The following is a 115,343-nucleotide window of genomic DNA, read 5'->3' as shown; positions in this document are numbered from 1 at the left end:
TTTATTCAAAAGCAAGAGATTTTAGACACTTTAGAGGAGGGAATTATTGCAGTAGGTGAAAACTTAAAAATAACTTTTTATAATACAGCTGCTGTAAATATATTAAAAATAAAAGAGAAAGAAATATTAGGTGAAGATATTATTAAAATAATACCCAATTCAAATTTGCCAAAAGTATTTATAGATGGAAAAGCTCATTATAATAAAGAAATTGTTATAAGAGATACAGTTATATTAACTAACAGAATTCCAATAAAGCAAAGGGATAAAATTATAGGAGCAGTTATTATATTTAGAGATAAAACCGAATTAACTAGATTGGCAGAAGAGGTAACAGGAGTAAGGCAGGTAGTTGAGGCACTGAGGGCTAACAATCATGAATTTATGAATAAGCTTCATGTAATATTAGGACTTATACAGATAGGAGAATTGGATGAAGCAAAAAAATATATATTAAATCAAACTAAAGCACAGCAACAAAAGGTAAGTTTAGTAATGAACAAGATTGAAGATACAACTATTGCTGCATTAATTTTAGGGAAAATAAGTAGGGCAAAGGAAATGGGAGTAGAGCTTATTATTAATCCTAATAGTAATATAAAAAAAAGAAGAGGAAGAATAAATAGTCATGTTTTAGTAACTATAATGGGAAATTTATTAGAAAATGCTATGGAAGCGGTAAGTATTAGTGAAAAAAATGAAAAAAATGTAGAAGCTTTTGTAGGCGAAAATGAGAAAGAAATATTAGTAAAAGTAAAAGATACAGGAGATGGCATAAGTAAGGAAAATATTTTGCTTATATTTAATAAAGGATTTTCTACAAAAGGGGAGAATAGGGGGACAGGATTAGCTCTTTTAAAGGATGCAGTAGAAAACTTAGGAGGAAAAGTGGAGACCTTTTCAGAAGAGGGAAAGGGAACCGAATTTATAATTAGTATTCCAAAGGAGGAGTAAAAATGATCAATGTGCTGATAGTAGAAGATGATCCTATGGTGGCACAGATAAATAAAAAATATACGGAAAGTATTGAGGGATTTAGTGTAATAGGTATTTCTGATAATGGGAAACAAGCGTTAGAAATGATAGAAACTAATAATATAGATTTAATTATATTAGATATTTATATGCCTAAATTAGATGGAATAAGTTTTTTAAAACAAATAAGAAGTGTTGGTATTAGTACAGATATAATCATGGTTACTGCTGCAGATGAAGCAGATAAATTGAATGAAGTTTTAAAATTAGGAGCTATAGATTATCTTATTAAACCTTTTGAATATGAGAGGTTTAAAGAAGCTTTAAATAAGTTTAAAGTTAGGTACAAGCTGCTAACTACAAAATCTATAGTAAATCAAGAAGATATAGACAAAATAACTAGTCAGAAGAGTATCCCTAATTCAAGTGAAGAACTGCAAAAGGGAATTAATGATAGAACGCTGAAAAGATTAAAAAATTTCTTAAAAGAATGTCATGAGGAATGCTTTACTTGTGAAGAAATAGCAGAAGAAATGAAGCTCTCAAGGGTTACTATAAGAAGGTATTTAGAATATATGACTTTTACTGGAGAATTAAATAGAGATATAGAATATGGAGAAATAGGAAGGCCTAAAACTATATACAAATTAATACATATAATGAATTAAAAAGAATACTTTGAAGTAACATAGAGAAAAAATTAACAATGTATATAAATAATAAAATAGTATTGCAAGAAAAAATTCAAGATATAAAATTTATTCTTGCAAATAATTTGTGGACAACCTTAACAAGTGCCTATATTTGTTAAGGTTTTTATAATTAATGAAATGAATTCTACAGGTAGATTCAGATGTTCTTTATAGTTATCTAAATATTCTCAATATTGAGTGATGAACTTAACAATAATAAATTTATTTACAAAATGGTTACTATAATTACATAATATAGAAAATAATAATTATATAAGGTATGATAAATATAGAAGTAAAATAATCAATTGGCCAATTGATATATAAATAGTATAAAGTTTAACATACTCATTATTTATGATGGGAGAGATTCATATGGACTATAAGGAAATTAGTTTAAAGCTTCACGAAGAAAAACAGGGGAAAATAGAAGTAATATCTAAGATATCAGTGAAAGATAAAAAGGATTTAAGTGTAGTATATACACCAGGGGTAGCAGAACCATGCAAAAAAATTCATGAAAATGTAGATAATGTTTATAAGTATACAGCAAAAAAGAATCTAGTAGCAGTGGTAACAGATGGAACAGCAGTATTAGGTCTTGGAGATATTGGACCAGAAGCTGCTATGCCTGTTATGGAAGGAAAATCAATTTTATTTAAAGAATTTGCCAACATAGATGCATTTCCTATATGTCTTAATACTAAGGATGTAGATGAAATAGTTAAGACAATAAAGTATCTATCTCCAACCTTTGGAGGAATAAATTTAGAGGACATATCTGCTCCACGATGTTTTCAAATAGAGAAAAGACTTAAAGAAGAATTAAATATACCTGTATTCCATGATGACCAACATGGTACAGCTATAGTAGTTTTAGCAGGACTTATAAATGCTTTAAAATTAGTAGACAAAAAAATGGAAGAAGCAAAGATAGTTATAAATGGAGCAGGAGCTGCTGGAATATCTATTTGTAAGTTGCTTATGGGAGCAGGAGCAAAAAATATAGTTATGTGTGACTTAAAAGGAGCTTTGGCAGAGGGAGAAGAATGGATGAATGAAGCTCAAAGAGAAATTGCTAAAGTTACTAATAGAAAATTAGAAAAGGGAATGTTAAAAGATATTATTAAAGAAAAGGATGTATTTATTGGAGTATCAGGACCTAAAGTTTTAACATCTGAAATGGTATCAAATATGGACAAAGATTCCATAGTATTTGCTATGGCAAATCCTGTGCCAGAAATACTTCCAGAAGAAGCTAAGCTTGGTGGTGCAAGAGTAGTAGCAACAGGTAGATCTGATTATCCTAACCAAATAAATAATGTTTTAGTTTTCCCAGGCATATTTAGAGGGGCACTAGATGTTAGGGCGAAAGCTATAACAGAGGAAATGAAATTAGAGGCTGCTAAGGCTATAGCGAGCATAGTAGAGGATAATGAATTAAATGAAGAATACATTATTCCAGATGCTTTTAATAAAAAGGTAGCAGAGGTTGTAGCAAAGGCAGTAGGGGATATAGCTATAAAGTTAGGTATATCAAATTTAAAATAATAAAAGCTAGGGGGCTTTTCTATGAGTAAGAAAAAAATGAGTCTAGTTACAAAAATAATGATAGGGTTGATCTTGGGAGTTATTGTGGGACTACTCTTTGTACCTGCACCTAAGATTGCAACCACTTATATAAAACCTATAGGAACTTTATTCTTAAATCTTATTAAAATGACCATAGTACCATTGGTATTTGCTTCATTAGTTGTTGGTGCAGCTAGTATTGGAGATGTTAAAAAGTTAGGTAGAATTGGTGGAAAGACTATGATATATTTCTTTGCTACTACTGCAATTGCTATAGTAATAGGATTAATTCTTGCTAATATATTTAAGCCAGGAGTGGGAGCTCCATTAGTTCAAGGTGCACAACAAAAAGCTACTGAAGCTCCTTCATTAATACAAACTTTATTGGATATAGTTCCAACTAACCCAGTAGATGCACTAGCAAAAGGAAATATGCTTCAAATTATATTCTTTGCATTATTTACAGGGGTAGGAGCTACCTATATAGGAGAAAAGGGTCAACCTTATTTAAAGTTTTGCGAAAGCTTGGCAGAAATAATGTATAAAATTACTGAGGTTATAATGAATTTAGCACCTTATGGAGTATTTGCTCTTATAGTACCAGTTATAGCTACTAATGGACCTAAGGTATTACTTCCACTTATGAAGGTAATATTAGTCTGTTATTTAGGATTTATTCTGCATGCAATTATAGCTTATTCTTTCTCTGTTAAAGCTTTTTCAAAAATATCTCCATTGGAATTTTTTAAAGGAGCATCACCTGCTACAGCCATAGCATTTAGTACAAGTAGTAGTTCAGGAACATTACCTATAACTATAAAAACTGTAAGAGAAACTTTTGGAGTATCAGAAGGTATTGCAAGCTTTGTACTTCCACTTGGAACTACTATAAATATGGATGGAACTGCAATTTATCAAGGAGTTTGTGCAATATTTATAGCTCAAGCTTATGGAATACCGTTAACTATAGGACAGCAGCTTACAATTTTACTTACAGCTCTTCTTGCTTCAGTTGGAACAGCAGGAGTGCCAGGAGCAGGCTTTATGATGCTTATGATGGTTTTATCATCAGTTGGACTTCCTCTTGAAGGAGCAGCACTAATAGCGGGTATAGATAGAATATTGGATATGGGTAGAACTGCTGTTAATGTTACAGGAAACGTGGCAGCATCCATTGTGGTAGGCGCTACAGAAGGGGAATTAAATTATGACAATGCTTCTATAAAAAACAAAAATAATTCTGCAAAAGCTTAATGTTAAATATGCCTTATAACTAAAATGGGGGAATTGTTATGAGTAAAACTGTAGGTATTTTAGGAGGTATGGGACCTAAAGCAACGGCGGACTTATTTAATAAAATCGTGGATTTTACAGAGGCTGAAAGCGATCAAGAGAACATTCATATACTTATTGATAATAATGTAAGTATTCCTGATAGAACAAGTTTTATATTAGGTAAAGGGGAAAATCCCATAGCAGAACTTGTAGAAACAGCAGTAAGATTAAGAAATAACGGTGCAGAATTAATTATAATGCCATGTAATACAGCACATTATTTCTATGATAAGTTAGTGGAAGCTGTAGAAGTACCTTTTATAAATATGATAGAAGAAGTTGAAAAGTATATTTTTAACCAGTATGGCAAGTGTAAAGTTGGACTATTAGCTACTCTTGGAACCTATCAGGGAAAGGTGTATGAAAAGTATTGCGGGAAATATGGTATAGAGATAGTTACACCTAGTGAAGATGGAAAGGTAAAGCTTTTAGACTTAATTTATAGGGTAAAAGCTGGGGAGAGAAACTTTAGTTTAGATTATATAAATGATATATTAAAAGAATTTAGAAATCAGAATGTTAACGTTATTATACTGGGATGCACGGAATTGCCCTTGGTGTTTGATTCTTTAAAGAAAGAATTAAGGGATTTAGATTTTATATCATCTACAGATATTTTAGCTAAAAAGACTGTAGAAATAGCAAAATAATAAAATTTGTGGAGGGATTTATATGATATATAGAATAGAAAGTGATTCCATAGGTGAAAAGCAAGTACCAAAGGATGCTTATTATGGAGTACAGACTTTAAGAGCTTATGAGAATTTTAGAATAACAGGTAGAAGGATACATCCTGAATTAATAAAGGCTTTAGCTCAAATTAAGAAAGCAGCAGCTATAACTAATATGGAAATAGAGCTTTTAAACAGGAAAATAGGAAATGCCATAGTTAAAGCTTGTGATGAGGTTATAGAAGGAAAGCTACATGATGAATTTATAACAGATGCAATTCAGGGTGGAGCAGGTACTTCCATGAATATGAATGCTAATGAAGTTATAGCAAATAGAGCTATAGAAATATTAGGAGGAGAAAAGGGGAATTATAGCATAGTTCATCCTAACGATCATGTTAATATGGGGCAATCAACTAATGATGTAATTCCTACAGGAGGAAAGATTGCAACTATTAGACTTTTGGAAAAAGCTATTGGACAGTTAAATAATTTAGATGAAGCTCTTATGGAGAAATCAAAAGAATTTGATCATATTATAAAGATGGGAAGAACTCAACTTCAAGATGCAGTTCCAATTAGGCTTGGACAAGAATTTAAAGCTTATTCAGATGTAATAAAGAGAGATATAGTAAGAATTGAAAGAACTATGCATAGTTTAAGATATGTAAGTATAGGAGCTACTGCTATAGGAACTGGATTAAATGCTGATGAAGAGTATGTAAAAAACATTACTCCAAATCTATGCAAGGTTTCATCATTAGAATTAGCTCAATGTGAAGATTTAGTAGATGGAACTCAAAATTTAGATACTTTTGCATCAGTATCAGGAGCTTTAAAGGTATGCGCTATTAATCTATCAAAAATAGGAAATGATTTAAGATTACTATCTTCTGGACCAAGAACAGGTATTGGAGAAATAAATCTTCCTCCAAAACAAAATGGATCTTCTATAATGCCAGGAAAAATCAATCCTGTCATACCAGAAGTAATTAGCCAAGTTGCTTTTAATATAATAGGTAATGATATGGCTATTACTATGGCAGCTGAGGGTGGACAGTTGGAATTAAATGCTTTTGAGCCTGTACTTTATTATAATTTATTTGAATCTATTGAAACTTTAGCAAATGGTGTAGAGACCTTTATAGAAAATTGTATTAAGGGTATAACTGCTAATGAAAAGCGTTGCAAAGATTTAGTAGAGAATAGTGTTGGGATAATAACTGCAATATGTCCTCATGTAGGATATAAAACTTCTGCAAGAATTGCCAAGACTGCTATAAAAACAGGTGAGTCAGTAAGAGAGTTAATATTAAAGGAAGGATTACTAAAAGAAGCAGAGATGGATTTAATACTTGATGCTTATGGAATGACAAAGCCAGGAATATCAGGAAAAGAGCTTTTAAAGAAATAAAATTTTTATATAATTAATAAAGCCTTGCATTTTGCAAGGCTTTATTAATTATACTTATTTTATTTCATGTTAAACTTATAAAATTTGATATAATAAGGTAAAGCTATAATAAAAATAAGAATATAGAGGATTGATTATTGTGAAGGAAAATAATATAAAAGTATTGAAACCTAAGATTCCAAATGATTTATCTGTTTTCAAATTATCAGAAGAAAATATATCAGATTATGATTCAATTTCAGAAGCAATTATAGATAAGTGTCATCTTGAAAATTGTAATGCTGAGAAAGTATCATTTAAAGAAGCTATATTTAAGAATGTAGTATTTAGAGATGTGTCACTTGAATATAGTGAATTTACAGACATAAGATTTGAAAACTGTGATTTATCAAATGTTAATTTTATAGAATCTTCAATACATAGAGTTGAATTTGTAAACTGTAAGCTAATTGGTATTAATTTAAGCGAATCAACTATGAGAAATGTTGTTTTTAATCAGTGTAATGGACAATATTCATTTTTTAGATTTACAAATTTTAAGCAGGTAGTATTTAGTGAATGTGAACTTCCATTTGCTGATTTTCAGGAAAGTGAGTTTTCTAAAGTTGAATTTAAAAATACAAATATGACTCAGAGTCAGATGTATGGTGTTAAGTTAAAGGGAATAGATTTTAGCAGTTGTGATATTGATGGAATGGCAGCAAGAATTGAAGATGTTAAGGGGATTATAGTTACACCTGCTCAGGCTATTTCACTTGCTAGTTTGATGGGAATTATAATTAAAGGATAGAAAATTAGTAAAATTAATAATAAATAATGAGAGGATTTTTGATTACACAAAAATTCTCTCATTAATTTATTTAAAGGAAATTTTAGAAATGTTCATATTTTATTGGTTATCAATATTAATAAGGTATTTAATATAAAATTTCATATCTGAGGTTTTTACAAATTATATTTACATGTATGTTAGTTTTTCATTAATTCTTTCATATGAGTTACTAATGGATCTGCTATAGTGCCAACAACTATTTGGAAATTCTTATCATCAAGTTTCATAACTCCAGTAGCGCCTAATTTTTTCAATCTTGATTCGTCAATCATCTTTCCGTTGTTAACGGATAGTCTTATTCTAGTTACACAGGCATCTAATACATCTATATTGTTTTTTCCACCAATAGCATCTAAAATTTCAGCAGCTTTAGGTGTAAGATCTGAATCACTTAAGCTTGATAAAGTTGAAGTAGTTCCTTCTTCCATGTCTCTACCAGGTGTGGATAGGTTAAATTTAACAATGCAGAATCTGAATACGAAGTAGTAAAGTACGGCATAAATTAAACCTATTCCGAATAAAAGTACTGGCTTTGATGCTATGCCAAAGTTTAAAAGATAATCAAAGAAGCCTGCCGAGAAGCTAAACCCATTTTTTATTCCAAGCAAGCAGGTAATACCCATCGAACTTGCAGTAAGAATTGCATGAACAACGTATAATCCAGGAGCTAAGAACATAAATGAAAATTCTATTGGCTCAGTTATACCAGTTAAGAAAGAAGTAAATGCTAATCCAAGAAGCATACCGGAAAGTTCTTTTTTAGCTTTTAAGTCTTGTATTTTAGCAGTATGAATCATAGCTAAACATGCTGCTGGAAGACCAAACATCATTATAGGGAAGAAACCAGTCATATAAGTTCCAGCAGTTGGGTCTTGAGCAAGGAATCTGTTAAAGTCACCAATAATAGTTTGACCTGCTGGTGTGGTAAATGATCCAAATTGCTGCCAGAATAATGTGTTAAGAACATGGTGAAGTCCAAATGGAATCAATAGTCTGTTAAAGAAACCAAATATTACAGCACCTAATGCTCCAGCATGAGCTAATGTGTTACCAAATGCATTTACAGCACCCTGACAGTGTGGCCATACATAGTATAATGCTATACCTATGAACATGCTGTAAAAAGACATTACTATAGGAACAAATCGTTTACCACCAAAGAAACCTAAAAAGTCAGGAAGCTTAATAGCTCTATATTTATTATATAAATAAGCTGCTAAAATACCTACTAAAATACCTTGTAAAACACCCATATTTAAACTGGCATTAAATCCAGCTACATCATACATTACTTTATAACCTACTATAGCTGCTATGGCTGATACACCATTGTTTTCCTTAGCTAATCCTACGGCTACACCTATTGCAAATATAATTGGCAGATTACCAGTTATAGCATTTCCGGCTGCATTCATCCAACGTATGTTAAGCAAGTCAGCAGCACCAAGTCTTACTAATAAACCAGCTGCTGGTATTACAGCTACTGGAGTCATAAGAGCTTTGCCTAGTCTTTGTAACTTTGCTAATACTTTGTTATTACCTTTAGACATTAATAAACCCCCCCGTAAAATTTATAATAATTATGATTAGCCAATGCCGTACGCTCATCAGTTAACCATAAATAAAAACAAAAAAAAGCCGAAAAGGTTTAAACCTTTTCAGCTTTTGCCCAAAACTAAAATTTGGTTGCACGCTGATAACTTAATTCCATTATAATACATTTGGAACTTATGTCAATAGATAATTTGAAATTTTTAGCCAATTTCAAATATTGACAAATATATTTGAAGGATATATACTTATTAACAAAGAAGGCGTGTAACTGTTAAATCAGGCATAAGTTTGTAACTTATGCCTTTTTTGCATAAATAATTATTTTTAGGGGGGCAATATATGTTTGACGTATTTAAAAAAAATAATTCTGTAATAGCACCTATATGTGGAAAAGTATTAGATTTATCACAGGTACCTGATGATGTTTTTGCTGGTAAATTAGCAGGAGATGGAGTTGCAATTGAGTGTTCAGATGATACTATAGTATCCCCTGTAGAAGGTACATTATCTTTAATATTTAAAACAAATCATGCTTTTGGTATTACTGTTGATAATGGAATAGAATTACTAGTTCATATAGGGATAGATACAGTAAATTTAAAAGGAGAGGGTTTTGAAAGGTTAGCAAAGGAGGGAAGTAGAGTTAAAGTTGGAGATCCTATAATTAAAATAAATAGGGATTTTATAAAAGAAAAAGGGTATTCTTTAATTAGTCCTGTATTAATTACTAATATGGAAAAAATTAAAGAAATAAAGAATAATGTAGATATTAAAGTCACAGCAGGAAAAGATACTATTTTCACTTATAAGATTAAGTAAAAAGGAAAAGCCCTTGCATCTTTGCAAGAGGCTTTTCACATTATTTGTTAGATAAATTCATGAATTTTTCCATATGAATTGATATATAGGCAGTCTCATCTTCTACAACTTTTAGATATAATTCATCTTCAATTATTTTGCTTACTTTTTCCGCAAGTTTATATGATGCGGCATATTGTTTTTTTATTGTTGGTAAAAGATCGTTTTTTATAGGAGTATCATTTAAAATTCTTTCAATGGCAAAGCGAATATGAGTTAAAAAACGTGCATAGTCCAGGGATTGTCTATCAATTTCTATATCTAATTCATCTTCTACAAATTCTATTATAGTATTGCATAAAAAAGTATATTTTAGAGTATTAGACAACTTACCTTGGTTTCTTGCAGAATGTATATGTAAGGTTATAAAACCAATTTCTCCATCAGGTATGGTTATATTTAAACGATTTTCCAGCATACTTACAGCTTTTCTTGCAATTTCAAATTCTTTTTTGTATAAAGTTTCAGTTTCAACAAGAAAAGGATTTTCGATTTCATCATTGTTCATAAGTCTTATTATTGTATAGGAAATATGATCTGTAAGTGAAACATGTATTTTTTCATTGAGTTGTTCTCCTAAGCTATCAGAAATCATTGAAATTACTTCCTCACATAATCCTACAATATTACTATCAGTACGAGAAATAAGTTCTTTAAAATTTTTATAGTTATCTTTATTTTCTATAACAAATATTTTGTCCACCTTTGTTTCTGAAGGAATAATATCACCTGTATGCTTACCAAAGCCTATTCCTTTATAGAATAGTATTTTTTCAACATCATTTTGTTTTACCAAAAGAACATTATTATTAAAGACTTTTATAACTCTATAGTTGCTAATTGATAAATTTTTCATAAAACATACCTCCCATTCACAAAAAAGCAAAACGTGATATTAAGGTTTAATATTTATATTAGTAATTTTAGGTACTTATATTTATAAATAAATAATAAAGATAAAGTATTTGTATATACAACATATCAATATAATGCTATAATAACATATATGGTAATATTTTGTATATGCCTAATTTAAAATTTTATTAAATATATGCAATATTCATAGAATAGATTAAGAATTATTTTAAAATAAAACCTTGGATGAACTAACATATTGTGAGGAGGAACTATAGTGAGAAAGATATGTAAAAGTAGTCCCTTGCCATTGCATTATCAGATTAAAGAAATTTTACAAGAGATGATTGAAAATGAAGAACTTAAAACAGGTGAAGTAATACCAACAGAAAGAGAAATTTGTGAGATACAAGGTGTTAGTAGAATGACCGTAAACAAAGCAATTATGTCTTTAGTGAATGAAGGGTTATTATATAGAGAACAGGGAAAAGGAACTTTTGTAGCTAAACCTAAGGAAAATCAGCAAATATCAGAATTAAAGGGTTTTACAGAAGAAATGGCAGAAAAGGGACTAAAAACTGATACAGAGATTTTATCTTTTCAGATAAAAGAAGTTACTAAAAAAATAAAATCTATGTTATGTATGTCAAACAGCGAAAACAACATTATTGAAATAAATAGATTGAGAAGGAGTGAAGGGGAACCGGTTGCAATAGAAACAGTATGGATACCATATAATTTATGTCCTGACATGACTGAAGAGGTTATAACTGGCAAGTCTTTATATTCTACATTTAGAGAAAAATATGGGTACTGCTTGGTGAAAGCTAAACAGACAATAGAACCTATAATGCTTAATGAGTATGAAGCTGAGTTATTAAATCAAAATGAAGGTTCTTTAGCACTTATGTTTAGAAGAACAACTTATACGGAAAATGGAACTCCAGTAGAATATACAAAAGCTATTTATAGAAGTGACATATATAAATATGAGATAACATTAAAATAATTTTAAGTATAGAAAGAAGATGTGTCTTATGAGTAAAAGAAATGCTAATACCTTAAATTTAGATAGCCTTAGTACTTTTGACATATTAAAAAAAATAAATGATGAAGATAAAAAAGTAGCATACGCAGTTGAAGAAGAGCTAACTCACATATCAGAAGCAGTAGATATTATTGTAGAGAGCATGAAAAAAGGGGGTAGGCTATTCTATATAGGAAGTGGAACTAGTGGAAAGCTTGGTGTTATAGATGCATCAGAATGTCCACCGACTTTTGGAGTAGATGATTCTATGGTACAAGGTATTATATCAGGAGGAGAAAAAGCTATAAGCGGATGGTTAGAGCATACAGAAGACGATGAAAATCTAGCTGTAAAGGATGTTGACAAAAGAGAAGTAACAAAAAAAGATGTTTTAGTAGGAGTAAGTGCTAGTGGAAATACACCCTATGTTAGAAGAGCATTAGAGTATGGAAGAAAAATAGGATGTAAAACTATAGGAGTTATGTGTAATAAAGAAGGCAAAATAAAAGAAGTTAGCCATTTAACTATAGCTGTAGATGTAGGACCAGAAGTAATAATGGGGTCTACCAGAATGAAGGCTGGAACAGCTCAAAAAATGATTTTAAATATGTTAAGTACTACAGCTATGATTAAGTTAGGAAAGACTTATTCAAATTTAATGGTAAATGTAAAGCCTATAAATAAGAAGCTTAAAAATAGAGTAAAAGAGATAGTTCAATTAGCAGTAGGAAAAGAACTGCATAATGTGGATGAAATATTATCTAAATGTGATTATGACCCTAAAATAGCTATAGTAATGATTAAAACTGGAATGAGTTTAGAAGAATCTAAAGTTTGTTTAGATAGAAATAAAGGTATAGTTTATGATGCTTTAAAAAATGTTAAGTAGCTAAAAAGGGAGATGAAATTTGTGAGAGCTATAATTAATGGAAAAATAATAACTGAGGATGAATTGTTAGAGAATAAAGCAATAATATTTGATAAAAAGATATTAGAAATAGCAGACAAGTGTGAATTGAAAAAATTTGATTTAGAGGAAATTATAGACGCAGAAAATAATTATGTTTCTCCAGGTCTTATAGATTTGCACATACATGGCTCAGGTGGAAAGGATACTATGGATGGAGAGATAGAGTCTATAAAAGTAATAAGTAATACTATATGTAAAAATGGAGTTACAGCTTTTTTACCTACTACTATGACTATGAGTAAAGAGAATATATATAATGCTTTTAGTGTTGTAAGAGAATGTATGAATTTGGATTTAGGTGGGGCTAAGGTAATAGGTGCTCATATGGAAGGGCCTTTTTTAGATGAAAATTACAAAGGAGCCCAAAATGCAGATTATATAATAAATCCAGATTTTAATTTTATAAAAGGATTTGAAGATGTTATAAAAATTATAACACTTGCTCCAGAAAAAGATAAAGAGAATGAATTTATAAAAAAAGTAAAAAAAGAAACAGATATAGTTTTATCTATAGGACATACTAATGCTACTTATGAAGAAGCTATTTCTTCTATAGTTAATGGAGTAAGTCATGCTACACATACTTTCAATGCTATGACTCCTTTGAATCATAGAAAGCCAGGGGTTGTAGGTGCTATTTTTAATACTGATGTATCTTGTGAAATTATAGCGGATAAAATACATGTTCATAAAGCTATTTTTAATATTTTAGTTAAGGTGAAAGGAAAAGATAAAATTATTTTAATAACTGATTCTATGCAGGCAGGATGTATGCAAGATGGAGTATGGGAGTTGGGCGGACAAAAGGTAATAGTAAAAGAAGGTTCAGCAAGATTAGAAGATGGAACTTTAGCTGGAAGTATCTTAACGTTAAATAAAGCTATTAAAAATATTTTAGAAAACACAAATCTTCAAGTATGGGAAGTAGTAGCTATGGCTTCAATAAATCCAGCAAGGGATATAAAGATAGACCATAAAAAAGGAAGCATAGATATAGGAAAAGATGCAGATATAATTATACTTGATAGTGCATTCAATGTAAGGCATACTATAATAGAAGGTAAAACAGTATTTAAATGTTAATAATAAATTAGAAGGTGGTTTATAAATGAGACTTATAGTTGTGGATGATTATAACAAAATGAGTGAAAAGGCAGCGATCATGGTGGCTAGCCAGATTATACTAAAACCTAATAGTATCCTTGGACTAGCAACAGGGGATACTCCTTTAGGAATGTATAAGGAATTAATAAAAATGTATAATAATAAAGAAATAGATTTTTCAAATGTTAAGTCCTTTAATTTAGATGAATATTATGGATTAAGTAAGAATAACGCTCAAAGTTATAATTATTATATGAAAGAAAATTTGTTTAAACATATTAATATTAAAGAAGAAAATATAAATATACCAGATGGAACTGCTAAAGATATAGAAGCTGAGTGCAAAAATTACGAAAAGAGAATTCAAGATCAGGGAGGAATAGACCTTCAAATATTAGGTATAGGAGTAAATGGACATATCGGTTTTAACGAACCTGATATTACTTTTGAAGCAGAAACACATCTTGTAAATTTAGATGAAAAAACTATAGAATCAAATTCAAGATTTTTCGACTCTATAGAAGAAGTTCCTACAAAAGCTATTAGTATGGGAATAAAAACAATAATGCATTCTAAGAGAATAATTTTACTTGCTTGCGGTGAGTCAAAAGCAGAGGCTATATTTAAAACTATGAAAGGCAAGATAACTCCTAAAACTCCAGCATCTATATTACAACTTCATAATGATGTTACTGTAATTATAGATAAAGAAGCAGCTAGTAAACTTTAGTATGAAGTTATGCTTAGCTTTGGACAAGTCTAAGGATTAAAAAGATAATTAAAAAAACCTCATGTAAATTCATGGGGTTTTTAAATTATCTGTTAATGCACTTATAATTTTATCTTTTATATATTTATTTTTATAAACAACATTTAATGAAAATTTACATTTATTCATTATGGATATAAATGATAAATTTTTATTTGATTTTAATAATGATTTAACTGCCTTATCTATCTTATCACTTATAACTTTCATTTCTTTATAATATTTTATTTTTTCTAATATGTAAGTTCTAAGCTCTGGATACATCCTTATAACTAAAGGGTCTATATTTGTTTTTTCTGCAACAATGGCGAAGCTTAGTCTTTCGTTTTTGGATAGCATAGAATTAATGGTATTATTAATATCAACTTTATATTCCTCCATATCTTTATAACATGAAACTTCACCATTTGAATAAGTTTTCATATTCAATCTCCTCATTCGACAAAATGTATACTTCAATAATATAGCATTATAAGAATATTGTAAAATATAATTATGGTACACAGCACTATAAGGGTATAATCACACTATATGAATTATATGCTATAATTAGCTTAATTTTAAAGACAAGATGGTGATATTTGGTATGAATGATAATATAAACATATTGGTTGTGGAAGATGATGTAGATATAAACAATTTACTTTGTAAAATGTTGAGGAAACAGGGCTATAATGTAAGAAGTGCTTATTCAGGTTCTGAGGCTAAAATGTGTGTTGAATATGAGGATTTTCAGTTAGTTTTATTGGATTTAATGTTGCCTGGAATAACAGGAGAGGAACTTATTTGTGAAATAAGAAAACTTAAAATTATGCCCCTTATAGTTATTTCTGCAAAAACTGAACAGGATACAAAAATAGGAGTGTTAAAACTTGGTGCAGATGATTTTATCTCTAAGCCTTTTGATACCAATGAAGTTTTGGCAAGAATTGAGGCTCAGTTAAGAAGGTATATGATATTTTCAAATACATCTGGGAAAAGTAATACTTTAGTATTTAAGGATTTAGTTTTGAACCGTGAAACTTTAGAAGTTACAGTTAGAAATGAAAAAATTTATCTTACAGCAAGAGAATTTACCATATTAGAACTTTTAATGACTAATCCAAGTAAGGTTTTTACAAAGGCTAATTTGTTTGAACATGCTTGGAATGAGGAGTTTCTTGGTGATGATAATACAGTAAATGTACATATAAGTAACATTCGTTCAAAATTGGCTAAAATTAATCCTGACACGGAATATATACATACTGTTTGGGGAATAGGGTATAAACTTAGTCATAAAACTTAATACTTTCTTAATGTTTTCTTTAGGGTATCTTGTTAATTATATTTTAAAATATGGTTATACAAGAAGGGAGAGTGTATGTACATGGCTGATATAGTACTTAAAACTAAAAATATTACCAAAAAGTATGGTAATCATCTAGCTGCAAATAATATTAATATAGAGGTAAAAAAGGGAGAGATTTATGGACTAGTTGGCAAAAATGGAGCGGGAAAAACCACTTTGCTTAGAATGATATGCGGGCTTACAATGCCATCAAATGGAGAGATTGATTTATTTAACGAAACATCTCAAAGTGGATTAAATAAATCTAGAAGGAGAACAGGGTGTATAATTGAAACTCCAAGTTTTTATCCATATTTATCTGCAAGAAAAAATCTTGAATACTATAGAATGCAAAGAGGAATTCCAGAAAAAGAGTGCATAGATGAAGTGCTTAAAATTGTAGACCTTGAAAAGGACTCAAAGAAAAAGTTTAAGAACTTTTCATTAGGTATGAAGCAGCGTTTAGGTTTAGCACTTGCATTAATGGCAACACCAGATTTACTTATTTTGGACGAGCCTATTAATGGACTTGATCCTACGGGAATTGTAGAATTTAGAGAAATTTTATTAAAATTAAATAAAGAAAGAAATACTACAATAATTATATCTAGTCATATATTAGGAGAGCTTTCGCAGATAGCAACTATGTATGGGTTTATTAATAATGGGGAGCTTATAGAGCAGATATCATCTAAAGAATTAAATGAAAAATGTAGAAGATGTATATCTATTAAAGTGAAAAATATTGAAAAAGCCATTGTAGTAATTGAAAAAGAACTTCACTGCAATGAGTATGAAGTGTTAAATGATAATGAGATTAGATTATATAAACACATAGATACTCCTGAAATAGTAGCTCAGGCTCTTGTAAGTAATGGAGTCATGTTATCCTCAATGAATCAAGTTGGTGCAAATCTAGAAAATTATTTTATCAATTTGATTGGAGGTGCTCGTCATGCTTAATTATATAAAAGCAGAGCTTTATAGAAATTTTAATAGGTTATATTTTTGGGGTTATACTTTTGGAATATGTATTTTTATATTGGCAATTAACATAATTATGAAAATAACTAGTGTTGGCTCGAATGTGAGCTTAACCGTACTTTTTCAAGCAGCAACTTTTATGCTTGGGATTCCGGTATTTTTGATAGTAGCTATGGTTGATATGTGTATAGCAGAAGAAGAAAAGCATGTTACTTTAAAAAATGTTGTATCTTTTGGATTTGAAAGAAATAAATTAGTATTATCAAAAATTATTGTAACAATAATTCTTTCTATAATATCAGCGGTTATTATATTAACTGTGTTTTTTGGAAGTAGTATAATGTTATTCCCTATTGGTAATAAATTTTCTATAGATATTGTAATAAATTTTATAATGAGACTATCTGGGGCAATGGTATTATGGATTGCAGCTATATCCATATGTTCCTTTTTAGCTTTTGTTATTAAAAGTAATACAATGTTTAGTCTGATGTATGTGATGATATTTTTATTTTTTAGAAAAATTATTTTAATACTTTCAAACCTTGTTTCTGATAAATTTAAATATATTTATGACATACTTATTACAACTAACTTAGATATTTTAGCAAAAGGGGAATTAACAAATTCTAATTTGAATTTTGCAATTTTAATAGGAGCTATATATATAATAGTATTCACTATCTTAACTATGATATATGTAAAAAATAAAGAGATTAAATAGGGAGAAAGGGTGGTATTTGTGCAAGAGTTAATTATTATTTTTCTTATAATTATAGCTGGTATATTTGCCACCCTTTATATTTTACAATATAAAGAGATAAGAAATATAACCAATCAATTAAAAGAGATTAATAAAGTTCAAACCAATTCAAAAATATTATTAGCAACTTCCAGTAAAGAAGTTAAAAAGCTAACTTTAGAAATAAATAAAGCTTTAGAAGAAAAATGTGAAACTGAGGCTGAATATAAGAGAATGGATTTAGAAATTAGGCAAGCTATTGCCAATGTATCACATGACTTACGAACTCCTTTGACATCTATAATGGGATATATTCAACTTATGGATGAGGAGAGTTTATGTGAAGATGAAAGAAAAGAATATATAGATATTGTAAAAAGGAGAACAAAATCACTGCAATCTTTAATAAATAGCTTTTATGATTTATCAAGGCTTGAGGGTAATGAATATAAATTTAAACTTAAATCACTTAACTTATATAATATAATGTGCGATATAATAGCTTTATTTTATAGTGATTTTATTAGTAAAGAAATAGAACCTATTCTTAATATAGAGGAGAAAATATCATTAGTTATTGCTGATGATAATGCAGTAAGACGTATAATTTCAAATTTAATACAAAATATGCTTAAATATAGTAAGGAATTTATAAATATAGATTTGAAGCAGCAAGAAAATTATATAGTAATGATATTTACCAATGATGCAAAAGATTTAAAGAAAGAGGATGTAAAATATTTATTCAATCGTTTTTTTACAGCAGACCATACTAGAAGTGGAAAAAGTACAGGACTTGGACTTGCTATAGCTAAGAAACTAGTTAATCAAATGGGACATGAAATCTTTGCAGAGCTATCAGAAGACAAGCTTAGTATAATAATAAAATGGAAAATAAGGTATGAGATATAATGTCTTGGCACTAAATATATTTATAAAGTAAGGTTATACCAATGTTTAGCATTACTGAATCATAGTATTTTAAACAATAGTATTGATAATATAACATTTTTTAAGGGAACTCATAAAAAGAGTTCCCTTAATTCATATTTGTAACTTCAACAGTAAATAATAAATTTTCAATATTGATTTTTAACGGAGTATAAACATTTAACATTGGACTACTGTAAAGGGAGGAACAAAATATATATATAGTAATTATTTATATACAGATATATATCTAATGGGAATATTAGGTGAAGAAAATAATACTATATTAATAAATCCAAATATTATAGCACCTAGACTTTTGGAGGGGAAAATTTAAAATGAAAAAGAATAGAGTCATAATAATATTAATGCTGATTATATTTCTTAGCTTACTAACAGTATCTTTTTTTAAAAAAAGGACAATAGCTAAATATCAAAGTTATGATTTGGCATTAGAAGCAGCGCTTAGTGCTAAACTTGGTAAGCTTTCAGACAAAGAAAATAGTATTAAAATATTAGAAAAAAATATTGAAGATAAATCTATTATATTTTTTAAAAGAAAAGTACTAGATGGAGATAATAAATTGACTGATACAATGTTTATTGTGGAAATAGATAAAAAAGATAATCAATACACGTATAATGCAAAGCCTGATATTAGCTTAGAATATAAGGGAGAAGTAGAGGATGTACCTTATTTATTAATTGAAGATGTAGTAAAGATAAATGAAAATAAAAAATTATATTATGGTGTAGGTAAGATTCTAGATAAATCTTACAAATTGGTTGCTAAAAATTACAAAAATATTAATATAATTGAAGATAATATATTTATAATAGCAGATGAAGAAAAATATGAAAAAATTGAATTTAAAAAAAGTAACTTAAGGATATAAAGTGTTAATAACTGGGAAAAAATGTTTTCATATAAACGATAAACATTATATGTGATATAAAAATAATGATAACTAAAAATAGCTATTAAAAATAGAAATTAGTTTCTGTTTTCAATGGCTATTTTTAGTTAAATTAAGTGAAAGATTATAGCAATAATTATAAGATGTATCAATTAATAAAAAAACTAGACGAAATAGGTGGATTTTTAGTGTAAAGTATATTTTTTTATGATAAAATTAGGTAAAGTTAATTGTTTTTACATTTAAAGGAGGATTTATGATGGAGTATGATTTTGATAAAGTTGAGGATAGACATAATACAAATTCAGTAAAATGGGACTTTAACAAAAGCAAGTTTGGCGAAGAAAATATAATACCTATGTGGATAGCGGATATGGACTTTAAGGTACCTGAGATTGTAATAGAAGCTATTAAAAAAAGAGCTGATCATGGAGTGTTTGGATATACTGCTCCTAAAGAAAGCTATTATAATTCCGTAATAAATTGGATGGATAAGCACCATAATTTTAAAGTGGAAAAACAGTGGATTTGCCCAGCACCAGCAGTAGTGCCTGCTTTATATTGGATAGTGCAAAGCTATACAGAAAAAGGAGATAAGGTAATTATACAGCCTCCAGTATATCATCGTTTTAAAGGAGCAATTGAAGATAATCAGCGTATTGTAGTTGAGAATCCATTAAAATTAGTGGATGGCAGATATTATATGGATTTTGACGACTTAGAAAAGAAAATAGATTCCAAAGTGAAATTACTATTTTTATGTAGTCCGCATAATCCAGTGGGAAGGGTATGGACAAAAGAAGAATTAAAAAGGCTTGGAGAGATTTGTTTAAAGAATAACATTATAGTAGTAGCGGATGAAATTCATTCTGACCTAGTATTCCAGGGATATAAACATGTTGCTTTCCCAAATGCAGGTGAAGGTTTTGCTAATAATACAATAATATGTACAGCTCCAACTAAAACTTTTAATATAGCAGGGCTTCAAGTTTGCAATATAATTATACCTAATAAAAGCTTGAGAGAAGAATTTCTACATACTTTAAAGATAAATGCTATGGGAGATTTAAATACATTTGGAATGGTAGCGCTAGAAGCAGCTTATAATGAGGGGGAAAGCTGGTATAGTGAAGTACTTAAATATATACAGGATAATTTTAATTTTCTAAACAATTATTTAAAGGAACATTTACCTAAAATTAAAGTTATTAAGGCAGAAGCTACTTATTTAGCATGGGTGGACTTTACGGCATTGGGGATGACAGATGAAGAGCTAAGAGATTTCTTATTAAAGAATGCTAAAGTAGCTTTTAATGATGGATATATTTTTGGAAAAACTGGACAAGGGTTTCAAAGGGTAAATTTAGCTTGTTCTCGTTCCATCTTAAAAGAGGCTTTAGTAAGGATAACTAATGCAATTAGTAATGCTGGAAAAAATATTTAAAAAAATTTCAAAAAAGGTATTGCTAATTAATAATAATTATTATATAATAATAACTGTAGATTAGATGAAACAAAAATTATATAAATAATAAATATGAATTGGAGGAATTTAAAAATGAAAAAATTTGTATGTACAGTATGTGGATATGTTTATGAAGGAGAAAAGGCACCAGAACAATGCCCATTATGTAAAGCAGGTGCAGATAAATTTATAGAAAAGACAGAGGATATGGCTTGGGCAGATGAACACAGAATTGGAATAGGTAAGGATGTAGATCCAGAAGTATTAGAAGGATTAAGAGCAAACTTTATGGGAGAATGTACAGAAGTAGGAATGTATTTAGCAATGAGCAGACAGGCAGATAGAGAAGGATTCCCAGAAGTGGCAGAAGCTTATAAGAGAATAGCTTTTGAAGAAGCAGAACATGCTGCAAAATTTGCAGAATTACTAGGAGAAGTAGTCTGTGCTGACACAAAGAAAAACTTAGAAGCTAGAGTAGAAGCAGAACATGGCGCATGTCAAGGTAAAAAAGATTTAGCAACTTTAGCTAAAAAGCTTAACTTAGATGCAATTCATGATACAGTACATGAAATGTGCAAAGATGAAGCAAGACATGGTATGGCTTTCAAAGGTCTATTAAATAGATATTTCAAATAAAATAGATCCCAAATAAAATATGTTCCAACTAAAAATACCTTCATTAGAGGTTTCTAATGAAGGTATTTTTTTAGTTAATGTTACAAGAAAGTTTAAGAAGATAAATAGAAAAAATGTAGTTATTCATGGAAAACTATTGAATTTGTTATTAAAGGTTGGTATAATGATAAGGTATTGCGAATGATAATCATTATCAATAACTGTATAACGAAGGAGGATTAGTAATGTTTAAATTTAATAATTTTAAGGTTACAAAAGCAATGCTTATTTTAAATATTGTAGCAATATTTTTCATGATAACTATAGGAACATTAGGGGTAAATTATATAAGGAATATTAATAATAATTCATTAGTTATGTATAAGGAAAATATGGAGCCACTTATTTATTTAAATGAAGTAAGAAGTGACTATCTGAACATAAGAATACAAATAAATAGGGCTAATGGAGTATATAAAAAAGAGTATGATAATAATATAAAAGAATATGACAACAAGATTAAGGAGAAGTTAAATAAATATATTTCCCAAAATGTACATGAAGATGAAAATGATGTTTTACAAGCTTTACAAAAGGATTATACAGAGCATATATCTTATTGGAATGCATTGCAGAACAAGTTGGATAAAGGATATAAATTTTCACAATCAGATTTAGATAAATTAGATTATTACGGAGACAAAGTAGAGTCACAGTTGAATTATTTAATAAAATTTAATAATGATGAAGCATTAAAATTAAGTGAAGCTAATAATGATGTATATAAATTTTTCATTAAGATATTCATATTCATATTAATAATTGGCATATTCATATTTAATTTTGTATACATAAGTATAAGTAAAGTTATAAAAAAATCTTCTGAAAAAATTATAAAAGATATAAAAAAAATAGCACAGGGAGATTTTACAGTTACATTAAATGAATACGGAGAAAATGAATTTGGAATCATTGGTAGAGAACTTAGTAATACAATAAATAAGATTGCACATATGATTAATAAAGTTAAAAACAATTCAGTATCTGTAGATAAAGAAGGAGAAAATTTATATCAAATATCTAATGAAATAATGTCAGCATTACAGAGTTCTTCAGCTGCTCTAGAGGAAATTACTCAAGGTACAGAAGAACAATCTAATGATCTAGTTTCTATCAATGAAAAAGTAAATAAGTTTAGTAGTGAATTAAGGGAGATGAATGAAGGTATAATTGAAATGAATATAAATGCAGATATTATAAGTGATATGGCCGATGGTAGTAGTAAAGAAATGAACTTGTTAACAGATTCAGTAACAAATATAGAAACAATTTTTAAAACATTTTCTAATAAAGTATTAGGACTTGGAGAAAAAATTAAACAAATATATGAAATAAACAGCTTAATAAATAATATATCTGAAAAAACTAATATGCTAGCTTTAAATGCGGCAATAGAGGCTGCTAGAGCAGGAGAGAATGGGAAAGGATTTTCTGTAGTTGCAGATGAAATTAGAAAGCTTGCAGAACAAAGTAAAAGCTCTGTGGCAAGTATAAATTTGTTAATAAATAATATATCAAGTGATAGTGATGACATTATAAAGAATACTGGTTTCATGAATGAAGAATTGAATAGTCAAAGAAATATTATAGGTAATGCTATAAATTCTTTTAATGAAATAACACTTATGGTAGGAAAAGTCACACCAAATATAGAAAAGTTAACTGATTATGCATCTAATGTAGATGAAAAAAGTAATGATATATTTGAAAAAATTAATGAAGCTTCTACAGTAGCACAACAGATATCTGCTTCTTTAGAAGAAATTGCAAGCTCTGTGGAACATATAAATGTTCATAGTGAAAATATAACTGCTACGTCACATAGTCTGAAAAGTATGACTGAAGATATGATGGAGAATGTAAATAAGTTTATGGTTTAGAAAAGAAAAATGTTTCACAAACCTAAATAAATTATGGAATTATGGTTAAACTAACCATAATTCATAATTTAAGGAGGGTTTTCTTGTGGAAAAAAAGATAAACTTTAAGCTTAGAGGAATTTTATTATGTATTTTTTCAGTAGTATTTGCAATATTTGTTGTATATGCTAGCCCTAATTTTCAATGGGATAAATATGCAGCATTTTTCTTTATGCTAGTTATAGCTCAGTTTATGAGTGGTATAGTAATGATAAAATACAATAAAACGGCGGATGATTATTTAAATTCCTTTATGCCATGGAATAAGAAAAAAAAGAACGTTGAAGAAAATAGTGAGGAATTATTTATTATTGACAGGGAAAAACATATATGATAAATTTGTGGTAGAAATACAACTAAATATATCTAGGGGAGCCTATAAATAGGCTGAGAGTGAGATGAGATCTCAGACCCTCATAACCTGACTTGGGTAATACCAGCGTAGGGAAGAGCTTTGTATAATATAAGCATGATTTTATTTATATAAAGTTGTGCTTTTGTTATGTAAAGCATTTTATGAGGGAGGCAAAGTTTTGCTTCCTTTTTTGTTCCTTATAAACGTAGGGCATCTTATCCAAGAGTATTTAATTAAATTAAGAGGAGATGTTTTTAATGAATTACACAACACAAATGAATGCTGCTAGAAAAGGTATTGTAACAAAAGAGATGGAAGCAGTAGCTAAAAAAGAAAATATGGATATAAAAGAATTAATGGGTTTGGTTGCACAGGGAAAAGTAGTTATACCAGCAAATAAAAATCATAATAGTTTAAGTGCTGAAGGTGTGGGAAAAGGACTAAGAACTAAAATTAATGTTAATTTAGGTATTTCAAAAGATTGCTGTAATATAGATATGGAACTTGAAAAAGTGAAGAGAGCTTTAGAAATGAGTACAGAAGCTATAATGGATTTAAGTTGTTTTGGAAAAACTCAAGAATTTAGAAGAAAACTTGTAGATATGTCTCCTGCCATGATAGGAACAGTTCCTATGTATGATGCTGTAGGATTTTATGATAAAGAATTAAAGGATATAACTGCAAAAGAATTATTAGCTGTTATAGAAACTCATGCAAAAGATGGGGTGGATTTTATGACTATTCACTCAGGAATAAATAGGGAAACTGCAGAGGTATTTAAAAGAAATCCTAGACTTATGAATTTTGTTTCAAGAGGAGGAAGTTTACTTTATGCATGGATGCAGTTAAATGGAAGAGAAAATCCTTTCTATGAATACTTTGATGACATACTAGATATATGCGAAAAATATGATGTAACAATAAGTTTAGGGGATGCATGTAGACCTGGATGTATTGCAGATTCAACAGATCCAAGTCAAATAAAAGAGCTTATGACATTAGGGGAACTTACTAAAAGAGCTTGGGAAAGAAATGTACAAGTTATGATAGAAGGACCTGGACATATGGCTTTAAATGAGATAGAAGCAAATATGATTTTTGAAAAGAAGCTTTGTCATGATGCACCATTTTATGTATTAGGACCTATTGTGACTGATGTAGCTCCTGGATATGACCATATAACTAGTGCTATAGGCGGGGCAATTGCAGCTACCTATGGAGCAGACTTTTTATGCTATGTAACACCAGCAGAACATTTAAGACTTCCAGATTTAGAAGATATGAAAGAAGGGATAGTAGCTACTAAAATAGCTGCTCATGCTGCGGATATTGCTAAAGGAATTAAAGGAGCAAGAACTTGGGACAATGAAATGAGTAAAGCAAGAAGAGAACTTAACTGGGAAAAGATGTTTAAGCTTGCTATGGATCCAGAAAAGGCTAGAAAGTATAGGGAAAGTTCTAAGCCAGAAGATGAACATACTTGTACAATGTGTGGGAAAATGTGTGCTGTTAGAAATATGAATAAAGTAATGGATGGGAAAAATATAAATATATTAAGAGATGATGATTAAATGAATGAATATAAGCTTAATTGGTTTTTATCTTCATATGGAGTTCGATTAAAAGGATTTTTTTAAATTATTTAGAATTTAATATTATAGGGAATCATAATAGTAATAAAGGGGAGGGATAGCTTTGTTTAAATTAGTAGCTTTAGATATAGATGGTACGTTATTGGATAAAGAACATTTATTAAGGGATGGAGTAATAGATACTATAAAAAAGGTTCAAGAGAAGGGCATTAAAACAGTCTTAGTTTCAGGAAGAGATTTTAGAGCACTAAAGCCTTTTTTGAGAGAACTAAATATCCAAGATTTAATAATAGGTATGAATGGATGCAAGGTTTATAATAACAAAGGAGAAGTTGTATTTAGTGAGGCACTAGAGCCATCTATAGGAAAAGAAATAATAAGACTTTGTGAAAAAGAACATAAATTTAATATATTATTTATTAATGGAAATACATATGTGTCAGAATCCAATAATTATTTAGGATATGAATATTACACAGGAAGTTGTATAGAGGTGGGAAAATTATCTGATTTTTATAAAAATAACATGGATTTAGATAAGATAATTGTTGTGGATGAACACCAAAAGTTATTAAAAATAAAGGAAGTTTTGGAAGAAAGTCTTTTAGAAAACATAAATATAGAATTTACTTTACCTATGTTTTTAGAGATTTTTAGTAAGAAAGTTAATAAGGGACTCATGCTAGAGAGAGTTGCTAAATATTATAATATAGATAGAGAAGAAATATTAGCAATAGGAGATTGGGATAATGATATTCCTATGATAGACTATGCAGGTCTAGGAATAGCCATGGGAAATGCGTCAGAAAATTTGAAGAAAAGAGCTAGCTTTATAACAAAGACCAATGAAGAAGAGGGAGCAGCATATGCTTTAAAGAAGTTTATCTTAAGTAATGATTAATTTTTTAAAGCATAGAATATGGATTGTGCAGTATAGATTTTATAGTAGTGAAAAGTCAATAATAAATAATAAAGGATAATTTTTCTCCGTTTTATTATGAAAAATTTTTAATAAATAGATTTCAAAATAGATGTTGTTTATTGCCATTAAGAAAATTATTATTGAAAATTTATAATTGATGGGGAAAAATTATCCATCTTATTTTTATAATTTAAAAATTCCATTTAAGATTTATATGTACTCTATGTTCTGATATATGTATTTTAAAAAAGTGAACTACACTTCTTTATTAATGGCAACCAGAACAAGTGGAGCAATCATTATCAGTTTGTATCAATGTTTGAAGTGAAAAACCACCCATACCATTTTCTTCATCACAGGTTAAAATGAAACCTCCAAACTGTGCTATTAAATCATTATCTACTAAAAAAGTTAAGTCGTTTATTTTAGTAATTTCGTCATTAGGTCTTTGTGCATCTAGAGTAAAGTTAAAAGCTGGACCTCCGCATCCCATACCTGCTAAATTAATTCTAATTACGTTAGTAGTAACATTATTTCCTTTTAAGAATTTGCTAAATTCTTCATAAGCTAGTGGGCTCATACTTACTGCTGACATTTAATCGTCCTCCCTTTAAAAAATATATTTAAATTATAGTATTATCTATTTTAATATATAATATTGTTTTTTTCAAACAAAGTATTTCTATTGACTTTCTATTTTTATCCTTTATAATAAAGTATAAACTTTTAGTAGGAAAGAGGATGGAAATGAATACTTCTGTATGGGTCAGATCTATAATTTCGAAACAGTATTCCGTAGATAAATTCTTTAAACATGTATCAGTAACATTAGGAAAAGAATTTGGAGCTAAAGTTAATAGTGATATTGAAGGAGAGCATTTTAAATTCACAATGTTAGGATATAATGTGGAAATTCATAGAGAAGAAGTAGAAAGTCTTCAAAAGTCAGGGTTATATTCTTTAGATAGATATATATTGGACAAGCTTAAGGAATTAGGATTACAGTTTAACGTAAATAGAAGTCAATATATAAAGTGTTGTTATGGAATATATAATGATGATGAGTATAATATAGAATCCTGTCAGGAAATAACAATAAGATTTAATCAGCTATTTAATATAAATATAGAAGAAGGCAGTTTATTTTATCCTTGTTGTGGTATAGATACTTATGAGCCATTGGCTCTTTTTATTAATACTATTAAGGAGTTTCATTTTGCGGATGGAGGAAAAATATCATTGCCACTATTGGAATGCGGTGTTTGCAAGGGAGAGGAAGAAAGAAATAGACCTTATTATGGGGAATATGGAAGTTTTTCTAGTAATGTTATTCCTTTTGCAATATCTCTTTCTAACAATAATAATTATGATGCTGTAAAGGCTTTGGAAGAAAGCCTTATGACAAATTTTAAGTTTATAAATATAGAAGATTTTAATTTAAAAGAGGTTTGGAAAACTAAGTTCCAAAATAATAAGAAGATTGAAATAGTTTGCCATAAATTTGAAGGATCCTTAAGTTTGATGAATATAGATAGAATATCTATATTTTACTATAGAGCAGATAGTAAAAGCTTAGCTAGTTCAAGTTTTAATTGGTTTTCTCCCATAGCTTTTAACTCTGTATTAGAAAAATTAGTAGAAGGTGGGCTAATAATAACTGATGGAGTGAAGCCAAAGGAATTTAAAGAAGAAAATGTAAATGTAGAATGGAGCTATTTTTGGGATAACAATGGAGTAAATGAATTTATATATAATAATAGGATATTTAATTATATAGGGGAATGTGGAGAAAGATACGGTAAGATGAAGGTTTGGAGAGTAGAAAAATTATAGTTAAGTCAATAAATACTAATTAAAAAATAGTTAAGAAGGCATATATTGCAGTAAAGAGTTTAAAAACTTTGCTGCAATATATGCCTTTTTTTAAAGTTTAAATTTATTTATTTTTTCTACCATTTCTTTTGTCATTTCACTTAAAGTTTGAGAAGTTGAAGCTACTTCCTCAGAGGACATACTCATTTCTGTTGAAGAAGCTGTAATTTCCTCAGAAGCGGCGGAAATTTCTTCAGCTGCAGCAGAGGAGGATTCTATTTTTAAGACTATATTATTTTTTTCTGCATTAATATCTAAAAGAGAAGTGGTAGTATGCTCAATTTTAGGTATTACGTCCTTCATTTCTGTAATTATAGTTTTAAAAGAATGGACAGTGGTATTTATAGTTAATATTTGTTCATTTAACTCTTCATCCATAGTTTCTGTATTTGAGACAATACTTTCTGTACTTTTTGAAATATTTCCTACCAATCTATTTATATCTTCTAAAGAGTTTTTGCTTTGTTCTGCTAAATGCCTAATTTCATCTGCTACTACAGCAAAACCTTTACCACTTTCACCTGCTCTAGCAGCTTCAATGGCTGCATTTAAAGCTAAAAGGTTAGTTTGATCAGTTATATTATTAATAAGACTAGTAATTTCATTTATTTTTTCCACATTAATGTTAAGCTCACGTATTCTTATTGTAAAGTCTTTAAATGAATTACTTATATTATTAACAGAAAGAGTTAGGTTTTCCATATTGCAGTTACTTTCACCTGCTAAGGAATTGATTCCTTTGGCAGAATCATTTATATTGCCTACAGCATTTACAATAAGGTCTAATTCATCTCCAAATTTGTTTAATATAGTATTAATGCCTACTAAATCTTCTGCTTGATTATTAGTACCTTTTGAAATTTCTTGTATTGCATTGGAAACATTTTGTGATGAGGCAGACATTTCTTCAGCAGTAGCAGATAGATTTTCCGATTCCCTATCAATATTTTTGAAGTTATCTAAAATGGTTTGAATAGTTTCTTGTAATTCTTTTCTTAAAGATAATACAGCCACGGTCATTTTACCTGTCTCATCTTTGGACTTTAATATGTTATCTATGTCTTTAGAAGAATTATATGTAAGATCAAGCTTAGCAATTTTTTCGATTAAATTAGTAACTATATTGATAGGTTTTGTTATATAAGAGGACAATAAAATTATTAGGAATCCGACAATTACCAAACCTACAATGCTTAAAATTAATGTTTTTAAAATAACTTTATTTGCATTTGCCATTATTTCCTTTGATGGAACATAGACTACTAAATTCCAAGGAGTAGTGGTATTACCGATTTTTATTGGAGCGTACACCCTAACCACATCTTTTTTTAGTAATTGGGAATATTCGCATTGAATGAAATCTTTTCCTTCTCTAATGGATCTTTTTACTTCTTCTTTATTATTTGTAACTAGATCTAATATGCTTTTTCCAAGATATTGTTTATCGTTAATAGCCACTATTTTATCACTATTTGAAACTATAATAGCAGATCCCGAGTCATATAATTTAATTTTAGAAACCAATGTATTCATATAATCTATAGATACATCAATACCAATTACACCAAGTACTTGTCCGTTTTTTATAATGGGAACACATAGAGAAGTCATAGATACTTGATTGCCTTGTACATCATAGCTTTCGGGTTCAGTAATAGTTTCTGATTTTGTGTTTTTAGGGACATTATACCAGGTGGCATCATACTTGTTAGGTTCTGTAGCAAGTTGAGAAGCTATTTTGCCGTTATAGTTTGTCCAATAAATATTAAATCTTCCTGTACTATCACAGCCATTTTTATTAGAATACTGTGAATCTAGTCCATCTAGGGCATTTGGTTCCCATACAGTCCATATACCTAGAAAGTTAGGGTTATCCTCTAGTAGATTTTTCATGTCTAAATTAGCTATTTTTCGTCTATCCTCAGGTTTAATACCGTCCATATTGCTGAAGATATTACTAACAGATCTAGCGCTATCTAAGGCTACCTCTAAATCACCTTTAATAAGCGCTGAATTTTCTTTGCCTTGAGATAATAAATATTGTTGCGCATCAGATTCCACTAATTGTTTTGTTGTAGAAGCTTGAAAGGCAATAATTACTGAAAATATTAATAAGACTGGTACAAGAATAAATACTAGCATTTTTGATTTGATACTTTTCATTTCAACGCCTCCTTAAATATGTGTATAAAGTTTAATATTAAAGATAAAATAAATTAATGTTTATTGCGCAAAATACGACATTAATTTACAATGTTATAGAATATAAATTAAAAATGTGGATAATTATACAAAACATTTAAATTAGATTGATATTACCATAACCATAAAAATAATTCAATTACTTTAATTGTGGAATTTAAAAGAAATGTAATACTTACCCGGTAAAGTAAAAAAATTAAGGAAATGTCATTGACATTTTGAGGAAATTTATTTATTTTATTGGTATGATATACATTTTTTTCGTAAGTAAAATTTTATATGAGTATAAAAATTACTTAGTATATTTGGTACGAATGAAAGGAATAATTTAGGGTGTAAAGCTAATGAATAAAATATTAAAAGAAGAGATTTGTAGTTTAAATTTATTTGCAGATCTGAAGGCAGAAGAAATAGAAATATTATTAGAAAGAGGTAATAAAGAAAAATTAAAAAAAGGAGAAATATTATTTTCTGAAAGAGATTTAGTAAATAATATTTATATCGTATTAAAAGGAAAGGTAACTTTATTTAGATATTCGGAGGTTGGACAAAAGAGAGTTATTTACATATTGAATACAGATGAAATAATAAATGAAGTAATATTTGATAATTTACCAGCTTCTATAAATTGTGAAGCTTTTGAGGAAAGCGTTATATTATCTTTTAAAAAAGAGGATTTGTTAGAAATCATGGAAAGCAATTTTTCTTTTAATAAAAGGATACTAAACTCCATGGGAAGAAAAATTAGAAGACTTTATAGGCAATTAAAAAATGTAGTACCAATAAAAATTGATAAAAAATTAGCAGCAAAGCTTTGGAAACTTAGCAAAGATTATGGTGTGGAAGTAGAAGAAGGTATCTTAATTGATTTAAATATAAGTATAACTTACATTGCAGATATGTTGGGAACTACTAGAGAGACAGTTTCTAGGTCTATGAATATCCTTCAAAAAGAAGGAATTATAGAATATAAAGATAAAAAAATAATAGTAAAGAGTAGAGAAAAATTATCTATGTATTTTAGAGGAATGTGATATATATCACATTCTTTTTTTATATGGTATGTTATTTTTTTTGTAGATAATCAATAGGGAGGTTTTATATTTTGTTTAGTGAAGAAATTAACAAACTTTCAACTATGGGTGATAAAAAAGTATCTTTGCTAAAAGAGAGTAAAGGAAAATATTTAGTAGCATCAATGTTAGCAGGGATATATGTTGGTTTTGGAATACTTCTTATTTTTACTGTGGGTGGATTATTTCAGGCATCAAGTTCACCAGCTACAAAAGTTCTTATGGGTATATCTTTTGGAATTGCCTTAAGTTTAGTTCTTGCAGCAGGTTCAGAATTATTTACAGGAAATAATATGATTATGACTGTGGCTTCATTAGAAAAAAGAGTGTTATGGAAGGATTCAATAAATATTTGGATTTATAGCTATATAGGAAATTTTATAGGCTCTGCTTTACTTGGAGTACTATATTTTTATTCAGGTCTTTCAAAGGGAAATGTGGGAGAATTTATAGTAAAGATTGCAGGAAGTAAAATGACAGCGCCTACTAGCGAACTTTTTATAAGAGGAATTCTTTGTAATATTTTAGTTTGTTTAGCAGTATGGTGCTTCATTAAGCTTAAAGAAGAAACTGCAAAGCTTATAATGGTTTTTTGGTGTTTATTTGCTTTTATAACCACTGGTTTTGAGCATAGTGTGGCTAATATGACATTGCTTACCACAGCTTTATTACTTCCTCATAAAGTATCAGTTTCAATAAGTGGACTAGCTCATAATTTAATACCAGTTACTTTAGGAAATATTGTTGGAGGAGCTTTATTTCTAGGTTGGACATATTGGTATATTTCAAGTAAAAAGGAGAATTAAAAGGAGGTAATCAAGTTGGGATTTTCAATGAGGTTAGATAGTTTTAACATAGTATTAAAGGAGCTTAAAAGTCAGTATAAAATATACGCACCAAAGCTTTTAAAAGGAAAAGGAACTTTTTCAGATACAGATATGGCAAGGTATGGAGAAATAGATTGTATAGAAGAAATAGAATTTGATAAGAAATCTTATTTTTCACCTAAGGAAGTAATACTTCCTTTAACTCAAACTTTATTTTACTTTACAGAATATGAAATTATAGAGCCTAAAGTGGATGGAAAAGGTATATTAATTTTTTTAAGAAGTTGTGATATACATGCAGTAAAGAGATTAGATGAAATATATTTAAGAAATGGACAAGAAGATCCATATTATAAGAGGCTAAGAGAAAAAGTAAAATTTATTCTCATGGAATGTGAAAATAGTTTTGAGAATTGCTTTTGTGTAAGCATGAATACAAATGAAACAGATAATTATTCCTTATTTGTAAAAAAACAGGATGAAAAGATATTGGTTCAATGTAAGGATGAAACTTTGAAAGAGTATTTCCAAAATGAAAATATTGCAAGAGTGTCCCCTAAATTTGTGGAGAATAATGAAACTAAAGTAAATATACCTAAAGGATTAGATATAAGTATATTTAAATCAGAGATATGGAAGGAATATTCTGCAAGATGTATTGCCTGTGGAAGATGTAATACAGTATGTGGAACCTGTGCTTGTTTTACTATGCAAGATATATTCTATAAAGACAATAAAAACGTAGGAGAAAGAAGAAGAGTATGGGCATCTTGTCAAATAGATGGTTTTACTACTATGGCGGGAGGTCATGAGTTTAGAAAAAATAAAGGAGAAAGAATGAGATTTAAGGTAATGCATAAGGTATATGACTATAAAAAGAGATTTGGATATCATATGTGTGTAGGTTGTGGAAGATGTGATGATGCATGTCCTGAATATATTTCTTTTTCAAATTGTGTAAATAAATTGAATGATGAGACTAAGGAGGTAAGATAAATGGAAAACAATATATATTTACCTTTTAAATCAAAAATAATGAGTATAACTCCTCATACAGATATAGATTATACTTTTAGAATGGAATTTATAGGAGAAATAAAACCAGGACAGTTTTTTGAAGTATCTATTCCCAAGTATGGAGAAGCTCCAATTTCAGTATGCGAAATAGGGGACGGTTATGTAGATTTAACTATTAGAAGAGTAGGAGTTGTTACAGATGTAATTCATACATTCTTCCCTGGGGACACTCTATTTATGAGAGGCCCTTATGGTAATGGTTTTGATATAAATTTATATAAGGGAAAGGAACTTATTATAGCAGCAGGGGGAACAGGACTTGCTCCTGTAAAGGGAATAGTGGATTATTTTTCAAATAATGTGGATCAAGTGGAAAACTTCACACTTTTATCTGGATTTAAATCTCCACAGGATATTTTATTTAAAGATGATTTTAAGAAATGGAATAAAAATATAAATACTATAATAACTGTTGATAAGGCTGAGGAAGGCTATGAGGGAAATACAGGTCTTATAACAAATTATGTAAAGGATGTTCAAATTGAAAACATAGATAATACTAACGTAATAATAGTAGGTCCTCCTATAATGATGAAGTTTACTGTAGCTGAATTTATAAAGAGGGGAATAAGGGAAGAAAATGTATGGGTTTCTTATGAGAGAAAAATGTGCTGCGGAGTAGGAAAATGTGGACATTGCAAAATTGATGATACTTATATTTGTTTAGAGGGTCCAGTATTTAACTATACAAATGGGAAAGAACTTATAGATTAGGAGGTGGAAAATGTGGATATAAATACAAAGTTATTAAAGAAAAATGCTTTTAGAGTAACTAAGGAAAGAGGAATAACTGCAGCTAGAGTAAGAGTGCCAGGTGGACATATAGAGGGAAAGTATTTAGCTTTACTTGGAGAGATTGCAGAAAAATATGGAAATGGGAACTTACACATAACTACAAGGCAAGGATTTGAGATACCAGGAATACCTATGAAGTTTATATCAGAAGTAAATAAAGCCCTACAGCCTATAATTGAAGGACTGGAAATAAATCAAAAAAATACTAATGGTGGGTATTCAGCAGCTGGTACAAGAAACGTTTCGGCTTGTATAGGAAACCAAGTATGTCCATTTGCTAACTATAATACAACTAATCTTGCTAAAAAAATAGAGAAGACCATATTTCCTAATGATTATCATGTAAAGATTGCGCTAACAGGATGTCCAAATGATTGTATAAAATCAAGGATGCATGACTTTGGAATAATAGGAATGACAGAACCACAATATGATGCTTATAGGTGTATTGGATGCCAAGCTTGTGTAAACAATTGCAAAAAGAGAGCAACAGGTGCTTTAGCTTTTGAAAATTTTAAGGTGGTAAGGGATCATGATAAATGTATAGGATGTGGTGAGTGTATAGGAAAATGTCCAACTTCTGCTTGGTCAAGAAGCAATGAAAAGTATTATAAACTTGTTATTATGGGGAGAACAGGAAAAAAGAATCCTAGAATAGCTAAGGATTTTATAACTTGGATAGATGAGGAAAGTATAATAAAAATAATACTTAATACTTATAAATATATAGGAGAATATATAGATAAGGATGCTCCAGGAGGAAAAGAACACATAGGGTATATTGTAGATAGAACAGGATATCAGGAGTTTAAAAAGTGGTCATTAAAAGGTGTAAATTTAACACAAAAGGCTGTAGCAGCAGAGAATATAAATTGGTAATATAAGGCACATTGAAGAAATAAATAAGTCAGTATGCTAGGTTATTTTGCATCTTTGACTTGTTATTTATTTTAATGTGCCTAAAATAAAACTAAGGTCAGCTAGAGTATTAATTCTAGGTGACCTTGTGTTTTTAGTAAAGTTATGTTTGTCTATTATTTATTTTTTATTATGAGCTAGTTTACTGCTAGTAGATTTAATAGAAACTTTTTCTCATGGAAATTTAGGTTGAGGTTTAAATATATTTATTAAAAAGAAGTTTTTATTATGTATTTGTAGGTGATAAAGGGCAATAATTATAAATATATTTACATAAATAGATATGTATTAAGGACTGATAATATTGAAGTTAATAAAGGAAGAGAGTTATGGAGAGAAAATATGTAATAGTTAAGGGGATAGTTCAGGGAGTTGGTTTTAGACCATTTGTGTATAAGAAAGCAGTTGAAAACAACTTAAAGGGATGGGTAAAGAATACTTCTGAAGGGGTTTATATAGATTTAGAGGGGGAAGAGATGGATATTGAAAATTTTCTAATTACTCTTAAGAATAGTCCACCACCTCTCTCTAAAATTGAAGAAATAAATGTAATTAATAAAAGTATTACAGGATATAAAAGCTTTACTATAGAAAAGAGTAATGAAATATGTAATTCTATTACTCTTATTTCTCCAGATATGTCTATTTGTAAGGATTGCGAAAGAGATATAAAAGATCCTAAAAACAGGAGATATAAATATCCATTTACTAATTGTACGAATTGTGGACCAAGATATTCTATAATAAATAAACTTCCCTATGATAGAGTTATGACTACTATGAATGAATTTAATATGTGCCCTGCATGTAAAGAAGAATATGAAAATCCTTTAAATAGAAGGTTTCATGCTCAGCCAAATGCTTGCAAAGATTGTGGCCCTGAGGTTTGGCTTACGGATAATTTGGGGAACGTTATGGAAGATAAGGAACCTATTGAAAGGTTGATAGAGTTATTAAAAAAGGGCTATATTGCTGGTGTAAAAGGACTAGGTGGTTTTCATTTAGTTTGTGATGGCAAAAATCAGCAGGCTATAAAAATTTTAAGAGAAAGAAAGAGAAGACCATATAAGTCATTAGCTCTTATGATGAAGGATATGGATACTGTTAAAAAATACTGTGAGGTAAATACTATAGAAGAGGAGATACTGACAGGAAGAAAGAAGCCTATATTGTTACTTAATAAAAAAAATAATCTTCTACCAGACAATATATCTCCAGATAATAATAAGTTAGGGGTGATGTTACCATATACACCTCTTCATATGCTTTTATTTAATGGGGAATTAGATGTGCTTGTAATGACTAGTGCTAATTCTAGTGGACTTCCTATGGTATATAAAAATAAAGATGCAGTAGAAAAATTAAAACATGTGGTTGATTATTTTTTATTTCATAATAGAGAGATACATATGCCTGTAGATGATTCCGTAGCACAGGTAATTATGGATAAGGAAATGGTTATAAGGAGTGCTAGAGGATATGCTCCTATAGACTTAAGGTTAGATGATATTAAAGATTCTTTGGCATGTGGGTCACATCTTAAAAACACCTTTGCTATATCTAAGGAAGGACATGTTTTTATTAGTCCCCATATAGGTGATATGGAAAATTTAGAAGTTTACAATAGTTTTGTAGAGGGAGTAAAACATTTTGAAGACATTTATTCTATAAGTCCTGAAATAATTGCATTTGATATGCATCCAGATTTTTTAGGATGGGAATATTCAAAGAAATTGAAAGGAATAAAGGTTCCAATTCAACATCATCATGCTCATATAGTTAGTTGTATGATTGATAATAATATAAATACAAAGGTAATAGGGGTAGCATATGATGGAACTGGATATGGTACTGATGGTAAAGTTTGGGGAGGGGAATTTTTAATATGTAATTATAAGGATTTTGAGAGAATTGGACACTTGGATTATGTTTTATTACCAGGTGGAGAAATTGCTATAAAAGAACCTTATAGAATTGCATTAAGTTATCTTTATAAAAGCTATGGACAAGAATTAGAAAATTTTATTCCCTGGGAAAAGTCCTTAGAAAATAATATGATAAAAAACATATTAAGTCTTATTAAAAAAAATCTAAATTGTGTAGAAGCTTCAAGTATGGGAAGGCTTTTTGATGGAGTATCTGCTATCTTAGACTTAAAGAGAAAAGTTACTTATGAAGGAGAAAGTGCTATAGCTTTAGAAAACATATGTGATTTAGAGGAAAAAGGGGTTTATTCATATGAAGTATTAAATAATGATGGTGAATTTATCATAAGTGAAGAAAAAATTATAGCAGATATAGTTAAAGATTTAAAAAATGGATTGGATAAAAGGAGAATTGCCAAAAGATTTCATAATACAGTTATAACTTTTACTATAGAGATATGTAAAAAAATAAGGGATATAAAAGGAATAAATGAAGTAGCTTTGAGCGGAGGAGTGTTTCAAAATAATATCTTGCTTAAGGGCATTACAATAGGTCTTCAAAATGAAGGATTTAAGGTATATACTCATAGCAAAATACCTACTAATGATGGAGGAATTTCTTTAGGGCAGTTGGTTATAGCTAATTACAGATCAAATTACAGATGACAGAGTACAGAGAACAGATTAGGAAGCTTTTTTTCGTTATCACTACAGAAAAGCTTAAAATTATAAAGAATAAGTATGGATAAACTTGTAAGTCTATCGTATTTGTTCTTCATAATTTTTTGTTTGTATTTATACATATAATAAATTTAGTAAATTAAAGTGTAACTATTTAAAAATTTTTCGTAATGCTAATGGAGAAAAATTATCCTTATCTGTACTCTGTACTCTGTGCTCTATACTCTGTAAAAATTGCATGGCACTTTTTACTTAGTCTTCATTTCCTTCTTTTTCATAAAAGGCTATCATATTTGTAATAACTGAAAGTCTCGCTTGGACTTCAGGAAAATCCATATATCTGTCTCCAAATTGATATTTAAAGCTTTCTTGTAGGTCTTTTAATTCTTCTTTTAATAAGGCTATTTGTATATTTTTGTTCATAATTATTATCACCTCTTGGAAAGTATTTATATTAGATTATCTCATAAATTAAGTACATTTTCTATTGCAAAATATTAAGGGATTCTTAGATTCAGATAGAGTTTGCTAAAAAGGAATACAATACTCTAATTGAAACTTAGAAGAACTTATCCAGGAGCGAAGCTATCAGATAAACTTAATTTATCCACTATTTAATTATAATATACTTCACTAGGCAATTTTAAATCCAGATAATATTTTATTAAGGTTATCTGCCATTTTAGATTGAGAGGAGGCCACTTTGCTTATTTCTAACATGGTTTTACTAGCTTCTGTAATATCTAGAGATACATTGCTGGATTTCTCAGCAGAATTTTGAGTAATAGAAGCTAGGGATTGAATAGACTCACTTATTTGGCCTATAGTAGCATTTAATTCTTGTGCCATGGATGCAATATCTTCAGACATATTGCTTACAAAGTTAGAATCTATTTCATATTGATTGCCCGTTTTTATTAATAAATCATAATCAGGTTTTACTTGTTGTTGCATAAATTTTAGAATTTCTTTTGAGTTATTAGAAAGATTATTAAAAGAATGTTGAACTTGTTCAATTATTTGCTGTATTTTACCTACAGTTTCTGAAGATTCTTCAGCTAATTTTTTTACTTCTTCAGCAACTACAGAAAAACCTCTGCCATGTTCACCGGCACGAGCAGCTTCTATTGCTGCATTTAAAGCTAAAAGATTTGTTTGTTCTGCAATATTAGATATGATTTCTGCCATAGATTTTATTTGAAGTACTACTTTACCTTCATTTATAGCATTTTTAATGTTTTTATGTTTTTCTATATATATATTACTAGCACTTTCTAAGGATTTATTACCATTATCTTTAATAACAACTGCTCTCTTTTTTATTTCAATTGATTTATTACTACCATCTGTAGATTTTTCTGCAAGTTCATCTATACTTGAATCTATTTCTTCAATGGATGCAGATACTTCTTCTGTAGAAACAGACAAATCCTCTGTGCTTTTTGCTATTTCTTTTGAATAATTATCTAAATTTTTTAATTTCAAGGACACTTCCTCCACAGAAGAGTATAATTTTTCACTGTTAGAGCTCATATTGTAGGCTTCATCTATTATTGATTTAGTAACATTTCGCATGTTTTCAGAAGCCTTATTTAAGGCAGAACATAAATCTCCAACTTCATCCTTAGAATTTACATTAGTTTTAAAAGTTAAGTCACCTTTTCCTAAGGCATTAGCAAAGTTTATTCCAATTTTTAAACCTTTATTTATGTATTGGGAAGTTACTGTGCTAAAAATTATGGATACAATTAATCCAAATATTATTAGTATAGACATATAAATATTTATCTTTTTATATAGACTTAAATTACTTACACTAGCTTCTTTTGCATGGTCTAAGTTTAATTTTATTAGGCTGTTTAAACTTTCAATTAACTGCACATTCATATTAACAGCATTAGATACTTCAACACTGTTTACTTTATAGAGATCTTTATTAGCTAAAGCTATAGTTTTATTATTCAAATCTTTACTTTCATTTAAATAGTTTTTAAAATATTTATAATACGCCCCACTAGAATCAGATGAACCAATAGTTTCATATTCATCAATTAACTTATCTATGCTTGAGTATTTTTCATCTATACTATTTTTAATTTGATTTACCCTAAAATTATTTTTAGCATTTATAAGAGAGTATATATCAATTTTAATTTCAATAGCATTTTCTTTTATGTTATTGAGTTTATTTATAGATGCTAAATTTTCTTCATACATAAGTTGAGATTGCTTATTAATATTCTTTAAACTAATCATTCCCATCAAACCTACAGCTACCATTATAAGAGAAATTATACTGAAAGAGATTCTAAGTCGCCATTTTATTTTTATATTTTTTATTAATTTCATGAAACGTCACCCCCATATAGAAATTACATATATATGAAAATTATAACAAATATTGAATAAATTTTCTATATAATCTGCTGTTTCTATGAAATATATAAACATTAAGGCATTAATTCACTTTTAAGTATTTATATTGTATAATAAATTTTGGAAGATTGACAAAACATATTATAAAATTAACAAAAGAGGGTGATTTCATGGATTTAAAAGAAGTTTTATCAAATGTAAAAGCGTGGGCTTTAGAAGTTGGTAAAATTCAGTTAGAAAAGTTTAATGGAGATATAAAGTATTCTAGCAAAAGTACAAAAATAGATATGGTAACAGAAGTAGATATTCTTTCTGAAAAAATTATTATAGAAAGAATAAAGGAGAACTATCCTGACCATTCTATACTATCAGAAGAAAAAGGAAAATTAAATTCAGAAAGTCCATATACATGGGTTATAGATCCATTAGATGGAACAAATAATTATTTACATGCCTTCCCTATATTTTGTATATCTATAGCTTTAAAACATTTGGAAGAGACTGTACTAGGAGTAGTTTATGTACCGAAGCTTGATGAAATGTTTTACTCTATAAAAGGAGAAGGTGCATTTTTAAATGGAGAAAAAATAGAAGTTGGGAAGAAAGAACAGCTTGGAGAATGTATACTTACAACAGGATTTCCTTATGATAAAAAAATTTCAGAACATAATAATGTAAATTTATTTACTAGCTTGGTAAGGGATCTTCAGGGGATTAGAAGAACAGGAAGTGCGGCTTTTGATCTTTGTTCTGTAGCTTGTGGTAGAATAGATGGATATTGGGAACTTAAATTAGGTCTTTGGGATTTAGCTGCAGGAGAACTTATTGTAAGAGAAGCTGGTGGAAAAGTAATTACATCAAAAATTAAAAAAGAAAATGGAGAAGAAGGAACAAATATTATAGCAGCAAATGAAAAAATATTAGGCTTAATTTGTGAGAGAATAAATAAGGTGCATAAATATTTTTAAATTGGGGGAAAAATATATGTTCGACATAAGTGTTTTCGATGGGTTAAGTGAAGAAGAAAAATATAAAAATATGATTACCATGTTAGAAGGATTAATAGGTGATGAAAAGGATATAATAACAAACTTAAGTAATGCTTCTGCCATAATTAACGCTTTGGTTTATAAAATTAATTGGGTTGGGTTTTATATAATGAAAAATGGAGAATTAGTCTTAGGACCTTTTCAAGGATTGCCTGCATGTAATAGAATAAAGTTAGGAAATGGAGTTTGTGGCACTGCTGTAAAAAATAGAAAAGTAATGAGAGTAGAGAATGTACATAGTTTTGAAGGACATATATCCTGTGATGCAGCTTCAAATTCTGAGCTAGTTATTCCTATTATAAAAAATAATAAAGTTTATGGAGTTTTAGATTTAGATAGTCCTTATGTAGGACGATTTTCTCAATTAGAAGAAGATTATCTAGTAAAATCTGTAGAAATATTAAATAGATATATAGATTGGGAAGAGATAAGTTATTAGTAAATTAGGATTTAAAGTTTCTATAATTGGAATTTTAAATCCTTTTATATTTTTTTATATGACTGAACATAATACATATTAGCGAGTAATTTACGGATTAGAATATATATATTATAGAAAAGGAGAAAATTATATGAAGGATTTATATGTTAAGAATATGAAGGCTGGAACAAGTGTAAAAACTTGTTTAATGATAATGAAAAAGCTTTTTAGAGATGAAAATAATAATACTACTGCTTATATAGGAGATAATACAGGAGATATTAAATCCATAATACCTGATAAAGAGGATATGCTTAAAGTTGGAGACGTAATATTAGCAGAGGGATTAGTAGGAAATGTTTTTGATATAACCTCTTTTGAAAAAATAGAAAATTTTAATATGGAAGATTATCTTCCTACAATTAAAACACCAATTGAAGATATAATTAATGAGATAGAGCAAATATCAAAGGAAGAATTTAAAAGTAAAGAAATAATAGCTTTAAATGACTACTTTTTTAAAAACGAAGAATTTTTAAGACAATTTAAAAAGAGCATAGGAGGGGTGAGTCAACATCATAACTATAGAGGAGGGCTGGCAGAACATACTCTAAATGTAATGTATATAGCAAAAACTTTAGCTTATAGATATGATTGTAGAAATAAGGAAATAGCAATACTTGCAGCTAAACTTCATGATATAGGAAAGATACATGAACTGTTTGTAGATGGACCTTTTTCTTATACATTAAGAGGAGAAATGGAGGGACATATTGTTATAGGTGTTTCAATGCTTGCAGAAGCCTTTAATGCTAATCCTGAACTTTATAGTGAGGAATTTAAAGAAAGAATGAAAGGTTGTATAGTTCAACATCATGGAAAGGTTGAATTTGGATCTCCAAAGCAGCCTAATACTGAAGAAGCTTATATAGTTCACTATGCTGATTATATAGATGCTACTTTAAATAAAATATCACAAATCAAAGAAGGAATGACTCCAGGTACTTGGTCAGGATATGAAAGAAGAATAGAAGGAAAACTTTATTATTAAATGATAGCATATAATAGAAAATGAAGTGTGTCATATAAAACATTGATAAAAAATCTATGATTAAGTTTTAGGAAGTGTGAAACTAAATATACAATTAAAAGAGGAGATAAGTTCCTCTTTTAATTTGCAATATAGTACTTATTATTTATCATCTTCGAATTTGAATAATTCCTCAACTGTTGTATTAAATATTTTTGCAATATCCATTCCCAGTTTAAGTGAAGGATTGTACCTGCCATTTTCTAAATGAACTATTGTTTCTCGTCTTACGCCAATCAATTCAGCTAGTTCACTTTGCTTCATTCCTGCATTTTCTCTGTATTCTTTAACCTTAGTTATTAATCTAGGCATTAGTACATCCCCTTTGAATCAATCACACAAAAGATAACGCTGCGTAATACAGTAAGTATGCACAAACCAATAACTATCCCATATCCTATAATGATTGTATTTGTATTAATTAGTACGCAAGGCAAAAGTAAAATACCAAAAACAACATAGGATAACTTAAAACAAATAGTATCCGCCTTACTAAGAATTTCTTTTGCAGATTCATCAAATATGTCACGATTTTTTTTGATTATATACAAACTTGCAAACATACATGCCAATATGGCATATTGTAGATATGTGTATATTGGTTTGTACTTTACGCTTACACACATCCAATAGAATAAAACTAATAATAATGCAGGTATAGTTTTTATAGCCATCCATGCTTTTAAACTAATCCTTTTTCTCATAATATTCCTCCCTAAGTGATATATTTGTAACTTATGTTATAAATATATCACTTACTTTTTTGTGTGTCAATAAAAAATGTGAATTATTTATAACATAGAAGAGGATAGGCCGTATCTGAATAAAGTGTACATAGGAGTAAAAACAAAAAAATGAATTTGCACTAAAGGTATATTATTTTAAATATCCTATTATTCTTAACATAAAATCTTTTATCTGGACTTTGAAATATAAAGTTATTTGTTAAATCTTCAATTTTATTTACTTTTAGAAGTTCTTCTTTAAGTTCTTTTTGAGAAATCTTTAAACCACTACCTAGTATACGATTATCTTCTACAGCTTTTATAAAAAGTTTTAATATAGTTTCCTCATAGTTTTCAGGAATTTTATTGCTTTTAAGTTTGTTACAAAACTTGCAGCAAGTTACTAAATTAAATACATCGGTAGTACCCCGTTTACTTTTTGGGAGAAAGTGATCTAGAGTAATCTTATTTAGTTTTAAATTTTTTTTACAATAGTAACACTTTTCGTTATCTCGAATATATATATATTGTTTATCTGAATTAGGTATATTCATAATAATTTCACTTATCCTTTCACGTATAGTATAACCTAGTTCACGCAGTTAACAATGAATATTCAAAATTATTAGTTATTATATATTTTTATATAAACAGAGTTCTTGGCTTCAGAGGAAGTTTTTACTCCCACAAAAGATTAGTTTTTGGATAAAATTAAAATTGTTTTAATATTCAGCAAAAGGCTTTGGAATAAAAATTTTAGAGTATAATAGATGTATTAAATTTAATCGAAAAAAAGGAGAATTTGTCGTGAAAATAAATAATTTTGTTTTACCAAAAAATACATTAGGTAACAGATTTAAATACGGCGTAAAATTCATTCCAGAGAGGACTTTAAATAAATATTTAGATTACATTTTGTTTGTTGTGAAAAATGACCATGTGGGAAAAGAAGTATATAATTTATGCTTTAAAAGAGGCGATATATTTAATAATATTGTATTTTCACAGAATAATTTAGAGAAATATATAGAATTTTTAACAAATGCATATAAAAATGTATTCTCTAATAATTTAAATATAGAAGAGTTTTCAATTAAAGAAGGACAGAAAATAATAATTTCTTCTCTTAATGAAAATTACCTAAAAATCTGTTCAGTAAAAGAAGGTATTGATTCTTCCCAAAAAAGAGTGTTTTTCGTTTTTTCAAAGAAAGAATTAGGAGAGTATTTAGTTGCATTAACAGCTCTTTATAGGGAGATAAAAATTGTAAAAGAATTAGAAAAGCCAAATAAATGTTTTTTAAGGCAAAAAGAAAAGGACAACCTTTATTTAAATGCATTGTATGTATTTCTTAATGATGCATTAGATAGAAGAGATAAACAAATGTTTGAATTGTTGTCACAGGAAATTAAAAATCTAATGGAATAATTATTTAAATAACATAAACCTACTTGATATTTGCATGTAGGTTTTTTTATTTGTATTTTTTATGAAAGTTTAGGAATAAATAAAATATTTTTGGGAATTATTAATAGTAAAAGTTACATTAAAATAATATATTGACCAAAAGTTCCACAAAGAAGTAATGTGACAGTTTCATAATAATCCCCTTTCTAGAATGGTAATCTAATATTATTTAGATTACCATTTTTACATTTGGATATATAATGGATTTGATATGTATAGGGGATACCTTTTATTCAATAACTACTATCCTTAATAATCACATCGAACCATGTGAAAGTAATTTACACAAAATCAAAGATTTTGATCCTTCTGAACCTAAGAATTACTTAATGGATAAGAAAAAAATAGATGGGGATACTATGCTTGTATATGTATGAGAAGCACTTATAGAAATAAAAATATAGCCATATAAAATTCAGATTTGTATTTGGATATAGGTGTCTTGAATGTAGAGATAGTGTAATGGTATGGATTTTATTTAAATATATGATATAATGTTGAATATAAGTAAATGGCTGGATTGAAAAAGTGAATTCATATATTATACAAAGAAGAGTTATAAAGTATATAAATTTATATGAAAAATTTATAATATAAAAAAGATTATCCCCTTATATTAGAGATGATATAAGGGGTATATTACTAGTTAATTGAAATGGAGTGGTTGAAGTGAGAATAGTGTTCTGTAACATAGGTTGGATGAAAGGTTACAGGGGTGTAAGTGAGGAGGATACTATTACATCAGGAGGAGCATATGTGGATAAAAGCCATCAAGGAGCAGAACAGTATAATTTCTTAAATACGGATGGGTGCTATTATGGATATGTATGTACAAAATCTAGTGGAAGCAAAGAAAATGAATTACATATAGAGAAGATTGACTCAGCCTTTGAAGGAAAAGATTTTATAGATGATGTGTTAGTAGTATGGGTAGCTAAAAGACCTAATGATAAGGTGGGGGCAAGAATAATAGGCTGGTATAAAAATGCTAGGGTATATAGATATTATCAAGAAAATGCCATAGCGTTTTATAATATAAAAGCCAATATAGAGGATTGCGTTTTAATACCACCTATGTATAGAAGTTATATAATATATCCAGCAAGGGTAATTGGAGCAGGCAAAGGGATGGGAAAATCTAATATATGGTTTGCAAAGGGAGAAGAAGCAGAGGAAATAGTAGAGAATTGTATAAGTTATATAGATAGCTATTACTATGAAAGATATGATGAACCTATTAGAGAAGGACAATTATCTTTTATAACTAAGGATCATATGGAGAATTTGGAGGGTTATCTGAAAAAGGGAGATAATCTTTTAGAAGAAAATCCTTTAAAGGCAATTCAATACTATAATAAGGTTATTCATGAAAAAGGTGAAGATTTAAATGTGCTATATAATAAAGCTGTTGGACTTGCTAATTTAAGGCTTTATAGTAGATCAAGAGAGTTATTTGAGTATATATTAACAAAAGATAATGGACACAAAAATGCAAAGAAAAAATTTAAGGAACTAGAAAATTTGTTAAAGGATGTTATCTAATATATTTTTATGATTTTTCAATACATTAAAAAATAACCTTCTTAAGGATTTAACTTAAGGAGGTTATTTATGATTTATTGGTAGTTTAGTATACTTTATGTAAAGGAATAATTAATTTAAGATTATATCCTTGTATAAGTTAATAATATTTGGAGTTGATTTTATTAAAAGTTTTATAAATGGACAAATTTAGTCTAGCAAAGCCTATATAATAAATAATTGAAAGTAATTATTAGTTAATATATAATTTTTATATTATTATGGTGAGGAGAATGAAAATGGATTGTATATTTTGTAATATTGATAAATCAGAAATAATAGCAGAAAATAAGGTAGCTTTTGCTATAATGGATAAGTATCCTGTAAATGAGGGACATGCGCTTATAATTCCTAAGAGGCATTTTGTAAGCTTTTTTGAAGCCACAGAGGAAGAAGTAAAAGGAATATATAGCTTACTTCATGAAGTGAGAGAAATGCTTGATATTCAATACGAACCTTCAGGATATAACATAGGAATAAATGTTGGTTACTATGCAGGACAAACTATTATGCATTTACATGTGCACCTAATTCCTAGATATAAAGGGGATGTGGAAAATCCAAGAGGAGGAGTAAGAAGATTAAAAAGAGCTCTAGTTGAGTATGATGGATAATATGTTTTTTAAGTAAAGATTTGTTAAGTACATATGAAGTGCAAAAAGTTGTCTAACTATAACATAAGGAAGTAGTTTAATAAAGTATAAATTTATGAGTAAAACAATTTATGGGGAATGATCAAATTAATGGAAGACAGTAATTTATCTAATGAAAAAAGAACAGATGAGATGTCTATAGCTTCTTTAGTTTGTGGAATTGTAGGACTTGTATTTATGTTTATACCTATTATTTATGGTATAGGAATAATACCATCTATATTAGGAATTATATTTGGAAATATATCAAAGAAGAAAATAAGAAAAAATCCCAACTTAGAAGGATATGGTATGGCCAAAGCAGGATTTATTTGTGGTATTATAGGAACAGTACTAGCAGTTATAAGCTTAATAGGTTGTGGAATACTTATAAGTGAGATATCAGATATAATAACATAAGAATATAGATGACTAATTAAAAAAAGATAGGATTTTTGATAAAAGTCCTATCTTTAATTATTAGAGAAATTAGAGGTTATTATATCCATCTACAACAAGTTCTAATTTCCCGGTTTCAGGATCAATTATGAGGCCATGTACAAAAACATCCTTAGGCATTAGAGGATGGTTTTTAATTATTGATACACTTTTTTTTACAGAATCAGTGACACAGTCAAATCCATGCAACCAATTTTTTAAGTTGATACCAGAGTTCTCAAGTGTTGATAAGGTATCTTTTGATATACCTCTTTGTAAAATTTTTTCAAGAGTTTTCGTTGTATCAATATTACTCATACCACAACCATGATGTCCTATTACAAAGACCTCTTCAGCATTTAATTCATAAATTGCTACTAAAATGCTTCTCATAATACTTCCAAAAGGATGGGTAATTACTGCCCCAGCATTTTTTATAAATTTTGCATCTCCATTTCTTAAATTTAGAGCACGAGGAAGAAGTTCTGTTAATCTGGTATCCATACAAGAGAATATTACCATTTTCTTATCTGGATATTTTGTTGCTTTATATTTTTCATATTCCTTATTTTCTACAAAAGATTTATTATATGATAATATTTCATCAAGTCTATTCATCTTAAAAATCTCCTTTAAATTTATTTTTAAATGTGTGTTAAATGTAATATCTATCAGTAAGATTTATTTTATACAAGGTATAAAGATTTGTAAATTACTAAATGTTTATATATATTATTAAATTATAAAAATTTCGAGAGAGAAATTAGTTTTGTGAAAGTTGTTTTATCCCATGATTAAGTTTTAATTTAGTAATAATTAAATTTGATGTTATAATATAGCCATAAAGACTTATATCTAATCATTAGAATAGATTAGTCTTAAGTTAGTATTAGTATGTAGGTGAGGTGTGTTATGGAAAAGGTATTTATTATAGAAGATGATTTTACAATAAGGAATGAACTCTGTACCTTTCTTACTAGATACGGATACAATAGTTGCTTTTCAACAGATTTTGAAAATATAATAGAAGAGGCTATAAGTGAAAATCCAGATATTATTTTATTAGACATTAACTTGCCATACTTTGATGGACACTATATATGTAGAGAAATTAGGAAGGTTTCACAGGTACCAATTATAGTAGTTACTAGCAGAGATGATGAGTTAGACGAACTTATGAGTATAAATCTGGGAGCTGATGATTTTATAACTAAACCTTATAATCTACAAATTTTATTAGCTAGAATTACTGCTGTATTAAAAAGGACATATGGTAATGGAAAAGGTGACTATTTAAGATATAAGGGACTTGCTTATAACATAGCTACTAGCGAGGTGGAGTTTAATAACAATAAAACAGAGCTTACCAAAAACGAAAGTAAAATTTTACATATGCTTATAAATAATAATGGAAAAATTGTTTCAAGGGATGAGATTATGAAATGTTTATGGCAAGAAGCAGAATTTGTTGACGATAATACCCTTACTGTTAATGTGAATAGACTTAGAAAAAAGCTAGAAGATCTTGGAGCAGTGGATTACATTCAAACTAAACGAGGACAAGGATATATTTTAATATGAGAATAGGAGAATATTTTAAGGATAAGTATATTTTTATTATAATTGAGGTCATTGTATTAATATTTACATCCATGATTTTAAAGGCTTTAAGTGTTGATATATATGCAATTATTTTTATAGTAATTTTAAATTTTATAGCATTTATAAGTTTTTATTTTTATAATTATATTATTAAAAGTAAATACTATAAAAAAGTATATGAAAATCTGGATTCATTAGATAAAAAATATTTAATTTCAGAGATTATTTCTGAAGGTAATTTTTTAGAAAGTAAAATTTTCTATGATATTGTAACTCAAACTAATAAATCTATGAATGATGAAATAGGAAAGTTTATAAGTGATAAACAAGAATACAAAGAATATATAGAAATGTGGATACATGAAGTAAAGACACCTATAGCAGCTATTAAATTGATCATTGATAATAATAAATCTAGTGTAACTTCTAATATTTTAAAGGAAATAGAGAAAGTAGAGAATTATATAGATCAGTCTCTTTTTTATAGTAAAAGCAGTCAGGTGGAAAGAGATTATATAATTAGAAAGTTAAATATTAAGGAATGTATTAATAATGTAGTTATTAGAAATGCTAATACACTTATTGACAAACATATAAAGATTAAAATTATAGAATGTGACGAATTTGTTTTTTCTGATAAAAAATGGATTGAGTTTATTTTGCATCAAATATTAAGCAATTCTATTAAATATATAGAAAAAGCTGAAGGAGAGATTATGTTTAGATGTAAAAATAATAATGATGAAGTAATTTTAGATGTGAGTGATACAGGCATTGGGATAAGTGAAAAATCATTAGTAAACATATTTAATAAAGGTTTTACTGGAGAGAATGGTAGAAAGTTTAGAGAGTCTACGGGATTTGGTCTTTATTTAAGTAAAAAACTTTGTGACAGTTTAGGTCTAGGTATTAGTATAACTTCTAAAGAGGGCATAGGCACTACAGTATCTATATTATTTCCTAAAAATGATATGCATACATTCTAATAAAGTAAAGATATAAATCTAAGAGTGACAAAGCTTTTATATAGGAACTGATTCAAGTTAAACTTAATAGGGTTAAATCTAACTAGTTGATATTTATTATATTGACTAGTTATTTTTAATAGTTAGTTATGTTGAAAATTATACTAGTATTCCTGTCTAAGGAGGTAGTTATTTTTTAAAATATACAATAGTGACAAAATTGTTAGTTTTATGTTGTGTTATTCTATGGTTTAAATTAATAAAAAAAATTAATATATACATATACGGTGCTTAAGCGTTTAACAGGTATATGTTTGCAAGGAGGAAATTGTGAATAAAGCAATATTAAAGATTGAAAATATACAAAAATATTATGGTAGTAAAGGTATGGTAACAAAAGCAATTAATAATATAAGCTTTGAAGTTAATCAGGGAGAATTTATAGGGATTATGGGTCCATCAGGTAGTGGGAAAACCACATTATTAAATTGTATTTCAACAATAGATAAGGTAACTAGTGGCCATATTAGTATAGATGATAAGGACATCACTGAATTAAATAAAAAGAAAATAGCTGAATTTAGAAGAGAAAAACTAGGATTTATATTTCAAGACTTTAACCTCTTAGATACTTTAACAGCTTATGAAAATATAGCATTAGCACTTAGCATAATAAAAACAGATAGTAAAATTATTGATACAAAAGTAAAAGAGATTGCTGAAACACTTAACATAGCAGATATTTTAAATAAGTATCCATATGAAATATCTGGAGGAGAAAGGCAAAGGGTGGCAGCGGCTAGAGCCGTTATAACAAATCCTTCTTTAATATTGGCTGATGAGCCAACAGGAGCTTTAGATTCTAAAGGGGCTAAAATACTTCTTGAAAGCTTAGAAGGGTTAAATAGAAATAAGAATGCCACAATAATTATGGTAACACATGATCCTTTTTCAGCCAGTTATGCAAAAAGAATACTGTTTATTAAAGATGGTAAGATATTTAATGAAATCATAAGAGGAAAAGATTCGAGAAAGGAATTTTTTAATAGAATTATAGAAGTAGTATCTCTTCTTGGGGGTGACCTAAGAGATGTATACTAAGTTAGCCCAAAGAAATATGAAAAGAAGTTTAAAGGATTATACCATATATTTTGTAACATTAGTATTTGGAATATGTATATTTTATACATTTAATTCTATTGGGTCACAAAAGATTATGATGAAGCTCAGTGAATACGATGTACATAACTTTCGAAAAATAGATGAGCTAATGGGGACAGTATCTATATTTATAGCATGTATACTTGGTTTTTTAATAATATATGCTAATAACTACCTTATAAAAATTAGAAAAAAAGAATTTGGTATATATTTAACCCTAGGTATGGAAGATAGAGAAATATCAAACATGTTATTAATTGAAACCATTCTAATAGGAGTATTTTCATTAGGCATAGGACTATTCTTAGGGGTGTTTTTATCTCAAGGAATGTCAATTTTCACAGCAAAATTATTTCATGTGAAAATGGAAAGCTTTAAATTCACATTTTCTAGTGCTGCATTTATTAAGACTATATTATATTTTATGGTAATGTACATAATTGTATTTTTATTTAATACTAGAACCATAAAAAAATTAGAGCTTATTGACTTGCTAACAGATGGAAGAAAAAATGAAAAGATAAAAGTAAGCAGTTTAAAAACTTTAATAATAGTTTTTATTATTGGAATCATTTTTATAGCAACATCTTATTTTATAATTTTACATAAAAATTCAGAAATAATATTTGTAGATATAACTATTAGTATACCTATAATATTGTGTGTAATTGGAACATTTCTATTTTTTTTCTCTTTGTCTGGGGTTTTGTTAAGAGTAGTTCAAAATAATAGAAAAATATATCTAAAAGAATTAAATATGTTTTTATTAAGGCAAATAAGCAGTAAAATAAATACTACATTTGTGTCTATGTCACTTATATGCTTAATGCTATTTATGTCTATATGCATGCTATCAGGTGGCTTTAGTATTAGTAACACTTTAAATAAAAATATAGATGATTTATCACAATATGATGTTACTTTACTTTATGGCAGTAGTAAAGTAACAATGAATGAATTTTTAAAAAACAATATAAATCTGCGTCACTATACAGAAAGTTATGTTAACTATTATGAGTATTATAGTGAAAGTAGAGAAGAAGTTTTAGGGATTAAGACTTATCTTGGCGAGGATGAAGGAGAGAAATACAAATCACATAAGGATATTGCACAAAATAGTATAATTTCAATAATGAAGTTATCTGATTTTAATAATGTTATGAAATTTTCTAAAAAAGAAACTATAACTTTAAATAACGGAGAGTATGGAGTATTTGGGGATGTAAATGAATTGCTACCTCCTATACAGAAGGCCATGGATAAAAAAACAAAAATTAAAGTTAATGGGTATGAGTTAATACCTTCAAAAAATCCTGTTATAGAAGTTACTATAAGAAATGGATCTAATAAAGAAAATTTCTGTACATTTATAGTAAGAGATGAGATAGTGGATGGGTTAGTACCAGGAATTGGTTTCTTAAATCTTAACTTTAAAGGAGATAAAGTTAAGATGAAGGAAGAGTTTTTGAAGCATATACCACCACTAGATGAAAGCAAAAACAGTGGGATAACTTGTATACCCATAACTAAGGATGAGTTAAGGCCAGCAGCATTTGGATTAGGAGGAATAGTTTCCTATTTGGCTCTTTATATAGGAGTGATATTTTTAATAACATCAGCAGTAATATTAGCTCTTCAGCAGTTATCTAGCTCAGCAGATAATATTCACAGATATAATCTTCTTAGAAAAATGGGTGTAGATGATGAAATGATAAATAAAACAATATTAGGACAAGTATCAATTTATTTTATGTTGCCACTATCACTAGCGTTAATTCATTCCCTTGTTGGACTAAAAATAGCTAAAATAATAGTAAATTATTTTGGAACAGGCAATGTTACAGTACAGCTTTTAATAACCACACTTATTTTTATTATAATCTATGGCGGGTATTTTTGGGCCACTTATATTGGAACTAAGAAGATGGTGAAATAAGGCACATTCAAATAAATAACTAGTCAGTATGCTAGTCTTTTTTGTGAACTACTTCTTCCTTGGAACCTACTAATAGAATAACTATTAGCAGAACCCAAGTCATTGTATTTCACAAAATATCCGTCGCATCTTTGACTTGTTATTTATGTTCATATGCCTAAGAGTAACAATAGAAGAAAGGACTAGTTGTATATGAAGAAATTTATTTTAAATAATAACATCTATTATAAAATTATAATAGGGTTAGGAATGATATTATCCGTATTATGGGTATTGATTGTTGACACACAACCATTTTCGGATTTTGATTATTATTATAGATTGGCAGTAGACATAGCAAATGGTCTTCCTTGGGGAGATACATATACATCTGTAGGATATTGCATACTTTTAGGTGGAGTATTTAAGATATTTGGAGCTGGGTTACTTAAAGCTAAAATACTTAATTTATTTCTAACCTTTGGAACCTATTTGCTATTTTATGGAGCTATAAAAAGAGTGAAATTAAAAGAAAGAGATAGAAAAATAATATTTACCATGTTTGTTCTTATGCCTAATAACATATTTTATAATAGTATAGTTGGCACAGAGATATTATTTACTAATATACTTATTTTTAGTACTTTTATATACTTCAGTGATATTAGATACAAGTATGTATATTTAGGGGTACTTGTAGGATTAAATACAATGGTAAAGCCTTTTTTTATTTTATATTTCTTTGCTATATTTTTATTAGAATTATTAATAGAGAAAAAAATTATAAGATCTATAAAAAATTCGCTAATAGTTCTAGTAGTTTGTGCCATTACTATATCACCATGGATATATAGAAATACAAAGCTAGTAGGGGAGCTTACTTATGTATCAAATAATGGAGGAATTGTTTTATATATAAATAATAATTCTCAAAATAAAATGGGAAGATGGATGCCAGCAGATGAAGTAGAGAATTCTATTGTAAAAACAGAAGAATATAAATCAGCTAATATGACACAAAAAAATAAGATGTTAAGTGCTGCGGCTAAAACATGGATAAAATCTCATCCAATTGAGTTTATAGAATTAGGCTTTAAAAGATTAGTTAATGTATATTTTTGGGGTGATGATGTATGTTACAGCACCTACGGAAGTCAGATAAGCGATTCTACTAAACCTATTATATTTTCTATTACTAATAATATTAGAAACACAATTTTTTTCCCAGCTATAATATATATATTAATTTATAGTGTGGTAACCTTAGGGTATATATTTAAAAGAAAAACACATCTCTTAAATAAATATACACTATATAATGTAATATTATTTTATATGTTTACAGTTGTATATTTTATAACAGAAGGACAGGGAAGATATGCTTTTCCAGAAATATTTATAATGATATATTGCTTCTATAATTTTATAGGAGTTTTAATGAATAAAAAAACTTTTACTCAGAAATATATTAAAAATCAATCTGAGATTTCTAATAAGGATATCTAGAAAAAATATACATGAGAGTATTGTTATAGTTGTATAGAGTAATAATTTTAGCATTAATAAGAGACTTTGTAACTCCTTATGGATAATAAATTTCGAAATTTATGTAAAAATTTTATATAAATTCAAAAGAAAGGATAATAACATTATGAAGATTTCAGTTCAAAATTTAAACATGATATACCCAAAAGGGAAAAAAGCATTACATGATATTTCTCTGGAAATGGAAAGCCCTAGTCTAATTGGGCTTTTGGGTCCTAATGGAGCTGGAAAATCAACGTTTATGAAGCTATTGGTAGCGGAATTATTGCCAACTAGCGGACAAATTTTTATAGATGGTGAGCCTTTATTGAAAAATGAAAAAAAGCTAAAAGCTAGACTAGGATATTTGCCACAATCCTTTGGGCTTTATGATGAACTTAATGTGTGGCAGTTTCTTGATTATATGGCAGCACTGAAAGGAATAAAAGATAGGGATAATGTTATCGATGAGGTTTTAAAAAAGACTAATCTCTTTCATAAAAGAAAAGCTCGTATATCAACTTTATCTGGGGGGCAGAGACAGCGTGTAGGTATTGCTCAAGCGCTTATGGGAAATCCAGAACTACTGATTTTTGACGAGCCTACTGTTGGACTTGATCCAGAGGAACGTATTAATTTCCGTAATTTATTTTCTCAGGCTGCACAGCGTAAGATTGTTTTATTATCAACACATATAATTGAGGATGTGCAATCAGTATGTGATCGATTGATTGTTATTAATCATGGAGAAATTTTATTTAATGGTACCCCAGAGAAATTAATTGATTTGGCGCACAACCATGTTGGAGTGTTTGAAGAAAGCTTATGGGAAAGAGCTGAACAAAAATATCAGATAACAGCTAGAGTTAATACAGCAAGAGGTATTTATTGTCGTATTGTAGCAGAAAATCTTCCAGCTTTTGCACAAGCTGTGGAGCCTACACTTGAGGACGCTTATATGTATTTGATTATGGGTGATGAGGTGATTGAACCATGAATTTCTTTTCCTATTTGAGAGTAGAATTGAATCGTGTTTTTCACTCAAAAACTGTTTATATAATCAGTATATTGACTATGATTTGCCCAATGGCTGGATATAAGTTAAACCAAACTATACTTGAGAAATTGAATGAAAATATGTTTGCTGAAACAGTGTCTGGGAATCTAATTGCAAATCCGTGTATTGCTGGGGCACTGGGAGGGGCTGTTTTATTTGCACTGTTAACCTTGTTAGAATTTGATCGTGTGCGTAAATACCAAACTGTAGCATTAACAGATAGTATTGTGTCACCAATGGTATTAAATGTAGTGAAATTAATTTCCATAGGAATAGCAGCAATTGTTAGTGTTATTCTTACGGCAGTGTTATATTTTTCATATACAGCTATGAAAATTGGAAATACGTTTGATGTATACATTTATTTGAATAGTTTCTTTTTATTTATGCTACCTTCTGTGTTGTTAGCAATTTTAGCAGCTTCTGCATTCTATCAGATTTTCTTTCGTGTAGATCTTAGTATGATAGCATTTATCATCTTTAGCTTATTTAGTCTTAGTCCATTTATTTCTTACAACAATATTCTACGTTGGCTCAACCCACCTATTCCATCGCTTTCAGATGATTTTAGTAATGATATGGTATTTCGCTTGATGAAGCACAATAGAATATTTTGGTTTCTAATTCTTGGTGGATTGTGGACAATTACATTGTTATGTGTTCGTCGCTATGGTAAAGGGTTCTTTGGTTCTATTTCATATAATTTTAGGAAAGTGTATATCCCTATACTAGCTATAATATTAATTGGTATTGGGTGCTATGCTTATATAAATCAACCTTATATTGATCAAACTCCACTTCCAGTTAAAATGAAAATAGGTGAAATTCCTAACAATAAACAGCTTAAGCTGTTAAACACAGATTTGGAAATATCCTTTGACACTAACAAAGGGAGTCTTTTAGGAAAGGCAATCTATTCACTTCAAAATGTTAGTGGTGATATACAGAAATGTACACTTATTATAAACTCGGGATATACTGTTCATAATATTATAGCAAATGGAAAAGAAGTTGTATTTAAAAATTTAAATAATAAAAGCAATATTGAATTTACTGTACCTAATGATGAGAAAATTAAGCTTACTGTAAAATATAGTGGTGTGCCAAAAATTCATAAAATGTTTAGTGATATTTTATTCTCAACTAATATTAGTGATAAATATATTGATCTAAGTAATAGGGAACTTTCTCCAATTCTTAAAGTAGAAGATAGTAAAGATGGCACTAAAATTACAGGAAGATTTACTATGCCAGCTCACCTTGTACCAATTGTTATAGGGGACACGGTAAAACTCATTTCTAAAGATGGAAATAATAAAACTTGGCTTGGACATAATGTTGGAAATTCCTTTAATTTAATAGCAGGTGACTATGTTATGAAAAAGTTGGATAGCAGAGGGGTACAAATAGAATTTTACTATAATCGTAAATATGAGGATGCTATGAAAGATATGAGCTCTGAAAAAATGATTAAGGATACTATTGATTATTGTAATACTAAGTATGGCAAGTTGTATAATGTGTCTGGAAATTTCCCGCTGAAAATATTACAAGGAACAGTATTTTATTTCGGAGGAAGAGCATATACAAATTTTAGTATTATGGAAGAAACAGTTTTTAGTGATAGTAACCTAAATAATAAGCTAAATGGAGCATCTAATGCTGAAGTATTGGCTCATGAAATTGCTCATCAATGGATGAGTTGGAAGTATATTCAGGATAAAACAAATAAAGCTTGGACCAGCGAAGGTCTTACTGTTTATACCACTTATAGAATAGCAAAAGAAAAATATGGTGAAGAATATGCTAAAAAGAATTATGTGGATAAATGGAAAGAAGGAGTAAAAAATAAAAATAGTAATTTTTATAATAGACATCCAGAATATCTAGATATTCTGCCGAACAAATATGTTGCACACATCAAGGGAATCAATGACAGTACAGATAAATACCAAGAAATACCTCTTAAGATTTTCAAAGCTGCTGAATTGGTTGGCGGTGAAGCTAATATGGATAAAATTCTAGCTAAATTATATGAAGATATACCAAAAACAAAAGTTATTACATGGCAAAATTTCTTAGATGCTTGTGGACTGAGAGAGGAGGAGTTAAATATTGAGTAGATTGCTTAAATATGAACTTAAAAGGCTTCTCATAAATAAATTTTTTCTAGGTCTTTTGATTATTTCAGCTTTGTATAGTCGCCAAGTCATGTGTGGAGATATTATACTTGGTGTTGCAAATACTGCTCCATTCTCAGGTTGGAGCTATGGAGTGTACCTTTCCAAAGTGTTACCAATTTTGCTTGTTGCATTACTTTTTTTTATATCTTTTCTTTACTCAAAACAGGAGAAGAGTGTACAGGCTTTAACTAAGGCAACACCTATTGATCCATTCTGCTTTCAGATGTTACGCTATGGAATAATTATGATAGCTTTTGCTTTGATTTCTGTTGTTCCTATTGTGTATAGTTTGTGGTTTTATAAAGCAAATTTTCACTTTACCAATTTTACAAGTTTTGTATTACCTATAGTTATAACACTATTGCCAGCTATGCTGTTTGTATTTGGAGCGGGAATGATTGGAGGGCAATACCATCAATCAATAATTTTTGTATTGATGGTGGCTATTTTATTGATTAGTTATGTTCCTATACCATATGCATTTGATCTGTTTGGAGGGAATTTCTTTACAAACTATCCAGTATCACTTGGCACAGTGGAACCAGCTTTTTTTGTACCTACAAATGTACTAATTGGCAAATTTATTTATGGACTGCTCGGTATTGCAATGATGTTTGTATCTAGTATTCAAAAGAAGAAAAATAATCATTAGATTACTAAAATGGAAAGGAATTGTGTTGCGCAATTCCTTTCCATTTTGTCTTATTTTATGAGGGACAGGTAAACAATATAATATGGGATAATAGGGGACGGGTAAGCAATTGTTTTTGTATGTGTAGGGAACATGTAAATAGGATAAGGGGTAAATGTTATTAGTGCAATAAGAGGCATTTAAACAATTATTTTTATATAATTAAAAGTGAAGTTTTGCTAATAATATTATAATAGAGGTATAATTAAATAAATCCTACTTTAGGAGGAACGATTATGAAAAGTAGAACAGCAGAAAGAAATTTTAGAAAGATAAAGAACGAAATTTCACAGATAGAAGATATAGTAAGACATACTAAGCCTAGTGCCCTATGGGAGCATGAAGCAGCAGTGAGAAAAAAGCTTAAGGCTTTAAGGGAATTTGAAAAAGAAAATCTTAGAGATTATAAAACGGTTTATGGAAGATATTTAGAACTTTTAGAATCTATATCTAAAAGACTTATGGAGGCATATAATAGAAAAAATAATACAGACTATGATTTTGATGAAATAGTGGATAATAATTATCAGGCCTATTTAAAGTCAGGTATTATGAGCGTACTTATAACTAGTCATATTCCAAAGCTAATATATAAGGAATTTGAAGATGTTTTCCCATCTAACCCTAAGGATGAATATGAGGATACAAGAAAGATTAAAAGAAATTTTTATCTTCATTTAGGAGAAACCAATACAGGTAAGACTTATAATGCTATGGAAAGATTAAAAGAAGCAAGAAAAGGTATATACCTGTCCCCGCTTAGAATACTGGCTTTAGAAAATTATGAAAAGCTAAATAGAGAAGGAATAAAGTGTAATCTTGTAACAGGGGAAGAGGAGATATTAGTAGAAAATGCAACTCACATTTCTTGTACAATTGAAAAGTTGGATATAACAGAGGAATATGACGTGGCTATAATAGATGAGATTCAAATGATAAATGATGATCAAAGAGGAGCAGCTTGGACAAGAGCAGTTTTAGGACTAAAATGTAAGGAAATACATATCTGTGGCGCATTAAACGCCAAAGAATTACTTATTAACATAATAGAAGATTGTTATGATGAGTATACTTTCAGAGAATACAAGAGGGATATACCTCTTGAAATAGAGTATGAACCGTTTTCACATAGAAACATAGAAGAGGGGGACGCTCTTGTAGTTTTCTCTAAAAAAAGAGTATTGCAGTTAGCTTATCATTACGCTGAATTAGGTATAAAAGCTAGTTTAATATACGGAGATTTGCCTCCAGAGGTAAGAAGAAAGCAGTATGAGCAGTTTATAAATAAGGAAACAAGTATACTAATAACTACAGATGCTATAGGCATGGGAGTAAATCTCCCAATAAGAAGAATAATATTTATGGATATTAAAAAGTTTGATGGAGATGAAGTAAGGTATCTAAAATCTCAAGAGGTTAAGCAAATTGGAGGAAGAGCTGGAAGAAAAGGCATTTATGAAGTAGGATATGTAGCATCTGCAGGGAATACTCAAAACTTTATAGAAGAAATGATAGATACAGAGGATGAAATTATAGAAGAGGGAGTATTAGGGCCTAGTGAAGCAATACTTAGGGTGAAAAATCTACCCCTTAGAGAAAAGTTGGCCTTATGGAGCACAAGAGAAGAGAGAAATCCTTTCTATAGAAAGATGGATATAGGAGAATATTTAATAGTTCTTGATAGTATAAAATCCTATAAATTAGAAGAGAGGATACAATGGCAACTTTTAAAAATACCATTTGATGTGACTAATCCTATTATGATGAATGAATTTCTAAAATATATGGACGAATTTTTTATAGCTAAAAGAGAGTCTATTTCAAAACCTATATATAAGTTTAAAGAACTATATGAATTAGAGATTTACTATCAAAAGATAAATTTGTATTATTCTTTTTCAAAATCTTTTAAGTTAGAATTTGATGAGCAGTGGATATATGATGAACGATTAAGGGTAAGTGAAGATATAAATGATATCTTAAGAAAAATATAGGAAATAGGGGACGGTTAATAGTTATTTATATAAGCTAAGTTAATTATAAGCTAAGTTAATTAATGGGGACAGTTAAGTTTATTTAGTTAAGTGTGCCTTTAAAAGCAAATTCAATATTAGAAATAAATAAGAAAAGTGTTATAGCATGTCCAAAATATATTTAAAATAGAGTAATAAAAAAATACTAAAATTTTATTTTAGATTAAATTTAAAAATGATGTGGTAGTACTAAGGTAAGAAATAATAAAGGTTTCAATAGGATTACTATTATTTAAGCACTATATGTAGAGATAAAGTCAGAAACTATATTTTTATAATTATCTTCATTTTCAATAAGATCAACGCCTAAGGAACATAAGGAAGATACCCTGCTTTGAGTTATGTTTCCTAAAATTTTGCAAATATCTTTACAATTAAAATCACATAGCGACCTCATCAAAAGAACAGATAAGGCTCTAGCTTTTGTTGAGGTTTTGCAATTTTTTATATGTAATTTTATTTTAGGCATTGAAAGTTTTTTAGAAATAAAATGAAGAATATCATCTGGATTGAAATTTCTTACAAGAATAGTTCTTTCACTATTATAGTGGGTTTTTTCATCTTCAAATTCAATTTCTTTTTCAAGGTCTTTACTTTCATTATATACAATATTTATATATCTTTTTCTAGCTTTTTTAATATTGGTATTTATTAATTGCATTATAAAATCTTCATCTACTAGATTAAAATAATCCTTTTTTAGACCTAAATATACTGGTAAGCTTGAGTACTTATATTGTTCAGGGAAATTTTTGTATTTTTTTATATCTATAGGATTTCTATGAATATAAGCAGAAGCTCTAATCAAATATCGATTATTATGAATAACCTTACTTTTAAACCTATTTTGGAAAAGATGGCCGTTCCTATTATGTTTTTTATTAAAATTAATAGCAAATCTAAAATTAATACCATGCATAAATTTAGATATATCAGCACCATTTGCATCAATTATAAAATGAGCATGATTACTCATAAAACAATAAGCATAAACCTTAAAATTATATACTTTTTTATAGTGTTTCATAAAATTAATATACATGTCCTTATCACTATTGTTTTTGAAGAAAGGCACTTCACTAATACTTTTAATCATTATGTGGAATATTCCATTTTCGGACTTAATCCTAGCACATCTAGGCATAAGATCACCTCTTTTAATTATTTATTAAGTATTCTTGCCATATGTCAGGAAATTATTACCTGTGGTATAGAGAACTTAATAAATTTGTGTTTTTATAAGAAGTTATTAACTGTCCCGATGTTTTTAAATTGTTTTATTGGTATAAATTAAGCAGTACTAGAAAAAATAATTAAGAAATGGTTTTATTATTGATAAAGTTATGGAGGATATAAGATGAAGATAAGTAAGCGCTTTTTTGTAGTAGTACTTTCTATATCAATATTATCTTCAAAAATGGAAGTAAAAGCTGAAGAAATAAAAAAGGGACTACAAGAAAAAAATAAAAGTGAGTATCATATTTTAGTAGATATAACTGAATTTAAACTGTATCTAATAAATAAGAATACTGCAAAAGTTGAAAAAATATATCCTATAGCTGGAGGAAAGCCAACAACCCCATCTCCATATGGGACATGGAAAATAGTATACAAAGCTGAAAATTGGGGTGCGGGGTTTGGAACTAGATGGATGGCTTTAAATGTTCCGTGGGGTAAATATGGAATACACGGAACAAATAAGCCTTTAACTATTAGTAATCCAGATTCGCTTGGATGCATAAGGATGTTTAATAAGGATATACAGGAGTTATATGGGTATGTTAGGTCAGGTACTGTGGTGGTGATTTATGGAGGGCCATATAATCTTTCCTGGAACAAGTTTAGAAATTTAAAGCCAGGAGATAGAGGTGCTGATGTATTAGAAGTGCAAAGAACATTGCAAGAGAAAGGATATTACTTGGGAAAATTAGATGGGGTTTATGGAGAGAATATGAAAAGTGAAGTGATAAAATTTAAAAAAGATAATAAATTAAAGTTTACTCATGATATCGATGAGGAAGTTTATAATTCTTTAGGAATGAAGCCATTTGAATAAAATAGATTGATCGATAAATCTATTTTTTAGTAGTTAAAATAGTGTAATTAATTTTACTTGTGAAAGACACTATTTAATTTTTTAATTAGGGGACAGTTAACATTATTTATAAGAATGTTAGCTGTCTTTATTTTTTAAAAAATTACATTTCAGCCTAGAAGAAATTAAATAAATTTTTTATAGTCCTGATCTTGATAAGAAAAGAATATTAATAGTTAATAAGGAACTTTTGGTGGAGAAAAAGAAAAGACTTGACAAAATAATTAAATCTGTAGACAAAACTATGGATTCATTTGAATGAGGAATGGAAATGAATAAAAGTGAAATGTTTGAAGCATTTGATATGACTGAAATAGAAAAATTTAAGAAAAAGTATGCAGAGGAAGTAAGAGAAAAATATGATAAGAAAGTTGTAGATGAATGTGAAAAAAGAAATTCTAGCTACACTAAAAAGGATTGGGTATTAATATAAAAATAAAGTGATCAAATTTATATAAAAATCGCACCTCTTATGGATAAAGGTTCAGAAAATAATCAGGTTCAAGAGGAAATAGAAAGGTTTAGAAATTATATTAACACAAATTTTTATACATGTACCCTTGAAATTTTTAGAGGTTTATGAGATTTATATGTAAGTGATCAGCGATTTACTTAAAATATTAATAAGTATAAACTAGGATTGGCTAAATTTCCAAGATATGCTATAAATATTTATTGTGATAAATTAGAAAATAAGATTTTAAATTTAGGGATAGTTATATAGAATATTGCTTATTTTATATAACTATCCCTTATTATTCATATACTTGGTAATTATTTATTAACTATCTCATAAACATAAATTTATTAAAATATGTTAACTGGTCCATCTAATAAAAAGTTCTTAACTGTTCTCATAATTTTGATTTTAGTGCTGAGATATGTTAACCGTCCCCTAAATTTTTCATATAATATTTGGAGAAGTAATATATAGGAAAGTTGTTATTATGTTATATGGAATAAGTCTAATCGGCTTTGTACAAAGTTTTTTACCTACAGGATCAAAGATTATAGAATTAGAAAGTCCTTATAAAAGACCAGCAGTGATTATGGCAGATTTGGATGGGGATGGAGCTAAAGAAATAATTGCAGCCTATAAGTGGCAAGGAGAAACTTATGTTATTGTACTGAAAGAACATTTAAGAGTTTGGTTCGTAATGGACAATATAAAGGGCACTGGATATAATGTGACTTATTTAAATGCTGCACCTATTACATCTAGAAATATTAATAACTTAATTATAGGATGGCAGATGGGATCAATTTGGTCTCAATTAGATATTTTACAATGGACTCGTCAAGGATTTAAACATATAATTCCTAATAACATTTACTACAGTAAAATTGAAGTGGAAGACATGCCAGGAGTAAATGGCAGGGATGGAATATATGAAATAGCATTATGGGTTCATGATACGGGTGATGCATATAAGATTGAAGTATATAGATGGAATGGAAAAGGTTTAGCCCCGTCCCCAGATGTATATCTCTATTATTTTAGAAGAGTAGTAGAGTACTATAAACAAAAAGTAAAAGAAATGCCAGGGGCAGCCTTCTACTGGTACTATCTTGCGGATGCTCAGTTTAAGGCAGGAATGCTATGTGAAGCATTAGATTCTATAAATGTGACTATAAGTCTTGGTTATGAATATCCATCTAAAGAGGATGTAATGAAGTTAAAAGAAGAAATATTATTAAAACTAAAAAGCATATCTATGAAGTTATTTCCAGCATCTATTAGAACTGTTAAAGGAGTTAAATGGGGATATATAAATAATAGGGGGACAGTTATCATTAAATTTCAATATAATTCAGCTGAAGATTTTCAAGATAATGGTCTTGCTGTTGCTCAACCAAGGGATCTTTATGGAATAATAAATAAATGTGGAAAGTATGTGGTAGAACCTAAATATAGTTCTATTAATAAATTTTCTGAAGGAAGAGCTATTGTTATAGATAGTAAAGGATTTAAGGTAATAGATGAAGAAGGAAATGAGATAACCAGCAAAGCGTATAATTATATATCAGATTTTAAGGAAGGAAGAGCTGTATTTGCAAATTCAGATAACAGTGGAAAATATACTTATGGATATTTAGACAAGGGTGGTAAGGAAGTTATTCCTGCTAAATTTGAATCTGCTAGTGATTTTAAGGATGGAAAAGCTGTAGTTAAGATAAAGGATGGGGAGTTTGGACTTATAGGAACTTGGGGACAGTTAATAAATAAATATAATTATAATTTTGTAGGGAATTTTGGGGACGGTCTTTTAGCTTTTCAAAAAGGTCCACAGGATAGATATGGATATATTAATGAAAAAGGAGAAATAATTATACCTCCACAATATGCACAAGCACAGGCTTTTAGCCAAGGTAGGGCTGTAGTTGATGCTTCTGAGGATTATATAAATAAATATGGTCTTATAGATAAGAGAGGAAATTATATATTAAATCCTGAATATAATGACATCAATTATTTAGGGGAAATGCGAATAGCTGTTGGAAAAGCCATTGTCCCAGATAAGCCCTATAGAGGATCTAAATATGCTATTGCAGATCTAAATGGAAATATTTTTACAGACTTTATTTACTATGATGTTTCAAGTTATAGAAATGGTTTAGCATCTTCTGGGGATTATAAAAGTACGTTTTTCATTGATAAACATGGTAAAGTAGTAAAAATGTTACCTATAGTAAATGGCAGTGGAACATTATCATTAGAAGATTATGATGTAGTTAAAGCCAATATAGATTTTAGAATATCTTATTTAAATAAACGTGGAATGATTATATGGCAACAAAACAAAATTGTATCTCTTAATAATAAGTATGCAGTCATAGAGGGAAAATATAAACCTAACAGAGATTATCTAGTATATTATCCACAGATTAAAGGAATGGACAATAAGATAGCTGAAGAAGAAGCAAATAAAAAGTTAAAAGAACTATCACAAATTAAACCAATAGAATCTAACATTTTACTTGATTACAACTATGTAGGAGATTTTTCTATCGAATTTTTTAAAAAGCAGCTACTGGTTTTAGAGATTGATGGATATCAATATTATTATGGAGCTGCCCATGGTATGCCTAGTAAAATTTATCCTCATGTAGACCTTGTAAGTGGAAGGTTCTACGAGTTAAAAGATTTGTTTAAAAGGGACAGTGATTATGTAAAAGTACTAAGTAAAATCATAGGAGATCAAATAAAAAATAATGAGGAATACTCATATATATTTCCAGGTGAATACAAAGGAATAAAAGCAGACCAACCTTTTTATGTAAATGAGGATGCTTTATATATTTATTTTTATCCTTATGAAATTGCACCATATGCTGCTGGGTTTCCAACATTTAAAATACCTTATAAAGAAATAGCGAATATTATTAATACTCAAGGGGATTTTTGGAGATCTTTTCATTATTAATGTTTATATTAATGTTTATATGGGGACGGTTATCAATTTTTCATAATTGGGGACAGTTATTAACTTTGTTATTTTAGTCTAGTGTTTTTTATAAAGTTTGATAACCGTCCCTGTTTTATTTACCCATGTTTTATTAAAAAGATTCAATAACCGTCCCCATGTTTTATATTTTAAGTTAGAGTTATTTCAGAAGATAAGCATGTATTTTAATAAAAAGTTCTTAACTGTCCCTAAAAATGATTCTAATAAATGGAAAATGAGGTATAATTATATTAAGGGAAGTATGATGGAGGATATAAGGAATTAAGAGATTCAGCGTAGGAGAATACAACCGATGCTACACTTTTTACAATAGGAGGAAGTATGGGAAAAGGATATTTTAGATTTGAAATAATAACTAAAGATAGAATAGGGATAACCTCAGAAATACTAGCTGAGATTTATAGGTTGAATATAAATATTATATCATTAGAGGTATTTCCTAAAAAAGTTTGTGTAAAAATACAAGATATAAATGAAAGAGAAAAAATATCATTAAAAAATAGTCTTTACAGTATAGATGGAGTTGTTAACATAAAAGACATCGAGCTGTTGGAACATGAGAAACATGAAAGAAAATTGTTAGCTATTATTGATTCTGTGGACGATGGGATAATGTATATAAATAAAAATCTGAAAATTGAAATTTTTAATAGTTATTGTGAGGAAATATTCTATTATGCTCGAAAAGATGTACTTGGAGAAGATGTAACAAATGTAATAAAAGATGCTCCAATGGTAAAGCTTTTAAATAGCGGAGAGAAATACGATAACATTGAAGTTAATATAGAAAATGATAGGGGTAAAAGTCACTATTTAACCACAGGAAGACCAGTAAAGGATGATAATAATAATAACATAGGTGTAGTAGCTTCTATAAGAGATATGAAAAAGGCTATAGAAATTGCTAATGTAGTATCTACCACAGACAATGGAGCGTTTAAAGAAATTATAGGAAACAGTGCATCTATTGATAGAGTAAAAGCAATGGTTAGAGCAGTAGCTAAAAATAATTCTACAATTATGTTGAGAGGAGAAAGCGGTACTGGTAAAGAGTTATTTGCAAAGGCAATTTATAATCTTAGTGAAAGAAAAGATAAAAAATTTGTTCCTATAAATTGTGCTGCATTACCAGAAAATCTTATTGAAAGTGAATTGTTTGGGTATGAAAAAGGAAGCTTTACTGGAGCAATTTCTACAAAAGAAGGGCTTTTTAAAGAAGCACATAATGGCACATTATTTTTAGATGAAGTAGGGGAACTACCATTATTATTACAGGCAAAGCTTTTAAGAGTATTACAAGAAGGAGTTATTAGAAAAATAGGAAGTAATAAAGAAGATAAGGTAGATGTGAGGATTATTTGCGCTACCAATAAAAACTTAGAGGAAATGGTTCAAAAGGGTGAATTTAGAGATGATTTATATTATAGATTAAATGTAATACCAATAGTTATACCACCATTAAGGCAAAGGTTAGAAGATATACCTATTTTAGTTAATCATTTTATAGACAAGCTGAATAAAAAATTAAATAAGAATGTTTTAGGGACAGAGCTAGAGTTTATTAATGAACTTTTAAAATACAATTGGCCGGGAAATGTAAGAGAACTTGAAAATGTAATAGAAAGAGCCATGAACTTATGTAACCAAGATCTATTAGGAAAAGATCATTTAATGATAGATATTTATGAACCACCAAAAGTAATAAATGATATTGATAAAGAAGAAGAATTAAAGTTAAAAGAAGTAGTGGATATGGCTGAAAAAGAAGCAATAATAAAATCACTTAAGAAAAATAAAACTTTTAGAAAAACTGCAAAAGCTTTAGGAGTGTCCCATACTACAATAATAAATAAATTAAACAGGTATGGTATAAAGTGGAAAGGATAGTTTACAAGTGGATAGAAATATTTCCATTTATATTTGTAATATGGTTAGAAACGTTTACATAAAAATTATACTATTAAGTAGTTTGCATTTTTAAATTCATCATAAAATCAATAACTATCCCCATTAATACAATGTTTGATAACTGTCCCAGAGATTTTAAATAACTATCCCTAGTATTTTTCGGTATTTGGCATGAGGATTGCTTTATAAAATTATAGTGAAAAAATTTGAATTCATTAAATACTAAATTTTTAAAGGGAGATGTTGTTATGAATAAAGAGTATATGACTAATAAAGGATTTGGGACAAAGGCTATACATGGAGGACATAAAAAAGATGAACAATATGGTTCACTTGCAACACCTATATATCAAACATCTACATTTATATTTGACTCAGCAGAACAAGGAGGAAGAAGATTTGCATTAGAAGAAGGGGGGTATATATACACAAGACTTGGAAATCCAACCAGTAGTGAAGTTGAAGAAAAAATAGCTTTATTAGAAGGTGGAGAAGCAGCTGTTGCAGCATCTTCAGGAATGGGAGCTATATCTTCAGCATTGTGGACAGCCTTAAAAGCAGGAGACCATGTTATTGCTTCAGATACACTTTATGGATGTACTTTTGCACTACTGAATCATGGTATAACTAGATTTGGAGTAGATGTTACTTTTGTAGACATTAGTGATTTAGAGCAAGTTAAAAATGCTATGAGACCTAATACTAAAGTTGTTTATTTGGAAACTCCAGCAAATCCAACTTTAAAGGTTACAGACATTGAAGCTGTTTCTAAAATAGCTCATGAAGTTAAGGGCTGTATGGTTTTTGTGGACAATACATTTAGTACTCCATATATACAAAGACCTTTAGAACTTGGAGCAGATGTAGTTGTTCATTCTGCAACTAAATATCTAAATGGACATGGAGATGTGCTTGCAGGTTTTGCTATAGGTAAACAGGATTTTATAAATCAGGTTAAATTATTTGGATTAAAGGATATGACTGGAGCAGTTATAAGCCCATTTGATGCATATTTGGTTATAAGAGGTATGAAAACGTTAGAAGTTAGAATGCAGAGACATTCAGAAAACGCAATGAAGGTAGCAAGGTTCTTGGAATCTCATCCAGCAGTTAAAAAAGTATATTATCCAGGACTTGAAAGTTTTGAATATTATGAATTAGCAAAGAAACAGATGAGACTTCCAGGAGCTATGATTTCCTTTGAGTTAAAAGGTGGCGTTGAAGAAGGAAGAATAGTTATGAACAATGTTAAGTTAGCTAGTTTAGCAGTAAGCTTAGGTGATACAGAAACATTAATTCAGCATCCAGCATCAATGACTCACTCTCCATACAGTCCTGAAGAAAGAGCAGAAGCAGGAATTAGTGATGGTTTAGTTAGATTATCAGTTGGGCTTGAAACAGCAGAAGATATAATTGAGGATTTAAAGGGAGCTTTAGACTTAATAGTAAAGTAACTCTATAAAAATATAGGTTATAAGTATACAAAAAGTAAGTGCATAACGATATATTTAATAAAGTAAAAACTTTTTCGAAGGCTAATGGGGATATAAAAAATAGCCATTAAATTATAGGGGGAGTAAAAATTTATGGAGGATAAATCGAAAATTTCAAGTGGAAAGGCGCTAATACCTTTTTTGATATTTGTAGCTATCTACCTAGGAAGTGGATTAATATTGCAAGCTCAAGGGGTTGAGATGGCCTTTTATCAACTTCCTGCACCAGTAGCTATATTCTGTGGTATTATTAGTGCGTTTTTTATACTAAAGGGTAGTATAAATGAAAAATTTGATGCACTAATTGAGGGATGTGGCAATCAAGACATAATTATCATGTGCACAATTTACTTATTAGCTGGTGCTTTTGCATCTGTAGCAAAAGCAATGGGAGGAGTAGATTCTACAGTAAATCTAGGGCTTACCTATATACCAGCTCAATATATAACTGTAGGATTGTTTATAATATCTTGTTTTATATCAATTTCTACTGGAACTTCTGTTGGAACTATAGTAGCTGTAGGACCTATTGCTGTAGGACTTGCCCAAAAATCAGGGTTGTCTTTACCATTTACTTTAGCAGCAGTAATGGGTGGGGCTATGTTTGGAGACAATTTGTCTGTAATATCTGATACCACAATTGCTGCCACAAGAACTCAAGGCTGTGAAATGAGAGATAAATTTAAAGTAAATATATATATGGCGGCACCAGCAGCTATAATAACTATAATTTTACTATTGATATTTGGTCGTCCAGGAGTAGCTCCAGCTATGCAAACCTATGAATATAGCATAATAAAAGTTATACCTTATCTATTTGTATTGGTTTTATCCTTAGCAGGCATGAATGTATTTGTAGTATTAACTATAGGAATAGTTCTTGCAGGAGTAATAGGTATATCATATGGAAATTTAACTATATTGGCATTTACTAAAGAAATATTTAATGGATTCTTAAGCATGATAGATATTTTCCTTTTATCCATGTTTACAGGTGGGCTTGCAAATATGATTACAAAAGCTGGAGGAATACAGTTTTTATTAGACAAGATTCAGAAAATGATAAAGGGTAGAAAGTCAGCAGAATTTGGTATTGGTGCTCTTGTAGCTATAACAGATGCAGCAGTTGCTAACAATACAGTAGCTATAATTATAAATGGTCCTATTGCCAAGGAAATGTGTTATAAATACAAAGTAGACCCTAGACGAAGTGCATCAATACTAGACGTTTTTTCATGTATAATGCAAGGAATTATCCCCTATGGAGCTCAGATGTTAATCTTATTAAGTTTTACTAAGGGAGCTATAACTCCATTCCAGGTAATACCTTTATTATGGTATCAACAACTTCTTTTAGTATCGGTTATAACATCAATATTTATCCCCTTTGCAGATGGTATTATAAAGAAAAAGCCATGGGATTGGAACAGAAAAGAAGATACCAATGCACAGATATAAATTAAGTGATTTCTAGATTTATATAATATTAATCTTTAAGAAATAAAAACTAGACAATTGATTGTTTTTGCGTAAATGATTTTAAAAATAGCGCCACTTATTCATCCAATTAGTTTAGATGGTATTAGTGGCGCTAAGTTATGGTAAAAAGATAGTATTCATGAATATAAGGAGGAAAATATATGGAGAAAAAGTTGATTGAAATTCGCTGGCATGGTCGAGGAGGACAAGGTGCTAAAACGGCTTCATTGCTTTTAGCGGAAGTTGCTTTTAACACTGGAATGTATATTCAGGGATTTCCAGAGTATGGTCCAGAAAGAATGGGAGCTCCTATAACTGCTTATAATAGAATAGCAAATTATCCATTAAGGGTTCACAGTAATATTTATGAACCAGATTATGTTGTAGTTGTAGATGAAACTTTATTAAAAACTGTAGATTGTACAGCTGGTTTAAAGAGGGACGGGGCTATAGTTATTAATACTAAAAAAAGTCCAGAAGAAATCAGGGAAGAATTAAAAGGATATGAAGGAAAAGTTTATACGATAGATGCTAGGACTATTTCAGAACAGACTTTGGGAGCAAATTTTCCTAATACTCCAATGTTATCAGCTATAGTGAAAATACTTGGAATAATGGATAAAGAAGAATTTGTAAGGGATATGGAAAAATCCTTTAAACATAAGTTTGCTACAAAACCAAATGTTATTCCTAAGAACATAGAAGCATTAAAAAGAGGATTGCAGGAGGTGAAAGGACTTGAATAAGAGAATGAATGTAAATTCAGATACATTGTGGAAGGATCTTCCTAGGGGAGGTGCCATGCTAGATGCAGGTAATGCAGTAGATTTTAAGACTGGTGATTGGAGAGCAATGAAACCTATATGGGATAAAGATAAATGTAAGCACTGCTTATTTTGTTGGGCAGTATGTCCTGATATGTCTATAATAGCAAAGGACGGAAAATTAGTAGAATTTGACTATGATCATTGCAAAGGCTGTGGAGTTTGTGTAGCTCAATGTAAATTTGAAGCATTAGAATTGGTAGTAGAGGAATAGGGAGGAGGAATAAATATGGTAAAAGCAGAGCAGTTAAGAAGAAGTCTTAGTGGTAATGAAGCAGTTGCTACAGCAATGATGCAAATAAATCCAGATGTGGTAGCAGCATTTCCGATAACTCCATCTACAGAGGTACCACAATATTTTTCATCTTTTGTGGCAAATGGCAAGTGTACAACAAAGTTTGTGCCAGTAGAGTCTGAACATAGTGCTATGAGTGCATGTATAGGTGCATCTGCTGCTGGTGGAAGAGTTATGACAGCAACATCTGCTAATGGATTGGGACTTATGTGGGAGATGCTTCATATAGCAGCGGGGGATAGATGTCCTATAGTAGTAGCTTTAGTAAATAGATCTATGTCTCCACCACTTAACATACACAATGATCATTCAGATTCCATGGGAGCAAGGGATACAGGTTGGATACAACTATATTCTGAAAATGTTCAAGAAGCTTATGACAATTTTATTCAGGCAGTTAAAATAGCAGAAAATGAAGAAGTTATGACACCAGCTATGGTTTGCTATGATGGATTTATTACAAGCCATTCTGTGGAAAATGTATTCTTAATGGAAGATGAAGTGGTTAGAAATTTTGCTGGTCCAAATAAAAGGACAAATAGTGGATTGCTAGGAGATAAAAACATAGCAGTAGGACCAATGGTTCTAACAAACTTTAGTATAGAGATGAAAAGACAGCAGCTTCAAGGAATACTAAATGCTAAGGAAGTTACTTTGAAGGTTGCTAAAGAATATGAAGAATTAACAGGAAGAAAATATGGATTGTTTGAAGAATATAGGCTAGATGATGCAGAAATTGCTATGATGATAATAGGTTCATCTGCTGGAACAGCCAAAAAGGTTGCAGATGATTTAAGAGAAAAAGGTATTAAAGCAGGTGTGTTAAAAATTAGGTTATTTAGACCATTCCCAGGTAATGAAATAGCTGAGGCGTTAAAGAATGTAAAAGCAATAGCTGTGATGGATAAATCAGAGGGAATGTCAGGAAATGGAGGACCATTATTTGCAGATACTTGCGCTTCTTTATATGGAAAATTAGAAGACAAAATATTAATGAGCTATATTTATGGCTTAGGTGGAAGAGACGTTAGAGTTGAGGATTTAGAAAAAGTATATGGTGACTTACAGAATGCTTTAGGTACAGGCAATTATGAAAAATATAATTACTTATCTGTAAGAGAATAGGGGGTAGAATATATGGCAACATTAAAAGAATTAACTAATATTCCAGATAGAATAACCAGTGGACATAGAATGTGTGCAGGCTGCGGAGCTCCAATGGTAGTAAAATGGGTTATGAAGGCCATTAAGCCAGAACATAAAGCAGTTGTATGTAATGCTACAGGATGCTTGGAGGTTTCAACAACTTTATATCCTTATTCTGCATGGACAGATTCTTATATTCATACAGCTTTTGAAAATGCAGCTGCTACTTTAAGTGGAGTAGAATCTTCCTACAGAGCCATGAAGGAGAGAGGGACGGTTAATGAGGAATATAAATTTGTGGCTTTTGGTGGAGATGGTGGTACTTATGATATAGGACTACAATCATTGTCTGGTGCTATGGAAAGAGGACATGACATGCTTTATGTTTGCTATAATAATGGAGCCTATATGAATACAGGAATTCAAAGGTCATCTGCTACACCAGCAGGAGCAGATACTACTACTACACCACAAGGAAAAGAATCTCTTGGAAAAACTCAATTTGGGAAGGATTTAACTTCTATAATGGTAGCACATAATCTTCCTTATGTTGCTCAAACTGTGCCTGTAATACCAGGAAGTAAATATATGATGGATCTTTATAATAAATCTAACAGAGCCATCAATGAATTTTATGGTGCTAAGTTTATAAATGTATTAACTCCATGTTCAAGAGGATGGAGATGTGATACCCAAACTGAATTAGACTTAATCAAGTTAGCAGTAGAAACTTGTTATTGGCCAATTTATGAAGTATCCTATGGAGAATATAAATTGAATTATAAGCCAAAACAAAAGCTTCCAATAGAAGAATGGTTAAAACCTCAAGGAAGATTTAAACATCTTTTTAAATCAAAAGAGGGAGCTAATATAATTGCCGAAGTTCAAGAGGAGATAGACAAGAGATGGAAGAAGCTTCTGTTCCTTTGTGGAGAAGAATAGGAACAGCTAATTAAATAATAGCTTTAGATAGAGTTTTTTAAAAAAATATAAACTTTCAGTTGAAGCTAAAAAATAAGAACTAAGGAGGAAAAAAAGTTACTCCTTAGTTCTATCTATTTCTTTAAATCCGTTTTTAAGCCAAGCAGATATGCCTTTGTATAGAGCTTTATATTCATCTCCATTAGGAACCATAAGTTTTTTATATCTAGTTACATTCATAGATAACATGCTTATACTATACATACCTATATTATTTATAGATGGATTAATTTTAACCACATGAGCACCATTAGCACATTCTTCGGCAGGTGTAATAGTTAAAAATTTTCTACAGTTAAATGTTCTTACAGGATATATAGTGCAAGATCCATTTTCAGATAAAAAAGGACAAGGAATTTTTTCTTTTAGATAATTTAAAGCATGTTTTAAATTTTCATCTACCTCACTACTAGTAGGTAATGAAGTTAGAAGATCATCTATCTTATTTTTAATAGTAGTTTTCTCTTCTTCAGTAAAATTATTTTCTACATACTCTCTTATTAATTCAGCTTCAATTGCAGTGCAGTCCACATAAAGACAGCAACAATGAGAACAACCCTTTTTACATGAAGCATATTGTTCAAATTCTTTATTACCCGTATCATATAGATCATATATTTTTTTTAATAGTTCTTTTCCCTTAGAAACACTTAAATCACCCACAGCAATTTCTTTGAGAAGTATATTTGAAATTTCATCATAAATTTTATCTGTCTTAGTTTCATTGTAAACCATATCTACACCCAAATAGTTTTTACCAAGACTTTTAAGTTTCTCTTTACCCAATAATATCACCGCCTTTACTGATTATATTATAAATAAATTCTGCGGACAAGTTAATAAATTGTTCCCAGGGAATTAAATGGTAAAGGCCAAAAATTGGGGACAGTTATTAAATATAACTAGGATATAAAGATTAAATTTTTAAATATTGAAAGATATATCTTAAATAATGAATTAGCTATTTTGAATATATAGAGTTAGTAATTCATTCTAAATTAAATGACTGTCCCCAAGGTTGGAAGTTTTTATTGTGTAGGTTTGGATAACTGTCCCTAAGTTTTGATAGAAAATGTGTTGACAAATAGAAAGAATAAGGATATAGTAATTACATAAAACATACTAATCCAATATGAATAGTATGTTTTTGAAAAACAGATATTTAATATGTGAAGAAAAGAAATAGTATTATAAGGAAAACCTTCAGAGAGAAGTCTTCTCAGGCTGGAAAAGACTTTAGGCATAACTTATGAGAATGCATCTTGGAGCACTGTCCCGAAGAATTGAATTCTTTAGTAGGAGGCAGCGTGTACGCACGGTATAGCGTTGAGGTATATCTGTACCAAAGATAAGATATTATATTTTTTGTATATAATAATTAGAGTGGAACCGCGGAATAAAACTTCTGCCTCTAAAATGAGGCAGAGGTTTTTTGTTATATAAACGGGATGTCTAGTTTATATAAGTATGTACATTATAAAATGTTTATTTTAAGTACAAGATTTTCTGAATTATTGGAACATGGAGAATGATAACTAAAATATAAAAATATTTTAAAACGAAGATTTATAAATTAGGAGGAGTATTAACATGAGTTCATTAAATTACTTTGATTCTATAGCAAATAATTGGGACGTAATAAGAAGTGAATATTTTGAGGAAAAGTTAAAGTATAAAGTTTTATCTAAAGTAGAGATAGATAATAAAATTGCTACGGATTTAGGATGTGGAACAGGCTTTATATCATTAGCATTAGCAGAAAAGGCAAATTTAGTATTTTCATTAGATCAATCCAATAATATGTTGAGAGAATTGAAAAAGGAAGTTTCTAAAAAAAATATAACAAATGTATATCCAATTAAATCTGATTTAGAGAATATTGTATTGTTTGATGAATCAGTAGATGCCGTATTTATAAATATGGCACTGCATCATGTAGTTAATGTAGACAAAGCCATATCAGAAATTTATAGAATATTGAAAAAGGGAGGAAGCATAGTAATTTCAGATGTAACAGAACATGATGGGCAGTGGGCAAAAGAAGAAATGCATGATGAATGGTTAGGTTTTTCAAATGAGCAAATAAACAATTGGTTAAGTAAATATAATTTTAAAAATATAGAAATAGAAAATACAGACTTATATTGCAAGGGATACTCAAGTAAAGGTGAATATACAGAAACAAAAATATTTATAGGAAGTGCTAAAAAGTTATAAGAAAGGGGAAATAGTATTATGAATTTTGAATCAGTTTTAATACATGGAGGAATTGATGGAGACGATTTTACAGGAGCAGTAAATGTTCCTATATATCAAACATCTACTTATAAGCAGACAGGAATTGGAATTAATAAAGGATATGAATATTCAAGAACAGGTAATCCTACAAGAGAAGCTTTAGAAAAACTCATATCAGATTTAGAGCAGGGAGTTGGTGGATTTGGATTTTCATCTGGAATGGCAGCCATAACAGCAGTACTTTCTCTTTTCAAATCAGGAGATAATATAATAATTCCAGATAATTTATATGGTGGAACTTTTAGAGTACTAGATAAAGTTTTTAAAAATTTCAATATAGGATATAAGATAGTAAACACAACAGATTTACAACAAATCAAAGATAATATTGATGACACTATAAAAGCAATATATATAGAAACACCAACCAATCCATTAATGGATATAACAGATATTGAAGAAGTAACTAAAATAGCAAAAGATAATAATTTGCTGACAATAGTGGACAACACTTTTATGACACCATATCTTCAAAAACCATTGGTATTAGGGGCAGATATAGTTATTCATAGTGCTACTAAATACCTTGGAGGACATAGTGATTTGATTGCTGGATTAGTGGTGGTAAATAATGAAGAATTAAAAGAGAAGATTCATTTTATACAAAATGCTACAGGGGGAGTATTGTCACCCTTTGATTCATTCTTACTTATAAGGGGAATAAAAACTTTAGCAGTCAGAATGGATAGACATAACTCAAACACTAAAGTTATAGCGGAGTTTTTAAAAGATAGACCAGAAATTAAGAAAGTTTACTATCCAGGATTTGAGGAACACCCAGGATATAGTATTCAATCAAAACAAGCAAAAGGCTATGGTGGAATGATATCCTTTGTGCTAAATGAGGGATATGACTATAAGAAGTTTTTTGAAGAATTAAGTATTATAACTTTTGGAGAAAGCTTAGGAGGAGTAGAATCTTTAGCATGCCATCCAGCAACTATGACTCATGGAGCCATACCATATGAAATAAGACAGAAGGTAGGAATTGTTGATAATTTAATAAGACTTTCAGTTGGAATAGAAAATGTACAAGATATTATAGAAGATTTAGAAAGAGCATTAAAGGGAGGGAAAATTAATGGTTAAAGTAGAGAGTTTTGAATTAGATCATACAAAAGTAAAAGCACCTTATGTAAGAAGATGTGGTACAGAAAAAGGTAATAATGGAGAAATGGTTTCTAAATTTGATTTAAGATTTTTACAGCCAAATGAAAAAGAGATGCCAACAGGTGCAATGCATACTTTAGAGCATTTATTAGCAGGGTATATGAGAGAAAAAATGGATGGAATAATAGATATATCTCCTATGGGATGCAGAACTGGATTCTATATGATTGCATGGGGAACGCCACAGGTAGCCGAAGTAATAGAAGCATTACACTATTCATTAAACAAGGTATTAGACACGGAAGAAATACCAGCAACAAATGAAATTCAGTGTGGAAATTATAGAGATCATTCACTATTTACAGCAAAAGAATATACCAAATTAATATTAAAAGAGGGGATTAGCAGTGAGATATATAGATGATATTAGAAATTATATAGGAAATACACCTATTATGAAACTAAATAATATTGGAATAAAGTCTAGAGTAAATGTATTTGCTAAATTAGAATTTTTAAATCCAGGTGGAAGTGTTAAAGATAGAATAGGTGTATATATGATAGAAGATGCTGAGAAGAAGGGATTACTTAGGGACGGTTATACAATAATAGAAGCTACAGCAGGTAATACGGGAATAGGTATAGCACTAGCAGCTATAAATAAAGGATACAGAATAATATTTGTTGTGCCAGAAAAATTTTCTGTAGAAAAGCAAACATTAATGAAAGCGCTAGGTGCAGAAATAGTGAATACTCCTAGAGAAGAAGGGATGCTAGGAGCTGTTAAAAAAGGTAATGAACTTTTAGAGACAATAAAAAATTCTATAAACTTAAAACAATTTGATAATAATTCTAATCCATTAGCTCATTATGAAACTACAGCACCTGAAATATACAAAGATTTAGATGGTAAGATAGATTATTTCCTTTGTGGCGCAGGTAGTGGAGGAACTTACACTGGTGTAATGAAGTATTTAAAAGAAAAGAATCCCAATATAAAAGGTATTCTAGTGGATCCAGAAGGATCAACCATGGGCGGTGGAGAGGAAGCCTGCTACAATATAGAAGGCATAGGAAATAATTTTATTCCTAAAACTATGGGTATGACCTATGTGGATGAGGTTATAAAGGTTAATGATGAAGAAGCATTTTATATCGTAAAACAACTTGCATTAAAGGAAGGATTAATTGTTGGAACATCTTCTGGAGCGGCAGTAGCAGCAGCCATTAAACTAGCTAACAAAATAGATAAGGGCAACATTGTAACTTTACTACCAGACAGAGGAGAAAGATATTTTAGTAAAAGTATATATTAAGTGATTTAGGAGTGATAGAATATATTTCCTTTTTCCTAAAGATAGGTTATAATACACTTAAAATAATTTAAATGGGGTGGTTTTTAAATGAAATTTAAGTTTGAGCACAATAATATTAATGTATTGGACTTAGAGAAAAGTGTTAAGTTTTATAAGGAAGCCCTAGGATTTGAGGAACAAAGAAGATATCATGCACCAGATGAAAGTTTTGTATTGGTATTTTTAAAAGGCAGTGAAAGTGAACATATGATTGAACTTACATGGCTTAGGGATAGAGAAGAACCTTATAATTTAGGTGATAACGAAATACACATGGCAGTAAGAACTGATGATTTTGACGGTGCTTATAAAAAGCATAAAGAGATGGGATGTATATGCTATGAAAATAAAGAAATGGGGTTATATTTTATAGCTGATCCTGATGGATATTGGACTGAAATATTACCTTCAAAGTAAGTTTTTAATAGTGAAAAATAATAACTATAGCTAAAATTAAGCTATATAAAATTTAAAAGGTTAATTTAATAATTGTAATAGATTAAGTGTATCTTATAAAGCTAGTATAAGGGAAGGGTGAACGATCAACCCTTCCCTAAATTAATTCCATGTTCAATTCTTATTAGAGCGTCATGAACTTTTTCAAAAATAAGACCAGCCGTAAACCATACTGGTATATAACTTAGTGTAATTATTCCGTATATTGTGAAGGGTTCAGTTACATAGTTCCAAGGACAGACACCTATAATTTCTCGTAAAAGTAAGCCGCTGAAAAATTCAGCTGCAAATATAAGTACCATGTATACACCTCCCCTTATTATAAATGACAGGTGTCTTATCCTGTTGTGTATTGGTTCTAAGAATACTGCAAGACCATATATAAAAAACATCCATACATATGTAGAGGCAGTAAGTTTTACATCTCCCTTTAGCAAAGAACCAAATCCAGTCCAAAAAACTTCCATACAAAATCCCAAGAGTCCGTATATTATAAATCTTTTTCCCATGAGTATATTTTCTTCATTAAAAAGAAAAATATACTAAAAAATAGGGTGGAGGATTATGGCATTTTAAGTTTGTACACAAGTAGTTTAGTGGAAATTTGATAACTGTTCCCAAATATAATTGTGTAACAATAAGGTATAATGTATAATATAAAAAAATAATTTGCGTTGTATAAGAAGAGAATTTGACTACAATGAAAATTAACTAAGGAGTAAAGAATGGGTAATAACTTACATAAGGTAAATAAAATATTAAACAGTGAAAAATACAAAGAATATATTAAAAAGAATAATGAATGTGAGATGGATAGAGAATTTTGCAAACATGATATAAATCATTTTTTGGATGTGGCAAGAATTGCTTATATAATCTCTCTAGAAAAGGGATTAAACTATTCTAAAGAAGTTATATATGCTATAGCTATTTTACATGACATAGGAAGATGGATGCAGTATGAAAAAGGTATCCCTCATGAGGAAGCAAGCTATATCTTAGCACAAGATCTTTTAAAGGAAGTAGGGTTTTCAGAAGGGGAAGAAAATTTGATATTGCAAGCTATACTTTCCCATAGAAAAGATGGAGAAGATGAGCTAAATTCTATAATATATAAAAGTGATAAGTTGTCACGAAAATGTTTTGCTTGTAATGCAGAGGTAAAATGTAACTGGAGTGAGGATAAGAAAAATTTTAATATAGTATATTAATTAAAATCTTTTTTAAGGAGGCATTAAAATGAGAATAGGAAATAAAGAATTTAAAATAGGGGAAAGAACTTATATAATGGGGATATTAAATGTAACTCCAGATTCTTTTTCTGATGGAGGAAAATTTAATAATTTAGAAAAAGCGGTTCAGCATGCAAAAGAGATGATAGACGAAGGTGTAGATATAATTGATATTGGAGGAGAGTCTACAAGACCAAATCATATTCCAGTAAGTGAGGAAGAAGAGATAAATAGGGTAATTCCTATAATAAAAGAGCTTAGAGCGCATTTTGACATACCTATCTCTATAGATACATATAAAGGAAAGGTTGCAGAGCTTGCCATAGAGGCCGGAGTAGACCTTATAAATGATGTTTGGGGTTTTAAAAAAGATCCTTATATTGCTAAAGTTGCTGCAAAATATGATATTCCGTGCTGTTTAATGCACAATAGAAATAATACTGAATATAAAAATATAATGGAAGATATGATTAAAGATTTAAAGGAATCTATAGATATAGCATTAGAAGCAGGAGTTAAAAAAGACAACATAATTTTAGATCCAGGTATAGGTTTTGCAAAAACTTATGAGCAAAATCTTTATGTTATGAATAATTTAGAAGGATTGGGGGAATTAGGGTATCCAATTCTTTTAGGGACTTCTAGAAAATCAACTATAGGAACTGTTTTAAATTTACCTCCAAATGAAAGAGTAGAAGGAACTGTGGCAACTACAGTTATAGGAATTATGAAAAATTGTGATTTTGTAAGGGTACATGATGTATTAGAAAATAAAAGAGCAGCAATGATGACTGACGCTATAATAAGAAGAAAATAGGTGATATTTTTGGATAAAATAATAGTAAAAGACTTTGAAATATTTGCAAATCATGGAGTTTTTGGAGAAGAAAAAGTATTAGGACAAAAATTTATAGTTTCTTTAGAATTAGAAGTGTCCACTAGAGAGGCAGCAATAACAGGAGATTTAACTAAGTCTGTACACTACGGAGAGTTGTGTCATAAGATAGAAAAGGAAATACAAAAGGAAAGCTATGATTTAATAGAAACAGTGGCAGAAAAAATAGGGGAGTTTGTTTTAATTCAGTATCCTTTAGTTAAAGGAGTTAAGGTGAATTTGAAGAAACCTTGGGCACCTATTTTAAGACATTTAGATTATGTAGCTGTAGAGATATATAGAAAAAGAAGCAGAGCATTTATAGCACTAGGTTCCAATATAGGGGACAAAGAGAAAAATCTTTTGGATGCTATAGAAAAAATTAAAGAGTCCAAACATATAAAGGTTGAAAAAGTATCATCTTTTATAACTACAGAACCTTGGGGATATATTGATCAAGAAGAATTTTTAAATGGAGTTATGCAGGTGGATACTATATTGACACCAAAGGAGCTTGTAAGATTTTTATTGAATATAGAAAAAGAATTGAAAAGAGAAAGAATAATAAAATGGGGACCTAGAACTATAGACTTAGATGTTATTCTTTATGATGATTTGATAACAGAGGATGAAGAAATATTGCTTCCACATCCAAGAATGCAAGAAAGGATGTTTGTACTAGAGCCTTTAGCAGAAATAGCTCCTTATGTGGTTCATCCATTATTACATAAAAGAATAATTCAACTTAAAGAAGAGCTTGAGCAATCAATGGAGTAATGTAAGTTTATTATGAAGTTTCATTAAAAACAATATAAACATTTAGCTTAATACAGAGAATAAATAATAGAAAATAAAATGAAGGAAAGGATTTTTGCATTTGACAAAGTCCTTTCCTTATTTGTTAGTTTTTAAGACAAGCTCGGGATAGTTATATATTTGGGGACGGTTATCAAATTTGAAGCTTTTAGAAAGGGAGTAGTTAATGAATTTTGTACCTTTATACAAGTAGTTTAGAAATCTGCTTATGAGTAAAATGGTTCTACATGTACCATACAGTGCTTTACATTTTCAATTTTATTTTCTATATTATCATGAACAGTTGTAGCTATTTTATGGCCTTCTTCTACGGTGATTTTGCTGTCTACAAATATTTCTATGTCTACATAAACCTTGCTACCAAAATTTCTGGTTTTTAAGTCAGATATACTTTCTACACCATTTACTTTTAAAGTTTCTTCTTTTATTGTGTCTATAATTTCCTCGTCAGCAGAGGTATCTACTAATTCTTTTACGGATTTTATATAAAAATCTATAGCAACTTTTATTATAAAGAAGCTAACAACTATACTGGTTAATGGGTCTAAAACTTTTAGTCCAGCTCGTGCGCCAAATATACCTATAAAAGTTCCTATAGATGAAAAGGCATCAGATCTGTGGTGCCAAGCATCTGCTTCCATGGAAATGCTGTGTATTTTCTTGGCGGTGTGTATTGTATATCTATACATAATTTCTTTTGTTATTATAGAAACTAAAGCAGCAATAAGAGCAATAGTCCCAGGGGTGCTGTAATTACCAGAACGCAGTACCTTGACACCTTCATAAGCTATGAAAATACCAGTTATAAGAAGTAAAGAACTTATTATCTTAGCATATACAGGTTCAAATCTTTCGTGGCCATAGGGATGCTCAGCATCTTCTTTTTTATTTGCAATTTTTAATCCTATAATAACCATCACTGTAGTAATAACATCTGAAAGTGTGTGGATTCCGTCGGCAATCATGGCACTACTTTTGCCAACTATACCGGCAATAACTTTAAATAAACACAAAATTACATTTATTAATATAGTTATTAAAGATACTTTTTTTCCTTCTTCATAAATATTCATATTTGGTCCTCCATATTTTCAACTGATAACACTATTATATTAAATACATTTCGAAATGTGAATGGTTTTAAGCAAAAAACTTACTGATATTTAGTATCAATTGATAATGTAAATCCTTATCTAATAGTTATAAAAATATACTTAAAATTTGTATTGATATGGAAGGGTTTTTATTTTTATAGTAGGAAGATATTACAACTATTATTGTTGGGTTTAGCTGACATTTAAGTTAAAAGTTTTGTGGACAGTTAATAACTTTTAATTTTTTAGTCAATTATTTTAACAAAAGTGGATAACTGTCTCCATATATATGTTAAAATATAGTAAAGGCTACATGGATATGGAGGAATTATAAATGAAAAGAAATTTAGAAGAATACAAAGGAAAAATATTTAGGCATTTTAAAGGAGATTTATATTTATTAATGGATATTGCAATTCATTCTGAAACAAGAGAAAAATTAGTTATATATAAAGCTCTTTATGGTTCCTGTGGTGTTTTTGCAAGGCCGTATAATATGTTTAATGAAGAAGTCCCAAAAGAAAAAGAAAATCCAACAGGACAAAAATATAGATTTGAATATATAGAAGTAGATAGTGTAAAAAAGTAAGATTAAGTGATGCTTTATACTACAAAGAAGAAATGTAGGAGATAAAGGTATAATGATGAAAAAAAATCATATGGTTATTATATGTGTTAAAAAATTCTTATCTTTATGGTAAGAATTTCATATAATAAATAATAAAATTAATTATTGGGGAGGATCTAGATGGGCGAAGCATTAAGTTTACTAGGCAATGGATTGGGGTATATTATTCCTATAGCTATTGTAATTGCAATTATTTTGGCTTGTTGGAAAAGAGTACCTGCTGATAAAGCTATGGTAATCACAGGATTAAAGAAAAGAGTTTTATCTGGAAAAGGGGGTATAATGATACCTTTCTTTGAAACATCATGTTCAATTTCTTTGGAGAATATCTCTATGACTACAGATGTTAATGAAGCACCATCAAAACAAGGTATATTTGTTAATATTGTTGGTACTGCAGTAGTGAAGGTTGAAAATAAAGAGGAAAGCATATTAAAAGCAGTAGAACAATTCTGTAATGGGGATGCCACCAATACAGTTAGAGTTATTAGTGGTATTGTAGAGCAAATATTAGAAGGAAAGTTGAGAGGAATTATCTCTACTTTAACTGTTGAACAAATAAATGAGGATAGAGCTACCTTTGAGGAAAGAATTGAAGCTGATATACGAAAAGAATTGAATTCTATGGGATTACTTCTTGTGTCTTATAGCATATTAAAGATTTCAACTCAAGGAGGATACTTAGAGAGTCGTGCTACTCCTCAAATTGCTCAAGCTAAGTCAGACGCTGATGTGGCTACAGCAGAAAGAAAGAGAGATACAGATATAAAAACAGCTAATGCAAATAGGGAAGGGCAGAAAGCAAAGTTAGAGGCTGATGCAGAAATTGCCGCTAGTGAAAGAGATAAGGAAATAAAATTACAGGGCTATCGCGCAGAGCAAGACAAGGCAAAGGCTAATGCAGACGTTGCATATAAGTTACAAGAGATAGAGAATGATGGTAAATTAGCGGACCAAAATGCTGATCTTGCTGAAAAAAATGCTTTAGTTGTTGAAAAGGAATTAGTTGCAAAGATTAAAAAACCAGCAGATGCAAGGAAATATGAAACAGAAGTAAATGCTGAGGCTGCTAAAATCAAGTATATTAAAGAAGCTGAGGCACAAGCTGAGTCAATTAAAATCAAGGCAATTGCTGAGGCTGAGGCTAAGAAAATTGAAGCACAAGCAGAGGCTGAAGCTATAAGGGTAAGGGGTATGGCAGAAGCAGATACTATAAGGGCAAAGGGTATCGCTGAGGCTGAAGCAAAGGATAAACTTGCAGAGGCTATGTCTAAGTATGGTGAAGCTGCGGTAGTAGAATTGATTGTAAGTAGGTTGCCAGAAATTATGGGTGCAGTTTCTAAGCCTATGGAACAAGTGGACAAAATTACTGTTATAGATAATGGTGGTTCACAAGGTGCTTCAAGAGTATCAAAAATAGTAACTGATGTAGCTGCCAATGGATTTGAGGTATTGAAGGATATAACTGGGCTAGATATATCACAGTTAGTAGCCAAGATTGGGAACAAGGATGCTACTGAAAAAACAGTAGGGGAGCCTATGAAAAATTCATCCAATAATGAGGAAGTTGAAATTTCACATAAAGAGTAAGGATAAAATTGCGTTGCAAATTGAGAAAAAGTTGTAACGCAATTTTTGTATTTATAAAGAGAAATGAGGTGGAATGGCAGTGTTTGAAAAGGAAGAAAGAAAAAAGTTTGCCAATATAGCTGTTGTAATTGCTATTACAATTTTTATTGCTTCCATTCGTATATCTCCAACTATTGCAATAACCTTAAGTAAGGTTCCAGGACTTCAGTATATTGTTAAGCTGATGAACTATGATAATGGAATTAAGGATATAGTGGAGAATAATTTTGTTCAGTCTGTTAATTTATCAGAGGAACATGAGGATTTAGTTTTTACTATAAAGGATATTATTATTGATAATTCCAAGTGCATATTATTTTATTCTATTGAAGATAAGGGGAATCATAAGTTTGTAAATTTACATGATATGAAGTTTACAGATGAATTTGGTAAAGAGTTAGCAGCTCCTGAAAGTTGGAGTATGTTTACTAATAATGATATGAGCATTGAAAAAAAATTAGAAGGAAATGTGGAATTAAATTTTACTGAAGAAACTATAATACCAAATAAGCTTTTTATTATAGTAAAGCTTCAGGAAAGTAAGGAAAATACTAATTTGGATAAGCAAAAGGCATTATCTTCCCAATGGAAATTTGAAATTCCTATTAATAAAGAGAAATTTGAAAGTATGAATAAGGTTTATAATGTATATGAAACAGTCCAAATTGAAGGACAAAAAATATATTTTAAAACATTAACTATTACTCCAACTAGGATTGCTTTATTAGTAGAATATGATAGAAATAATACTAAAAAAATATTAGGATTTGATGATCTTTCAATTTTCAATGAGAAGGGTGAAGAATGGGCCAGAATAAATAATGGAGTAACATCAATTAAAAAAAATGAATACCAGGATATTCTGTATTTTCAAAGCAATTATTTTACAAATCCAAAGGAGCTTTATATAAAAGGAACTAGTATAAGGGCATTAGACAAAGATAAATTAGAGGTCATTGTAGATATGAATAAAAAAGAATTATTAAAGTCTCCAGATAATAAATTAATGATTAAATCTATAACTAATGATAATAATCAGACTACTTTGGAATTTTTCTTAATAGCAGATAAAAGATTGGATAAAAAATGTGCTTATAGCATATTTGATGGGGATTTTAAAGATGGAAGTGGAGTAACATTTAAGAGTAAAGGCAGAGGAACACGTATAGGTAAATCTAGTGAACAAAGTATACTATATAATGTTTCTGATGACATTAAATATAAAAGTCCTATTTATTTAAAAATATATGATTATCCTTCACGAATTAAAGGAGATTTTAAATTGAAAGTTAATAATTAAGGAATATGCAATATTATAACGCTGTAAAACTGAATATATGGAAGTAAAAAGTTTGAAGAAGTAAGGGGTATATTTTGATAAAACGCCTCATAAGATTAATTATATTTAATTCATGGGGGATATAGGATGGGCGACAAAGGTAAAAGCAAAAGCAGTTCCACTAAAAATAATGATAAAAAGAATGAAACTAACCAAAAAAAAGGCAAAGATAAAAATACTAAGAAAAAATAAATTTAATTATTTAAGCTATGAAAGTTAATAACACCGTTGGGTTAATTAAAACCAGCGGTGTTATTTTTGTGTTTTGGGTGTTTTGTTGGGGACGGTTATCAAATTTTAAGTGTTTTACGGAGCATTTTAGTAAAAGGTTGGTTCTATATCATTAATATCTAAAATGTTAATCTCACCAGTTGAGCTTAGTTCAAGCATTCTAGGTCTAGCAATTCCACCGTGGACAGCCATTATAGTAGAGTTGGTCCCAATATTATCTCTATATTGCAAAATTATTATTTTAAAACTAAATATCAATCTTAAGAAATTTGTAAGAATTATTAGTACATTTGTAAGAAATATAGATAATAATTTTTAAAATAGATGTTATACAATTATAGATATAAAATAATTGCAAGGATGGGGATAACTAATGAAAAAAATGAAATTAACAATAGCAACTATAATGATAGCTATTTTAGCAATTATAGTAATTAATAAAATTTTAATATTTAAAAATAGAGATTTTCATATATCCAATAGAATATATGGATATATGAAAAGTAAGAGCAATCAAAAGAAAGTATTTAAAGATGCAATTGCTTTGAATAATAACAATCCTTCAAATACATGTGTTTATTTTGTGGCTGAAGTTCTAAGAAAGAATGATATACCAGTTGCAAAGGAAATAGCTAATACAACTCAACTTATAGATGTTTTAAAAAATAGGGGTTGGAAGAAAGATAATAATTATAAAAATTTAAATCCGGGAGATATAGTTTTTACAACAGATGGCTTGGGAAATAAAAATGGTGCTCCAAGTCATGCTTATGTGTTTATGGGTTGGGTAAATGAAGGCAGCTATGAATATGCTTATATATGTGATAATCAAGCAAGAGATTATGAAAATAAAATTTATCATATTAGGAATGTTAAAAATAGAGATACCGTAAATGGAATATCAAAAGATGCTTTCAGTTTCTTCATGAAGTTTTAATGATTAAGTATTTAGGCACATTAAAAAAATAAATAAGTCAGTATGCTAGGCTATTTTGCATCATACTGCGTCATCAGAACCCACTGATAGATCTACTAGCAGTGGAACCTGCTTCCTTGTCTGATACAAAATATCCGTCACATCTTTGACTTGTTATTTATTTTAATGTGCCTTAGACTAGCCAATTAGAAGATGATATAATATTTAGAAAGGAGTGAGGAAAGTGTCAGAATATAATGTTTTAGTGGTTGATGATGATAATGAAATAAGAGAATCAATTGAAATATATTTAAAAAATGAAGGAATTAGAGTAATTGGAGCCTGCGATGGGGTAGAGGCCTTAGCAGCACTAGAAAAGGAAGAAATTCATCTTATTATAATGGATATTATGATGCCCAAAATGGACGGTATAAAGGCAACCTTTAAGATTAGAGAAAGCAAAAATATTCCTATTATAATGCTTTCAGCTAAATCAGAGGATACAGATAAAATACTCGGACTTAACATAGGTGCTGATGATTATGTAACAAAACCTTTTAATCCATTAGAGCTTGTAGCAAGAGTGAAATCTCAATTAAGAAGATATACAAACTTTGGATATTTTAAAGAAGAAGATGAAATACAAGTAAGAGGCATCAACTTAAATAAAGGTACAAAAACAGTAAATGTAAATGGAGAAGAAGTAAGCTTAACTCCTACTGAATATAAGATACTGGAGTTACTCATGGAGAATAAAGGAAGGGTTTTTTCCATAGCAGAAATTTACACAAGAGTGTGGAATGAGCCTTTTTATAATGGTGAAAATACAGTAGCTGTTCATATAAGAAGACTAAGAGAGAAGATTGAAATTAATCCTAAAGAACCTGAATATCTAAAGGTGGTGTGGGGGATTGGTTACAAAATCGAAAAATAGGTGCGTGTATAAACTACTTTTTATAATATGCATATATATGTTCGGAATAGCAATGCTTTCAGGGTTTGATATTATTAAAAATAAGGATTTTATTCAAAAAGAACCTTATTTTAAAAGTCATTCTTTCAAAGGAGATTTATTAGAGTATTTTCAAAGTGTTCAAATTTTAACTACTGAACTTAAAGAAGATTTACAAAAAGTAGGAGATAAGAATGATACTTCAAAAATTGATTTATACTATGAGAAGATTAAGGCTCAAGTGGATTCAAAACAATCTTTAAGATATTATATTAAAAATAAAAAGAGTGGTGAAATATATACTAACATTAAAAATTTAAATAATGTAGAGGACTATATAAATAATAATGCTATCTATGTTGAAAAATTTCCAAAGGATTCTAATAATACAGGTGAACTGCAGAGTATTAACAATTGGTTTCAAAGGAATAATTTTGAGGGCAGTTTCATATTTATTAAAACTACAGAAGTATATAGTCAAATGCAGAAAAATTACATATATTATAACTCTATAAGAGAAAGAGTTATTAAAGAAGTGATTTTGGGAAGTATATCGTTGGTGATAGCAATATGTTTACTTGTATTTTTAAGGTTAAATTCAAGAGTTGAAAGTAATTATGTAAAAGTAAAACAAAAGTATGAAAAAATACCATTGGATTTAAGAGCGGTTATATTTCTTGTATGTGGTTTTGTTATGTCAATTTATTTAAAAAATGTGAGCTTTTTTTATAAACCTATTAACATTAGACAATTCATAATACTTACTATAGTGTCTATATATTGTTTATACTTTATGTTCAATGTATATTTTGCCTTAAGGTTATTAATTCATAAAGAAGAGTTATCAGAAGAATTAGGGAGAAGTATAGCTGGCCAAATTATTTTATTAACTCATGAGGGAATTGCTATCAAAGTAGCTTTGATTAAGGAAATTTCACTATTTGTGGCTACTGCTCTATTTGGAATGTTCTTTATACTTGGAATAATTGGAGTAGTTACTGATAACAAGCTGGCTTTATTTTTTTCATTTGTCTATGGGATGATTTATTTTATGGTTGTTCCTCTACATACATTAAAAAAAGTATCAGCTTTAAATAAAATAATAGAGGGAACAGATGCTATAGTTTCAGGTGATTTAGACTATGTTATAGAGGAGACTGGAGACAGCAATTTTATAAAGATATCTCAAAATATCAATAATATGAAGGAAAGCTTTAAAAAATCTGTTGAAAGTCAAATAAAGAGTGAAAGATTCAAAACTGAACTTATAACTAATGTATCACATGATCTCAAAACACCTCTTACCTCCATAATAAATTATGTGAGTTTGTTAAAAAAGGATAATATATCCAAGGAAGATAGTAAAAAGTATATAGATATTTTAGATCAAAAGTCTCAAAGACTTAAAGTGCTAATAGAGGATCTTTTTGAAGCTTCTAAAATTTCAAGTGGTGCTGTTGAACTTAATATTGAAAAAGTTGATATTGCATCACTATTGAGGCAGGCTTTGGGAGAATTTGACCACAAGATAACTAGTTCTTCTTTAATTTTTAAGATTAATATTCCTGTAGAAGAAGTACATCTAAATTTAGATGGCAAAAGAACTTGGAGAGTATTTGAAAACCTGATAGGCAATGCACTGAAATATTCTCAACCTAATTCAAGGGTATATATTGATCTCATTGAACAAGATGAAAAAGTAATAATAACTATAAAAAATATGTCTTCCTATGAAATGAATTTTGATGTTAGCGAGATTTTTGAAAGATTTAAAAGAGGAGATAAAGCGAGAAGTACTGAGGGATCTGGATTAGGATTATCTATTGCAAAAAGTATAGTGGAATTACAGGGCGGCCACATGAGAATTGATATTGATGGTGATTTATTTAAGGTTACAGTAGAGTTTAGCAAATAACTATACTAAGTAAGGTAATTTTATCATACCAATAATTTTAAAATAAAACTAAATAAAAAGAACATCAAGAGGTGAAATCTTTGGTTAACTATAGAGCTAAAGATTTTGCCTTTTTTAATTGATAACCGTCCCTATATAGATATAATATAAATGAGGACGTGATATATATGGAAGATTTGAAGAATATAAGCATATTGGTAGTGGAAGATGATAGAGAGATAAATAATTTAATAAAAACAGCATTAAGTAAGCAGGGATTTAATGTAGTACAAGCTTTTGATGGAATGGATGGGTTTGCAAAATATAAATCCATGGATTTTAGTATTATAATTTTAGACATAATGCTTCCTTATGTAGATGGTATGGAAATTATGAAAAAGATAAGAGAAGAAAGTGTAATCCCAATTATTATATTGTCTGCTAAGGGGGAAGAGTCTGACAGAATAATAGGACTTGGGCTGGGAGCTGATGATTATATAGTAAAACCTTTTTTTGTAGGGGAGTTAGTAGCTAGAGTAAAGTCACAGCTTAGAAGATATATTAGTTTTCATAAAAATGAGGAAACAGTAAGTTCTATTAAAAAAGGAAATATAACTTTAGATTTAGATAATTATTGTGCTTATAAAAAAGAGGAAAAGATAGGTTTAACAGCAAAAGAGTTTGAATTACTAAAATTATTTTTTACAAATCCTAATAGAGTATTTACAAAGGTACAGATATTTGAAAATGTATGGAATGAAGAATATATGGGTGATGACAATACTGTAATGGTTCATATAAGAAGGCTTAGAAATAAAATAGAGGATAATGCCAATAAACCTGAATATATACTAACTGTATGGGGCATTGGATATAAATTAGGAGATATAGCATGAGTGAGAAAATATTAATAGGTATAATAATAATTTTAGTTATGATTATTATAAATTTAAATAGGAAAATATATATTATTTCTCAGGTAATAAAGAATATTGGACAAGGAAATTATAATGAAAGAATAAGAATACAAAATAGCAACAAATACTTAAATAGTTTAATAAAGAATTTAAATCACTTGGTAGATAAATTTCAAAATTCAATGAAGTTAAATAAAGAATATGAAGAGGAAAGAAAAAAGATGATATCAAATATATCCCATGATTTGAGGACACCACTTACATCTCTCTTGGGATACATAGAAGTTATAAAAGATAATAAAAATTTAAGTGAGAGTGAAAGAGAAGAGTATATAGATATTATCCAAAACAAAGGGGAAAATTTAAGAAATTTAATGAGTGAATTTTTTCAGTTGTCAAAGCTAGATTCAAATGATATTAAACTAGATATTAAAAAAATCAATCTATCGGAAATTATAAGACAAAATATAATTTTATTTTATAATGATTTCACTAAGGAGGAAATAGAGCCGGCAATAGATTTACCTCATGAGGATATATACGTAATGGGAGATAAGAAAGCAGTAGAAAGAATTCTTAATAACCTTATATCTAATGCTATTAAATATGGATATGAAGGGAAGAGTATAGGAATTAATTTAAAGTGTAATGAAGAAAATGTACAAGTAATTGTATGGGATAAAGGTAGAGGGATACCAAAGGAAAATTTGTCATCAATATTTGAGAGATTACATACATTGGAGAAGTCTAGAAATAAAAGTCTTCAAGGAAGTGGATTAGGACTTACTATAGTTAAAAAGCTTATAGAAATGCAAAAAGGAACTATAACTGTAAAAAGCACTCCTTATGAAAAAACTGAATTTATATTTACTTTGCCTAGCATTTAAGGAATATGTAAGAAATGTGTAAAGTTTATGTAAGGACTATGTTTTATACTTACAGCATAGTTCTTTTTCTTTTGAAAATTTTAGGAAGGGTGATTTTATGGAGCATGTACTTAGAACTTATAATTTAACTAAAACTTATAAAAATGTAAATGCAGTAGATAGTTTAAATATAAATGTAGGTAGGGGAGATATTTATGGATTCCTTGGGAAAAATGGAGCAGGAAAAACTACTACTATAAAAATGATTATGGGACTTTCAAAGGTTAGTAGTGGAGAAATAGAGTTATTTGGGAATAAAGCTTTAGATAACAAATGTTATGGGAGAATAGGATCTTTAATAGATTATCCAGGCTTTTATTTAAATCTTACTGGAGAAGAAAATTTAGAGATACATAGAAGAATGATAGGATTTGCAGGAAAAGATAGTATACGTAACGCTTTAGAAATGGTGGGACTTAAGGATATACAGGGAAAAAAGGTTAAGAATTTTTCATTAGGAATGAAACAGAGACTAGGAATTGCAAGAGCACTTTTGCATCATCCTGAATTTTTAATATTAGATGAACCAACTAATGGATTAGATCCTATTGGCATAAAGGAAATAAGGGAACTTATATTGAATTTAAATAAAAAGTATGAAATAACACTTCTCATTTCCAGCCATATTTTAAGTGAAGTACAGCTTCTAGCTACAAAAATAGGAATAATACACAAAGGAAGACTTCTCGAAGAAATAAGTTATGATGAGCTTCAAAAGAGAAATAGACATTATATTCAGTTGAAGGTGGACAACGATAAAAAAGCTTCATTTTTACTTGAAAAAAACCTGGGGATAAATGACTATGTAATATGGGAGGACGGACTAATAAGAGTATATGAAAAGTTGAATGAAGGATGGAATATAAATAAAACTTTAGTATCAAATGATGTAAGAGTAGATGAAATATATATAACTGTAGATAATTTAGAAGATTATTTTATAAGATTAACAGGAGGAGAAAGCAATGCATAATGGTATTTATTGTGAATTTTTAAAGATAAAAAGATCACCTATTTTTTTAGTATTAATAATAGGAGCATTAGCTGAACCCTTACTTATGCTTTGGGGACAAATATTTAGAGAAGATATTGTAGAGTGGGATACGTATATGACAAATATAGAAGCTATGACATTTTTAGTTGTAGGGTTATTACTATTTACTTTAGTGGCTTCTTATATTTACACTAGGGAGTTTTCAGAAAGAGTTGCATATGCTGCATATTCATATCCACTAAGTAAAACTAAAGTTTTTATATGCAAGTTAATAACTGTATTTGCTTGTATTGCTTTTGTGTATATATTGCAATTCATAGCAATACTCATTACAGGAAGCATTATAGATCATGAACCTTTAGCAAAAGATTTCCTAATACTAAATATAAAAATATATTGCTATTCAATGCTGTTTCAATTTGCAATAGCACCTTTGGGAATACTTATAGGAAGTATAAGCCGAAATTTAATAATGCCAATGGCGTATAGTGCTATAGGAACCCTAATAACTATATCTATAGCAGAGTTTAATGAGGGCAATATATATTTTCCGTTATATTATCCAGCTATGCCTGTAATGTCAGCTGGAAAAAATAATATGCAAATAGTTATAAAAAATCAATCTATAGTTATTGCCATAGTGTTTTTTATAGTAACTTCTGCCCTTTGCATAATTTATTATAAAAAAAGTGATATTTGCTAGTTAGGATATGTATAGTAAATATGATGATGTAGATTGGGGGATGATAGAATGAAAAGGGGAAATATTTTACTTATAACCATATTATTTATTATAGGTACTGTAATCGGGGGATGTAAAAGTAAATATGCAGCGGCTCCAGGAAATAGAGAAGAAAAATGGACAAAAGATATAGAGTATTTATCAAAACAGTTACCTAAAAAACACAAAAATTTGTTTTTTAGTTTGAAGGAAGAAGAGTTTAATAAGAAGATAGAAGAACTTAAAGAAGCAGTGCCAAAAATGAATGACGATGAAGTTAAAGTAGGCATATATAAAATAGTAGCTTCTGTAAATGATGGACATACTTCAGCTTATTTAGATTATAACAAAATGTATCCAATAAGTTTGTATTGGTTTAAAGAAGGAATATATGTGACAAGCACTATACCAGAGTATAAACAAATAATGAACTGTAAGTTAGTTAAAATCAATGGGAAAAATATAGATGAAATAAGTAAGGAAGTTGCTGAAGTTATATCTCATGAAAATGAGGCAGAGCTTAAAAGTATGATTCCTAGTTTTATAACTATGCCAGATATACTTCATGGCTTAAAGATAATAGATAGTAGAGAAAAGACCACATTTACATTTCAGGATTCAGGAAACAAAATCATTAATGTGAATATAAAAGAGATAGAGTATAATAAAGAAAGTAAAAAGTTATTTATAAATGACTATAATGATAAAAATACTCCGCTATATATGAAAAATAAAGATAAGAAATACTGGTTTGAGTATTTAAAGGATAAAAATACATTATATTTTAAATATAACTCATGTAGTGAAATGAAAGAAAAACCATTTAAAGATTTTTCAAAAGAGTTATTAGAAGTGTTAGATAAAAATAATGTAGATAAGTTGATTGTGGATGTGAGAGATAATGGGGGAGGAAGTTCATCTATATTAGAACCATTTATAGAAGAAGTGAAAAAACGCAATATAAATGATAAGAAAAGATTGTTTGTTATTGTTGGAAGAAGGACATTTTCATCAGCTATATTAAATTCCATATATTTTAGAAATGAAACTAAGGCAACTTTTGTTGGAGAGCCTACAGGAGGTAAGCCAAATCATTATGGGGAAGTGAAGAATTTTCAACTACCAAATACTAAGATGAAAGTTAGGTATTCTACAAAATACTTTACTAATTCAAAAGAGGATACACCATCTTTTATGCCTGATAAAATAATAGAACCATCAGTTTTAGATTTCATAAACAAGAAGGATTCAGTACTCCAAAGCATACTATAAAAATTAGGGACAATTAACAACTTTATTATTAGGGACGGTTATCAATTTTTGGGCTTTTACATAAGCTACTTAATTAAAATTTAATAACTGTCCCTATTTAGTTTGTAACTGTCTTTGCATATGGAAGTTGATAACCGTCCTTATGTTATTTACAAAAATTACATAAGAATAAGGACTTGTTTGTGGTGTTTTACAAAGTTATAATTAATTAAAAATATATGCTTCGGGAGGAATCTATTATATGACTAGAAATGTTGCAAAAGTTTCTATAATAGTAACATTTATATTGTACATTTTCATGCCAGCATTAGTAAAGGCTGCACCATTACAAGTAACTAGAATAGGAGAAGCAGATAGGTATGCCACAGCAGCTAAAATTGCCACAACAAATTGGACTAGCTCAAAAGATGTAATATTAGTGTCTGGTGAAGGATATGCAGATGCGGTAAGTGCATCAACTTTAGCTAAACAGTTAAATGCACCAATACTTTTAACTAAAGCTAAAGAATTTAATATAAATACTCAAGGTGCATTGGAAATATTAAAACCTGAAAATATATACATAATAGGTGGGGAAGCTTCTGTATCTGGAAAGATAAGAGATTCTCTAAAAGGAAAATATAATTTAATAGAGCTTAAAGGAAAAAACAGATATGAAACTAATATAGCAGTTGCAAAAGAATTAGTGAAGCTAGGAGTAGAAGCGAAAAATGTTATGTTAGTTGGAGGGGGAGGCTTTTCCGATGCATTATCTGCAGCTCCAATAGCGGCAGCCAAGGGTTCTATACTTTTATTAGGAAATAATAGTGCGGATTCAATGAAACCAGTTTTTCAGTTTATAAAGGATAATAGCTCTCAGGTTATAGTTATAGGGACAAACTACGTTATAAATAGTAGTACATATGAAGCTTTAGGTGCTGTTTACAGAGTAAATGGTGGGGCTGATAGATTTGAAACTAATTTAAACATATTGGAAGAATTTAAAGATGATTTGAAAAATGACAAACTATATATTGCAAATGCTAGTGGACAAGGTTATGCGGATGCTTTGGTTGGAGGAGTTTTAGCAGGAAAGTGGGCTGCTCCCTTAGTATTATTTCATAGTGATAATTCAATATCTACAAGTAAGGCAATTGACTATATTAAGAATAGGGCAACTGTGACAACGGATTTAAATGCAATAGGAGGAAAGGGAGTTATTTTAGATAAAACTATTTGGAGAATAGATGAGATTATGTCAAATTCTCAAAGTGGTACTCCAACAGTTGCTTCTGTAACTACCAATGGACTTAATCAAATTAAGATTGTATTTAACACAGAAGTTAATAAGGATACAGCAGAGAATGTAGAAAACTATGAAGTTGATGGCATGGATTTAGGAGCAAATGATGAACTTAAGGCATCAGCTAATCTACAAGAGGACAACAGGACAGTGCTTATTACTTTATCTAATCCATGTTCCCAGTATAAAAATAGCATTATAACAGTAAAAAATAAAATATTAGATAGAGAATTAAATAATAACATAGCTAAATTTGAACAGAAGATTACATTTAAGGATATTAATGATCCTAAATTAGAATCTGTAGTACCAATTGGAGATAAGAAATTAATAGTTAAATTTTCTCAATCTATAAGAATTAGTATGGACACCATATCTAAAATAAAAATTAATGGGAAAGGTGTAACTGAAATTGGATTAAATACTGAACTAACTGCTTTTCGGAATAGTTCAGGTCAGTGGGCAGATACAGTAGAACTTTATTTCCAGGAAAGCCTTAGACAAGGTATAAATACACTTCAAATTCCTAATGGCATTTCTGGTATACAATTTGATAATGCAGCTGGATTTACTATAAAAGAAACTAAGTCAAACTTTAATATTTATACTATGGATAACAAAGTGAAAATAATAGATATAAAAGGAGACACAGCTACAGGTACTATTTATATAACTTTTAATAGATCTATGAATAGAGAAACAGCGCTTAATGGAAGCAATTACAATATTAATGGCAGTACTTGTATTTTAACGGAACTAGATTTTAAAGAAGGATCAAAAGATAGAATTGTTAAAATAAAAGGAGCAGGAACACTACTTTTAAATGGAGGACATGAAATTTTAATAGTAAATAATATTAAAGATGCTTATGGAAATAAGGTAGAAGAAAATATGGGAGTGGATTTTTATATTCCAAAGGATAATATTAAGCCTGAAATTATAAGCACAAGAATGATTGATAGTACGACAATGCGTGTAAAATTTAATAAAAATGTTTTAAATACATATGCAACCAATAAATCTAATTACAAATTGTTTGATTGTGATGGACTTGATATTACATATAAAATTGATGAGATTAAAGGGGCAAATGGTGTAGCTTTAGATAATATAAGTGCATATGATATTAAATTTACAAAAGCCAATGCTTTAACAGAAGCTGAATATAAATTAAAGGTTAAGGATATTATTGACGTTAATTGGATGCCAAATGTAATGAATGAGTATAATGGTACGGTATATGGAGTTGATGATATAGCTCCAACTGTTACAGCAATAGTTAAAAAATTAGATGTTCCTCAAAAGGCAGTTATATTTTTTAGTGAAGAGATGGATAAAGAATCTATTACAAATCCATCAAATTATTATTATGTAAATGGTGTAGGTGATACAAAGGCTTTACCTGCAAATGCAGAAGTTTCTGTAATGGAAGATTGTAAGGCAGTAGTTATTTATTTTCCATCAAACTATATATTAGGTAATGGGACATATGAAAGCTATGTGGTGAAGATAGGAGTTACAAATGTTAAAGATAAAAGCGGAAACAATTTATCAGACATAGCTCATTTTGAGTATATAAGTACGGTATATACTGGTGGCCCAAGTACTGTGCCTAATACTGTAAAGATTTATTATGATGGTGAGGATATAAAAGTTCAGTTATTATTAAAAGATGCTTTAAGCAATTTAGACATAAGTGATTTTAAGGTGGCGGGACAAAAGCCAGATAGAGGAAGTATCTTAGGTAGAAGCATTATTTTAACCTTTGATAGTGGAGTGCAAAATAATGGAAAGACTAATGCTATAAAAAAGGCTGGAGTAAATGCTACATTAGAAATAATTAACCCTAATTCAGCGGATATAGCAGGACGTAAATTGCAAGAATCATCAAATAGAGTTTATAATATGGAACTTACACCAAAAACTCAGTTCCAGTTATGGACAGTAGATGCTTCTTTAAACAATAATTCTGTAGCCGTAGTTTTCGATGAAAATATAGATAACAGCATACATAATTTATATGAAGATGACTTTATATTTACCAATGAAAGAACTGGTGGCAGATTAGTAGTACAAGCTATTACAGTTGAGGGAAATAAGATTATATATAAATTTGAAGATGGTTCAATAAATTCTGGAGATACCATTAATGTTTATGCTAATGGAAATACCTCTAACATCAATATAAGAAGTGAAAAAGATTTATCTGGGAATTTTTCAAAATATATTCCATCAGAAGAGGATTTGAAAATTAGAAAATTAACTGCAAAATAGAAGGATGAAAAAGAACCTGAGTAAGCGCTATTACTCAGGTTCTTTAAATTATATCTTAAACTTACTTATGGAATCTCTTAATGAGTTTGCTAAATCAATGAGCATATCAAAATGTTCATTTAATTCGTTTATAGCAGCGGATTGTTCTTCTGAATTTGTTGAGGTTTCTTGTATTTCTCTTTGTATTTCCTCTGAGCTTGAGTATACGATATCTACATCTTTAACAATTTGCTCTTTAACATTAACTACCTTACTAACTACTTTTAAATTACCAGTCATTAGTTCATTAATTCCAGATATCTTAGTCCCTATGGTAGTATAGGCATTAATTGTTCCTAATAAATAATCTTTTGCAGCCTCTGAAACTTCAGTATTGGATTTCATGCAATCAACTGCTGAAGAAGACTTAGATTGAATTTCATCAATTAATTGTTTTATTTTCTTTGTTGCATCACTACTTTCAGATGCTAATTTTTTTACTTCTTCTGCTACTACTGTAAAACCTTTACCATGTTCACCTGCTCTAGCAGCTTCAATAGATGCATTAAGTGCAAGAAGATTTGTTTGTTCAGCTATTTGAGAGACTGTTTCACTTATAATATTTATTTCTTTTGAACTATTAGCAATATCATCTATAGCAGAACTTAAAGAATTTTCTAAATTGGATCTTTCATCAACTTTATTCATTAAAATATTAACTGTACTAGAACCTTTATTTAACTCGTTATGACAAATATCCAAATCAGTTGTAGCTTTTTCAATATTATTGATTAATGAATTTAGTAAATCATTTATAGACTTAACAAGTCCAGTTACATTATCAATACGTATACTTTGCTTATTAGATAATTCAGATATATTTTGAAGAGAATTATCCAATTCTGAAATAGCCTTATGTGATTCGTTAACTATTGATTTTAAATCTGTTATATTTTCCTTAAGATTTACTTCAGATAAAGATGTATTACTTACTAAATTTCTAAAGGAAGTTATCATATTATGGTACATATTATTAACTTCTGCTAATTCTATTATATTATCACTAAGGCTTATATTGTCTTCATTTAGCTCACCATTAGAAAGCTTTTTAAACCTTTCGGAAAATATATTAAGTTTTTTACAAGTTAAATTTGAAATAATCAAAGAAGAAATAAATGCAATAATAAGAGCTACTATTAAACCAATAATAATTACTTTTAAAAGAAAGTTATTTAGATAATTAAGTTCATTAGTCATCTCGCCGATTAAAAACATATCTAATCGTTCGTTGCTACTATAATAAACCATATAATTTTTACTATTTATTTTTTCTTGTATAAAATCACTAGCTTTTGTTAATTTATTGAAATAAGCCATGGAACTCTTGCAATCTTTTCCTATTAAAGAAGCATCTTTATTGAAGAGATAAAGTCCTTCTTTTGTAACTCCATAAATAGATCCAGAATTACCAACGTTAAATTTAAGAGTTTTTATAAATTGTGATAAATCAACATCAATTCCTACTACGCCATTTATTTTATTATTATTTTTTACTGCTGTAATACAAGAGATAACCCACTTATTAGTAGAAGAATCTAAGTAGGGCTTAGTCCAAATGGCTTTTCCAACATTATTTATAGCATCTTTATAAATAGAGCTTTGTGTTGGTTTATGATCAGCAGGTAAATCAACATGAGGATAGGTATATTCACTATCGTCAGGTCTTACTATAAATGTATCCATTATAATAGTTTCCCCACCATCTATAATTGATTTAGACCATGAATTCATGTAATTTAAACTATGTTTATCTTTTTTCCAATCACCAGCTTGTATAATTTCGTCACTAGCTAGATCTTTCACAATTGCTTCTTTTCCAGATAAAAAAGTGTTTAAATTAATATTTAATGCATCAATGGTTTGAGAAGAACTACTTTTTATATTATTTGTAAGCAATGGTTTTAAACTAAAGTATATAATTAAAAATAAAATTAATAATATCAAGCATACATTTGCTAATTGATATAACAAAATAAAGTTTTTTAATTTTATATTTTTAAATTTCAAGATCTCATTCCCCCTAAAAATTTATCAACAAGTATATTGTAAATTTATAATTCATTAGTTAAGGACCTTTTTTTAACAATTTTAGACATCCTCCTTAGTAGTGACAAATAGAACAATTTACATAAAAAAATGTCATATATTCTATTATATACGAAAATAATGAAACATAACATAGAAAAATGTACGGAAATTTAAAAAAAGATTCGATAAAATAGGCAAAATAAGTAAAAAACCATATAAAGAATATTAATATATTTAATTTGTAAATTAACAATGTAGTTGGGAGTGATAAATTAAAATATATGGAAAAATAAATATAAATAGGGACGGTTATCAAATTTCAAGCTTTTAAATGGAGAAGCAACTAATAAATTTTATACCTTTATACAGTTATTTTAGTAAAAACTTCACAACCGTCCCTAGTAGTTTTTATAACTGCCCCCATACATTTACCTTTATAAAATGGGAAAAGAATGTTATAATTTTATTGAAAATGAAAATTATTATCAATAAAATTATAAAGGAAGTGTAGCATATGTTGTTTTTTAATAAAAAATCTAATGGAAAAGAAATAGAACTAAAAGTATATGGAATGATGTGTACTCATTGTGAGCTTGCAGTTAAACAAGTTCTTCAAAAGGTGGACGGAGTAAAGAAGGCAAAGGTAAGTCATTTTAAGAAAAGAGCTTTAATTACATTAGAAGAGGGAAGAGATGTGTCTATTGATGAATTGATACAAGCTGTAAAAACTACTGGCTATGATGCTTCGGAAGTTTAAAAAGATTAACCCTGAGTACTTAAAATTACTCAGGGTTAATTTTTAATTTAAAGTATTCCAATATATATATGCAACTTTCAATTTAGCATTAAATGTTATACTATCTTCATGTTTTATAATCTGACAATTCAAAAGTTCTTTTACTTTATTCATAGGAAGGATTTCTTTGCCGTATTGCTCTATAAAGTCAGTATATAAATCCTCTGTATTTGCATAGGTTATAGGTTTTATAATATCTAAAAACTCTATATTTGCGTCTATACCCAATTCGTACAAGAGATTTTGTATGTGTATATAATCACTTAAGGTTTTAAGACCTGGTTGTTCAAGTTTACAAAAGATACTGTGAAAAGGCGAACGTTGCAATGTCCATACTATAACAACTTTTTCTTTAGCTAAACTATTCATTTTCATTAAAGAATCTCTTATATTCCACATACGATATATAGCATTAACATTGAAAATAGCGTCCACTTTTTCAATAGAAGCATCTTCCCATTTAGAACAAATAGGAGTAACATTTAAAATGTTATTTTGAGAAATCTTTTTATCAAGCATTTTTAGCATGTATTCTGAAGCATCAATAGCTAAAATCTTTTTTGCATATGCTGACATTGGCAAAGTAAACTTTCCAGTTCCAGGACCTATTTCTGCTAGGACTTTATCTTTGCCTATTATTTGTAATAGTTTATGGAAAGTTTCTGGAGCATAGTCATATAAAGTATCAGTATTGTCATATTTGGGAGCAAAGTCTTTCCAAAAACTTTTTTCTATATCAAAATCTAAAGCTCTTTGAACATTATATTCATCTTTAGCTAGTATACTTTCTTGCCAAAGCTTTTCAAAGTCCAATCCATAATTTGTTTTAGTATGTTGTATAAATGTACTTTTATTCATATTTAACACCACCTATATTAGAGGACAGTTATGAAATTTTTTATTAAAGTTAATAACTGTCCCCAATTGTATAATTTTGATAACCGTCCCTATTATTTTAGTCCTTGAATTTTTTAAATGTATGAATTAGTTTTTTAGTGTAGTCATGTTGAGGATTGTTGTACACATCATAATTTTTACCTACTTCAATAATTTTTCCCGAGTTCATTACTGCTATTTCATCACAGAAAGCTGTAACTAAATCTAAATCATGAGATATAAATAAATAGGTTATACCAAATTCCTCTTGAATCTTCTTTAATAGTTGTATAATTTGAGCTTGTACAGAGACATCTAGCATAGAAGTTGCTTCATCTAAAACTATAAATTTAGGTTTCAAGAGTAAAGCTCTAATAAGGGCTATTCTTTGAATTTGCCCTCCGCTTATTTGATGGGGATATCTACTTAAAATTTCCTCTTTTAAATGGACATATTGCAAAAATTCTTTGATTTTTTCTATTGCCTCATTTTTGTCCATTAAATTGTGAATTAAAATAGGCTCTAGTAAGCTAAACAATATAGTTTTACTAGGATTTAAAGAGGTATCGGGATGTTGAAATATTATTTGCATATTTTTTCTTAAATCTATCATGTCTCTTGATGAGTATTTTGTTATGTTGTTACCATCAAAATATATCTCTCCGCTATTACAAGGAAGAAGTTTAAGAATTGCTCTGCCTAAAGTGGATTTGCCACAACCACTTTCTCCTATAAGTCCAAGGGTAATTCCTTTTTTTATATGTAAAGATACATTATCTAAAACTAAAGATTTGGACTTTATAAAGCTATTTCCTTTAAAGGTTTTAGTTAAATTATTTACTTTTATCAAATAAAAAGCACCTCACTTTAGAGCCATTTTCCATTGTATAAAAATCAGGTTTTACTAATGAACATATAGGCATTTTATTAGGACATCTTGGTGAAAATTTACATCCTATAGGAGGATTAATAAGACTAGGAGAAGAACCTTCCATAGGCTTTAATCCTTTATGGGGCTGAGAAAATACAAGTCCTTTGGTATAAGGATGATTAGAATTTTCTAAAACGTTATAAGCCTTTCCAATTTCCACTATATCACCAGCGTACATAACTGCTATATCATCACATAAATTTTTAGAAAGCATTAAATCGTGGGTAATTAAAAGCATGCTACAATTATGATCATTAGTTATCTTATTTAAGGTTTCATAGACTTGTTCACGAACTATAGCATCAAGTCCTTTGGTAGGTTCATCTGCAATAATCCAATTAGGATTAGAATATATACCCATAGAGGCCAAAATCCTTTGTTTCATACCACCACTAAGCTCAAAGGGGTAGGACTGAGAAACTTTATAAGGATCTGGAAGAAATAATTCTTTTAATAAATTAAGTACTTTGATTTTACGAGTTTTTCTATTTTCATCTGCTCCTTCACTTATTTGTTTTCCTACCTTCATTATTGGATTTAAAGCAGTACCAGGATTTTGAGGTATTAAAGATATATCATTTCCTCTTAAATTTCTCATATTATCAATATCTAATGATAATAAATTAATATTTTTATATAATATTTCACCAGAAATAATTGCATTACCAGATAAAAGTCCTAATATGGATAATCCTAATACAGATTTACCACTACCTGTTTCACCTATAAGCCCTAGTACTTTTCCCATAGGTATTTCTAGAGAAATATTGTCTACAGCTCGCACATTTCCTTCTTTAGTGGGGAACTCCACATTTAAATTTTTTATACATATATCCATGTTCATGAAAATTACCTCATTTATGTATTCTTATATATATTGATTATAAATATTTTTTCCTTTGTCCAAATAATCTCTTATAAAATCTCCAATTATATTAATACTTAAACTTAAAAGCATAATAGCAATACCAGGAGCTATTATTAATATAGGATGACTAAGATAATAGGTTTTAGCATCACTTATCATTATTCCCCAATCAGGGGTAGGGGGTTGCAATCCAAGTCCTAAGAAACTAAGACTTGCTATGGATAATATAACTTTGCCTATTCTTACTGTAAATAAAACTATAAAGGGGCCTATTATATTTGGAATTATGTGATGAATTATTATATAAAAGTCCATGGCACCAATAGCTTTAGCACCTTCTATATAATCTTCTTCACGTATACTTAAAACTTCACTTCGTACTATTCTAGAAAAACCAGCCCAAGATGTAATAACTACAGATAACAATATGCTTTTTATACCAGGTCCCATTATTCCTATGATAGCAATCATAAAGCTCATTGAAGGTATGGATTGTAGTATGCTTACTATTATTTGTATAAAGGAATCTAATTTTCCACCATAGTAACCAGATAGTATTCCAATTATAAAGCCTAAGATCATAGTTATTATTGAAGCTATAATAGATAGAAGAATGGAACTTCGACCACCATAAAGTAATCTACTAAGTACATCTCTTCCTAAAGCATCTGTTCCTAATAAATGTTCTCTACAAGAAGTTAATAATGCATTTGACATATCAACTTTTATAGGATCATAAGGAGATATTAATGGGGCAAATATACTTAAGAGTAGAATTATAGCTAAAGTAACAACAGCAAATTTATATATTTTCATATTAAGATTCACCTCCAAGTCTTATTTTAGGATTTAAAAGCAGGTAGGATAAATCTATAAGTAAGTTAAAAACTATATAAACAATGCCTGTAAACAAAACATAACCTTGTACTACAGGATAATCTCTATTAAATATTCCTTCAATAACAAAGCTACCCATACCAGGGATAGCAAATATGCTTTCGATTATAGCAGTACCACCAAGTATACCAGCAAAGTAATTTCCTATAAGAGTTATTACTGGTAATAAGGAATTTAAAAAGGCATGTTTCATAACTATAATTTTATAGGAAAGGCCCTTTGATTCTGCTGTTATGATGTAATTTTTATTAAGTTCTTTTAAAACATTAGCTCTTGTAAGTCGCATTATTATGCCAATAGTTCCTGAAGCTAATATAAAAGAAGGCATAATAAGACTTTTAAAACCTTCTAAACCACTGGTAGGGAGAATTTTAAGTTTTTCTGAAAAGATTGTTATCAAAATAAACGAAAACCAAAATCCAGGAATAGAAATAAAGATTAAAGCTATAATTCTTCCTATATTATCAAAAAAACTATTATTTTTTACTGCCATAATAACTCCTAAAGGTATTCCAATTAAAATGGCTAGAATTACTGAAAATATGGCTATAGAAAAAGTTACTGGAATTCTTCTAACTAGTTCATCAAATACTGGTGTCCCAGAGATATAAGATTTCCCTAAGTCACAAGTAATGGCTTTCTTCATCCAATTTCCATACTGTATAGGAAGGGGATCGTTTAATCCCATTTCTTCTCTAAGATTAAATAGTTCTGTTTCTGTAGGTTGATTTATACCATCCATAGAAAGAATTTGAAGCGCCGGATCTCCCGGCGCCAATACTCCTAATGTAAAAGAAATAATTGAAACTCCTATAAGTATAGGAATTGAATGAATTAATTTTTTAAATAAGTATTTTAAGGATTGTCTCATTTATTTACTCCATTGAAGTTCTGGAAGAGTAGTTCCATAAATAAATGCATTGTGTCCAGTAACTTTTTTATTAGAAACTACTAAATTAACTTCATTGAAAAGAGGAATTGTAGGAAGTTCTTTAGCTGAGATGTTTTGAAGTTCATTATATATTTCTCCTCTTTTTGCCATGTCCACAGTTTTAGTAGCAGTTTGTAATAATTCATCAACATGAGAATTTTTATATCCTAAGTTATATTCTTTATTCGTATCGCCAGTACTCTTCATATGTGTTTCAAGTATAGTATATGGTTCCATATTTGGTAGTCCACGTCTGTCCATAAATAAATCAAAATTACCTTTTTTAGCAATTTCTCTGGAAGCAGCTAATTCACAATTAACTATAGATACATTTAATCCTATAGATTTCAAAGTAGCTTGTATGTATTCAGCTTCTTCTTTGTAAGGATAAGCTTTTACCAAGTGAGCAGGAACTATAAGTTGAACATCAACAGTTTTACCATTTAATACTTTAGAAGCTAAGTTTTGTGCTTTTTCTAAGTTGTATTCTGGTTTTATATCCTTATAAAAAGGAGAAGTATAGTTTAAAATATTTTGTGTAGATTTTCCGAAGCCGTTATAAAATTTATTAACAATCAAATCTCTATCTAAAGCAAGGCTTATTGCTTGCTTCATTCTAATATCATTAAAAGGAGCTTTATTTCCATTAGCATAAAGATAATGAGAAATTGTTGATTTTTCATATGAACTTGTAAAGTTATCATCTTTTAAAAGTTCTTTAGCTAAATTAGGAGGAATTGCTCCTAAGTCTAAAACTCCCATAATTTCTCCAGATTTTAAGGCTGAAAATCTTGTTTGAGGATCTGGAATAGTTTTAATTTTTATTTTTTTAGATTTTGCTTTTTTACCCCAATAATTATCATTAGCTTCTAACATGCAGTAAGAATTTTTCTTGTATTCTACTAGTTTAAAAGGACCTGTTGCATTAGGTTTATCCACTACAAAGTTTCCATCTTTACCAAAGTCATTTGGATGGAATATAGGACTTCCGAAGTTAACCATATTGTATGGCAGTGTAGGAACTGGATTTTTAAAGTTTAATTTTACTGTATAGTCATCTACTTTAATACAATCAATTAATCCTGGATATATTTTATCTACTTTAAAAGTATAGAAGTTAGATTTACCATTTTTTAGCTTTTTATATCTATCAAAGTTAGCAACTACTACGTCTGCATTAAACTTTTCTCCATTATGAAAAGTTACTCCCTGACGAAGTTTAAAGGTCCATTGTTTTGCATCCTTTGACATTTCCCAAGAACTAGCTAGTTTAGGAGCAGGTTCACCTTTCTTGTCCATAGTAACAAGTGGTTCCCATACATAGGATATAACATTGGTGAAATGTATATTTTCTTTTCCTGGAGCTATATCTCTAGGAGCGGCTAGTACTATTTCTTTATTATTATCAACTTGTGTAGTTGCTTTTTCAGTTTTACTTCCACAGCCTGATAGGGCAATGGATGATACCATTACAAGAGCCAATAATTTATTAAATATAGTTTTTTTACTAGATAGTGATTTAAACATAATCAATCCTCCAATTTAATTTTGAAAATAAAAAAATCTTCTCTTTTATGAGAAGATAGCGGCAAATTATAAATGCTAATATTTATTAGCAAAAAAAGAAACACCTCCTCATCCGCGTGAGCAAATTACAATTAGCTTTTATGGCAGGTCTCCTGACTTGAGATCATAGCAGTATCATTACCTTCCCATTGATAAACAACAGTGGTATACAATGATATGCTCACTCTTACAGTGGCGGGACCGTGTTGGATTTACACCAAGCTTCCCTTTTATGCAACAAAAATGTTACACCATAAAAGTTCATATTATTACATTTTTCACCTAATAATACCACGACATGAATAAAAGTGCAATATGTAAATTGAATTGTAGAGGGGACGGTTATCAACTTCTAAGCTTTTAGGCAGATAGACAGTTAATGAATTTTGTATTTTTATACAGGAGATTTAATAAAAAATTGATAACTGTCCCTAGGTCTTGTTGATAATCGTCCCCAACTTCTTAGTAACTTAATATTAAGTTACTGTAGGATAGGTGAGGGAATAATGAGTTGTTATTTTGTTAATATTTTTCCGTTATAAATCTTATTTTGTACACCATTTTCTAAGGCTATTTCTCCTGATACTAGTACATACTCTATGCCTTTAGGTTTGGCAAAAGGTTCAGTAAATGTGGACATATCTTCTATGGTATCTAAGTCAAATATAACTAAATCAGCAATTTTACCAACTTCTATAACTCCTCTATCACTAAGGTTTAAAAGCTTAGAGGGAAGACCTGTGGCTTTATAAATTATTTTTTCTAAAGGAAGGAGTTTTTTATCTAAGCATGTCCTTATATACCTAGGAAAAGTTCCAAAATTCCTTGGGTGTGGAGTTCCAAATTTAGAATCATTAAAGCTTAAAGCAGCACCATCACTTCCAACAGCCACAATTTCTTGTTTCATAATATATTCTACATCCTCTTCATTCATACTATAATAGATTATTGAAGCAGCACCTTCAGTTTGAAGAATCAATAATTTAACTACTTCTGGTAAAGAGATATTTAGTTTATTGGAGATTTGAAGTAAGCTGCAACCTTGATAATTTTCTTTAGTTCCTTTAGAAGAAGAGACAACTATTTTATCTCCTCCCCCTCTAGAATAGATGTTTTTTTCAATAATTTTTGCAATACTGTCCCACTGAGAACTATTAAATCTATTTTTTATTGCTGATATTCCACCTTCTTGAGCATCCTTAGGGATTAGGGGATAAAGAGAAGTACAAGAAGCTATATATGGATACTGGTCACAGGATATATTAAGGCCTTCAGAAATACCATCCTCTATAAGCTTTAGTAGCTCCTTTCCATGTCCCCATTGAGTTCTTCCCATAAGTTTTAAATGAGAGATATGACAATGAACACCACTTTCTCTAGTGATATCTATCATTTCTTTTACAGAATCAAATACTGTATCCCCCTCGCCACGCATATGAACAGTTAATATAGCATTATATTTTTTCAATACTTTAGATAACTCCACTAATTCTTCTTTTTCTGTAAAACTTCCAGGAGGGTAGACTAAGCCTAAGGACATACCCCATGCTCCTGATTTTAATTCTCTTTCTAAAAGAAATTTCATTTCAGTTAACTCTTTATTAGTAGGTGTTCTATTTTCAAAACCCATAACAGCCATCCTTAAAGTACCATGACCTATTTGAGGAAGAACATTTGTTGCATGAAGTTCTTTATTAACTTTTTCTATATATTCATTTAAGGTTGAAAAATCTAATTCTATTTTATCTGTATTATAGCAAAGAGTTTTACAATAATTTAATATGTCATTTTTTATAGCTCTATTATTAGGAACTAAGGATATACCGCAACTTCCTATTAGTTCTGTAGTTATTCCTTGAAATATTTTACTTTCAAAATCTTTATAAACTAAAAAAGAACTATCAGAATGGGAGTGTATATCAATAAATCCTGGAGCTAATATATGATCTTTCCCATCTATAGATTTTAACCCATCTAAGGAATAATCTTTGCTAATGGTTGCAATTTTATCTTTTATTATTCCTATGGAACCCTTGAAAGGTGTATTACCTTTGCCATCTATTATTAATACATTATTTATTACTAAATCAAACATAAGCATTCTCCCCTTTTCTACAAATATTATGAAAAATATGATTAAAAACTTTATACTTAATTATTTATACCTCACTTATAAATTATATCACAAATTTGTTTGAAATAATAAAAAATTTTCAAAAATAATTTAAATAGAAAATATTTTTTTATTTTATTGCAAAAATAAAAAATAGATGTTAAAATTATATATAAATAATAATAATTTTTCAATTGTATATAAAATTTAAAAAATGATATGGAGGTGATTATTTTGAATTTGGATATTTTAGAAAAGCTAATTAATGAAAATTTGGAATGGATAATTAATGTAAGAAGAGATATTCACGCTAATCCCGAACTTGGAATGAATGAACATAGAACTTCTAAAATTATATATGAAAATCTTCAAGGGCTAGGATTAAAAGTACAACAGGGAATAGGAAAAACTGGTGTGGTTGCTCTACTAGAAGGAAAAGAACAAGGAAGAACTATCTTGTTAAGAGCAGATATGGACGCTCTTCCTATAAATGAATTAACGGATTTACCATTTAAATCAAAAAATAAAAATGTAATGCATGCTTGTGGACATGATGTACATACTTCAATACTATTATGCACAGCAAAGATACTATCAGGGTTTAAAGATGAAATCAAAGGAAATATAAAATTTGTATTCCAACCTGCGGAGGAATGTAATCCAACAGGTGGAGCAAATAATATGATTGAAGATGGAGTTTTAGAGAATCCTAAGGTAGATGCAGCTGTAGCATTACATGTTTGGGACATGCCTTTAGGTAGCATAGGAATAAAAAAGGGGGCTATAATGGCTCAATCCGATAGAATATATATTAAGGTGAAAGGGAAGAGTGCTCATGGTTCTACACCACATCAAGGATTAGATGCTATTGTAGCAGCAGCTCATGTTATAACAGCATTGCAAACTATAGTAAGTAGAAATATTAATCCTTTGGATAGTGCAGTACTTACTTTAGGAGTTATAAATGGTGGATATAGATACAATGTAATAGCAGATGAAGTTAATTTGGAGGGAACTGTAAGAAGTTTCTCCCATAATGTAGCTGATGAAATGCCTGAAAGAATTGACAATATAATAAAAAATGTATGCAGAGCTTTGGGATGTGATTATGAATTCAAGTATGTGAAAGGATATCCACTTACATATAATGATGAAACCTTAACTGAAAACGTTATAGGTATTCTAAAACAATCATTAGGGGAAAAAAGTGTTGTTATAGCTGAAAATCCTGCTACTATTGGAGAAGACTTTTCTTATTTTAATAAGCATGTACCTTGTACTTTTATGTGGTTAGGATGTAAATCAGAAATAAATAAAGATTGCTGTATACTTCATAGTCCAAACTTTATATGTGATGAAGAATCTATCCCTATAGGGATAAAGGCATTATGTGATATAGTTTTAGCAATTTTAAAGTAGAATGGACAATAAATTTAGAGAATATTATTTTAAATAATATAAAAAATATACAAAGGGGGCAATTAAAATGATATTAGGTTTACCAGCTATTTTTGGATTTCTACCATTATTGATCTACATTATTATCTCCTTTAAAGGTGCAGATATGTTATGGATTGTACTACTATGTGTTATCATTGGAGCAATATTAACAGGACAAACCCCAATAACCTTTGGTCAGGCAATAGCTTCAGGAATTGGCTCTTTCTTAGGATTAATTGGATTTATAATTCTTTTAGGAGCAGGACTTGGAGAATTGCTAACTCAAACGGGAGTAGCCCAAAATATAGTTTACCTTGTAATGAAGAAAACTGGTGTTAAAAGTAAGAAACAAGTTATGTTAGCTACTATGTTTGCTTCTACATTATTAGTAAGTTTATTAGGATCTATGGCAGGAGGTAATGCAATACTTGCACCAATAATTATACCTATAGTTGCAACTTTTGGTATAACACCAAGTGCCTTAGGAGTACTTTTACATGGGGCAGGTGCGGCAGGATTATACATAGGACCCTTCGTACCAACGGTTGTAACAACTGTGGGATTAACTGGACTAAGCTATGGACAGTATATGAAATATGCAGGAATACCTGTTGCTTTAATAGTTCTAGTTTCTACTTATTTTGTTGCATTAAGGATTCAAAAGAATACAGAAGGCAAAGAATCATATGGCAAGGAAGATATGGTTGATACAAGTAATTTTGAACCAGATGCTAAAACTAAAAAAGCCACATTTACATTTGCTGCAATAATGATTCTATCAATTGTATATGGCATTTTTGCAAAGGCAGGAGCATCATTTGTTATAACTGTTATGGGAATAACTTCTTTAGCAGTAGGATATATAGCTGGATTCAAACCAGAGGACACTTTAAAGGCTATCATCAAAGGAAGTTCTAGAATGTACTGGTTATTTATATTATTTGTTTTATATGATCCATTCTTAAACTTTGTAACACAATCAGGAGCTTTTGATGCTATAGCTGGATATATAAAACCACTAATAAACGCGGGTGGAAAACCTGTCTTCATGATACTTACTACATTAATAGGTATATTTGGTGTTTCAGGAGCAGCTGTTGCTCAAGAACAAGTAGTGCATACAATGTTTTTACCACTTGTTCAACAACTTAATTTCCCAATGACATTATGGGCTATTGTTTTACTAGTTGGCTCCCAAATTACTTTCTTCGCTTATCCAACTGGAGACATGGTAGGACAGATGGGACTTGCAAGATCAAAAGACTTAAAGGCTATGGTTAAGAATGGTTTAGTAATAACGGCACTTAGCATTTTATATGTAGCGGCAATGGCATTTTTTCATAAATGGTAATTAAATATTATTATGGAGGGGATTATCATGAATATGAATATAGCGATACTACAATTTGATCTAGCTTATGCAGATAAAGAAAAAAACATTGAAACTGTGGAAAGGATATTTAAAGAAAAATTAACTGGGGATGAAGATATAGTTGTATTGCCAGAAACATGGAATACAGCCTATTCCACAGAAATATTTCATAATATTAATAAATTTGCTGAGACAAAAGAGGGACATACTATTGCTAAAATGAAAGAATGGGCAAAAAAGTATAATATCTGGCTGGTGGGTGGCTCTATACCAGTAAAAGAGGGAGAGAAGACATACAATAAGTCACTGCTTATAAATAGATCTGGTGAAATAGTTGGAGAATATGACAAAATGCATTTATATAGTGCTATGGATGAACATATAGCTTTTCACAATGGAGAAAAGATGCCTGTGTTCAATACAGAGTTTGGAGATATATCTACCATAACCTGTTATGATATAAGATATCCAGAACTTATAAGAACTATATCTTTAAGGGGGGCTAAGGCAATATTTGTTGTAGCTAACTTTCCAAATCCAAAATTAAATCATTGGAGAATATTATTACAAGCTAGAGCTATAGAAAATCAATGCTATATTGTAGCCTGTAATAGGGTAGGTGCTGCAGGGGAATGTTCGTATTTTGGACATTCAATGATAATTAGTCCTTGGGGAGAAGTAGTTTCAGAAGGTGATGATAAAGAGGGCTTTGTAAAAGGAGGTATTAACTTTGAAGAAGTTGATAAGGTTAGAAAGATAATACCTGTTTATAGTGATAGAGTTCCTAAATATTATCCAGATGATATATTAAAATAATTATCATTTTAAGGGGTGAGGTTGATGAATGATTTTTATGAAATGGTAGACAAAGTAAAAGAAGAAATAGATGGTTTTAAAGGAACCTGTGGAGTTATTATTAAAAATGAAAATACAGGTGATTGCTTACAATACAATGAAGATGTAGTTTTTCCAGCTGCTAGTATTATAAAATTATCTATATTATTAGAGTTATTTAAAAAGGTTGACAATGGAGATATTAATCTTCAAGAAAGAGTTGTATTAAAAGAAAGTGAGAAAGTTGACGGATTTGGTGTTTTAAAGGAATTGGATTGTGATGTTAATTTAACAATAAAGGATTTAGCTACTTTAATGATAATATTAAGTGATAATGTGGCAACAAATAAGCTAATCCATATTTTAGATATGGAATCAATAAATAACACAATAAAAGAATTAGGAATGAAGGATACTGTACTTGGAAGAAAAATGATGGATGGAGAAGCTAAGAAAAAAGGATTAGATAATTACACATCAGCCAAAGATACTTTAATAATGCTTGAAGCTTATTTAAATTATTCAAATGTTATAAAATTGAGTGCTAAAAATAGAGAAACCATATTAGATATATTAAAAAAGCAACAATGTAATAATAAATTACCACTTTTAATGCCAAAGGATATTTCTTTTGGACATAAAACTGGAGATCTTCCAGGAGTAGAACATGATGCAGGAATAATTTTCTCAAAGATTGGGCAGATTATTATTATAGTTTTGACAAAGGATTTGGAAAAAAATACTTATGGGGTACAATTAAATAACAATATAGGAAAAATAGTTGCAGAATATTGCTGCTAACCACCTTTCAAAATAAAACAATTATTGGGAGTGCATTATATAATATGAGCTGCCAATAATTGTTTTTTATTATATTATATAATTGAAAAAGGACTAAATATTTTATGACAAAAGTATTTATGATAAAATATTATAGAAGGAAAGAGAGGAAATTATATGGAAGATAATATTTTTAATATAATAGAGAAAAAGTATTCTTCATTTACAAAGACTT

107 protein-coding genes, 2 riboswitches and 1 other annotated feature (2 of these 110 running past the window's edge) are annotated in these 115,343 nt (G+C 29.2%); of the genes, 84 read left to right on the top strand and 23 right to left on the bottom strand.

Annotation, left to right across the window (positions count from 1 at the left end; translation table 11 throughout):
* The 7 genes from T514_RS0107055 to T514_RS0107025 all read left to right on the top strand — a co-directional run.
* A protein-coding gene (locus T514_RS0107055) for an ATP-binding protein (RefSeq protein WP_027624140.1) crosses the window boundary here: on the top strand, window positions 1-954 show its 3' portion. Its footprint begins 639 nt before the window's first position; only the last 954 of its 1,593 coding nucleotides appear in the window; its start codon lies beyond the left edge, outside the window; it ends in the stop codon at window positions 952-954.
* A gap of 2 nt (window positions 955-956) precedes the next feature.
* The gene (locus tag T514_RS0107050; protein WP_027624139.1) at window positions 957-1,643 is read left to right on the top strand and encodes a response regulator; all 687 of its coding nucleotides are present in this window, start codon (window positions 957-959) and stop codon (window positions 1,641-1,643) included.
* Window positions 1,644-2,042: 399 nt separating this feature from the next.
* Complete coding sequence (locus tag T514_RS0107045) at window positions 2,043-3,218, top strand: NAD(P)-dependent malic enzyme (RefSeq protein ID WP_027624138.1); 1,176 nt, start codon at window positions 2,043-2,045, stop codon at window positions 3,216-3,218.
* A gap of 36 nt (window positions 3,219-3,254) precedes the next feature.
* Entirely contained in the window at window positions 3,255-4,493 is a 1,239-nt protein-coding gene (locus tag T514_RS0107040) for a dicarboxylate/amino acid:cation symporter (RefSeq protein ID WP_034868464.1), read from the top strand.
* A 38-nt stretch (window positions 4,494-4,531) separates the two neighbouring features.
* Window positions 4,532-5,224: a cysteate racemase gene (gene cuyB, locus T514_RS24070; protein WP_034868379.1), complete on the top strand. Its 693-nt coding sequence runs from the start codon at window positions 4,532-4,534 to the stop codon at window positions 5,222-5,224.
* Between the two features lie 22 nt (window positions 5,225-5,246).
* Window positions 5,247-6,659 (top strand): aspartate ammonia-lyase, encoded by a 1,413-nt coding sequence (aspA, locus tag T514_RS0107030; protein WP_027624136.1) that lies wholly within the window; start codon window positions 5,247-5,249, stop codon window positions 6,657-6,659.
* A 139-nt stretch (window positions 6,660-6,798) separates the two neighbouring features.
* Window positions 6,799-7,449 (top strand): pentapeptide repeat-containing protein, encoded by a 651-nt coding sequence (locus T514_RS0107025; protein WP_242850566.1) that lies wholly within the window; start codon window positions 6,799-6,801, stop codon window positions 7,447-7,449.
* A gap of 179 nt (window positions 7,450-7,628) precedes the next feature.
* On the opposite strand, the gene T514_RS0107020 is transcribed toward T514_RS0107025, so the two are convergent.
* Entirely contained in the window at window positions 7,629-9,041 is a 1,413-nt protein-coding gene (locus T514_RS0107020; RefSeq protein WP_027624134.1) for a PTS transporter subunit EIIC, read from the bottom strand.
* Between the two features lie 343 nt (window positions 9,042-9,384).
* Here T514_RS0107020 and T514_RS0107015 point away from each other — a divergent pair, with 343 nt between their 5' ends.
* Window positions 9,385-9,864, top strand: coding sequence for a PTS sugar transporter subunit IIA (locus T514_RS0107015; protein WP_027624133.1), 480 nt, complete (start codon window positions 9,385-9,387; stop codon window positions 9,862-9,864).
* Between the two features lie 40 nt (window positions 9,865-9,904).
* Here the strand turns inward: T514_RS0107015 and glcT are convergent, their stop codons facing one another.
* Window positions 9,905-10,759: a glucose PTS transporter transcription antiterminator GlcT gene (gene glcT, locus T514_RS0107010; protein ID WP_027624132.1), complete on the bottom strand. Its 855-nt coding sequence runs from the start codon at window positions 10,757-10,759 to the stop codon at window positions 9,905-9,907.
* 276 nt (window positions 10,760-11,035) lie between these two features.
* On the opposite strand from glcT, the gene T514_RS0107005 reads away from it, so the two are divergent.
* The 4 genes from T514_RS0107005 to nagB are packed head-to-tail and all read left to right on the top strand — an operon-like array spanning window position 11,036 to window position 14,589.
* Window positions 11,036-11,767 (top strand): GntR family transcriptional regulator, encoded by a 732-nt coding sequence (locus tag T514_RS0107005; RefSeq protein ID WP_027624131.1) that lies wholly within the window; start codon window positions 11,036-11,038, stop codon window positions 11,765-11,767.
* A 28-nt stretch (window positions 11,768-11,795) separates the two neighbouring features.
* Window positions 11,796-12,674, top strand: a complete 879-nt coding sequence (murQ, locus tag T514_RS0107000) for an N-acetylmuramic acid 6-phosphate etherase (RefSeq protein ID WP_027624130.1) — start codon at window positions 11,796-11,798, stop codon at window positions 12,672-12,674.
* 21 nt (window positions 12,675-12,695) lie between these two features.
* Window positions 12,696-13,838: an N-acetylglucosamine-6-phosphate deacetylase gene (gene nagA, locus T514_RS0106995; RefSeq protein ID WP_027624129.1), complete on the top strand. Its 1,143-nt coding sequence runs from the start codon at window positions 12,696-12,698 to the stop codon at window positions 13,836-13,838.
* 25 nt (window positions 13,839-13,863) lie between these two features.
* A complete protein-coding gene (nagB, locus tag T514_RS0106990; RefSeq protein ID WP_027624128.1) occupies window positions 13,864-14,589 on the top strand; it encodes a glucosamine-6-phosphate deaminase in 726 nt (241 codons plus the stop codon).
* Window positions 14,590-14,658: 69 nt separating this feature from the next.
* On the opposite strand, the gene T514_RS0106985 is transcribed toward nagB, so the two are convergent.
* The gene (locus T514_RS0106985; protein WP_027624127.1) at window positions 14,659-15,051 is read right to left on the bottom strand and encodes a hypothetical protein; all 393 of its coding nucleotides are present in this window, start codon (window positions 15,049-15,051) and stop codon (window positions 14,659-14,661) included.
* A gap of 163 nt (window positions 15,052-15,214) precedes the next feature.
* Here T514_RS0106985 and T514_RS0106980 point away from each other — a divergent pair, with 163 nt between their 5' ends.
* From T514_RS0106980 to T514_RS24065, 12 genes are all read left to right on the top strand, one after another.
* On the top strand, window positions 15,215-15,916 hold the full coding sequence (locus tag T514_RS0106980; RefSeq protein ID WP_027624126.1) for a response regulator transcription factor: 702 nt from the start codon (window positions 15,215-15,217) through the stop codon (window positions 15,914-15,916).
* Window positions 15,917-15,997: 81 nt separating this feature from the next.
* Complete coding sequence (locus T514_RS0106975; protein WP_027624125.1) at window positions 15,998-16,921, top strand: ABC transporter ATP-binding protein; 924 nt, start codon at window positions 15,998-16,000, stop codon at window positions 16,919-16,921.
* Entirely contained in the window at window positions 16,914-17,666 is a 753-nt protein-coding gene (locus T514_RS0106970) for an ABC transporter permease (RefSeq protein ID WP_027624124.1), read from the top strand. Before T514_RS0106975 ends, T514_RS0106970 begins: the two co-directional genes overlap by 8 nt.
* An 18-nt stretch (window positions 17,667-17,684) precedes the next feature.
* Complete coding sequence (locus T514_RS0106965) at window positions 17,685-18,596, top strand: sensor histidine kinase (protein WP_034868376.1); 912 nt, start codon at window positions 17,685-17,687, stop codon at window positions 18,594-18,596.
* Between the two features lie 356 nt (window positions 18,597-18,952).
* A complete protein-coding gene (locus tag T514_RS0106960; RefSeq protein WP_027624122.1) occupies window positions 18,953-19,510 on the top strand; it encodes a hypothetical protein in 558 nt (185 codons plus the stop codon).
* Window positions 19,511-19,787: 277 nt separating this feature from the next.
* The gene (locus T514_RS0106955) at window positions 19,788-20,975 is read left to right on the top strand and encodes a PatB family C-S lyase (RefSeq protein ID WP_027624121.1); all 1,188 of its coding nucleotides are present in this window, start codon (window positions 19,788-19,790) and stop codon (window positions 20,973-20,975) included.
* 114 nt (window positions 20,976-21,089) lie between these two features.
* Window positions 21,090-21,632, top strand: a complete 543-nt coding sequence (locus T514_RS0106950) for an NADH peroxidase (RefSeq protein WP_027624120.1) — start codon at window positions 21,090-21,092, stop codon at window positions 21,630-21,632.
* A gap of 19 nt (window positions 21,633-21,651) precedes the next feature.
* Window positions 21,652-21,816: a hypothetical protein gene (locus T514_RS26520; protein ID WP_156939824.1), complete on the top strand. Its 165-nt coding sequence runs from the start codon at window positions 21,652-21,654 to the stop codon at window positions 21,814-21,816.
* A 40-nt stretch (window positions 21,817-21,856) separates the two neighbouring features.
* Window positions 21,857-23,551 (top strand): methyl-accepting chemotaxis protein, encoded by a 1,695-nt coding sequence (locus tag T514_RS0106945; RefSeq protein WP_027624119.1) that lies wholly within the window; start codon window positions 21,857-21,859, stop codon window positions 23,549-23,551.
* Window positions 23,552-23,636: 85 nt separating this feature from the next.
* The gene (locus T514_RS0106940) at window positions 23,637-23,924 is read left to right on the top strand and encodes a hypothetical protein (RefSeq protein ID WP_027624118.1); all 288 of its coding nucleotides are present in this window, start codon (window positions 23,637-23,639) and stop codon (window positions 23,922-23,924) included.
* Window positions 23,925-23,948: 24 nt separating this feature from the next.
* Window positions 23,949-24,055: riboswitch (TPP riboswitch) on the top strand.
* A gap of 147 nt (window positions 24,056-24,202) precedes the next feature.
* Window positions 24,203-25,516: a phosphomethylpyrimidine synthase ThiC gene (thiC, locus tag T514_RS0106935; RefSeq protein ID WP_027624117.1), complete on the top strand. Its 1,314-nt coding sequence runs from the start codon at window positions 24,203-24,205 to the stop codon at window positions 25,514-25,516.
* 124 nt (window positions 25,517-25,640) lie between these two features.
* Window positions 25,641-26,438 (top strand): Cof-type HAD-IIB family hydrolase, encoded by a 798-nt coding sequence (locus tag T514_RS24065; protein ID WP_034868371.1) that lies wholly within the window; start codon window positions 25,641-25,643, stop codon window positions 26,436-26,438.
* Window positions 26,439-26,727: 289 nt separating this feature from the next.
* Here the strand turns inward: T514_RS24065 and T514_RS0106925 are convergent, their stop codons facing one another.
* Window positions 26,728-27,054: a HesB-like protein gene (locus T514_RS0106925; RefSeq protein WP_027624116.1), complete on the bottom strand. Its 327-nt coding sequence runs from the start codon at window positions 27,052-27,054 to the stop codon at window positions 26,728-26,730.
* A gap of 152 nt (window positions 27,055-27,206) precedes the next feature.
* On the opposite strand from T514_RS0106925, the gene T514_RS0106920 reads away from it, so the two are divergent.
* Complete coding sequence (locus T514_RS0106920; RefSeq protein ID WP_027624115.1) at window positions 27,207-28,292, top strand: hypothetical protein; 1,086 nt, start codon at window positions 27,207-27,209, stop codon at window positions 28,290-28,292.
* A 90-nt stretch (window positions 28,293-28,382) separates the two neighbouring features.
* Here T514_RS0106920 and T514_RS24060 read toward each other — a convergent pair whose 3' ends face one another.
* Window positions 28,383-30,494, bottom strand: coding sequence for a methyl-accepting chemotaxis protein (locus T514_RS24060; RefSeq protein WP_051541866.1), 2,112 nt, complete (start codon window positions 30,492-30,494; stop codon window positions 28,383-28,385).
* A gap of 383 nt (window positions 30,495-30,877) precedes the next feature.
* On the opposite strand from T514_RS24060, the gene T514_RS0106910 reads away from it, so the two are divergent.
* The 6 genes from T514_RS0106910 (at window position 30,878) to hypF (ending at window position 37,814) form a co-directional block, all read left to right on the top strand.
* Window positions 30,878-31,567: a Crp/Fnr family transcriptional regulator gene (locus T514_RS0106910; protein WP_027624114.1), complete on the top strand. Its 690-nt coding sequence runs from the start codon at window positions 30,878-30,880 to the stop codon at window positions 31,565-31,567.
* Window positions 31,568-31,638: 71 nt separating this feature from the next.
* The gene (locus T514_RS0106905; protein WP_027624113.1) at window positions 31,639-32,412 is read left to right on the top strand and encodes a formate/nitrite transporter family protein; all 774 of its coding nucleotides are present in this window, start codon (window positions 31,639-31,641) and stop codon (window positions 32,410-32,412) included.
* A 27-nt stretch (window positions 32,413-32,439) separates the two neighbouring features.
* Window positions 32,440-33,429, top strand: coding sequence for an anaerobic sulfite reductase subunit AsrA (gene asrA / locus T514_RS0106900; protein WP_156939834.1), 990 nt, complete (start codon window positions 32,440-32,442; stop codon window positions 33,427-33,429).
* Window positions 33,430-34,224: an anaerobic sulfite reductase subunit AsrB gene (asrB, locus tag T514_RS0106895; RefSeq protein ID WP_027624111.1), complete on the top strand. Its 795-nt coding sequence runs from the start codon at window positions 33,430-33,432 to the stop codon at window positions 34,222-34,224.
* Window positions 34,225-34,236: 12 nt separating this feature from the next.
* A complete protein-coding gene (asrC, locus tag T514_RS0106890; protein ID WP_027624110.1) occupies window positions 34,237-35,184 on the top strand; it encodes a sulfite reductase subunit C in 948 nt (315 codons plus the stop codon).
* A gap of 368 nt (window positions 35,185-35,552) precedes the next feature.
* Window positions 35,553-37,814: a carbamoyltransferase HypF gene (gene hypF / locus T514_RS0106885; protein WP_027624109.1), complete on the top strand. Its 2,262-nt coding sequence runs from the start codon at window positions 35,553-35,555 to the stop codon at window positions 37,812-37,814.
* A gap of 267 nt (window positions 37,815-38,081) precedes the next feature.
* Here hypF and T514_RS26935 read toward each other — a convergent pair whose 3' ends face one another.
* Complete coding sequence (locus tag T514_RS26935; protein WP_169735808.1) at window positions 38,082-38,252, bottom strand: hypothetical protein; 171 nt, start codon at window positions 38,250-38,252, stop codon at window positions 38,082-38,084.
* Between the two features lie 210 nt (window positions 38,253-38,462).
* A complete protein-coding gene (locus T514_RS0106875; RefSeq protein ID WP_027624108.1) occupies window positions 38,463-40,178 on the bottom strand; it encodes a methyl-accepting chemotaxis protein in 1,716 nt (571 codons plus the stop codon).
* 197 nt (window positions 40,179-40,375) lie between these two features.
* On the opposite strand from T514_RS0106875, the gene T514_RS0106870 reads away from it, so the two are divergent.
* The 3 genes from T514_RS0106870 to T514_RS0106860 all read left to right on the top strand — a co-directional run bounded on the left by T514_RS0106870 (window position 40,376) and on the right by T514_RS0106860 (window position 42,726).
* On the top strand, window positions 40,376-41,173 hold the full coding sequence (locus T514_RS0106870) for an inositol monophosphatase family protein (protein WP_027624107.1): 798 nt from the start codon (window positions 40,376-40,378) through the stop codon (window positions 41,171-41,173).
* A 16-nt stretch (window positions 41,174-41,189) separates the two neighbouring features.
* A complete protein-coding gene (locus tag T514_RS0106865; RefSeq protein ID WP_027624106.1) occupies window positions 41,190-41,693 on the top strand; it encodes a GAF domain-containing protein in 504 nt (167 codons plus the stop codon).
* A 133-nt stretch (window positions 41,694-41,826) separates the two neighbouring features.
* Window positions 41,827-42,726: an HD domain-containing protein gene (locus tag T514_RS0106860; protein WP_027624105.1), complete on the top strand. Its 900-nt coding sequence runs from the start codon at window positions 41,827-41,829 to the stop codon at window positions 42,724-42,726.
* Window positions 42,727-42,867: 141 nt separating this feature from the next.
* Here T514_RS0106860 and T514_RS0106855 read toward each other — a convergent pair whose 3' ends face one another.
* The 3 genes from T514_RS0106855 to T514_RS25615 all read right to left on the bottom strand — a co-directional run bounded on the left by T514_RS0106855 (window position 42,868) and on the right by T514_RS25615 (window position 44,044).
* Complete coding sequence (locus T514_RS0106855) at window positions 42,868-43,077, bottom strand: helix-turn-helix transcriptional regulator (protein ID WP_027624104.1); 210 nt, start codon at window positions 43,075-43,077, stop codon at window positions 42,868-42,870.
* Window positions 43,077-43,469 (bottom strand): hypothetical protein, encoded by a 393-nt coding sequence (locus T514_RS0106850; protein WP_027624103.1) that lies wholly within the window; start codon window positions 43,467-43,469, stop codon window positions 43,077-43,079. Before T514_RS0106850 ends, T514_RS0106855 begins: the two co-directional genes overlap by 1 nt.
* A gap of 161 nt (window positions 43,470-43,630) precedes the next feature.
* Complete coding sequence (locus T514_RS25615) at window positions 43,631-44,044, bottom strand: HNH endonuclease (RefSeq protein WP_051541864.1); 414 nt, start codon at window positions 44,042-44,044, stop codon at window positions 43,631-43,633.
* Between the two features lie 253 nt (window positions 44,045-44,297).
* On the opposite strand from T514_RS25615, the gene T514_RS0106840 reads away from it, so the two are divergent.
* From T514_RS0106840 to T514_RS24040, 4 genes are all read left to right on the top strand, one after another.
* The gene (locus T514_RS0106840) at window positions 44,298-44,918 is read left to right on the top strand and encodes a hypothetical protein (RefSeq protein ID WP_027624102.1); all 621 of its coding nucleotides are present in this window, start codon (window positions 44,298-44,300) and stop codon (window positions 44,916-44,918) included.
* A 738-nt stretch (window positions 44,919-45,656) separates the two neighbouring features.
* Complete coding sequence (locus tag T514_RS25610) at window positions 45,657-46,499, top strand: tetratricopeptide repeat protein (protein ID WP_156939822.1); 843 nt, start codon at window positions 45,657-45,659, stop codon at window positions 46,497-46,499.
* Between the two features lie 278 nt (window positions 46,500-46,777).
* On the top strand, window positions 46,778-47,152 hold the full coding sequence (locus tag T514_RS0106825) for an HIT family protein (RefSeq protein ID WP_027624101.1): 375 nt from the start codon (window positions 46,778-46,780) through the stop codon (window positions 47,150-47,152).
* A gap of 129 nt (window positions 47,153-47,281) precedes the next feature.
* Window positions 47,282-47,590 carry a DUF4190 domain-containing protein gene (locus T514_RS24040; RefSeq protein ID WP_034868366.1) on the top strand — a complete coding sequence of 103 codons (309 nt, stop codon included), beginning with the start codon at window positions 47,282-47,284 and terminating at the stop codon, window positions 47,588-47,590.
* 69 nt (window positions 47,591-47,659) lie between these two features.
* Here the strand turns inward: T514_RS24040 and T514_RS0106815 are convergent, their stop codons facing one another.
* A complete protein-coding gene (locus T514_RS0106815; RefSeq protein WP_027624100.1) occupies window positions 47,660-48,226 on the bottom strand; it encodes a beta-class carbonic anhydrase in 567 nt (188 codons plus the stop codon).
* Between the two features lie 294 nt (window positions 48,227-48,520).
* On the opposite strand from T514_RS0106815, the gene T514_RS0106810 reads away from it, so the two are divergent.
* The 9 genes from T514_RS0106810 to T514_RS0106770 all read left to right on the top strand — a co-directional run bounded on the left by T514_RS0106810 (window position 48,521) and on the right by T514_RS0106770 (window position 60,700).
* The gene (locus T514_RS0106810) at window positions 48,521-49,189 is read left to right on the top strand and encodes a response regulator transcription factor (RefSeq protein WP_027624099.1); all 669 of its coding nucleotides are present in this window, start codon (window positions 48,521-48,523) and stop codon (window positions 49,187-49,189) included.
* Window positions 49,186-50,196, top strand: a complete 1,011-nt coding sequence (locus T514_RS0106805; RefSeq protein ID WP_027624098.1) for a sensor histidine kinase — start codon at window positions 49,186-49,188, stop codon at window positions 50,194-50,196. The genes T514_RS0106810 and T514_RS0106805 overlap by 4 nt, the downstream gene beginning before the upstream one ends.
* A 366-nt stretch (window positions 50,197-50,562) precedes the next feature.
* Window positions 50,563-51,276 (top strand): ABC transporter ATP-binding protein, encoded by a 714-nt coding sequence (locus T514_RS0106800; protein WP_051541901.1) that lies wholly within the window; start codon window positions 50,563-50,565, stop codon window positions 51,274-51,276.
* Window positions 51,266-53,272, top strand: coding sequence for an ABC transporter permease (locus T514_RS0106795; RefSeq protein ID WP_027624096.1), 2,007 nt, complete (start codon window positions 51,266-51,268; stop codon window positions 53,270-53,272). The genes T514_RS0106800 and T514_RS0106795 overlap by 11 nt, the downstream gene beginning before the upstream one ends.
* Before the next feature lie 192 nt (window positions 53,273-53,464).
* A complete protein-coding gene (locus T514_RS24035) occupies window positions 53,465-54,757 on the top strand; it encodes an ArnT family glycosyltransferase (RefSeq protein WP_051541898.1) in 1,293 nt (430 codons plus the stop codon).
* Window positions 54,758-54,902: 145 nt separating this feature from the next.
* Window positions 54,903-55,772, top strand: coding sequence for an ABC transporter ATP-binding protein (locus T514_RS0106785; RefSeq protein ID WP_027624095.1), 870 nt, complete (start codon window positions 54,903-54,905; stop codon window positions 55,770-55,772).
* Window positions 55,769-57,955 carry a M1 family aminopeptidase gene (locus T514_RS0106780; RefSeq protein ID WP_027624094.1) on the top strand — a complete coding sequence of 729 codons (2,187 nt, stop codon included), beginning with the start codon at window positions 55,769-55,771 and terminating at the stop codon, window positions 57,953-57,955. Before T514_RS0106785 ends, T514_RS0106780 begins: the two co-directional genes overlap by 4 nt.
* Window positions 57,948-58,667 carry a hypothetical protein gene (locus T514_RS0106775; protein ID WP_027624093.1) on the top strand — a complete coding sequence of 240 codons (720 nt, stop codon included), beginning with the start codon at window positions 57,948-57,950 and terminating at the stop codon, window positions 58,665-58,667. The genes T514_RS0106780 and T514_RS0106775 overlap by 8 nt, the downstream gene beginning before the upstream one ends.
* Window positions 58,668-58,942: 275 nt before the next feature.
* The gene (locus T514_RS0106770) at window positions 58,943-60,700 is read left to right on the top strand and encodes a helicase-related protein (protein ID WP_027624092.1); all 1,758 of its coding nucleotides are present in this window, start codon (window positions 58,943-58,945) and stop codon (window positions 60,698-60,700) included.
* 271 nt (window positions 60,701-60,971) lie between these two features.
* Here T514_RS0106770 and T514_RS0106765 read toward each other — a convergent pair whose 3' ends face one another.
* A complete protein-coding gene (locus T514_RS0106765; protein ID WP_034868361.1) occupies window positions 60,972-61,883 on the bottom strand; it encodes a transposase in 912 nt (303 codons plus the stop codon).
* A gap of 213 nt (window positions 61,884-62,096) precedes the next feature.
* Here T514_RS0106765 and T514_RS0106760 point away from each other — a divergent pair, with 213 nt between their 5' ends.
* From T514_RS0106760 to T514_RS0106715, 11 genes are all read left to right on the top strand, one after another.
* On the top strand, window positions 62,097-62,795 hold the full coding sequence (locus T514_RS0106760) for a L,D-transpeptidase family protein (protein WP_027624090.1): 699 nt from the start codon (window positions 62,097-62,099) through the stop codon (window positions 62,793-62,795).
* Between the two features lie 310 nt (window positions 62,796-63,105).
* Window positions 63,106-63,267 (top strand): hypothetical protein, encoded by a 162-nt coding sequence (locus T514_RS26515; protein ID WP_156939820.1) that lies wholly within the window; start codon window positions 63,106-63,108, stop codon window positions 63,265-63,267.
* A 15-nt stretch (window positions 63,268-63,282) separates the two neighbouring features.
* Window positions 63,283-63,417 carry a TipAS antibiotic-recognition domain-containing protein gene (locus tag T514_RS27670; protein WP_423219346.1) on the top strand — a complete coding sequence of 45 codons (135 nt, stop codon included), beginning with the start codon at window positions 63,283-63,285 and terminating at the stop codon, window positions 63,415-63,417.
* A gap of 364 nt (window positions 63,418-63,781) precedes the next feature.
* Window positions 63,782-66,259 carry a WG repeat-containing protein gene (locus tag T514_RS0106750; RefSeq protein WP_051541860.1) on the top strand — a complete coding sequence of 826 codons (2,478 nt, stop codon included), beginning with the start codon at window positions 63,782-63,784 and terminating at the stop codon, window positions 66,257-66,259.
* A 363-nt stretch (window positions 66,260-66,622) separates the two neighbouring features.
* Window positions 66,623-68,188, top strand: a complete 1,566-nt coding sequence (locus T514_RS0106745) for a sigma 54-interacting transcriptional regulator (protein WP_027624088.1) — start codon at window positions 66,623-66,625, stop codon at window positions 68,186-68,188.
* Window positions 68,189-68,457: 269 nt separating this feature from the next.
* Complete coding sequence (megL, locus tag T514_RS0106740) at window positions 68,458-69,663, top strand: methionine gamma-lyase (RefSeq protein WP_027624087.1); 1,206 nt, start codon at window positions 68,458-68,460, stop codon at window positions 69,661-69,663.
* 132 nt (window positions 69,664-69,795) lie between these two features.
* Window positions 69,796-71,160 carry a Na+/H+ antiporter NhaC family protein gene (locus T514_RS0106735; protein ID WP_027624086.1) on the top strand — a complete coding sequence of 455 codons (1,365 nt, stop codon included), beginning with the start codon at window positions 69,796-69,798 and terminating at the stop codon, window positions 71,158-71,160.
* A 182-nt stretch (window positions 71,161-71,342) separates the two neighbouring features.
* Window positions 71,343-71,927, top strand: a complete 585-nt coding sequence (locus tag T514_RS0106730; protein WP_027624085.1) for a 2-oxoacid:acceptor oxidoreductase family protein — start codon at window positions 71,343-71,345, stop codon at window positions 71,925-71,927.
* Window positions 71,920-72,219 (top strand): 4Fe-4S binding protein, encoded by a 300-nt coding sequence (locus tag T514_RS0106725; protein ID WP_027624084.1) that lies wholly within the window; start codon window positions 71,920-71,922, stop codon window positions 72,217-72,219. Before T514_RS0106730 ends, T514_RS0106725 begins: the two co-directional genes overlap by 8 nt.
* Window positions 72,220-72,234: 15 nt before the next feature.
* The gene (locus T514_RS0106720; RefSeq protein WP_027624083.1) at window positions 72,235-73,425 is read left to right on the top strand and encodes a transketolase C-terminal domain-containing protein; all 1,191 of its coding nucleotides are present in this window, start codon (window positions 72,235-72,237) and stop codon (window positions 73,423-73,425) included.
* Window positions 73,426-73,437: 12 nt separating this feature from the next.
* Window positions 73,438-74,388 carry a thiamine pyrophosphate-dependent enzyme gene (locus T514_RS0106715; protein ID WP_027624082.1) on the top strand — a complete coding sequence of 317 codons (951 nt, stop codon included), beginning with the start codon at window positions 73,438-73,440 and terminating at the stop codon, window positions 74,386-74,388.
* A 96-nt stretch (window positions 74,389-74,484) separates the two neighbouring features.
* Here T514_RS0106715 and T514_RS0106710 read toward each other — a convergent pair whose 3' ends face one another.
* Window positions 74,485-75,213 carry a YkgJ family cysteine cluster protein gene (locus tag T514_RS0106710; protein ID WP_027624081.1) on the bottom strand — a complete coding sequence of 243 codons (729 nt, stop codon included), beginning with the start codon at window positions 75,211-75,213 and terminating at the stop codon, window positions 74,485-74,487.
* A gap of 377 nt (window positions 75,214-75,590) precedes the next feature.
* Window positions 75,591-75,843: a binding site (T-box leader), on the top strand.
* A gap of 174 nt (window positions 75,844-76,017) precedes the next feature.
* Here T514_RS0106710 and T514_RS0106705 point away from each other — a divergent pair.
* The 5 genes from T514_RS0106705 (at window position 76,018) to T514_RS0106685 (ending at window position 79,607) form a co-directional block, all read left to right on the top strand.
* On the top strand, window positions 76,018-76,644 hold the full coding sequence (locus T514_RS0106705) for a class I SAM-dependent methyltransferase (RefSeq protein WP_027624080.1): 627 nt from the start codon (window positions 76,018-76,020) through the stop codon (window positions 76,642-76,644).
* An 18-nt stretch (window positions 76,645-76,662) separates the two neighbouring features.
* Window positions 76,663-77,814, top strand: a complete 1,152-nt coding sequence (locus T514_RS0106700; RefSeq protein WP_027624079.1) for a trans-sulfuration enzyme family protein — start codon at window positions 76,663-76,665, stop codon at window positions 77,812-77,814.
* On the top strand, window positions 77,807-78,259 hold the full coding sequence (locus tag T514_RS0106695) for an S-ribosylhomocysteine lyase (RefSeq protein ID WP_027624078.1): 453 nt from the start codon (window positions 77,807-77,809) through the stop codon (window positions 78,257-78,259). The genes T514_RS0106700 and T514_RS0106695 overlap by 8 nt, the downstream gene beginning before the upstream one ends.
* On the top strand, window positions 78,243-79,151 hold the full coding sequence (locus tag T514_RS0106690; RefSeq protein WP_027624077.1) for a PLP-dependent cysteine synthase family protein: 909 nt from the start codon (window positions 78,243-78,245) through the stop codon (window positions 79,149-79,151). The genes T514_RS0106695 and T514_RS0106690 overlap by 17 nt, the downstream gene beginning before the upstream one ends.
* An 87-nt stretch (window positions 79,152-79,238) precedes the next feature.
* Complete coding sequence (locus tag T514_RS0106685; RefSeq protein WP_027624076.1) at window positions 79,239-79,607, top strand: VOC family protein; 369 nt, start codon at window positions 79,239-79,241, stop codon at window positions 79,605-79,607.
* Between the two features lie 125 nt (window positions 79,608-79,732).
* On the opposite strand, the gene T514_RS0106680 is transcribed toward T514_RS0106685, so the two are convergent.
* A complete protein-coding gene (locus tag T514_RS0106680) occupies window positions 79,733-80,155 on the bottom strand; it encodes a putative ABC transporter permease (RefSeq protein ID WP_027624075.1) in 423 nt (140 codons plus the stop codon).
* Between the two features lie 216 nt (window positions 80,156-80,371).
* Here T514_RS0106680 and T514_RS0106675 point away from each other — a divergent pair, with 216 nt between their 5' ends.
* From T514_RS0106675 to folK, 3 genes are read left to right on the top strand one after another with little or no spacing between them, the layout of a single operon-like run.
* Entirely contained in the window at window positions 80,372-80,857 is a 486-nt protein-coding gene (locus tag T514_RS0106675; RefSeq protein ID WP_027624074.1) for an HD domain-containing protein, read from the top strand.
* 28 nt (window positions 80,858-80,885) lie between these two features.
* The gene (gene folP, locus T514_RS0106670) at window positions 80,886-81,695 is read left to right on the top strand and encodes a dihydropteroate synthase (protein WP_027624073.1); all 810 of its coding nucleotides are present in this window, start codon (window positions 80,886-80,888) and stop codon (window positions 81,693-81,695) included.
* A gap of 9 nt (window positions 81,696-81,704) precedes the next feature.
* On the top strand, window positions 81,705-82,529 hold the full coding sequence (folK, locus tag T514_RS0106665; RefSeq protein ID WP_027624072.1) for a 2-amino-4-hydroxy-6-hydroxymethyldihydropteridine diphosphokinase: 825 nt from the start codon (window positions 81,705-81,707) through the stop codon (window positions 82,527-82,529).
* A gap of 245 nt (window positions 82,530-82,774) precedes the next feature.
* Here the strand turns inward: folK and T514_RS0106660 are convergent, their stop codons facing one another.
* Complete coding sequence (locus T514_RS0106660; protein WP_027624071.1) at window positions 82,775-83,641, bottom strand: cation diffusion facilitator family transporter; 867 nt, start codon at window positions 83,639-83,641, stop codon at window positions 82,775-82,777.
* A 355-nt stretch (window positions 83,642-83,996) separates the two neighbouring features.
* On the opposite strand from T514_RS0106660, the gene T514_RS0106655 reads away from it, so the two are divergent.
* From T514_RS0106655 to T514_RS0106595, 12 genes are all read left to right on the top strand, one after another.
* Window positions 83,997-84,251, top strand: a complete 255-nt coding sequence (locus T514_RS0106655; protein WP_027624070.1) for a DUF1653 domain-containing protein — start codon at window positions 83,997-83,999, stop codon at window positions 84,249-84,251.
* A 159-nt stretch (window positions 84,252-84,410) separates the two neighbouring features.
* Window positions 84,411-85,880, top strand: coding sequence for a flotillin family protein (locus tag T514_RS0106650; protein ID WP_027624069.1), 1,470 nt, complete (start codon window positions 84,411-84,413; stop codon window positions 85,878-85,880).
* Between the two features lie 79 nt (window positions 85,881-85,959).
* Window positions 85,960-87,219, top strand: a complete 1,260-nt coding sequence (locus T514_RS0106645) for a DUF4179 domain-containing protein (protein ID WP_027624068.1) — start codon at window positions 85,960-85,962, stop codon at window positions 87,217-87,219.
* A 643-nt stretch (window positions 87,220-87,862) separates the two neighbouring features.
* Window positions 87,863-88,426: a hypothetical protein gene (locus T514_RS0106635; RefSeq protein ID WP_027624067.1), complete on the top strand. Its 564-nt coding sequence runs from the start codon at window positions 87,863-87,865 to the stop codon at window positions 88,424-88,426.
* A gap of 223 nt (window positions 88,427-88,649) precedes the next feature.
* Entirely contained in the window at window positions 88,650-89,339 is a 690-nt protein-coding gene (locus T514_RS0106630) for a response regulator transcription factor (protein WP_027624066.1), read from the top strand.
* A 37-nt stretch (window positions 89,340-89,376) separates the two neighbouring features.
* Entirely contained in the window at window positions 89,377-91,272 is a 1,896-nt protein-coding gene (locus T514_RS0106625; RefSeq protein WP_027624065.1) for a sensor histidine kinase, read from the top strand.
* Between the two features lie 176 nt (window positions 91,273-91,448).
* A complete protein-coding gene (locus T514_RS0106620; protein ID WP_027624064.1) occupies window positions 91,449-92,147 on the top strand; it encodes a response regulator transcription factor in 699 nt (232 codons plus the stop codon).
* Complete coding sequence (locus T514_RS0106615; protein ID WP_027624063.1) at window positions 92,144-93,055, top strand: sensor histidine kinase; 912 nt, start codon at window positions 92,144-92,146, stop codon at window positions 93,053-93,055. The genes T514_RS0106620 and T514_RS0106615 overlap by 4 nt, the downstream gene beginning before the upstream one ends.
* A gap of 97 nt (window positions 93,056-93,152) precedes the next feature.
* Window positions 93,153-94,067: an ABC transporter ATP-binding protein gene (locus T514_RS0106610; protein WP_027624062.1), complete on the top strand. Its 915-nt coding sequence runs from the start codon at window positions 93,153-93,155 to the stop codon at window positions 94,065-94,067.
* Window positions 94,060-94,791 (top strand): ABC transporter permease, encoded by a 732-nt coding sequence (locus T514_RS0106605; RefSeq protein WP_027624061.1) that lies wholly within the window; start codon window positions 94,060-94,062, stop codon window positions 94,789-94,791. The genes T514_RS0106610 and T514_RS0106605 overlap by 8 nt, the downstream gene beginning before the upstream one ends.
* A gap of 48 nt (window positions 94,792-94,839) precedes the next feature.
* Window positions 94,840-96,081, top strand: coding sequence for a S41 family peptidase (locus T514_RS0106600; protein WP_027624060.1), 1,242 nt, complete (start codon window positions 94,840-94,842; stop codon window positions 96,079-96,081).
* Between the two features lie 241 nt (window positions 96,082-96,322).
* A complete protein-coding gene (locus T514_RS0106595) occupies window positions 96,323-99,637 on the top strand; it encodes a cell wall-binding repeat-containing protein (RefSeq protein ID WP_027624059.1) in 3,315 nt (1,104 codons plus the stop codon).
* Window positions 99,638-99,685: 48 nt separating this feature from the next.
* Here T514_RS0106595 and T514_RS0106590 read toward each other — a convergent pair whose 3' ends face one another.
* Window positions 99,686-101,683, bottom strand: coding sequence for a methyl-accepting chemotaxis protein (locus T514_RS0106590; RefSeq protein WP_027624058.1), 1,998 nt, complete (start codon window positions 101,681-101,683; stop codon window positions 99,686-99,688).
* 538 nt (window positions 101,684-102,221) lie between these two features.
* On the opposite strand from T514_RS0106590, the gene T514_RS0106585 reads away from it, so the two are divergent.
* A complete protein-coding gene (locus T514_RS0106585; RefSeq protein ID WP_027624057.1) occupies window positions 102,222-102,461 on the top strand; it encodes a cation transporter in 240 nt (79 codons plus the stop codon).
* 42 nt (window positions 102,462-102,503) lie between these two features.
* Here T514_RS0106585 and T514_RS0106580 read toward each other — a convergent pair whose 3' ends face one another.
* From T514_RS0106580 to T514_RS0106550, 7 genes are all read right to left on the bottom strand, one after another.
* Window positions 102,504-103,358, bottom strand: coding sequence for a class I SAM-dependent methyltransferase (locus tag T514_RS0106580; RefSeq protein ID WP_027624056.1), 855 nt, complete (start codon window positions 103,356-103,358; stop codon window positions 102,504-102,506).
* A gap of 97 nt (window positions 103,359-103,455) precedes the next feature.
* Window positions 103,456-104,226, bottom strand: a complete 771-nt coding sequence (locus T514_RS0106575; RefSeq protein WP_027624055.1) for an ABC transporter ATP-binding protein — start codon at window positions 104,224-104,226, stop codon at window positions 103,456-103,458.
* Entirely contained in the window at window positions 104,210-105,151 is a 942-nt protein-coding gene (locus T514_RS0106570) for an ABC transporter ATP-binding protein (protein ID WP_027624054.1), read from the bottom strand. Before T514_RS0106570 ends, T514_RS0106575 begins: the two co-directional genes overlap by 17 nt.
* A 24-nt stretch (window positions 105,152-105,175) precedes the next feature.
* Window positions 105,176-105,991, bottom strand: coding sequence for an ABC transporter permease (locus tag T514_RS0106565; RefSeq protein WP_034868352.1), 816 nt, complete (start codon window positions 105,989-105,991; stop codon window positions 105,176-105,178).
* Between the two features lies 1 nt (window position 105,992).
* Window positions 105,993-106,943 carry a nickel ABC transporter permease gene (gene nikB / locus T514_RS0106560; RefSeq protein WP_027624052.1) on the bottom strand — a complete coding sequence of 317 codons (951 nt, stop codon included), beginning with the start codon at window positions 106,941-106,943 and terminating at the stop codon, window positions 105,993-105,995.
* The gene (locus tag T514_RS0106555) at window positions 106,944-108,530 is read right to left on the bottom strand and encodes an ABC transporter substrate-binding protein (protein ID WP_027624051.1); all 1,587 of its coding nucleotides are present in this window, start codon (window positions 108,528-108,530) and stop codon (window positions 106,944-106,946) included.
* A 125-nt stretch (window positions 108,531-108,655) separates the two neighbouring features.
* A riboswitch (cobalamin riboswitch) is annotated at window positions 108,656-108,840 on the bottom strand.
* Between the two features lie 243 nt (window positions 108,841-109,083).
* Entirely contained in the window at window positions 109,084-110,664 is a 1,581-nt protein-coding gene (locus tag T514_RS0106550; RefSeq protein WP_027624050.1) for an N-acyl-D-amino-acid deacylase family protein, read from the bottom strand.
* Between the two features lie 252 nt (window positions 110,665-110,916).
* On the opposite strand from T514_RS0106550, the gene T514_RS0106545 reads away from it, so the two are divergent.
* From T514_RS0106545 to T514_RS0106525, 5 genes are all read left to right on the top strand, one after another.
* Complete coding sequence (locus tag T514_RS0106545) at window positions 110,917-112,101, top strand: M20 metallopeptidase family protein (RefSeq protein ID WP_242850564.1); 1,185 nt, start codon at window positions 110,917-110,919, stop codon at window positions 112,099-112,101.
* 67 nt (window positions 112,102-112,168) lie between these two features.
* The gene (locus T514_RS0106540) at window positions 112,169-113,473 is read left to right on the top strand and encodes a GntT/GntP/DsdX family permease (protein ID WP_027624048.1); all 1,305 of its coding nucleotides are present in this window, start codon (window positions 112,169-112,171) and stop codon (window positions 113,471-113,473) included.
* Between the two features lie 27 nt (window positions 113,474-113,500).
* Window positions 113,501-114,310: a carbon-nitrogen family hydrolase gene (locus tag T514_RS0106535; RefSeq protein ID WP_027624047.1), complete on the top strand. Its 810-nt coding sequence runs from the start codon at window positions 113,501-113,503 to the stop codon at window positions 114,308-114,310.
* A 24-nt stretch (window positions 114,311-114,334) separates the two neighbouring features.
* Window positions 114,335-115,129 (top strand): serine hydrolase, encoded by a 795-nt coding sequence (locus T514_RS0106530; RefSeq protein ID WP_051541858.1) that lies wholly within the window; start codon window positions 114,335-114,337, stop codon window positions 115,127-115,129.
* A 156-nt stretch (window positions 115,130-115,285) separates the two neighbouring features.
* A protein-coding gene (locus T514_RS0106525; protein WP_027624045.1) for a MurR/RpiR family transcriptional regulator crosses the window boundary here: on the top strand, window positions 115,286-115,343 show its beginning. 788 nt of this gene lie beyond the right edge of the window; 58 of the gene's 846 nt are visible here — the first part of the coding sequence; it begins with the start codon at window positions 115,286-115,288; the stop codon falls past the right edge of the window.

The sequence above is a fragment of the Clostridium lundense DSM 17049 genome (genome assembly GCF_000619945.1).
GTDB classification, from domain to species: domain Bacteria; phylum Bacillota; class Clostridia; order Clostridiales; family Clostridiaceae; genus Clostridium_AO; species Clostridium_AO lundense.
This window is presented reverse-complemented; position numbering and strand designations above follow the sequence as displayed.

Bases quoted from the DNA above. Each gene is read 5' to 3' on its own strand.
- T514_RS24035 (WP_051541898.1), top strand. From the start codon at position 53,465: ATGAAGAAATTTATTTTAAATAATAACATCTATTATAAAATTATAATA.
- murQ (WP_027624130.1), top strand. From the start codon at position 11,796: ATGAGTAAAAGAAATGCTAATACCTTAAATTTAGATAGCCTTAGTACT.
- T514_RS0106760 (WP_027624090.1), top strand. From the start codon at position 62,097: ATGAAGATAAGTAAGCGCTTTTTTGTAGTAGTACTTTCTATATCAATA.
- T514_RS0106855 (WP_027624104.1), bottom strand. From the start codon at position 43,077: ATGCCTAGATTAATAACTAAGGTTAAAGAATACAGAGAAAATGCAGGA.
- nagB (WP_027624128.1), top strand. From the start codon at position 13,864: ATGAGACTTATAGTTGTGGATGATTATAACAAAATGAGTGAAAAGGCA.
- T514_RS0106765 (WP_034868361.1), bottom strand. From the start codon at position 61,883: ATGCCTAGATGTGCTAGGATTAAGTCCGAAAATGGAATATTCCACATA.
- T514_RS0106735 (WP_027624086.1), top strand. From the start codon at position 69,796: ATGGAGGATAAATCGAAAATTTCAAGTGGAAAGGCGCTAATACCTTTT.
- T514_RS0106910 (WP_027624114.1), top strand. From the start codon at position 30,878: ATGAATAAAATATTAAAAGAAGAGATTTGTAGTTTAAATTTATTTGCA.
- T514_RS0106570 (WP_027624054.1), bottom strand. From the start codon at position 105,151: ATGAACATGGATATATGTATAAAAAATTTAAATGTGGAGTTCCCCACT.
- T514_RS0106795 (WP_027624096.1), top strand. From the start codon at position 51,266: ATGTATACTAAGTTAGCCCAAAGAAATATGAAAAGAAGTTTAAAGGAT.
- T514_RS0106870 (WP_027624107.1), top strand. From the start codon at position 40,376: ATGGATTTAAAAGAAGTTTTATCAAATGTAAAAGCGTGGGCTTTAGAA.
- T514_RS0106945 (WP_027624119.1), top strand. From the start codon at position 21,857: ATGTTTAAATTTAATAATTTTAAGGTTACAAAAGCAATGCTTATTTTA.
- T514_RS24040 (WP_034868366.1), top strand. From the start codon at position 47,282: ATGGAAGACAGTAATTTATCTAATGAAAAAAGAACAGATGAGATGTCT.
- T514_RS0107050 (WP_027624139.1), top strand. From the start codon at position 957: ATGATCAATGTGCTGATAGTAGAAGATGATCCTATGGTGGCACAGATA.
- hypF (WP_027624109.1), top strand. From the start codon at position 35,553: ATGGAGAGAAAATATGTAATAGTTAAGGGGATAGTTCAGGGAGTTGGT.
- T514_RS26935 (WP_169735808.1), bottom strand. From the start codon at position 38,252: ATGAACAAAAATATACAAATAGCCTTATTAAAAGAAGAATTAAAAGAC.
- glcT (WP_027624132.1), bottom strand. From the start codon at position 10,759: ATGAAAAATTTATCAATTAGCAACTATAGAGTTATAAAAGTCTTTAAT.
- T514_RS0106615 (WP_027624063.1), top strand. From the start codon at position 92,144: ATGAGTGAGAAAATATTAATAGGTATAATAATAATTTTAGTTATGATT.
- T514_RS0106925 (WP_027624116.1), bottom strand. From the start codon at position 27,054: ATGTCAGCAGTAAGTATGAGCCCACTAGCTTATGAAGAATTTAGCAAA.
- nikB (WP_027624052.1), bottom strand. From the start codon at position 106,943: ATGAGACAATCCTTAAAATACTTATTTAAAAAATTAATTCATTCAATT.
- T514_RS0106800 (WP_051541901.1), top strand. From the start codon at position 50,563: ATGGTAACAAAAGCAATTAATAATATAAGCTTTGAAGTTAATCAGGGA.
- T514_RS0106785 (WP_027624095.1), top strand. From the start codon at position 54,903: ATGAAGATTTCAGTTCAAAATTTAAACATGATATACCCAAAAGGGAAA.
- T514_RS0106610 (WP_027624062.1), top strand. From the start codon at position 93,153: ATGGAGCATGTACTTAGAACTTATAATTTAACTAAAACTTATAAAAAT.
- T514_RS24060 (WP_051541866.1), bottom strand. From the start codon at position 30,494: ATGAAAAGTATCAAATCAAAAATGCTAGTATTTATTCTTGTACCAGTC.
- T514_RS0106920 (WP_027624115.1), top strand. From the start codon at position 27,207: ATGAATACTTCTGTATGGGTCAGATCTATAATTTCGAAACAGTATTCC.
- T514_RS0106565 (WP_034868352.1), bottom strand. From the start codon at position 105,991: ATGAAAATATATAAATTTGCTGTTGTTACTTTAGCTATAATTCTACTC.
- T514_RS0107040 (WP_034868464.1), top strand. From the start codon at position 3,255: ATGAGTCTAGTTACAAAAATAATGATAGGGTTGATCTTGGGAGTTATT.
- T514_RS0106715 (WP_027624082.1), top strand. From the start codon at position 73,438: ATGGCAACATTAAAAGAATTAACTAATATTCCAGATAGAATAACCAGT.
- T514_RS26520 (WP_156939824.1), top strand. From the start codon at position 21,652: ATGTTCCAACTAAAAATACCTTCATTAGAGGTTTCTAATGAAGGTATT.
- T514_RS0106810 (WP_027624099.1), top strand. From the start codon at position 48,521: ATGGAAAAGGTATTTATTATAGAAGATGATTTTACAATAAGGAATGAA.
- asrA (WP_156939834.1), top strand. From the start codon at position 32,440: ATGAGGTTAGATAGTTTTAACATAGTATTAAAGGAGCTTAAAAGTCAG.
- aspA (WP_027624136.1), top strand. From the start codon at position 5,247: ATGATATATAGAATAGAAAGTGATTCCATAGGTGAAAAGCAAGTACCA.
- T514_RS0106950 (WP_027624120.1), top strand. From the start codon at position 21,090: ATGAAAAAATTTGTATGTACAGTATGTGGATATGTTTATGAAGGAGAA.
- T514_RS0106700 (WP_027624079.1), top strand. From the start codon at position 76,663: ATGAATTTTGAATCAGTTTTAATACATGGAGGAATTGATGGAGACGAT.
- T514_RS0106770 (WP_027624092.1), top strand. From the start codon at position 58,943: ATGAAAAGTAGAACAGCAGAAAGAAATTTTAGAAAGATAAAGAACGAA.
- T514_RS25610 (WP_156939822.1), top strand. From the start codon at position 45,657: ATGAAAGGTTACAGGGGTGTAAGTGAGGAGGATACTATTACATCAGGA.
- T514_RS0106865 (WP_027624106.1), top strand. From the start codon at position 41,190: ATGTTCGACATAAGTGTTTTCGATGGGTTAAGTGAAGAAGAAAAATAT.
- megL (WP_027624087.1), top strand. From the start codon at position 68,458: ATGAATAAAGAGTATATGACTAATAAAGGATTTGGGACAAAGGCTATA.
- T514_RS0106780 (WP_027624094.1), top strand. From the start codon at position 55,769: ATGAATTTCTTTTCCTATTTGAGAGTAGAATTGAATCGTGTTTTTCAC.
- T514_RS0106695 (WP_027624078.1), top strand. From the start codon at position 77,807: ATGGTTAAAGTAGAGAGTTTTGAATTAGATCATACAAAAGTAAAAGCA.
- T514_RS0107015 (WP_027624133.1), top strand. From the start codon at position 9,385: ATGTTTGACGTATTTAAAAAAAATAATTCTGTAATAGCACCTATATGT.
- T514_RS0106635 (WP_027624067.1), top strand. From the start codon at position 87,863: ATGAAAAAAATGAAATTAACAATAGCAACTATAATGATAGCTATTTTA.
- T514_RS0106750 (WP_051541860.1), top strand. From the start codon at position 63,782: ATGTTATATGGAATAAGTCTAATCGGCTTTGTACAAAGTTTTTTACCT.
- thiC (WP_027624117.1), top strand. From the start codon at position 24,203: ATGAATTACACAACACAAATGAATGCTGCTAGAAAAGGTATTGTAACA.
- T514_RS0106540 (WP_027624048.1), top strand. From the start codon at position 112,169: ATGATATTAGGTTTACCAGCTATTTTTGGATTTCTACCATTATTGATC.
- T514_RS0107045 (WP_027624138.1), top strand. From the start codon at position 2,043: ATGGACTATAAGGAAATTAGTTTAAAGCTTCACGAAGAAAAACAGGGG.
- T514_RS0106850 (WP_027624103.1), bottom strand. From the start codon at position 43,469: ATGAGAAAAAGGATTAGTTTAAAAGCATGGATGGCTATAAAAACTATA.
- T514_RS0106985 (WP_027624127.1), bottom strand. From the start codon at position 15,051: ATGAAAACTTATTCAAATGGTGAAGTTTCATGTTATAAAGATATGGAG.
- T514_RS0106970 (WP_027624124.1), top strand. From the start codon at position 16,914: ATGCTTAATTATATAAAAGCAGAGCTTTATAGAAATTTTAATAGGTTA.
- T514_RS0106975 (WP_027624125.1), top strand. From the start codon at position 15,998: ATGGCTGATATAGTACTTAAAACTAAAAATATTACCAAAAAGTATGGT.
- T514_RS0106980 (WP_027624126.1), top strand. From the start codon at position 15,215: ATGAATGATAATATAAACATATTGGTTGTGGAAGATGATGTAGATATA.
- T514_RS0106625 (WP_027624065.1), top strand. From the start codon at position 89,377: ATGTTCGGAATAGCAATGCTTTCAGGGTTTGATATTATTAAAAATAAG.
- T514_RS0106720 (WP_027624083.1), top strand. From the start codon at position 72,235: ATGGTAAAAGCAGAGCAGTTAAGAAGAAGTCTTAGTGGTAATGAAGCA.
- T514_RS0106580 (WP_027624056.1), bottom strand. From the start codon at position 103,358: ATGAATAAAAGTACATTTATACAACATACTAAAACAAATTATGGATTG.
- folP (WP_027624073.1), top strand. From the start codon at position 80,886: ATGAGAATAGGAAATAAAGAATTTAAAATAGGGGAAAGAACTTATATA.
- T514_RS0106660 (WP_027624071.1), bottom strand. From the start codon at position 83,641: ATGAATATTTATGAAGAAGGAAAAAAAGTATCTTTAATAACTATATTA.
- T514_RS0106825 (WP_027624101.1), top strand. From the start codon at position 46,778: ATGGATTGTATATTTTGTAATATTGATAAATCAGAAATAATAGCAGAA.
- T514_RS0106955 (WP_027624121.1), top strand. From the start codon at position 19,788: ATGATGGAGTATGATTTTGATAAAGTTGAGGATAGACATAATACAAAT.
- T514_RS25615 (WP_051541864.1), bottom strand. From the start codon at position 44,044: ATGAATATACCTAATTCAGATAAACAATATATATATATTCGAGATAAC.
- cuyB (WP_034868379.1), top strand. From the start codon at position 4,532: ATGAGTAAAACTGTAGGTATTTTAGGAGGTATGGGACCTAAAGCAACG.
- T514_RS0106595 (WP_027624059.1), top strand. From the start codon at position 96,323: ATGACTAGAAATGTTGCAAAAGTTTCTATAATAGTAACATTTATATTG.
- T514_RS0106860 (WP_027624105.1), top strand. From the start codon at position 41,827: ATGAAGGATTTATATGTTAAGAATATGAAGGCTGGAACAAGTGTAAAA.
- T514_RS0106605 (WP_027624061.1), top strand. From the start codon at position 94,060: ATGCATAATGGTATTTATTGTGAATTTTTAAAGATAAAAAGATCACCT.
- T514_RS0106675 (WP_027624074.1), top strand. From the start codon at position 80,372: ATGGGTAATAACTTACATAAGGTAAATAAAATATTAAACAGTGAAAAA.
- T514_RS0106875 (WP_027624108.1), bottom strand. From the start codon at position 40,178: ATGAAATTAATAAAAAATATAAAAATAAAATGGCGACTTAGAATCTCT.
- T514_RS0106815 (WP_027624100.1), bottom strand. From the start codon at position 48,226: ATGAATAGACTTGATGAAATATTATCATATAATAAATCTTTTGTAGAA.
- T514_RS26515 (WP_156939820.1), top strand. From the start codon at position 63,106: ATGAATAAAAGTGAAATGTTTGAAGCATTTGATATGACTGAAATAGAA.
- T514_RS0106730 (WP_027624085.1), top strand. From the start codon at position 71,343: ATGGAGAAAAAGTTGATTGAAATTCGCTGGCATGGTCGAGGAGGACAA.
- T514_RS0106550 (WP_027624050.1), bottom strand. From the start codon at position 110,664: ATGTTTGATTTAGTAATAAATAATGTATTAATAATAGATGGCAAAGGT.
- T514_RS0106535 (WP_027624047.1), top strand. From the start codon at position 113,501: ATGAATATGAATATAGCGATACTACAATTTGATCTAGCTTATGCAGAT.
- asrB (WP_027624111.1), top strand. From the start codon at position 33,430: ATGGAAAACAATATATATTTACCTTTTAAATCAAAAATAATGAGTATA.
- T514_RS0106650 (WP_027624069.1), top strand. From the start codon at position 84,411: ATGGGCGAAGCATTAAGTTTACTAGGCAATGGATTGGGGTATATTATT.
- T514_RS0106680 (WP_027624075.1), bottom strand. From the start codon at position 80,155: ATGGGAAAAAGATTTATAATATACGGACTCTTGGGATTTTGTATGGAA.
- T514_RS0107020 (WP_027624134.1), bottom strand. From the start codon at position 9,041: ATGTCTAAAGGTAATAACAAAGTATTAGCAAAGTTACAAAGACTAGGC.
- T514_RS0106555 (WP_027624051.1), bottom strand. From the start codon at position 108,530: ATGTTTAAATCACTATCTAGTAAAAAAACTATATTTAATAAATTATTG.
- T514_RS0106960 (WP_027624122.1), top strand. From the start codon at position 18,953: ATGAAAAAGAATAGAGTCATAATAATATTAATGCTGATTATATTTCTT.
- T514_RS0106655 (WP_027624070.1), top strand. From the start codon at position 83,997: ATGAAAAGAAATTTAGAAGAATACAAAGGAAAAATATTTAGGCATTTT.
- T514_RS0106600 (WP_027624060.1), top strand. From the start codon at position 94,840: ATGAAAAGGGGAAATATTTTACTTATAACCATATTATTTATTATAGGT.
- T514_RS0106745 (WP_027624088.1), top strand. From the start codon at position 66,623: ATGGGAAAAGGATATTTTAGATTTGAAATAATAACTAAAGATAGAATA.
- T514_RS0106805 (WP_027624098.1), top strand. From the start codon at position 49,186: ATGAGAATAGGAGAATATTTTAAGGATAAGTATATTTTTATTATAATT.
- T514_RS0106685 (WP_027624076.1), top strand. From the start codon at position 79,239: ATGAAATTTAAGTTTGAGCACAATAATATTAATGTATTGGACTTAGAG.
- T514_RS0106530 (WP_051541858.1), top strand. From the start codon at position 114,335: ATGAATGATTTTTATGAAATGGTAGACAAAGTAAAAGAAGAAATAGAT.
- T514_RS0106705 (WP_027624080.1), top strand. From the start codon at position 76,018: ATGAGTTCATTAAATTACTTTGATTCTATAGCAAATAATTGGGACGTA.